Source organism: Nesterenkonia halophila (assembly GCF_009467795.1).
GTDB lineage: Bacteria > Actinomycetota > Actinomycetes > Actinomycetales > Micrococcaceae > Nesterenkonia > Nesterenkonia halobia.
Window position 1 is genome coordinate 54,701 of record NZ_WIAX01000009.1, and the last position, 114,447, is coordinate 169,147.

General features: G+C 70.2%; 105 protein-coding genes (2 of these 105 only partly in view). 78 read left to right on the forward strand and 27 right to left on the reverse strand.

Features of this window, described 5'->3' with window-relative positions:
* From GCL72_RS04720 to GCL72_RS04780, 13 genes are all read left to right on the forward strand, one after another.
* On the forward strand, positions 1–245 hold the 3' portion of the coding sequence (locus GCL72_RS04720; protein WP_153143562.1) for a Gfo/Idh/MocA family protein. It extends 907 nt beyond the left edge of the window; only the last 245 of its 1,152 coding nucleotides appear in the window; the start codon falls outside the window, past its left edge; it ends in the stop codon at positions 243–245.
* A complete protein-coding gene (locus GCL72_RS04725; protein WP_343030141.1) occupies positions 218–1,399 on the forward strand; it encodes a Gfo/Idh/MocA family protein in 1,182 nt (393 codons plus the stop codon). The genes GCL72_RS04720 and GCL72_RS04725 overlap by 28 nt, the downstream gene beginning before the upstream one ends.
* Positions 1,400–1,502: 103 nt before the next feature.
* A complete protein-coding gene (locus GCL72_RS04730) occupies positions 1,503–2,525 on the forward strand; it encodes a sugar phosphate isomerase/epimerase family protein (protein WP_170289559.1) in 1,023 nt (340 codons plus the stop codon).
* Positions 2,526–2,657: 132 nt separating this feature from the next.
* Positions 2,658–3,827, forward strand: a complete 1,170-nt coding sequence (gene ispG / locus GCL72_RS04735; protein WP_153143564.1) for a flavodoxin-dependent (E)-4-hydroxy-3-methylbut-2-enyl-diphosphate synthase — start codon at positions 2,658–2,660, stop codon at positions 3,825–3,827.
* Complete coding sequence (locus GCL72_RS04740) at positions 3,781–4,713, forward strand: GNAT family N-acetyltransferase (RefSeq protein WP_246161014.1); 933 nt, start codon at positions 3,781–3,783, stop codon at positions 4,711–4,713. Before ispG ends, GCL72_RS04740 begins: the two co-directional genes overlap by 47 nt.
* Positions 4,714–4,794: 81 nt before the next feature.
* Entirely contained in the window at positions 4,795–5,850 is a 1,056-nt protein-coding gene (locus tag GCL72_RS04745; RefSeq protein WP_246161015.1) for a LacI family DNA-binding transcriptional regulator, read from the forward strand.
* A 133-nt stretch (positions 5,851–5,983) separates the two neighbouring features.
* On the forward strand, positions 5,984–7,300 hold the full coding sequence (locus GCL72_RS04750) for an extracellular solute-binding protein (protein ID WP_153143566.1): 1,317 nt from the start codon (positions 5,984–5,986) through the stop codon (positions 7,298–7,300).
* On the forward strand, positions 7,297–8,274 hold the full coding sequence (locus GCL72_RS04755) for a carbohydrate ABC transporter permease (RefSeq protein WP_153143567.1): 978 nt from the start codon (positions 7,297–7,299) through the stop codon (positions 8,272–8,274). Before GCL72_RS04750 ends, GCL72_RS04755 begins: the two co-directional genes overlap by 4 nt.
* Positions 8,274–9,164, forward strand: a complete 891-nt coding sequence (locus GCL72_RS04760; RefSeq protein WP_153143568.1) for a carbohydrate ABC transporter permease — start codon at positions 8,274–8,276, stop codon at positions 9,162–9,164. The genes GCL72_RS04755 and GCL72_RS04760 overlap by 1 nt, the downstream gene beginning before the upstream one ends.
* Before the next feature lie 111 nt (positions 9,165–9,275).
* Positions 9,276–10,826 (forward strand): arabinosylfuranosidase ArfA, encoded by a 1,551-nt coding sequence (gene arfA, locus GCL72_RS04765; protein WP_153143569.1) that lies wholly within the window; start codon positions 9,276–9,278, stop codon positions 10,824–10,826.
* A 216-nt stretch (positions 10,827–11,042) separates the two neighbouring features.
* Positions 11,043–12,089 (forward strand): hypothetical protein, encoded by a 1,047-nt coding sequence (locus GCL72_RS04770; RefSeq protein ID WP_153143570.1) that lies wholly within the window; start codon positions 11,043–11,045, stop codon positions 12,087–12,089.
* Positions 12,090–12,183: 94 nt separating this feature from the next.
* A complete protein-coding gene (locus tag GCL72_RS04775) occupies positions 12,184–13,989 on the forward strand; it encodes a proline--tRNA ligase (RefSeq protein WP_153143571.1) in 1,806 nt (601 codons plus the stop codon).
* Positions 13,990–14,005: 16 nt separating this feature from the next.
* Positions 14,006–14,818 carry a TSUP family transporter gene (locus tag GCL72_RS04780; protein WP_153143572.1) on the forward strand — a complete coding sequence of 271 codons (813 nt, stop codon included), beginning with the start codon at positions 14,006–14,008 and terminating at the stop codon, positions 14,816–14,818.
* 27 nt (positions 14,819–14,845) lie between these two features.
* On the opposite strand, the gene GCL72_RS04785 is transcribed toward GCL72_RS04780, so the two are convergent.
* On the reverse strand, positions 14,846–15,976 hold the full coding sequence (locus tag GCL72_RS04785) for a hypothetical protein (protein ID WP_153143573.1): 1,131 nt from the start codon (positions 15,974–15,976) through the stop codon (positions 14,846–14,848).
* 627 nt (positions 15,977–16,603) lie between these two features.
* On the opposite strand from GCL72_RS04785, the gene GCL72_RS04790 reads away from it, so the two are divergent.
* The 10 genes from GCL72_RS04790 (at position 16,604) to GCL72_RS04835 (ending at position 26,334) form a co-directional block, all read left to right on the forward strand.
* Positions 16,604–17,146 (forward strand): ribosome maturation factor RimP, encoded by a 543-nt coding sequence (locus GCL72_RS04790; protein WP_153143574.1) that lies wholly within the window; start codon positions 16,604–16,606, stop codon positions 17,144–17,146.
* A 251-nt stretch (positions 17,147–17,397) separates the two neighbouring features.
* Complete coding sequence (gene nusA, locus GCL72_RS04795; RefSeq protein ID WP_153143575.1) at positions 17,398–18,390, forward strand: transcription termination factor NusA; 993 nt, start codon at positions 17,398–17,400, stop codon at positions 18,388–18,390.
* Positions 18,391–18,464: 74 nt separating this feature from the next.
* Positions 18,465–18,824, forward strand: a complete 360-nt coding sequence (locus GCL72_RS04800) for a YlxR family protein (protein ID WP_153143576.1) — start codon at positions 18,465–18,467, stop codon at positions 18,822–18,824.
* 145 nt (positions 18,825–18,969) lie between these two features.
* Positions 18,970–21,909 (forward strand): translation initiation factor IF-2, encoded by a 2,940-nt coding sequence (gene infB, locus GCL72_RS04805; protein ID WP_153143577.1) that lies wholly within the window; start codon positions 18,970–18,972, stop codon positions 21,907–21,909.
* Between the two features lie 140 nt (positions 21,910–22,049).
* Positions 22,050–22,535: a 30S ribosome-binding factor RbfA gene (gene rbfA, locus GCL72_RS04810; RefSeq protein WP_153143578.1), complete on the forward strand. Its 486-nt coding sequence runs from the start codon at positions 22,050–22,052 to the stop codon at positions 22,533–22,535.
* A 15-nt stretch (positions 22,536–22,550) separates the two neighbouring features.
* The gene (truB, locus tag GCL72_RS04815; RefSeq protein WP_153143579.1) at positions 22,551–23,570 is read left to right on the forward strand and encodes a tRNA pseudouridine(55) synthase TruB; all 1,020 of its coding nucleotides are present in this window, start codon (positions 22,551–22,553) and stop codon (positions 23,568–23,570) included.
* A 5-nt stretch (positions 23,571–23,575) separates the two neighbouring features.
* Positions 23,576–23,935, forward strand: a complete 360-nt coding sequence (locus GCL72_RS04820; protein WP_153143664.1) for a hypothetical protein — start codon at positions 23,576–23,578, stop codon at positions 23,933–23,935.
* The gene (locus tag GCL72_RS04825; protein WP_246161017.1) at positions 23,917–24,429 is read left to right on the forward strand and encodes a hypothetical protein; all 513 of its coding nucleotides are present in this window, start codon (positions 23,917–23,919) and stop codon (positions 24,427–24,429) included. The genes GCL72_RS04820 and GCL72_RS04825 overlap by 19 nt, the downstream gene beginning before the upstream one ends.
* Positions 24,430–24,460: 31 nt before the next feature.
* Entirely contained in the window at positions 24,461–25,498 is a 1,038-nt protein-coding gene (locus GCL72_RS04830) for a bifunctional riboflavin kinase/FAD synthetase (protein WP_153143580.1), read from the forward strand.
* A gap of 41 nt (positions 25,499–25,539) precedes the next feature.
* Positions 25,540–26,334 carry a class I SAM-dependent methyltransferase gene (locus GCL72_RS04835; protein WP_246161018.1) on the forward strand — a complete coding sequence of 265 codons (795 nt, stop codon included), beginning with the start codon at positions 25,540–25,542 and terminating at the stop codon, positions 26,332–26,334.
* Between the two features lie 19 nt (positions 26,335–26,353).
* Here the strand turns inward: GCL72_RS04835 and GCL72_RS04840 are convergent, their stop codons facing one another.
* From GCL72_RS04840 to GCL72_RS04850, 3 genes are read right to left on the reverse strand one after another with little or no spacing between them, the layout of a single operon-like run.
* Positions 26,354–27,658: a TRAP transporter large permease gene (locus GCL72_RS04840; protein WP_153143581.1), complete on the reverse strand. Its 1,305-nt coding sequence runs from the start codon at positions 27,656–27,658 to the stop codon at positions 26,354–26,356.
* Positions 27,658–28,218: a TRAP transporter small permease gene (locus GCL72_RS04845; RefSeq protein WP_170289560.1), complete on the reverse strand. Its 561-nt coding sequence runs from the start codon at positions 28,216–28,218 to the stop codon at positions 27,658–27,660. Before GCL72_RS04845 ends, GCL72_RS04840 begins: the two co-directional genes overlap by 1 nt.
* Complete coding sequence (locus GCL72_RS04850) at positions 28,190–29,209, reverse strand: TRAP transporter substrate-binding protein (RefSeq protein WP_153143583.1); 1,020 nt, start codon at positions 29,207–29,209, stop codon at positions 28,190–28,192. The genes GCL72_RS04845 and GCL72_RS04850 overlap by 29 nt, the downstream gene beginning before the upstream one ends.
* Before the next feature lie 399 nt (positions 29,210–29,608).
* On the opposite strand from GCL72_RS04850, the gene rpsO reads away from it, so the two are divergent.
* Positions 29,609–29,887: a 30S ribosomal protein S15 gene (gene rpsO, locus GCL72_RS04855; protein WP_010524035.1), complete on the forward strand. Its 279-nt coding sequence runs from the start codon at positions 29,609–29,611 to the stop codon at positions 29,885–29,887.
* Positions 29,888–30,249: 362 nt separating this feature from the next.
* Complete coding sequence (locus GCL72_RS04860; RefSeq protein ID WP_153143584.1) at positions 30,250–32,508, forward strand: polyribonucleotide nucleotidyltransferase; 2,259 nt, start codon at positions 30,250–30,252, stop codon at positions 32,506–32,508.
* Between the two features lie 233 nt (positions 32,509–32,741).
* Here GCL72_RS04860 and GCL72_RS04865 read toward each other — a convergent pair whose 3' ends face one another.
* Entirely contained in the window at positions 32,742–33,911 is a 1,170-nt protein-coding gene (locus GCL72_RS04865; RefSeq protein WP_153143585.1) for a hypothetical protein, read from the reverse strand.
* Positions 33,912–34,294: 383 nt separating this feature from the next.
* Here GCL72_RS04865 and GCL72_RS04870 point away from each other — a divergent pair, with 383 nt between their 5' ends.
* From GCL72_RS04870 to GCL72_RS04900, 7 genes are all read left to right on the forward strand, one after another.
* Entirely contained in the window at positions 34,295–34,978 is a 684-nt protein-coding gene (locus tag GCL72_RS04870) for a GntR family transcriptional regulator (protein ID WP_211364972.1), read from the forward strand.
* Positions 34,979–35,005: 27 nt separating this feature from the next.
* On the forward strand, positions 35,006–35,971 hold the full coding sequence (locus GCL72_RS04875) for a tripartite tricarboxylate transporter substrate binding protein (protein ID WP_153143587.1): 966 nt from the start codon (positions 35,006–35,008) through the stop codon (positions 35,969–35,971).
* 25 nt (positions 35,972–35,996) lie between these two features.
* Complete coding sequence (locus GCL72_RS04880; protein ID WP_153143588.1) at positions 35,997–36,506, forward strand: tripartite tricarboxylate transporter TctB family protein; 510 nt, start codon at positions 35,997–35,999, stop codon at positions 36,504–36,506.
* On the forward strand, positions 36,503–37,999 hold the full coding sequence (locus tag GCL72_RS04885) for a tripartite tricarboxylate transporter permease (protein WP_153143589.1): 1,497 nt from the start codon (positions 36,503–36,505) through the stop codon (positions 37,997–37,999). Before GCL72_RS04880 ends, GCL72_RS04885 begins: the two co-directional genes overlap by 4 nt.
* Before the next feature lie 97 nt (positions 38,000–38,096).
* Positions 38,097–38,969: a dihydrodipicolinate synthase family protein gene (locus GCL72_RS04890; protein ID WP_153143590.1), complete on the forward strand. Its 873-nt coding sequence runs from the start codon at positions 38,097–38,099 to the stop codon at positions 38,967–38,969.
* A 64-nt stretch (positions 38,970–39,033) separates the two neighbouring features.
* Positions 39,034–40,707: a dihydroxyacetone kinase family protein gene (locus tag GCL72_RS04895; RefSeq protein ID WP_153143591.1), complete on the forward strand. Its 1,674-nt coding sequence runs from the start codon at positions 39,034–39,036 to the stop codon at positions 40,705–40,707.
* Entirely contained in the window at positions 40,704–41,570 is an 867-nt protein-coding gene (locus GCL72_RS04900) for a ribokinase (RefSeq protein ID WP_153143592.1), read from the forward strand. Before GCL72_RS04895 ends, GCL72_RS04900 begins: the two co-directional genes overlap by 4 nt.
* A gap of 176 nt (positions 41,571–41,746) precedes the next feature.
* Here the strand turns inward: GCL72_RS04900 and GCL72_RS04905 are convergent, their stop codons facing one another.
* The 3 genes from GCL72_RS04905 to GCL72_RS04915 form a co-directional block, all read right to left on the reverse strand.
* Positions 41,747–42,400 carry an NUDIX domain-containing protein gene (locus tag GCL72_RS04905; protein ID WP_153143593.1) on the reverse strand — a complete coding sequence of 218 codons (654 nt, stop codon included), beginning with the start codon at positions 42,398–42,400 and terminating at the stop codon, positions 41,747–41,749.
* Complete coding sequence (locus tag GCL72_RS04910) at positions 42,397–42,810, reverse strand: hypothetical protein (protein WP_153143594.1); 414 nt, start codon at positions 42,808–42,810, stop codon at positions 42,397–42,399. Before GCL72_RS04910 ends, GCL72_RS04905 begins: the two co-directional genes overlap by 4 nt.
* A gap of 287 nt (positions 42,811–43,097) precedes the next feature.
* Positions 43,098–44,447 carry an MFS transporter gene (locus tag GCL72_RS04915; RefSeq protein ID WP_246161019.1) on the reverse strand — a complete coding sequence of 450 codons (1,350 nt, stop codon included), beginning with the start codon at positions 44,445–44,447 and terminating at the stop codon, positions 43,098–43,100.
* A 254-nt stretch (positions 44,448–44,701) separates the two neighbouring features.
* On the opposite strand from GCL72_RS04915, the gene GCL72_RS04920 reads away from it, so the two are divergent.
* Positions 44,702–45,319, forward strand: coding sequence for a PadR family transcriptional regulator (locus tag GCL72_RS04920; RefSeq protein WP_153143595.1), 618 nt, complete (start codon positions 44,702–44,704; stop codon positions 45,317–45,319).
* Entirely contained in the window at positions 45,316–47,169 is a 1,854-nt protein-coding gene (locus tag GCL72_RS04925; protein WP_153143596.1) for a sulfatase, read from the forward strand. The genes GCL72_RS04920 and GCL72_RS04925 overlap by 4 nt, the downstream gene beginning before the upstream one ends.
* A gap of 84 nt (positions 47,170–47,253) precedes the next feature.
* On the opposite strand, the gene GCL72_RS04930 is transcribed toward GCL72_RS04925, so the two are convergent.
* Complete coding sequence (locus GCL72_RS04930) at positions 47,254–48,285, reverse strand: LacI family DNA-binding transcriptional regulator (protein WP_153143597.1); 1,032 nt, start codon at positions 48,283–48,285, stop codon at positions 47,254–47,256.
* Positions 48,286–48,560: 275 nt separating this feature from the next.
* Between GCL72_RS04930 and GCL72_RS04935 the strand changes: the two genes are divergently transcribed.
* The 6 genes from GCL72_RS04935 to GCL72_RS04960 are packed head-to-tail and all read left to right on the forward strand — an operon-like array spanning position 48,561 to position 55,773.
* Positions 48,561–50,468, forward strand: coding sequence for a glycoside hydrolase family 127 protein (locus GCL72_RS04935; protein ID WP_153143598.1), 1,908 nt, complete (start codon positions 48,561–48,563; stop codon positions 50,466–50,468).
* A gap of 30 nt (positions 50,469–50,498) precedes the next feature.
* Positions 50,499–51,806, forward strand: a complete 1,308-nt coding sequence (locus GCL72_RS04940) for an ABC transporter substrate-binding protein (RefSeq protein WP_153143599.1) — start codon at positions 50,499–50,501, stop codon at positions 51,804–51,806.
* Entirely contained in the window at positions 51,803–52,681 is an 879-nt protein-coding gene (locus GCL72_RS04945; protein ID WP_153143600.1) for a carbohydrate ABC transporter permease, read from the forward strand. Before GCL72_RS04940 ends, GCL72_RS04945 begins: the two co-directional genes overlap by 4 nt.
* A gap of 9 nt (positions 52,682–52,690) precedes the next feature.
* A complete protein-coding gene (locus GCL72_RS04950; RefSeq protein ID WP_170289561.1) occupies positions 52,691–53,584 on the forward strand; it encodes a carbohydrate ABC transporter permease in 894 nt (297 codons plus the stop codon).
* A gap of 40 nt (positions 53,585–53,624) precedes the next feature.
* Positions 53,625–53,942, forward strand: a complete 318-nt coding sequence (locus GCL72_RS04955) for a nucleotide pyrophosphohydrolase (RefSeq protein WP_153143601.1) — start codon at positions 53,625–53,627, stop codon at positions 53,940–53,942.
* Positions 53,929–55,773: a DUF2075 domain-containing protein gene (locus tag GCL72_RS04960; protein ID WP_246161020.1), complete on the forward strand. Its 1,845-nt coding sequence runs from the start codon at positions 53,929–53,931 to the stop codon at positions 55,771–55,773. Before GCL72_RS04955 ends, GCL72_RS04960 begins: the two co-directional genes overlap by 14 nt.
* A 613-nt stretch (positions 55,774–56,386) precedes the next feature.
* Here the strand turns inward: GCL72_RS04960 and GCL72_RS04965 are convergent.
* Positions 56,387–57,208, reverse strand: coding sequence for an IclR family transcriptional regulator (locus GCL72_RS04965; RefSeq protein WP_153143602.1), 822 nt, complete (start codon positions 57,206–57,208; stop codon positions 56,387–56,389).
* A gap of 221 nt (positions 57,209–57,429) precedes the next feature.
* On the opposite strand from GCL72_RS04965, the gene GCL72_RS04970 reads away from it, so the two are divergent.
* The 4 genes from GCL72_RS04970 (at position 57,430) to GCL72_RS04985 (ending at position 62,605) form a co-directional block, all read left to right on the forward strand.
* A complete protein-coding gene (locus GCL72_RS04970; protein WP_211364973.1) occupies positions 57,430–59,097 on the forward strand; it encodes an OPT/YSL family transporter in 1,668 nt (555 codons plus the stop codon).
* A gap of 127 nt (positions 59,098–59,224) precedes the next feature.
* The gene (locus GCL72_RS04975; RefSeq protein ID WP_153143603.1) at positions 59,225–60,292 is read left to right on the forward strand and encodes a 2,5-dihydroxypyridine 5,6-dioxygenase NicX family protein; all 1,068 of its coding nucleotides are present in this window, start codon (positions 59,225–59,227) and stop codon (positions 60,290–60,292) included.
* Entirely contained in the window at positions 60,292–61,599 is a 1,308-nt protein-coding gene (locus tag GCL72_RS04980; protein ID WP_211364974.1) for an alpha/beta fold hydrolase, read from the forward strand. Before GCL72_RS04975 ends, GCL72_RS04980 begins: the two co-directional genes overlap by 1 nt.
* 76 nt (positions 61,600–61,675) lie before the next feature.
* Positions 61,676–62,605, forward strand: coding sequence for a DUF1177 domain-containing protein (locus tag GCL72_RS04985; protein WP_153143604.1), 930 nt, complete (start codon positions 61,676–61,678; stop codon positions 62,603–62,605).
* 71 nt (positions 62,606–62,676) lie between these two features.
* Here the strand turns inward: GCL72_RS04985 and GCL72_RS04990 are convergent, their stop codons facing one another.
* On the reverse strand, positions 62,677–63,291 hold the full coding sequence (locus GCL72_RS04990; RefSeq protein WP_153143605.1) for an Rv1352/Rv1906c domain-containing protein: 615 nt from the start codon (positions 63,289–63,291) through the stop codon (positions 62,677–62,679).
* 544 nt (positions 63,292–63,835) lie between these two features.
* On the opposite strand from GCL72_RS04990, the gene GCL72_RS04995 reads away from it, so the two are divergent.
* The 4 genes from GCL72_RS04995 to GCL72_RS05010 all read left to right on the forward strand — a co-directional run bounded on the left by GCL72_RS04995 (position 63,836) and on the right by GCL72_RS05010 (position 67,528).
* Positions 63,836–64,675, forward strand: a complete 840-nt coding sequence (locus tag GCL72_RS04995) for an ABC transporter permease (protein ID WP_153143606.1) — start codon at positions 63,836–63,838, stop codon at positions 64,673–64,675.
* Positions 64,676–64,736: 61 nt separating this feature from the next.
* The gene (locus GCL72_RS05000) at positions 64,737–65,786 is read left to right on the forward strand and encodes an ABC transporter substrate-binding protein (protein WP_246161021.1); all 1,050 of its coding nucleotides are present in this window, start codon (positions 64,737–64,739) and stop codon (positions 65,784–65,786) included.
* A 98-nt stretch (positions 65,787–65,884) separates the two neighbouring features.
* Entirely contained in the window at positions 65,885–66,598 is a 714-nt protein-coding gene (locus tag GCL72_RS05005; RefSeq protein WP_246161022.1) for an ABC transporter ATP-binding protein, read from the forward strand.
* Between the two features lie 186 nt (positions 66,599–66,784).
* A complete protein-coding gene (locus GCL72_RS05010; protein WP_153143608.1) occupies positions 66,785–67,528 on the forward strand; it encodes an SDR family oxidoreductase in 744 nt (247 codons plus the stop codon).
* 17 nt (positions 67,529–67,545) lie between these two features.
* Here the strand turns inward: GCL72_RS05010 and GCL72_RS05015 are convergent, their stop codons facing one another.
* Positions 67,546–68,469: a VOC family protein gene (locus tag GCL72_RS05015; protein ID WP_153143609.1), complete on the reverse strand. Its 924-nt coding sequence runs from the start codon at positions 68,467–68,469 to the stop codon at positions 67,546–67,548.
* Between the two features lie 141 nt (positions 68,470–68,610).
* Between GCL72_RS05015 and GCL72_RS05020 the strand changes: the two genes are divergently transcribed.
* Together GCL72_RS05020 and GCL72_RS05025 are read left to right on the forward strand one after the other, a co-directional pair.
* Positions 68,611–68,994, forward strand: a complete 384-nt coding sequence (locus GCL72_RS05020) for a PadR family transcriptional regulator (protein WP_153143610.1) — start codon at positions 68,611–68,613, stop codon at positions 68,992–68,994.
* Positions 68,991–69,770: a hypothetical protein gene (locus GCL72_RS05025; protein ID WP_153143611.1), complete on the forward strand. Its 780-nt coding sequence runs from the start codon at positions 68,991–68,993 to the stop codon at positions 69,768–69,770. The genes GCL72_RS05020 and GCL72_RS05025 overlap by 4 nt, the downstream gene beginning before the upstream one ends.
* Positions 69,771–69,797: 27 nt before the next feature.
* Here the strand turns inward: GCL72_RS05025 and GCL72_RS05030 are convergent, their stop codons facing one another.
* From GCL72_RS05030 to GCL72_RS05045, 4 genes are all read right to left on the reverse strand, one after another.
* The gene (locus GCL72_RS05030; protein WP_153143612.1) at positions 69,798–70,559 is read right to left on the reverse strand and encodes a flavodoxin family protein; all 762 of its coding nucleotides are present in this window, start codon (positions 70,557–70,559) and stop codon (positions 69,798–69,800) included.
* Between the two features lie 64 nt (positions 70,560–70,623).
* Positions 70,624–71,853, reverse strand: coding sequence for a glutaminase (locus GCL72_RS05035; protein WP_153143613.1), 1,230 nt, complete (start codon positions 71,851–71,853; stop codon positions 70,624–70,626).
* Between the two features lie 85 nt (positions 71,854–71,938).
* A complete protein-coding gene (locus tag GCL72_RS05040; protein WP_153143614.1) occupies positions 71,939–72,307 on the reverse strand; it encodes a GNAT family N-acetyltransferase in 369 nt (122 codons plus the stop codon).
* Between the two features lie 49 nt (positions 72,308–72,356).
* Entirely contained in the window at positions 72,357–73,022 is a 666-nt protein-coding gene (locus GCL72_RS05045; protein ID WP_153143615.1) for a hydrolase, read from the reverse strand.
* A 204-nt stretch (positions 73,023–73,226) separates the two neighbouring features.
* Between GCL72_RS05045 and GCL72_RS05050 the strand changes: the two genes are divergently transcribed.
* Positions 73,227–73,871: a hypothetical protein gene (locus GCL72_RS05050; protein WP_153143616.1), complete on the forward strand. Its 645-nt coding sequence runs from the start codon at positions 73,227–73,229 to the stop codon at positions 73,869–73,871.
* Positions 73,872–73,909: 38 nt separating this feature from the next.
* Here GCL72_RS05050 and GCL72_RS05055 read toward each other — a convergent pair whose 3' ends face one another.
* From GCL72_RS05055 to GCL72_RS05065, 3 genes are all read right to left on the reverse strand, one after another.
* Positions 73,910–74,563: a TetR/AcrR family transcriptional regulator gene (locus GCL72_RS05055; RefSeq protein ID WP_170289562.1), complete on the reverse strand. Its 654-nt coding sequence runs from the start codon at positions 74,561–74,563 to the stop codon at positions 73,910–73,912.
* 76 nt (positions 74,564–74,639) lie between these two features.
* Positions 74,640–76,901, reverse strand: a complete 2,262-nt coding sequence (locus tag GCL72_RS05060) for a YhgE/Pip domain-containing protein (protein WP_153143618.1) — start codon at positions 76,899–76,901, stop codon at positions 74,640–74,642.
* Positions 76,898–77,635 carry a hypothetical protein gene (locus GCL72_RS05065; RefSeq protein WP_153143619.1) on the reverse strand — a complete coding sequence of 246 codons (738 nt, stop codon included), beginning with the start codon at positions 77,633–77,635 and terminating at the stop codon, positions 76,898–76,900. The genes GCL72_RS05060 and GCL72_RS05065 overlap by 4 nt, the downstream gene beginning before the upstream one ends.
* A gap of 128 nt (positions 77,636–77,763) precedes the next feature.
* Between GCL72_RS05065 and GCL72_RS05070 the strand changes: the two genes are divergently transcribed.
* The 4 genes from GCL72_RS05070 to GCL72_RS05085 all read left to right on the forward strand — a co-directional run bounded on the left by GCL72_RS05070 (position 77,764) and on the right by GCL72_RS05085 (position 82,259).
* Complete coding sequence (locus GCL72_RS05070; protein ID WP_211364976.1) at positions 77,764–78,573, forward strand: DUF6318 family protein; 810 nt, start codon at positions 77,764–77,766, stop codon at positions 78,571–78,573.
* A gap of 578 nt (positions 78,574–79,151) precedes the next feature.
* Positions 79,152–79,703: a hypothetical protein gene (locus GCL72_RS05075; protein WP_246161023.1), complete on the forward strand. Its 552-nt coding sequence runs from the start codon at positions 79,152–79,154 to the stop codon at positions 79,701–79,703.
* 167 nt (positions 79,704–79,870) lie between these two features.
* Positions 79,871–81,583 (forward strand): ubiquinone-dependent pyruvate dehydrogenase, encoded by a 1,713-nt coding sequence (gene poxB / locus GCL72_RS05080; protein WP_153143621.1) that lies wholly within the window; start codon positions 79,871–79,873, stop codon positions 81,581–81,583.
* Positions 81,584–81,641: 58 nt separating this feature from the next.
* A complete protein-coding gene (locus GCL72_RS05085; RefSeq protein WP_170289563.1) occupies positions 81,642–82,259 on the forward strand; it encodes a TIGR03085 family metal-binding protein in 618 nt (205 codons plus the stop codon).
* Positions 82,260–82,309: 50 nt separating this feature from the next.
* On the opposite strand, the gene GCL72_RS05090 is transcribed toward GCL72_RS05085, so the two are convergent.
* Entirely contained in the window at positions 82,310–84,529 is a 2,220-nt protein-coding gene (locus tag GCL72_RS05090; protein ID WP_153143623.1) for a RecQ family ATP-dependent DNA helicase, read from the reverse strand.
* Positions 84,530–84,648: 119 nt separating this feature from the next.
* Between GCL72_RS05090 and GCL72_RS05095 the strand changes: the two genes are divergently transcribed.
* The 5 genes from GCL72_RS05095 to GCL72_RS05115 all read left to right on the forward strand — a co-directional run bounded on the left by GCL72_RS05095 (position 84,649) and on the right by GCL72_RS05115 (position 89,267).
* Positions 84,649–85,281, forward strand: a complete 633-nt coding sequence (locus GCL72_RS05095; RefSeq protein ID WP_153143624.1) for an SRPBCC family protein — start codon at positions 84,649–84,651, stop codon at positions 85,279–85,281.
* Positions 85,278–86,192, forward strand: a complete 915-nt coding sequence (locus GCL72_RS05100; protein WP_153143625.1) for a TIGR01777 family oxidoreductase — start codon at positions 85,278–85,280, stop codon at positions 86,190–86,192. The genes GCL72_RS05095 and GCL72_RS05100 overlap by 4 nt, the downstream gene beginning before the upstream one ends.
* Before the next feature lie 54 nt (positions 86,193–86,246).
* A complete protein-coding gene (locus GCL72_RS05105; RefSeq protein WP_153143626.1) occupies positions 86,247–87,020 on the forward strand; it encodes an isocitrate lyase/PEP mutase family protein in 774 nt (257 codons plus the stop codon).
* A 134-nt stretch (positions 87,021–87,154) separates the two neighbouring features.
* Positions 87,155–88,453 carry a M16 family metallopeptidase gene (locus GCL72_RS05110; RefSeq protein WP_153143627.1) on the forward strand — a complete coding sequence of 433 codons (1,299 nt, stop codon included), beginning with the start codon at positions 87,155–87,157 and terminating at the stop codon, positions 88,451–88,453.
* A 148-nt stretch (positions 88,454–88,601) separates the two neighbouring features.
* The gene (locus GCL72_RS05115) at positions 88,602–89,267 is read left to right on the forward strand and encodes a hypothetical protein (RefSeq protein WP_153143628.1); all 666 of its coding nucleotides are present in this window, start codon (positions 88,602–88,604) and stop codon (positions 89,265–89,267) included.
* Positions 89,268–89,337: 70 nt separating this feature from the next.
* Here GCL72_RS05115 and GCL72_RS05120 read toward each other — a convergent pair whose 3' ends face one another.
* Both GCL72_RS05120 and moaA read right to left on the reverse strand, forming a co-directional pair.
* Entirely contained in the window at positions 89,338–89,658 is a 321-nt protein-coding gene (locus GCL72_RS05120) for a ubiquitin family protein (protein ID WP_153143629.1), read from the reverse strand.
* A 42-nt stretch (positions 89,659–89,700) separates the two neighbouring features.
* On the reverse strand, positions 89,701–90,819 hold the full coding sequence (gene moaA / locus GCL72_RS05125) for a GTP 3',8-cyclase MoaA (protein WP_153143630.1): 1,119 nt from the start codon (positions 90,817–90,819) through the stop codon (positions 89,701–89,703).
* Between the two features lie 173 nt (positions 90,820–90,992).
* On the opposite strand from moaA, the gene GCL72_RS05130 reads away from it, so the two are divergent.
* The 5 genes from GCL72_RS05130 (at position 90,993) to GCL72_RS05150 (ending at position 95,830) form a co-directional block, all read left to right on the forward strand.
* The gene (locus GCL72_RS05130; RefSeq protein ID WP_153143631.1) at positions 90,993–92,369 is read left to right on the forward strand and encodes a molybdopterin molybdotransferase MoeA; all 1,377 of its coding nucleotides are present in this window, start codon (positions 90,993–90,995) and stop codon (positions 92,367–92,369) included.
* Positions 92,366–92,908 carry a cyclic pyranopterin monophosphate synthase MoaC gene (gene moaC / locus GCL72_RS05135; protein WP_153143632.1) on the forward strand — a complete coding sequence of 181 codons (543 nt, stop codon included), beginning with the start codon at positions 92,366–92,368 and terminating at the stop codon, positions 92,906–92,908. The genes GCL72_RS05130 and moaC overlap by 4 nt, the downstream gene beginning before the upstream one ends.
* Positions 92,901–93,473, forward strand: a complete 573-nt coding sequence (locus GCL72_RS05140) for a MogA/MoaB family molybdenum cofactor biosynthesis protein (protein WP_153143633.1) — start codon at positions 92,901–92,903, stop codon at positions 93,471–93,473. The genes moaC and GCL72_RS05140 overlap by 8 nt, the downstream gene beginning before the upstream one ends.
* Positions 93,466–93,984 (forward strand): molybdenum cofactor biosynthesis protein MoaE, encoded by a 519-nt coding sequence (locus tag GCL72_RS05145; RefSeq protein ID WP_246161024.1) that lies wholly within the window; start codon positions 93,466–93,468, stop codon positions 93,982–93,984. Before GCL72_RS05140 ends, GCL72_RS05145 begins: the two co-directional genes overlap by 8 nt.
* A 97-nt stretch (positions 93,985–94,081) precedes the next feature.
* Positions 94,082–95,830, forward strand: coding sequence for a gamma-glutamyltransferase family protein (locus GCL72_RS05150; protein ID WP_153143634.1), 1,749 nt, complete (start codon positions 94,082–94,084; stop codon positions 95,828–95,830).
* 39 nt (positions 95,831–95,869) lie between these two features.
* Here the strand turns inward: GCL72_RS05150 and GCL72_RS05155 are convergent, their stop codons facing one another.
* Positions 95,870–96,331, reverse strand: a complete 462-nt coding sequence (locus GCL72_RS05155) for a hypothetical protein (RefSeq protein WP_153143635.1) — start codon at positions 96,329–96,331, stop codon at positions 95,870–95,872.
* 4 nt (positions 96,332–96,335) lie between these two features.
* Positions 96,336–97,097, reverse strand: a complete 762-nt coding sequence (gene dapB / locus GCL72_RS05160) for a 4-hydroxy-tetrahydrodipicolinate reductase (protein ID WP_153143636.1) — start codon at positions 97,095–97,097, stop codon at positions 96,336–96,338.
* Between the two features lie 125 nt (positions 97,098–97,222).
* Between dapB and GCL72_RS05165 the strand changes: the two genes are divergently transcribed.
* The 3 genes from GCL72_RS05165 (at position 97,223) to GCL72_RS05175 (ending at position 99,964) form a co-directional block, all read left to right on the forward strand.
* Positions 97,223–98,605: a hypothetical protein gene (locus GCL72_RS05165; protein WP_153143637.1), complete on the forward strand. Its 1,383-nt coding sequence runs from the start codon at positions 97,223–97,225 to the stop codon at positions 98,603–98,605.
* Between the two features lie 48 nt (positions 98,606–98,653).
* Complete coding sequence (locus GCL72_RS05170; protein ID WP_153143638.1) at positions 98,654–99,097, forward strand: hypothetical protein; 444 nt, start codon at positions 98,654–98,656, stop codon at positions 99,095–99,097.
* A gap of 105 nt (positions 99,098–99,202) precedes the next feature.
* Positions 99,203–99,964: a hypothetical protein gene (locus tag GCL72_RS05175; RefSeq protein WP_153143639.1), complete on the forward strand. Its 762-nt coding sequence runs from the start codon at positions 99,203–99,205 to the stop codon at positions 99,962–99,964.
* Between the two features lie 35 nt (positions 99,965–99,999).
* On the opposite strand, the gene GCL72_RS05180 is transcribed toward GCL72_RS05175, so the two are convergent.
* From GCL72_RS05180 to GCL72_RS05190, 3 genes are all read right to left on the reverse strand, one after another.
* Positions 100,000–100,605: a hypothetical protein gene (locus GCL72_RS05180; protein ID WP_246161025.1), complete on the reverse strand. Its 606-nt coding sequence runs from the start codon at positions 100,603–100,605 to the stop codon at positions 100,000–100,002.
* A gap of 572 nt (positions 100,606–101,177) precedes the next feature.
* On the reverse strand, positions 101,178–101,963 hold the full coding sequence (locus GCL72_RS05185) for a DUF6318 family protein (protein WP_153143641.1): 786 nt from the start codon (positions 101,961–101,963) through the stop codon (positions 101,178–101,180).
* Positions 101,964–102,380: 417 nt separating this feature from the next.
* Entirely contained in the window at positions 102,381–103,622 is a 1,242-nt protein-coding gene (locus GCL72_RS05190) for a heparan-alpha-glucosaminide N-acetyltransferase domain-containing protein (protein WP_170289564.1), read from the reverse strand.
* 19 nt (positions 103,623–103,641) lie between these two features.
* On the opposite strand from GCL72_RS05190, the gene dapA reads away from it, so the two are divergent.
* From dapA to GCL72_RS05240, 10 genes are all read left to right on the forward strand, one after another.
* A complete protein-coding gene (gene dapA / locus GCL72_RS05195) occupies positions 103,642–104,604 on the forward strand; it encodes a 4-hydroxy-tetrahydrodipicolinate synthase (protein WP_153143643.1) in 963 nt (320 codons plus the stop codon).
* 163 nt (positions 104,605–104,767) lie between these two features.
* Positions 104,768–106,432, forward strand: coding sequence for a ribonuclease J (locus GCL72_RS05200; protein ID WP_153143673.1), 1,665 nt, complete (start codon positions 104,768–104,770; stop codon positions 106,430–106,432).
* 159 nt (positions 106,433–106,591) lie between these two features.
* Positions 106,592–109,723 carry an FtsK/SpoIIIE family DNA translocase gene (locus tag GCL72_RS05205; RefSeq protein ID WP_153143644.1) on the forward strand — a complete coding sequence of 1,044 codons (3,132 nt, stop codon included), beginning with the start codon at positions 106,592–106,594 and terminating at the stop codon, positions 109,721–109,723.
* Between the two features lie 54 nt (positions 109,724–109,777).
* Complete coding sequence (gene pgsA / locus GCL72_RS05210; protein WP_153143645.1) at positions 109,778–110,407, forward strand: CDP-diacylglycerol--glycerol-3-phosphate 3-phosphatidyltransferase; 630 nt, start codon at positions 109,778–109,780, stop codon at positions 110,405–110,407.
* Positions 110,404–111,051 (forward strand): CinA family protein, encoded by a 648-nt coding sequence (locus tag GCL72_RS05215; RefSeq protein WP_153143646.1) that lies wholly within the window; start codon positions 110,404–110,406, stop codon positions 111,049–111,051. Before pgsA ends, GCL72_RS05215 begins: the two co-directional genes overlap by 4 nt.
* 104 nt (positions 111,052–111,155) lie before the next feature.
* Entirely contained in the window at positions 111,156–111,602 is a 447-nt protein-coding gene (locus GCL72_RS05220) for a helix-turn-helix domain-containing protein (RefSeq protein WP_153143647.1), read from the forward strand.
* Positions 111,603–111,834: 232 nt separating this feature from the next.
* Complete coding sequence (locus GCL72_RS05225; protein ID WP_153143648.1) at positions 111,835–112,347, forward strand: MarR family winged helix-turn-helix transcriptional regulator; 513 nt, start codon at positions 111,835–111,837, stop codon at positions 112,345–112,347.
* A gap of 7 nt (positions 112,348–112,354) precedes the next feature.
* Positions 112,355–112,573 (forward strand): DUF3046 domain-containing protein, encoded by a 219-nt coding sequence (locus GCL72_RS05230; RefSeq protein ID WP_153143649.1) that lies wholly within the window; start codon positions 112,355–112,357, stop codon positions 112,571–112,573.
* 266 nt (positions 112,574–112,839) lie between these two features.
* Positions 112,840–113,901, forward strand: coding sequence for a recombinase RecA (gene recA / locus GCL72_RS05235; RefSeq protein WP_153143650.1), 1,062 nt, complete (start codon positions 112,840–112,842; stop codon positions 113,899–113,901).
* Positions 113,902–113,921: 20 nt separating this feature from the next.
* Positions 113,922–114,447 carry the 5' portion of a regulatory protein RecX gene (locus tag GCL72_RS05240; RefSeq protein ID WP_343030142.1) on the forward strand. Its footprint extends 194 nt past the window's final position, so 526 of the gene's 720 nt are visible here — the first part of the coding sequence; its start codon is at positions 113,922–113,924; the stop codon falls past the right edge of the window.

Below are 114,447 nucleotides of genomic sequence, written 5' to 3' on the forward strand. Positions count from 1 at the left end.
CCTCGCGGACCGTGGAGCCGACCGGCACCTTCACCACCCGCGGCACCGGAGCGGCCGACTTGGCGCGCTGCCTGCGCTCGGGAGAGGCCGAGCGGGTCCCCGGGGAGCTGGCCTTCCACACCCTGGACGTCATGGTCGCGATCACAGAGGCCGCCGCGTCGGGGCAGTTCGTCGAGGTGAGCTCCACCGTCGAGCCCTCCGCGCTGCTGCCCGACGGGTGGGACCCCACCGAGCGCACGCTCTGACCCGTCCCGACTCCGACGATCTCCCGGGCCGCGGGCCGGCAGGCCGTCCGCGCCGATCCGACGCGCAGAGAAGAGAGGTACTCGATATGCAGAAGCTGACAGTCGGCATCGTCGGCGGCGGGTTCATGGGGCGCGTGCACAGCCATGCCGCCCGCGCGGCCGGCGCCGAGGTGGTGGGGGTGACCTCCTCGAGCCCCGAACGCTCCGCCGCGGCCGCGGCAGAGCTGGGCACCGCCGCCGTCGACGACGTCGCAGCGCTGGTCGAGCAGGTCGACGTCGTCCACGTCTGCTCGCCCAACGCCGCCCACGCCGGGCATGTGCGCACCGCGCTGGAGGCCGGCCGCCACGTGGTCTGCGAGAAGCCGCTGGCCCTCGACGCCGCCGAGGCCGAGGACCTGGCCGCGCGGGCCGTCGACGCCGGCGTCGTCGCCGCCGTGCCCTTCATCTACCGCTTCCACCCGATGGCTAGGCAGGCCGCGGCCCATGTGGCCGCCGGGGAGCTGGGTCGACTGCTCACCGTCCGCGGCTCCTATCTGCAGGACTGGATGCTCGACCCCGAGGCCGGCAACTGGCGGGTGGATCCGCAGGCGGCGGGGCGCTCGCGGGCCTTCGGCGACGTCGGCTCGCATCTGGCCGATCTGCTGGAGTTCCTCTCCGGCGACCGGATCGTCCGGCTGGCCGCGGCGACGACGATCGCCCACCCGCGGCGCGGCGGCGTCGAGGTCACCACCGAGGACGCCGCGGCGCTGACCGTGCAGCTGCGCTCCGGGGCGGTGGGCTCGCTGATGGTCTCGCAGGTCGACGCCGGGCGGAAGAACGCGCTGACTCTGGAACTGGCCGGCACCGAGACCAGCGTGGTCTTCGACCAGGAGCATCCCGACGAGCTGTGGATCGGCGGCGTCGAGGCCTCGCGCACGGTGACGCGCGACGCCGCGGCGCTGGCCGACGATGCCGCGCGGCTGAACCTGGTCCCCGCCGGACATCCGATGGGGTATCTGGACGCCTTCGCCGCCTTCGCCCGGGACGTCTACGCCGCCGTCGGCGGCGAGGCTCCGCACGGGCTGCCGGGCTTCGCCGACGGCGCGCGGGCCAACGCGGTCATCGACGCAGTGGTCTCCTCGGCCGAGCACGGCGGCTGGGTGGACCTGGACTGAGCGGGCCAGCGCCCGCAGGATCGACGACGGGGCTGACGTCAGCACCGACGTCAGCAACGACGACATCATCGAATCAGCACCGACGACAGGACAGGAACGCACGATGAGCGACACGCAGCATGCCTCGCACCCGGTGACGCTGTTCACCGGCCAGTGGGCGGACATGGAGTTCGAGGAGCTGGCCCGCCGGGCGGCGGACTGGGGCTACGACGGGCTGGAGATCGCCGCCTCGGGCGACCATCTGGACCTGAAGCGCGCCGACGAGGACGATGCCTATCTGCAGTCTCGGCTGGACATCCTCGAGGAGCACGGGCTGAAGGTCTGGGCGATCTCCCACCATCTGGGCGGCCAGGCGGTCTGCGACGACCCGATCGACTTCCGGCACCAGGCCATCCTGCGTGACTACGTCTGGGGCGACGGCGACCCGGAGGGAGTCCGCACCCGGGCGGCCGAGGACATGAAGCGCTCGGCGCGCGTGGCGCGCAAGCTCGGCGCCGACGTCGTCGTCGGCTTCACCGGCTCGCAGATCTGGAAGTATGTGGCGATGTTCCCGCCGGTCCCGGCCGATGTCATCGACGCCGGCTACCAGGACTTCGCCGACCGTTGGAACCCGATCATGGACGAGTTCGACGCCCAGGGGGTGAAGTTCGCCCTCGAAGTCCACCCCTCGGAGATCGCCTACGACCACTGGACGACGGTGCGCGCCCTGGAGGCCATCGGCCATCGCGAGGCCTTCGGGCTGAACTGGGACCCCTCGCACATGCTCTGGCAGGGCATCGACACCGTGGGATTCATCACCGACTTCGCCGACCGGATCTACCACGTCGACTGCAAGGACACCCGACTGCGCCCGGCCACCGGTCGGGCGGGGCTGCTCGGCTCGCATCTGCCCTGGGGCGACCCGCGGCGGCGCTGGGACTTCGTCTCCACCGGCCACGGCGACGTGCCCTGGGAGGACGCCTTCCGCGCGCTGAACCACATCGGCTACGACGGGCCGATCTCCATCGAGTGGGAGGACGCCGGCATGGACCGGCTGCACGGCGCCGCCGAGGCGATCGGGCGGATCCGCGAGCTGCTCTGGAAGCAGCCCGAGGCCTCCTTCGACGCCGCCTTCTCCCAGCAGTAGGGGAGTCGGCGCCTTCACCCGGCGGCGCCCGAGACGGGGCGGGAATGGGCCGGACTCGGCGGGGCGGCGTACCATGGGGACAGCCGGGTCCATCCCCGACCAGAGACAGAAGTCCACATCCCAGGAGTGTCTGTGACCGCCATCAACCTCGGCATGCCGGCGTCCCCGCCGCCGGTGCTCGCACCGCGCCGGACGACGCGCAACTTCCAGGTCGGCGACGTCGGCGTCGGCAGCGACCATCCGGTCTCGGTGCAGTCGATGACGACCACCAAGACGCATGACATCAATGCCACGCTGCAGCAGATCGCCGAGCTGACCGCCTCCGGCTGCGACATCGTCCGGGTGGCCTGCCCGACCGACAAGGACGCCGAGGCGCTGCCGATCATCGCGCAGAAGTCGAAGATCCCGGTGATCGCCGACATCCATTTCCAGCCGAAGTACGTCTTCGCCGCGATCGAGGCCGGCTGCGGCGCGGTGCGCGTGAACCCGGGCAACATCATCAAGTTCGACGACAAGGTCGGCGAGATCGCCCAGGCTGCCAAGGACGCCGGCGTCTCATTGCGCATCGGGGTCAACGCCGGCTCGCTGGACAAGCGGCTGATGGAGAAGCACGGCAAGGCCACCCCGGAGGCGCTGGTCGAGTCCGCCGTGCGGGAGGCCGCGCTCTTCGAGGAGCACGACTTCCACGACTTCAAGATCTCGGTGAAGCACCACGACCCGGTGGTCATGGTCCAGGCCTACGAGCAGCTCGCCGAGCGCGGCGACTGGCCGCTCCACCTGGGCGTGACCGAAGCCGGTCCGGCCTTCCAGGGCACGATCAAGTCCTCCACGGCCTTCGGCTCGCTGCTGTCGCAGGGGATCGGCGACACCATCCGTGTCTCGCTCTCGGCCCCGCCCGCCGAGGAGGTCAAGGTCGGGGCGCAGATCCTGGAGTCGCTGAACCTGCGGCCGCGGAAGCTGGAGATCGTCTCCTGCCCGTCCTGCGGGCGCGCGCAGGTCGACGTCTACAAGCTGGCCGACGAGGTCACCGCCGGCCTGGAGGGCATGGAGCATCCGCTGCGCGTGGCCGTGATGGGCTGCGTGGTCAACGGACCGGGTGAAGCGCGCGACGCCGACCTGGGCGTGGCTTCGGGCAACGGCAAGGGCCAGATCTTCGTCAAGGGCGAGGTCGTCCGGACTGTGCCCGAGGACCAGATCGTGGAGACGCTGATCGATGAGGCGAACCGCCTCGCGGAGGAGATGGATCTCGACACCGATGGAGATGCTCCGGCAGCGGGTGCCCCTGTGGTCTCCGTCAGCTGACACGCTCGCCGCGCGGATCCGCGCCGCCGCCGACGGGGCGGTGCGGATCCTCGAGGAGGACGACGCCCCGGCTCTGCGGCGCCTGCTGGACGCAGAGCCGATCTCCTCTGCCTCAGTGGTCACCACGCTCGCCGCCCGGGGAGGGGCCGGCCCCGCGGACGGCCGCGGCGGTCCGCTCTTCCTGGGCATCGACGCCGAGACCCGCGGCGGCGCGGCCGGCGAGCTGGACGCCGCCTGCTGGGTGGGCTCGAACATCAACCCCGTCGGAGCCGACGAGCACGCCGCCGAGCGCTTCGGGCTGGCCATCGGGGCGATGCGCCGGCGCGTCTCGTCCATCTACGGTCCGTCCGCGGCGGTGCTGGAGCTCTTCGACGCCGCCGGCTGGCGCAGTCCGCGCGACATCCGCGGGGTGCAGCCGCTGATGGCCACAGACCGGACCCCCGACGTCGCCCCGCTGGACGGGGTGCGCCCGGCGCTGCCGGAGGATTTCGACGTCGTCGAGCCGGCCTGCGCGGCGATGTTCACCGAAGAGCTGGGCTTCTCGCCCTATCGGCACGGCGCGGCCGGCTACCAGGAGCGGATCCGTCGGCTGATCGCCGACGGGCACGCGATGGTGCTGCTCGATCCCGTCACTCGCGAGGTGGTCTTCAAAGCCGAGTTCGGCGCGGTCACCGATCATGTGGTCCAGGTCCAGGGCGTCTGGGTGCGTCCCGCCGACCGCGGCCGCGGCCTGGCCGCGCCCGGGATGGCCGCCGTCGTCGAGCACGGTCTGCAGCTGGCCCCGACGGTCAGCCTGTATGTGAACAGCTACAACGACGCCGCGCTGCGCACCTATCGGAAGGTGGGCTTCGAACAGGTCGGGACCTTCTCCACGATCCTGTTCTGAATCCTTTGCGGCCCTCGACCGACCCTCGACCGGCCTGGGTGCGAGCCTGCGCCGGCGGTCGTCGGGGATATGCTGGCGAACATGCCGCCTCGCAGTCCCCGCGCCACGATGAAGGACGTCGCCGCGCTGGCCCGCGTCTCGCCGAAGACGGTGTCCAACGTGGTCACCGGTTCGGCCCAGGTCAGCGAGCCCACGCGCCAGCGCGTGGAGGATGCGATGCGGCAGCTGGACTTCGTCCCGAATCTCAGCGCCCGCACGCTGCGCAATGGACGCACCGGCATCATCGGCCTGGCGCTGCCGGATCTGTCCACCGCCTTCTCCGCCGACCTGACCCATGCCGTGGTCCAGGAGGCGCACCGGCGCGGCCAGGCGGTGCAGATCGAGGAGACCGCCGCCGAGCCGGATCGCGAGCATGATCTGGTCTCCCGGGCGCGGGCTCATCTGATCGACGGCCTCATCCTCAACCCGGTGCGGCTGGAGGACAGCGCCGTCGAGCACGAGGAGAGCCTGCCGCCGGTGGTGCTCATCGGCGAGGTCGAGCAGACGCGGACCGACCGGGTGTTCATCGACTCGCGCCGCGCGGCCGAGGAGGTCACCGCCCACATGCTCTCCCGCGGAGCTCGGCGCCTGGTCGCCCTCGGCGGCGCCGAGCACGGGGAACGGGCGACGGCGACCGCGCGACTGCGCCTGCAGGGCTTCCGCGATGCGCACGCCGCGGCGGGGCTGTCCTCCGCCCCGGAGCGCGAGCTGGGGGTCTGGCCCTGGTCGATCGGCGGCGGCGCCGAGGCTGTGGAGCAGCTCGTCTCCGCCGGCGTGGAGTTCGACGGGATCGTGGCCTTCACCGACTCGATCGCCATGGGCGCGCGGCATGCGCTCCACCGGCATGGACTGTCGGTCCCCGACGACGTGCTGCTCTCCGGCTTCGACGACGTCGAGCACGCCGCCTACAGCATCCCGCCGCTGACCACCGTCGGCTTCGACCATCACGACTATGCCGTCGCGGCGCTGGACCTGCTGGCCGCCCGGCTCGACGATCGCAGCCGAGCGACGCGGGCCGAGCCGATCGCGCATCGGCTCATCGTCCGGGGCAGCACCGGGGATCCCGGCGCGGCGCCGCGCGGCCACCGGCCGGCCTGAGAGCCGGCCCCGGCGGGCCGCGTCTCCTCCAATGGTGACGATCTGGAATGCATGTGTCTTGCCTCACCATTTACAACGATGTAAGATCACTGTCAGCCACATCACGGCACGATGAGTGGAGGATGGCAGTTCCATGATCACCAGACGACAGCTGCTCGGCGGAGTCGGGGCCCTCGCGGGCGCCGGGGCTCTGGCCGGCTGCGCACCCACCGGCGGACCGCCGGGCACCGCCACGCTGCAGTTCTGGCATCTGCTCGCCGGCGGCGACGGCATCACCATGCAGCAGATGCTCGACCGCATCAACGGATCCCAGGTCGACTACTACGTCCGGCCGACAGTGCTGCAGTGGGGCACTCCGTACTACACCAAGCTGGCCATGGCCGGTTCGGGCGGTCGCGCGCCGGAGGTGGCCATCATGCACTCCTCACGGGTGCCGGGCTACGTCCCCGGCGGGCTGCTCGATCCCTGGGACACCGGCCGGCTCGCCGAGCTCGGCGTCAGCCAGGACACGTTCACCACGCCGATCTGGAACAACAGCATGGTCGGCGACGAGCTCTACAGCGTCCCGCTCGACGCCCACCCGTTCCTGATGTTCTCCAACCGCGAGGTCCTGCAGAAGGCCGGAATCCTGGAGGACGGGGGCTTCCCGCAGGTGAACTCGCCCGACGCCTTCCTCGAGGCGCTGCGCGAGGTCGCCGCCGCCTCCACGGGACACGCCCTGTCCTACGGCTTCATCTCCGACGGCACGCAGATGTGGCGGCTCTTCTACACCTTCTACGCCCAGCACGGGGCCGAGATGTCCTTCCCGCAGGGCGGGCCGGCGGAGATCGACGACGAAGCCGCCAAGGACTCGCTGGAGATGATGCACCAGCTGGTCGACGGGGAGATCGCCGCACGCCAGGGCACCATCGACTCGGGCATCGCCGAGTTCGCCGGAGGCGACAGCGGACTGCTTTTCTCCGGCGTGTGGGAGCTGCCGACGATGCAGGACGCCGGCATCGACGTGAACATCCAGATGATCCCGCCGGTCTTCGGCGAGCTGACGACCTACGCGGATTCGCACGCCTTCGTGCTGCCGCATCAGCAGGATCCCGACCCGCAGAAGCGCGAGGACACCTACGCCTTCGTCGCCGAGCTGCTGAAGGGCTCCATCGACTGGGCCGAGGCCGGCCACATCCCCGCCTACGTGCCGGTGACCGAGGAGCCCGCCTATGCCGACCTGCGGCCGCAGGCGAACTACGCGAACGCCGCCGAGCACATCGTCTACGACCCCAAGGCCTGGTTCACCGGCTCGGGGGCGAACTTCCAGGCCGACTTCGGCCAGGCGGTCCAGAGCGCCATCCTCAGCGGCTCCGGCTATCAGGAGGCGGTGGACAGCCTGCGCTCGATGGTGGACGAGATCCTCGCCGAGCCGAACCCCGTCGACCCTGAAGGGACGTGGAACGCATGAGCATGGCTCCGCAGACTGCCCAGCCGCCGGTGCCGGCGGGCCGCGTCGGGACGACCGAGCCGGCCGCCCCGATCACTGCCGAGGCCGAGGCCAGCGCCCGGAGGGCGCGGAAGAAGAATCGGCTGGTCGCCCTGGCCTTCCTGGCCCCGTTCCTCGCCGCCTTCCTGCTGTTCGTGGTGTGGCCGATGATCCACGGCTTCTATCTGAGCTTCACCAATCAGTCGCTCACCGGATCCGGAGGCAGCCTGGTCGGCTTCGACAATTACGCCGAGGCCTTCTCCGACCCGAAGATGTGGGGGTCGATCCGCAACACGGTGTGGTTCACCCTCATCTCCACCGTGCCGCTGGTGATCATCGCCATGGCCATGGCGCTGCTGGTGAACACCGGGCTGCCCGGCCAGTGGCTCTGGCGGCTGTCCTTCTTCATGCCGTTCCTGCTGGCATCCACGGTCATCTCGCAGATCTGGAGCTGGATCTTCAACCCGGAGATCGGCCTGGCCAACGAGGTCCTCGGGGCGGTCGGGATCGGCCCGATCGCCTGGCTGCAGACGCCGCATCTGGATCTGATCTCGATCACCATCGCGACGGTCTGGTGGACGGTGGGCTTCAACTTCCTGCTCTACCTGGCCGCGCTGCAGAACATCCCGGAGGTCCAGTACGAGGCCGCCGCCGTCGACGGCGCCAGCCGCTGGCGGCAGATCTGGTCGATCACCATCCCGCAGCTGATGCCGGTGACCGGCGTGGTCTTCGTCCTGCAGATCCTGGCCTCGCTGAAGCTCTTCGACCAGGCCTACCAGATGCTCGGAGGCATCTCCTCGGACACCTCGCGGCCGATCGTGCAGTACATCTTCGAGGCCGGCTTCGTCGGCTATGAGTTCGGCTACGCCGCGGCGATCTCCTACGTGTTCTTCGCGCTGATCCTCGTCGTCGGCATCGTCCAGATGACCATCGTCAACCGCCGGAAGGGGCAGTGATGACGACAGCAACCTCCGTCGCCGACGTCACTGACATCAAGCGCCAGCTCAAACCGGGGGAGCGGCACTTCGGGCCGGCCCGCATCGCCGCCTTCGTCGTGCTGGCCGTCATGGCCCTGACCTGGCTGTTCCCCTTCCTCTGGGCGGTGGTCACCTCATTCAAGACCGAGGGCGACGCCGCCTCGGGCAGCGTCTCGCTGATCGGCGAGAACGGGCTGACCACCCAGGCCTACGAGAAGATCCTGGGCGAGGGCAACGTCTACATCTGGGCGTGGAACAGCCTCTGGACCTCGCTGGTGATCACCGTGATCACCGTGGCGATCTCCGCGCTGGCCGCCTACGCCTTCTCCCGGCTGCACTTCCGCGGACGGACCGCGCTGTTCTTCGCGGTGATCGCCTCGATCATCGTGCCGCCGCAGGTGCTGATCATCCCGCTGTACTACGAGATGCTCGCCTTCAACCTGGTGGACACCCCGTGGGGGCTGATCCTGCCGCAGATCGTCATGGCCCCGATCGTGCTGATCCTGAAGAAGTTCTTCGATGCGGTGCCGATCGAGCTGGAGGACGCCGCCCGCGTCGACGGCGCCGGCCGGCTGAGGGTCTTCCTCTCCGTGGTGCTGCCGCTGTCCCGGCCGATCCTCGGCGCAGTGTCGATCTTCGTGTTCATCCAGGCCTGGAACAACTTCCTGTGGCCGTTCATCGTGCTCAACGACACGATGCTGATGACCCTGCCGGTGGGTCTGCAGACGGTGATCAGCGCCTACGGCGTGCAGTACGCCCAGGTGATGGCCCAGGCGGTGCTCGCCGCGCTGCCGCTGATCGTGGTGTTCCTCTTCTTCCAGCGCCAGATCGTGCAGGGCGTGGCCACCACCGGCTTCGGCGGCCAGTGAGCCGATCTCGGTCCGTCGCCGGGGAGGCTCCGGCGGCGGACCGCCCCGGACCGTCCGATCCCGGCAGCACCGGACACTCTTTCGAATTCATCATGTGAGGATAGGAGACTCATGACCACTGCTCATCTGACCGTCGACCGCGCATTCACCGTCGCGGAGGTCCCCCACCGGCTCTTCGGCTCGTTCGTCGAGCACATGGGGCGCTGTGTCTACACCGGCATCCACGAGCCGGGCCACCCGCAGGCCGACTCCCGCGGATTCCGCCAGGACGTGATGCAGCTGGTCCGCGAGCTGGGGCCGACGGTGGTCCGCTACCCGGGCGGCAACTTCGTCTCCGGCTACCGCTGGGAGGACGGCGTCGGGCCGGTGGAGGACCGCCCGGTGCGCATCGACGGCGCCTGGCACACGGTGGAGACCAACGCCTTCGGCCTCCACGAGTTCGTCGACTGGGCCCGCGAGGCCGACGTCGAGATCATGGAGGCGATCAACCTCGGCACCCGCGGCGTCGAGGAGGCTCGGGCGCTGGTGGAGTATGCCAACCATCCGCAGGGGACCTACTGGTCGGATCTGCGCCGGAAGAACGGCGCGGCCACCGGCACCACCCAGGACCCCTTCGACATCAAGCTGTGGTGCCTGGGCAACGAGCTCGACGGCCCCTGGCAGATCGGCCACAAGACCGCCGACGAGTACGGCCGGCTGGCCCAGGAGTCGGCCAAGGCCATGAAGCTGGTCGACCCGGACATCGAGCTGGTCGCCGTCGGCTCCTCCAACCGCCAGATGCCGACCTTCGGCAGCTGGGAGCACACGGTGCTGTCGCACACCTACGAGGAGGTCGACTACATCTCCATGCACGCCTACTACCAGGAGCACGACGGCGACGCCGCGTCCTTCCTGGCCGAGGCGGTGGACATGGACGCCTTCATCGACGGCGTGGTCGCCACGATCGACGCCGTCAAGGCTGCCGGCAAGCACTCCAAGCAGGTCGACATCTCCTTCGACGAGTGGAACGTCTGGTACCAGACCGGTCTGGACACCGAGGATCAGCCCCATCAGGTGGCCAAGGGCTGGCAAAAGCACCCGCGGCTGATCGAGGACGCCTACAACGTCACCGACGCCGTCGTCGTCGGCACGCTGCTGCATTCGCTGCTGCGCCACGGCGACCGGGTGAAGATCGCCAACCAGGCCCAGCTGGTCAACGTCATCGCCCCGATCCGCTCGGAGGAGGACGGTCCGGCCTGGCGCCAGTCGATCTTCTGGCCCTTCGCGCGCATCGCGGCCAAGGCCCGCGGGCAGATCATGCGGCTGGCCGTGGACTCGGAGCAGGTCCCGACGCAGAAGTTCGGCGACGTCGACGCCGTCGATGCGACGGTGACCTGGGACGAGGACGCCGGCAAGCTGGTGCTCTTCGTGGCCAACCGCGGTCTCGAAGAGGCCGCCGATGTGGACCTGAATCTCAACGGTCTGCAGGCCACGGCGATCAGCAGCGCCGAGGTGCTGGCAGTCCCGGAGGGCGGCGACCGGCTGACGGCCAACCTGGTCGACAGTCAGGACGCCGTCGGGCTGAAGCCGCTGACCGACGTCGGACTGCAGGACGGGCGGCTGCACATGACGCTGCCGGCGATGTCCTGGGGCGTGGTAGAGCTCGACGTGGCCGCCGCCTGAGCGACGGGACGCGAGTCTCCCCGGGGCGGGCCGCAGGTGAGCTGATGCTGACCTGCGGCCCGCCCGCGCGTCTGCAGGGCCGCGGGGGAGGCGGGCGCGCATACTGAACAGTGCTCGTTCGGGCGTCGACGTCGGCGGCCGGCTCTGCGCCGTGCCCGTCGTCTTCCGGCGTCTACGGGCTCTCATCGAACCCCAGCGTCCCGGGAGGCAGTGATCATGGCCCGTGCTGATCGTGGTCCCCGCGGCCGGCGACGGCCCGCGCGCAGTATGCTCGCCCTGGCCGCCGCGGCGAGCCTGGCCCTGGCCGGCTGCGGCCAGGATCCCGCCGCCGTCGAGCAGGACTCGGGCGATGAGGAGGTGCCGGATCCCGGAGGTCCGGAGCAGCTCACCGCCCCCGACCCCTCCGGCGATCAGCAGTCCCACCAGACGATGCGCGAGGCGCTGCGTACGGTCTACGGGTCGGCGACGCTGACCGACACGGACGATGTGCTGCCCGGCGCCCGCGATCTGGAGACCGAGCTGCAGCGTCTGGCGGTGGACCCGCAGGAGTGCAAGCAGTATGTGATGACCTCCGCGATGCCCGTCCCCGCCGACGCGCTGATCGCCGCGGCGCAGGTCTCGGAGGGGGAGTCGGGATCGGACGGGCGCGGCTCCGGGGACTCCGGCGGCTCCGGAGGCTCCGGAGGCTCCGGCGGCTCGGAGGGCTCGGGTCGGTCAGGGGACTCGTCCGGGTCGTCGTCCGGGCCGCTGACCGCCGGCCGCGAGGCGACGGTGATGTCCTTCCTCGACGTCGAGGCCGCCGCGGCACGGATCGACGGTGAGCAGGAGGGCGTGGAGAACTGCCCGGATTACACCACCAGCCGCGGCTCCGAATCGGACTCCGACTCCGACGACGAGGGCGACGATGTCAGCACCGAGACGACGGTGGAGGAGGAGTCGGTGCACACCGCTGCAGAGCAGGGCTTCGCCGTGATCCGCGAGGTCTCCGGCGGCGGCTCGACGAGCCGATCGGTCAACGTGCTGCTGCGCGAGGGTGCCCAACTGGTCACCGTCTCCGCCTCCGTCGACGGTGAGCTCAGCTCCGACAGTACTGAAAAGGCTGTCGAGACGGTGCAGAAGGAGGCCGCCCGCGTGCTCGGCGAGGTCGCCGGCGAGGACCTGAGCCTGGAGGAGGAGTCCGACGACGACTCGGGCGACGGCTCCGACAGCGACGGCGGCTCCGACAGCTCCGACGGCGACGGCGGCTCGAGCGACCAGGGCTGAGCGGGCGCCGGGGAACGTCGTCGGGCCGTGGCCGCCGTCGCCCTTTAGTAGACTTCACCGAGCATCCGTCCCCGCGCCCGGAATCGAGTAGAACGTGCCTCTGAGACTCTCCTCCCTCTTCCTCCGCACTCTGCGTGACAATCCCGCCGACGCCGAGGTCGCCAGCCACCAGCTGATGGTGCGCGCCGGCTGCATCCGCCGTGCGGCGCCGGGGATCTACTCCTGGCTGCCGCTGGGCATGAAGCTGCTGCGGAACCTGGAGGAGATCGTGCGCGAGGAGATGGAGCACATCGGCTCGCAGGAGGTGCACTTCCCCGCGCTGCTGCCGAAGGAGCCCTATGAGGCCACGGGTCGCTGGGCGGACTACGGCGACAACATGTTCCGACTGCAGGACCGCAAGGATGCCGACTATCTGCTGGCCCCCACTCACGAGGAGGTCTTCACCCTGGCGGTGAAGGATCTGTACACCTCGTACAAGGACCTGCCGCTGTCGATCTACCAGATCCAGACCAAGTACCGCGACGAGGCGCGTCCGCGGGCCGGACTGCTGCGCGGCCGCGAGTTCATCATGAAGGACTCCTACTCCTTCGCCCTGGAGCAGCAGGACCAGGACGCCGCCTACGCGGCGCATCGCGCGGCCTATCTGCGGATCTTCGACCGTCTGGGCCTGGAAGTGGTGCCCGTCGACGCCGTCTCCGGAGCCATGGGCGGCTCGGCCAGCGAGGAGTTCCTCTTCCCCTGCGCCATCGGCGAGGACACCTTCGTCGAGTCCGACGGCGGCTACCGCGCCAATGTCGAGGCGGTCACCACGGTGGCGCCGGAGCCGGTGGACGCCTCCGGGCTGCCGCCCGCCGAGGTCCATCACACCCCGGGCACCGACACCATCGAGACGCTGGTCGCCGCCGCGCAGGCCGACCACCCGCGCCTGGACCGCGCCTGGACCGCGGCGGACACGCTGAAGAATGTGGTCATCGGCGTCGACATGCCCGACGGCACCCGGAAGGTCGCGGTCATCGGCCTGCCCGGCGACCGGGCGGCGGACTTCAAGCGCATCGAGGCCGCCGTCGGCGAGCACCTGGGTGCGGCCGGCGAGGTCGCCGTCGAGGCCGGCACCGAGGCCGACCTGCGGGCGAACCCGGGGCTGGTGCGCGGCTACATCGGACCGGGGCTGAGCCGCGAGGAGCCGGTGCTCGGCGTCGAGGGCTCCTCCGGCGTCCCCTATCTGGTCGACCCGCGCGTGGTCGAGGGCACCAGCTGGATCACCGGCGCCAACGCGCCCGACCAGCACGTCTTCGGCCTGGTCGCCGGCCGGGACTTCAGCTGGGACGGCGTCATCGAGGCCGCCGAGGTCCGGGAGGGCGACGAGGCGCCGGACGGCTCCGGCCCGCTGCGCACCCGCCGCGGCATCGAGCTGGGTCACATCTTCCACCTGGGCACCGGCTACGCCGAGGCGCTGGGCCTGAAGGTCCTGGACGTCAACGGCAAGCTGGCCACGGTGACGATGGGCTCCTACGGCTTCGGCGTCACCCGCGTGCTGGCCGCCCTCGCCGAGGCCAACCACGATGAGAAGGGGCTGATCTGGCCGGGCTCGATCGCGCCGGCCGATGTGCACGTGGTCGCCACGGGCAAGGACCAGGCCATCCACGACGCCGCCGAGCAGCTGGTCGCCGATCTGGAGGCCTCCGGAGTCTCCACGCTCTTCGACGACCGGCCGAAGGTCTCGCCGGGGGTGAAGTTCTCCGACGCCGAGCTGCTGGGCATGCCCACCATCGTGGTGGTCGGCCGCGGCCTGGCCGAGGGGAACGTGGAGCTGAAGGATCGCCGCAGCGGCGAGTCCGATCAGGTGCGGCTCGACGGCGCGGTCTCGGTGATCGCCGAGCGCGCCGCCGCGCTGCGCTGAGCCGCGGCACGACGCCGTGGAGCTGATCGCCGATCTGCTGAGCACGTCCTTCGAGGGCGTCTCCTGGGTGACGCTGGTGCTGCTGGTCCTGGTGGGATTCAGCGCCGGCTGGGTCGACGCCGTCGTCGGCGGCGGAGGACTGCTGCAGCTGCCGGTGCTGCTGACCGTGCCGGGGATCAGCCCGGTGCAGGCGCTGGCGACGAACAAGCTGGGCTCGATCTTCGGCACCACCACCTCGGCGCTGACCTATATCCGCCGGGTGCGTCCGAGTCTGCGCACCGCCGCGCCGACGGCGCTGGCCGCCCTGGCGGCGAGCTACCTGGGCGCGAAGGTCGCCGCCTGGCTGCCCGAGGAGGTCATCACTCCGGTCATCATCGCCGCGCTGCTGGGCGTGGGGATCTTCACCGCGGCCAAGCCGCACGTGGGGAAGCTGGAGCGGCTGCGCCACGTCGGGCTGGGGCATCTGGCCCGCGCCGTCGGCGTCGGGGCCGTGGTCGGCTTCTACGACGGCGTGCTGGGCCCGGGCACCGGGACGTTCCTGATCATCGGGCTGGTCATGGTGCTGGGATTCAACTTCCTCAACGCCTCGGCGCACGCGAAGATCGTCAACGTCGCGACGAACGTCGGCGCGCTGCTGTCCTTCGGCCCGGCCGGGCACGTGCTGGTCGGGCTCGGGCTGCTGCTGGGCGCGGCGAATCTGCTCGGCGGCTACACCGGCGCCCGGATGGCCATCGCGAAGGGGTCGCAGTTCGTCCGCGTCATCTTCCTGATCGTGGTCTTCGTCCTGGTCGCCAAGCTCGGCTGGGATCTGCTGGCCGAATGGTTCTGAGGCGGCGTGTCCGACCGGGGCGCCGAGTCAGCCGCGCGGCGCCCCGGCCTGGTGCAGGATGCTCCGGAGGGCTCGCGGCTCCCGCAGCTCCGGCCATCCCCAGCGGGCGACGCCGTGGCCCAGGGCGCGGAGCCCGTCCTCCCGGCGCTTCTCCGCGATCACGACGTCGGCGGGGTCGAGGCCGGCGAGGTCCTGGGCGCGGGAGTACTTCACCTCGCCGTCGAACTCGCCGACGAGGCCGGCCTCGGGCCAGTAGAAGTCGACCCGCGCCAGCCGCCCGTCCGGAAGCTTGAACTCGATCTGCAGCTCGGGCGGGGCGAAGCCGAGCTCGGCGATCAGCACGCGGGAGACCGACTCGCCGACCGACTCGGCGCGCGGATCGGCGAAGGCGCGCAGCTGCTGCCAGCGGCGAGCCCGTCGGCGGGGGAGGAGCTCGACGTCGGCGGCGAGCGTCTCATCGAGGAGCGGCGGCAGGTGCGGGGCCAGGCGCTCGGATCCGAGTGCGTCGAGCACGCCGACGGCTGAGCCGGTGCCGAGCCGGGGGACGGTGTCCAGCAGAACCTGCGGCAGCGGCTCGAGCTGCACGGGGATCGAGGGCGGGCGCCAGAGGTCGCCGTCGGGGAATCGCGACGACACGGGCGCGCCGGTGGTCCCGCCGGTGCGCCGCATCCACTCCGGGGCGAGGGAGCGCTGCAGCGCGAACCCCTGCAGGGCATTCCGCCCTCTGGGGCGCGACCGGGCGCCGTCGTCCGGGACGTCCAGCAGCCGACGGATCGTCGCGGGGCCGGCGGCTCCGGTCAACGCGTCGGGCGGGCGTCGGCCGGATTCCTGAGGACGGGCGGTGCGCCGATGGACGGCGTCGGGGGTGCGCGGCAGCGGCAGGCCGTGGAGCAGCAGGGCCGTCTCTCGGCAGAACACTGCGGCGGGATGATGCAGTGCGGTCGCCGCCGTCGCGACCAGGTGACGATCCCACGGCGGGAGGGTCAGCCAGGCCTCCGCGTCGAAGTAGACGCCGCGGCGGATCCGAAGCAGCTCGCCCCGGGCCACGGTGGCGCTGAGCTCGACGGACTCGTGCGAGCCGTCCGGTCGAGCCTGAGCGCGGACAGGGCGGGCGTCGACGGTGCGGCGCCGTGTCGGGTCGCTGGTCGATGAGGTCATGGCTCGACTGTGCCGCACCCGGCGTCGTCGTCGCCTGTCGCATCGGGGATCTGTGGAGAGGCCCCGTCGACTCCTGCACAGGGTGCCGCCGCGGGCCGGCGGCCCGGTCCCGAGGGCTCCTCCCGCGCCGTCCGGCCTTCGCCCGGCGTTCGCGGGGCCCCGTCCGGCCCTGTCTCACTCGCCGCCAGGCTCCGGGTCGCTCGCGATGGCACCGTCTCTCCCCGTCGAGTTCGGCAGACCTCCTCCAGCTGGACGAGGATTCGGAAACACGACGGGGCCGGCCGGCGCCCCCGCCCAACTGGACGGGGGCAACTGGTCCGCTGGGGCGGGGGAGGGCGACCTCGCCCAGCTGGACGGGGAGAATCGGTCCGCTGCGGCGGAGGGTAGTGGCCCTGCCCAGCTGGACGGGGTCGATCGGTCAGGCGCCCGCCGACGGTGCATCCCCGACGGCGGTGCGTCCCGGTCGGCGGCCCGCCACACCTCCGCCACACCCCACCGCCCCGACCGTGATCAGCGCGACGGAGCCGGGACTCGCCCGGGTGCACCCTGCCGTGCCTACAATCGGGGCGGACCGATGCCCGTGCCGGCCGTCCTGGTCGGCCGGCCCGCCGACCGAGGAGTGCACCTATGGCCGTCCCGCCCCGCGCCCGCGCCGACGAGCAGGCCCGCGACCCGCGGGCCGCCGATCTGGCCCCGCGCCTGGAGCCCACGATCACCGCCCACGGACTGGTCCTCGAGGAGATCGAGCTCACCGCCTCCGGCCCGACGACGATCCTGCGGGTCACCGTCGACTACGCCGAGGGGACCGAGACGGTCGACCTGGACACCGTCGCCGGACTGTCCGAGGCGCTCTCGGCGGTGCTGGACTCCGAGGATCTGATGGCCGAGGCGGAGAACTACGAGCTCGAGGTCACCACGCCGGGCGTCACGCGTCCGCTGGCCGAGCCGCGGCACTACCGGCGCAACATCGGTCGGCTGTTGGAGATCTCGCGCACCGGCGAGGCCGACATCGTCGCCCGACTGGAGGAGGTCACCGAGGACGGCATCCGCGTCGCCGAGCAGAAGCCGGCGCCGAAGAAGGGGATGCCGGTGAAGTACCTCGACCCGGTGGAGATCGCCTTCGAGACGATCACCCGGGCCCGCGTGCAGGTAGAGTTCTCCCAGACGTAGATGCGTCCCGCCGGGGGCGAGGCAGCGGTCGACGACGTCGTCGGCCGCTTCGTCGTCCCTTCCGGCGGGCGCCGCGCCAGCACGAACACCAGCGACCCGCACGAGACAACCCACCACACCACGGACACGACGCCGACCGCTCCGCCGCACCGCCGGCGGCACGCGGCCGACAGCGCGGGAACGACCCGCACTGAGCACCTGAGGACACGATCCGGGCGAAGAACCGGGGCATGAGGACACTGGAGGCACAAGTGGATATCGATATGAGCGCCCTGCGCATGCTCGTCAAAGAGCGTGACATCCCCCTGGAGAGGCTGATCCCCGCCATCGAGCAGGCTCTCGTGCTCGCCTACCACAAGTCTCCCGGGGCGCTGAAGCACGCCCGCGCCGAGATCGACCAGTCGACGGGGCACGTCGCCATCTGGGCCAAGGAGTTCGGCGAGGACGGCGCGGTGCTCGGTGAGTTCGACGACACGCCGAAGGACTTCGGCCGCATCGCGGCCTCCACGGCGCGGCAGGTCATCATGCAGCGCCTGCGCGACGCCGAGGACGACCAGGTGCTCGGCGAGTTCAAGGGGCGCCAGGGCGAGCTCATCTCCGGGCTGGTCCAGCAGGGGCGGAACCCGAACATGGTCCAAGTGGACCTGGGCACTGTCGAGGCGGTGCTCCCGCCGCAGGAGCAGGTCCCCGGCGAGGACTACTCGCACGGTTCGCGGCTGCGCGCCTACGTCGTCGACGTCCACCGCGGCATGAAGGGCCCCTCGATCACCCTCTCGCGCTCTCACCCGGGCCTGGTGGAGAAGCTCTTCGAGCACGAGGTCCCGGAGATCGCCGACGGCACGGTGCGGATCACGTCCATCGCGCGCGAGGCCGGCCACCGCACCAAGATCGCGGTGCGTACCGACGAGCCGGGCATCAACGCCAAGGGCGCCTGCATCGGCGCGATGGGCTCGCGCGTGCGGGCGGTGATGACCGAGCTCAACGACGAGAAGATCGACATCATCGACCACCACGACGACGCGGCCGAGTTCATCGGCAACTCGCTGTCGCCGTCGAAGGTCACCTCGGTGACGATCCTCGACGAGAACGCCCGCTCGGCCCGCGTGGTCGTGCCCGACGACCAACTCTCGCTGGCGATCGGCAAGGAGGGGCAGAACGCCCGGCTGGCGGCGAAGCTCACCGGCTGGCGCATCGACATCATCTCCGAGGCGGGCACCACCCCCGACGAGGTCATCGGCGTCTGAGCACGCCGCCTCCGCCCGGCGACGAGGCGCGCCGGAGCGATTCTGTCCTGACCACCACGAGGGGGTAGACTGTCATGGTCCCTGTCCGCACATGCGTCGGCTGCCGGCGGCGGGTGGATCAGGGAGATGTCGTGAGACTGGTGCTCGCCCCCGAGCAGGTCCGGACCGACGACGGCGAGGCCGTCGCCGGCGGGCCGACCGCCCCGGAGGTGGTCGTCGACGCCGCACGCCGGCTCCCCGGCCGCGGCGCATGGCTGCACCCGGAGCGCGGATGCTTCGAGACGGCGATGCGACGGAAGGCTTTCCATCGGGCCTTCCGCCGGCCGGTCAGCGTCGCACGGCTGGACCTCGAGACGATCGAGGCCGCCGCGCGAGGAACGATGTCCCTGCACACACCGGATGAAAGCGGGTTCAGAGAGATGGATACCCGATGAGCACCGACGGATGAGTACCCAGTGATGACCCACCTGAGTAACTCCGTCACGCACCGCAGAACGTTCGACGGCTCGGTGCGATGATCCGCTGACATCAGCCCCGCTGATCTCAGCGGGGCATCGCGCGGGCCAGACAAGGAGAAATGTGGCCAAGGCCCGCGTACACGAGCTCGCCAAGGAGCTCGGCATCACGTCCAAAGATGCTCTTGCCAAACTGCAGGAGATGGGCGAATTCGTGAAGTCCCCGTCGTCGACGGTGGAGCCCCCGGTGGCGAAGAAGCTTCGCTCCGCGTTCCCGGACGCCCAGAAGAAGCAGGAGTCGGCCTCCTCCGGCTCCGCGAAGAAGAAGACCTCGTCCGACTCGTCGTCCGCCGCGGCGCAGACCGAAGCGGCCGAGACGACCGCGTCGGCCTCCGACTCCTCGGCCGGTGCGCAGCAGGACTCCGCCGCGTCGACGTCGTCGGCGCCGAAGCCTGGTCCCAAGCCGGCGCCGAAGCCCGCCCCGAAGCCGGGCGCGCAGAAGCAGGAGAAGCCCGCGGAGAAGGCCGCCGAGCAGCCCTCCGAGAAGCCTGCCGAGAAGCCCTCGCCGGCGGCCTCCGAGGAGCCCGCCGCCACGACCGAGGAGAAGCCGGAGTCCGGCTCCTCGGCCCCGAAGCCCGGTGCCAAGCCGGCGCCGAAGCCGGGGGCCAAGCCGGCCCCCAAGCCCGGCGCCCCGCGTCCGGGCAACAACCCGTACTCCTCCTCGCAGGGCATGGACTCGTCCGACCATCCGGCTCCGCGGCCGGGCGGATCCGCCGGTCCGCGCCCGCCGAAGCCGGGCCCGCGTCCGGGGAACAACCCGTTCTCCTCGCCGCAGGGCATGCGCGGTGAGCGCTCCGGCGGTCAGCGTTCCGGCGGCGGCGGTCGCGGAGGCGGCCGCGGCGGTCAGGGCGCCCAGGGTGCCCAGGGCGGTCAGGGCGGCGGCAAGCCGGGGCCCAAGCCCGGTGCCGGCGCCGGTGCCGCGCCGAACCCCGCCCAGGGCGGCGGCGCGCGTCCGAAGCCGTCGATGATGCCCGGCCAGTCCCCGGCGCCCAACGGTGCCGGCGGCGGAGGCCCGGCTCGTCCGGGCGGCGGTCCGCCGCGCGGTCGCGGCGGCCGCGGTCGCGGCGGCACGGCCGGCGCCTTCGGCCGCGGCGGTCCGTCGCGCTCGAAGAACCGCAAGTCGAAGCGCGCGAAGCGTCAGGAGATGGAGCAGCGTCGCACCCGCGAGATCGGGGGCGTGCGCGTGCCCAAGGGCGACGGCAGCACCATGCTGCGGCTGCGCCGCGGCTCCTCGCTGGCCGACTTCGCCGAGAAGATCAACGCTGAGCCGGCCGCGCTGGTCACCGTGCTGATGAAGCTCGGCGAGATGGCCACGGCCAACCAGTCCCTGGACGAGGAGACCTTCAAGCTGCTCGGCGAGGAACTGGGCTACGTGGTCGAGATCGTCTCGCCCGAGGACGAGGACCGCGAGCTGCTCGAGTCCTTCGACATCGACCTCTCGGCCGAGGCCGAGGACGAGGACGACGAGGACCTCGAGGCCCGCCCGGCGGTCGTGACCGTCATGGGCCACGTCGACCACGGCAAGACGCGCCTGCTGGACGCGGTGCGCCACGCCAACGTCACCGAGGGCGAGGCCGGCGGCATCACCCAGCACATCGGCGCCTACCAGGTGCAGGTCGACCACGAGGGCGAGCAGCGCGGCCTGACCTTCATCGACACCCCGGGCCACGAGGCGTTCACCGCCATGCGTGCCCGTGGCGCGAAGGTCACCGACATCGCCGTGCTGGTCGTCGCCGCCGACGACGGCGTCATGCCGCAGACGGTCGAGGCGATCAACCACGCCAAGGCCGCCGGGGTGCCGATCGTCGTCGCGGTCAACAAGATGGACAAGGAAGGCGCGTCGCCGGAGAAGGTCCGCGGCCAGCTCACCGAGTACGACATCGTGCCCGAGGCCTACGGCGGCGACACCATGTTCGTCGACATCTCCGCGATCCAGCGGCTGAACATCGACGAGCTGCTCGAAGCCGTGCTGCTCACCGCCGACGCCTCGCTGGAGCTGACCGCCAACCCGGACCACGAGGCCCGCGGCGTGGCCATCGAGGCCAACCTGGACAAGGGTCGCGGCCCGGTCGCCACGGTGCTGGTGCAGACCGGCACGCTGCGCATCGGCGACACCATCGTCGCCGGCAACGCCTACGGCCGCGTGCGGGCGATGTTCGACGAGAACGGCCAGGAGGTCACCGAGGCCGAGCCGTCGCGTCCGGTGCAGGTGCTGGGTCTGTCCGCGGTCCCGCGGGCCGGCGACAGCTTCCTGGTCACCCAGGAGGACCGCACCGCCCGGCAGATCGCTGAGAAGCGCGAGGCGGTCGAGCGCAACGCGATGCTGGCCAAGCGTCGCAAGCGCGTCAGCCTGGAGAACTTCGACCAGGTCGTGGCCGAGGGCAAGATCGACACGCTGAACCTGATCCTCAAGGGCGACGTCTCCGGCGCCGTCGAGGCTCTGGAGGATGCGCTGCTGAAGATCGACGTCGGCGAGGACGTGCAGCTGCGGGTGATCCACCGCGGCGTCGGCGCCATCACGCAGAACGACGTGAACCTGGCGACGGTCGACGACGCGGTCATCATCGGCTTCAACGTCCGGCCGGCCGAGCGGGTCAACGACCTCGCCGAGCGCGAGGGCGTGGACATGCGCTTCTACTCGGTCATCTACGCGGCGATCGACGACATCGAGAACGCGATGAAGGGCATGCTCAAGCCGGAGTACGAGGAGGTCGAGCTCGGCTCGGCGGAGGTCCGCGAGGTCTTCCGCTCCTCGAAGTTCGGCAACATCGCCGGCTCCATCGTCCGTTCGGGCGTCATCCGTCGCAACGCCAAGGCCCGCCTGGTCCGCGACGGCGCCGTGGTGTCCGACAACCTGGCCATCGAGTCGCTCAAGCGGTACAAGGACGACGCCACCGAGGTCCGTCAGGACTTTGAGTGCGGCATCGGCCTCGGCTCGTTCAACGACATCCAGGAGGGCGACCGCATCGAGACCTGGGAGATGCGCGAGATTCCGCGCGTCTGAGGTCTCGACGCCCGACGACAGCCACCGGGGACCGCATCGCAGGTGCGGTCCCCGGTGCTGTCCCCAGACACGACTGCCTCCCGCCGCCGGAGCACCGGCGCTAGGCTGGCGGCAGCGACGACTTTCCCAAGGAGGCCATCATGGCTGATCCAGCCCGCGCGGCGCGGCTCGCCCAGCGCATCAAGGTGATCGTGGCCGAGGCGCTGCGTCGCCGCGTCAAGGACGAGCGCGCCGAGCTGATCACCGTCACCGATGCCCGCGTGACCAACGATCTGCAGCACGCCACCGTCTACTACACCGTCATGGGCAGCGAGGAGGAGCGCACCGCCGCCGAGGAGGTGCTCGACGCCCACCGCGGCGCCCTGCGCCACGAGGTCGGCCGGCAGCTGACCATCCGGCTGACCCCGACGCTGGAGTTCGTCGCCGACGAGATTCCGGAGAACGCCGCCCACCTGGAGGACCTGCTCCGTCAGGCGCGGGAGCAGGATGCCGAGGTCGCCGCGCTGCGCGAGCAGGCGGCGCCGGCCGGCGAGGACGACCCGTACCGTTCGCACGGCGAGCCGGGCGCGAGCGGCGAGGCGTCCGCGGACGAGACCGGGGACGAGACCGATTCCGAGCGGTCCTGAGGGCCCCGGGCAGCTATGGGCAAGAAGCAGCGTGACGAGGAGATCGCCGTCGGCTCCGGCCTGGTGCTGGTGGACAAGCCGGCCGGCTGGACCAGCCACGACGTCGTCGGCCGGATCCGGAAGCTGGCCGGCACCCGCAAAGTCGGCCATGCCGGAACCCTCGATCCGATGGCCACGGGCGTCCTGGTGGTCGGGATCAATCGCGCGACCCGGCTGCTGACCCACATCGTCGGGGTGTCGAAGACTTACACCGCGACCATCCGGCTGGGTCTGTCGACCACGACCGACGACGCCGACGGCGAGCTGGTCGAGACCCGATTCGCCAATGCGGTGACCTCCGCGCGCCTGGAGGAGGAGGTCGCCGCGCTGACCGGCGCGATCGACCAGGTGCCGGCGACCGTCTCGGCGATCAAGGTCGACGGCCGCCGGGCCTATGACCGGGCCCGCTCGGGCGAGGACGTCTCCCTTCAGGCCCGGCCGGTGGTCGTCCATCGCTTCGAGGTCGGCGGGATCCGCCGGATCGACGGCGGCAAGCTGGTCGACGTCGACGTCGAGGTGGAGGTCTCCTCGGGCACCTACGTCCGCGCCCTGGCCCGTGATCTGGGCGAGGCGCTGGACGTCGGCGGGCATCTGACCGCGCTGCGCCGCACGGCGGTGGGCCCGTACCGGATCGAGAATGCGCTGACCCTGGAGCAGCTCGCCGAGGACTTCGGCTATGTCGGGCTGACCGAGGCCGCCGCCGGGATCTTCCGCCGCCGCGATCTCACCGAGGAGGAGGCGCGGAACCTCGGCCACGGCCGGCGGATCACCGCCTCCGGCACCGGTGCCGACGCCGCGCGCGACGGCGGCGAGCAGCCGCTGACGGCGGCCTTCGCCCCCGACGGCGAGCTGGTCGCCCTGCTGCGCGACGTGCCGGCCAGCACCGGGGCCTCGGCCTCGGCCGACGCCGCCGCGGCCGCCGCGGGCGAGCAGGTGGACTTCCAGGCCAAGCCCGAGCTGGTCTTCGCCCCGGCGCCGCAGGGAGGCGGCTCGTGACGGTCATGATGATCGTCGGCACTGTGGTCTGCGCGGCCTCGCTGCTGATCTGCTGGGGGATGACTCCGGTGCGGGATCACCCGGCCGACTCGTCCATCGTCTCGATCGCCGCCGTCGAGCTGTTCCTGGTGGCCTACGGGCTCTACGCCGGCGCCCGCCAGCTCGGCTTCGACGCGCCGATCCTCGGCGAAGTCTGGGAGTTCTGGGGCTATCTGGCCACGGCGCTGCTGCTGCCGATCGGGGTGTTCATCTGGGCGATGGTCGATCGCACCCGCTGGTCCAATCTGGTGATGAGCAGCGTCGGGCTCGTCGTGTTCGTCATGGTCTACCGCATGGAGGAGATCTGGTGGGGAAGCGCTCTGTGAGCACCGAGGACAGCGCGGAGAACAGTCCGGAGCACGCCGGCGGTGCCGCCCCCGCCGTCCCGCGCAACCGCGGGGTGGGGATGCTGATCATCACCGCCTACGGGATCTTCGCCGTCTCCTCGACCGCGAGGGCGCTGTACCAGCTGATCGTCCACGGCGAGGACGCCCCGGTCGCCTATGCGCTCAGCGGCCTGGCCGCGGCGGTCTACATCCTCGCCACGCTGGCGCTGGCGCGGACGTCGGCGGCGGCCTGGCGGACCGCACTGGCGGCGGTGCTGGTGGAGCTGGTCGGCGTCGTCGGCGTCGGCCTCTGGACGGTGCTCGAGCCGCAGCTCTTCGCCGATGCCACCGTCTGGTCGCACTTCGGGCAGGGCTATGGATACGTGCCGCTGGTGCTGCCGCTGATCGGTCTGGCCTGGCTGCTGCGCCATCGGTCCGGCGCGCGCCGGGCGGCGGCCGCCCGCGACGCGGAATCGTCCGAGATTCGGGAATGAGCGCGGCGCCGACCGTGCTCCATAATGGAGGATGGTCACCGCGCACCACCGCGAGATCCCCCACCCGAGGAGCGACGTGCACTACTGGAACGACCTGGACGAGGTCCCGCAGGACCTGGGACCCACGGCGCTGACGATCGGCAACTTCGACGGGGTCCACCGGGGGCATCAGGAGGTGCTGCGCCAGCTGGTCGCGGCCGCCGTCGGGTACCAGTCCTCCGCGGTGGCGATCTCCTTCGATCCGCATCCGCTGCAGGTCCACCGGCCGCAGAGCTGCCCGGTGCTGCTCACCGGGGTGGAGGAGAAGATCAACCGGCTGGCGACCACCGGCATCGACGGGCTGCTCATGCTGAACTACGACGAGCGCCTCGCCTCCCGCACGGCGGAGGAGTTCGTCGCCGAGTATCTGGTCGAGGCGCTGCACGCCAGAGTGGTGGTGGTCGGCCACGATGTGCGCTTCGGCTCCGGAAACTCCGGCTCCTTCGAGACCATGGTCGAACTGGGTCAGAAGCACGGCTTCACAGTGCTGGGCGTCGAGGACTTCGGCGAGGACCGGCGCTGCTCGTCCACCTGGGTGCGCGAGGCGCTGGCCGCCGGCGACGTCGCCGATGCGCGCGAGGTGCTGGGCCGCCCGCATGCCGTGCTCGGCGCGGTCGTCCACGGCGAGGCCCGCGGCCGCGAGCTGGGCTTCCCGACGGCGAACCTCAGCTCCACCAGCGAGGGCATGATCCCGGCCGACGGCGTCTACGCCGGCTGGCTGACCGACGAGCGCGGCCGCCGCTGGCCGGCGGCGATCTCCGTGGGCTCAAATCCGACCTTCGACGGCTACCAGCGGGTGGTCGAGTCGCATGTGATCGATCGGCCGGACGAGCGGATCGAGGACTTCGACCTCTACGGCCAGCACGTGCGCGTGGAATTCCTGCAGCGGCTGCGCGGCATGGTCAACTTCGACGGCATCCCGCTGCTGATCCGCCAGATGGAGGAGGACGTCATCCGCGCTCGGCAGGTGCTGCTCGGCGACGACCCGCAGGAGCACGACACGCCGGTGATCCCGGCGGTGGAGCCCTGAGCGGGCCCCGCAGGCCGCGGGCGCGGCCGGGGCAGGCGGCGGTGATCACCGACGACGCGCGCCGTCGTCGCCTGGCCGAGGCCTTCGCCGCGGACGCCGACGTCGCCCAGGCCGCCGAGTACGACGCGATGCGGCCGGGCTACCCGGCCGAGGCCGTCGAGCGGATCCTGGCCCCGGGGCCTGACCGGCCCGCCGGACGGATCGTCGAGCTGGGCGCGGGCACCGGGATCCTGACCCGGGCGCTGCTCGCCGGCGGGGCCGACGTCGTCGCCGTCGAGCCGAGCCCCAGCATGGCGGAGGTGCTGCGCGCCACGTGCGCGCCCGCAGACGTCGTGAGCGGATCCCTGGAGGTCGTCGAGGCCCGCGCGGAGGACACCGGACTGGGCGCCGGCAGGGCCGACGTCGTCGTCGCCGCCCAGGCTTGGCATTGGTTCGATCCCCGGGCCGCGGCGGCGGAGATCGCCCGGCTGCTGGCCCCCGGCGGCACCGCGGCGGTGGTGTCGAACCATCTGGACGTCTCGCAGCCCTGGGTGCACCGGTTGGCTCGGATCATGCGCGCCGGCGACGTGCACCGGCCCGGCTGGACCCCGCCGCTGGCCCCGGCCGCCTTCGAACCGGTGAGCACCGAGCACACCGACTGGACCCGGTCCCTCACCCCCGACGGCATCCGCCGGCTGGCGACCACGCTGAGCTCCTGGCTCTCTGCCGACGAGGCCGACCGCGCCCGGCGCCGGGCGAACCTGGACTGGTACCTCGACGAGCACCTGGGTCTGGCCGCCGGCGAGGAGGTCGAGCTGCCGTACCTGACCGTGCTGCACACGGCGCGACGGCGGTGAGAGGCGAGGCCGGTTCGCGCTAGCGGAGGTTCAACACGTCGGGCAACCAGAGCGAGAGTTGAGGGACGAAGACCACGAGTAGCAGAGTGACCACCAGGGCCAGGAAGAACGGGAGCAGACGGCGCACGAGTCGTTCGACATCGACGTCGCCGACCCGTGATCCGATGAAGAGCGTCACGCCCACTGGCGGGGTGATGGTGCCCAGCGACAGGTTGAAGGTGACCATGATGCCGAAATGCACCGGGTCTACCCCCAGGGCGGTCGCGATCGGCAGCAAGATCGGCACGAAGATGAGGATCGCTGGAGTGGGGTCCATGAAGGTGCCGATGACGAGCAGAAGGACCATCATGATCGTCAGGATGACCGTCGGACTGTCGGTGAATCCGAGGATGGCCGAGGCCAGGGCGTCGGGGATGCCGGAGATCGCCATCGCCCAACTCAGCACCGCTGAAACTCCCACCAGCAGGACCACGATCACCGTTGTCCGGGTCGCGGTCAGCAGGACCTGTGGGAGGTCCTGCATGCGAAGCGTGCGGTAGATCGCGGCCAGGCCCAGGCAATACAGGACTGCGATGGCGGCGGACTCCGTCGGGGTGAATACGCCGGTGAGGATGCCTCCGATGACGATGACGACCATGAGCACCGCCGGTACGGCGCGGGCCAGGGTGATCGTCGCCGTCTGGAAGCTCGGTCGGGCGCCGGAGCGCATAGAGGTGTCGCGGCGCGAGACCAGCCAGACGACCAGTCCGCAGGCGAGCATCCAGAGCAGGCCGGGGACGTATCCGGCGGTGAACAGCGCGGCGATGGAGGTGCCCGAGACCAGGGAATAGACGATCAGCGTGTTGCTCGGCGGGATCAGCATGCCCGAGGGTGCGGAGGCGACGTTGACTGCCGCCGAGAACCCGGGGTGATAGCCCTGGGCTCGCTGCCGTGGGCTCATCACAGTGCCGACGGCGGCCGCCGAGGCGACTGCCGCCCCGGAGACTGAGCCGAACATCGTGTTGGCCACGACGTTGGTCTGGGCCAGGGAGCCGGGCATCCGTCCGACGATCACGTCGGCGGCCTCGATCAGCCGCAGGGCGATGCCGCCGGTGTTCATGATCGTGCCGGCGAGGATGAAGAGCGGGATAGCCAGCAGCGTCACCGAGCCCATGCCGGTGGTGATGCGCTGGGCGGCGACGAAGGAAGCCTCCTGCAGCCCGACCACGACCGCGATGGCGAAGAAGGCCGAGAGGCCCAGAGCCACGGCGACCGGCACGCGTGCCAGCAGCAGCACGCCGGTGAGCACGATCAGCAGCAGAGCCGATATCAGAGTGATGTCCATCAGGCGACCTCCTGCATGGTGCTGGTGCTGGGGCCGGTGCGTCGGTCGATGACGCCGCCCCCGATGCCGCGTGCTGCGGCGACGGCATGGCGCAGCGAGACGAGGCAGATGAGCGCGCCGCTGACCGGCAGGGCGAGGCTCATCATGCCCATCGAAACGGGAAGCCCCGGGATCTCCTGGGTCCAGGTGATCGTCACGGCGCGGCCGCCGCCCCAGAGGAGCAACAATGCGGCGAAGGCAAAGGTCATCAGGTGGCCGACGACGGCCACGGTGCGGGTGTGGTCGATGCGCAGCAGCTTGGTGCAGAAGTCGATGGCCACATGCTCCCGCTCGGCGAACATCCATGTGGCTCCCGCGAAGATCAGCCAGACGAAGCTGTACTGGGCCGCCGGTCCGGTCCAGGCCGGGGAATCGTGCAGAATCTGGCGGGCGATGACCTGCCAGACGACGATCAGCACCATCACCGCGAAGAGGGCGACGCAGAGTGCGCCCAACGCCCGGCCCAGCAGCCGCTCGACGCGGGTGCGGGGGTCACTGCTGGTGATCGCGGATGCGCTCATACAGCTCCTTAACGTCGGGGTCCTGCAGCTCGCCGTCGAGCACCGTGCGGAGGGCGTCGCGGAAGGCATGCTCGTCGACGTCGGTGAACTCGGTGCCTTCTTCCTCGGCCTGGTCCTGCGCCTCGTCGGTGCGCTGCAGCCAGAGCTCAGTGTGCTTCTCGACGGTGGTCTGCCATTCCCGCTCGAAGGTCCGGCGGTCCTGCTCGGTCATGTCGCCCAGTACGTCGGAGTTGATGACGATGTAGTCGGTGCCGATCTGATGGCCGGTGAGCGCGACATGTTTGGCGACTTCGTTGTGCCCCTCGGTCATGTAGGAGATGAGGTTGTTCTCCGCGCCGTCGAGTACGCCGGACTGGACGGCGGTGTAGACCTCGGCATAGGACAGCGGCGTGGGGGAGGACCCCATGGATCCGAGCATGTTGATCATCAGATCGGACTCCTGGACGCGCACCTTCATGCCCGCGAGGTCTTTGGGGCGCTCGATCGGCCCGCTGCGGGTGTAGAGGTGGCGCTCGCCCTGGGTGAATCCGCCGAGGACCGTCAGGTGGTTGGAACTTTCGAGGCTGCTGAACAGGTCGCCCACCAGGCTGTCGTCGGAGAGCACCTCCATCTGGTCATCGACGCTGTCGAAGATCAGCGGCAGCCCCAGGGTTCGGAAGTCGTCGTTGAGGTTCTCCAGCAGCGTGCCCGACGCGACGGTCATGTCGACTGATCCGTCGCCGACAAGCTGGACGGTCTCCTGCTGATTCCCCAGCGAGGCGTTGGGGTAGACACGGACGTCCCAGCGGCCGTCGGTGGCCTGCTCGAGCCGTTCGGAGAAGTTCTCCAGCGCGATGTACGAGGGGTGGTCCTCGGCTTGATCGAGAGCGAAGATCAGGGTGCGGCCCGAATGGGCACCGGCAGCCTGCAGGCCGTGGGAACAGCTGGTGAGCAGCACTGCGGCCAGGCAGGCGATCAGCGGATACAGCGCTCGTCTCAGACGTGTGGTCATGCGGTCATCTCGATGGTGTGTGGGGGATGGGTCGCACAGCCTGGTTCAGCGCTGTCAGGTGATGTGACCTGCATCAAGCTGTGCGGTGACTCACGTTAGATCCTCGGAGCGATGCTCGTCCAAGCTCAGTGGGGCATGGATTGATGCTTGGCAAGCATGGGGTGGGTGGTAGGCAGCCCTGGCCGTAGGAGGGATGCGAGGCTCTGGGGCGGGAGAGTGGCGTCCCGCGGCCTCGGATGTTGCCGGACAGTCACAGGCTGGTAAGATGAGTCGGTCGTCGTCTGCGTCCCGACGCGGTGGACGATCGCCACGCTGCAGTCCGCGGTGGCTGGCACCGGCGAGTTCGGCTCGCCGGAGTTGTTCGCGGCACATGATCGAAGGAGCATACCCATGGCCACCATGGCACTGGATCCCGCTGTCAAGCAGGAGATCATCACTCAGTACGCCACCCACGAGGGCGACACCGGTTCCCCCGAGGTGCAGTGCGCGGTGCTGTCGCGCCGCATCTCGGACCTGACCGAGCACCTCAAGGTGCACAAGCAGGACCACCACACCCGGCGTGGCCTGATGATCCTGGTGGGTCGTCGCCGTCGTCTGCTGAAGTACCTCCAGCGCAAGGACATCGCGCGCTACCGTTCGCTCATCGAGCGGCTCGGCATCCGCGGTCTGCGCAACTGAGCGACGGCGTCGTCATGACGCCCGCGGCCGTGGCATGCTGTGCCATCGCCGCATGAAACTCCATAGGTGACAGGCGACTCCCGGACTCGGTCGACGAGACCATGGGAGTCGCCTGTCTCATGTGGGAGACTGGTTCCGGCGCCGACGCCGGCCGACGAGAGACGAGCCGCGTGCTCCGGTCCTCGGTAGTGGCCTCCGGGAGCTGACGCCGCCCCTCGACGACCTCCGGCGATGCTGGAGACGTCAGAGCTGGGCGCGTCGTGCCCGTGGGCTTCGATCGAAGACCGTCATGCGGTCCCCGTGCTCTCCTCTCGTCCGGCAGGTGCGCCTGCTATGCACACGACAGAGAGGAGACATCTGCGATGCAGAGTCCCGAGGTTCACTACGCCGAGGCCGTGATCGACAACGGTCGCTTCGGCACCCGCACCATCGAGTTCGAGACCGGACGGCTGGCCAAGCAGGCCGCCGGCTCGGCACTGATCACCCTCGACGAGGAGACCAGCATCCTCTCGGCCACCACGGTCGGGAAGTCTCCGCGCGAGGGCTTCGACTTCTTCCCGCTGACGGTGGACGTCGAGGAGCGCATGTACGCCGCCGGGCGGATCCCCGGCTCGTTCTTCCGGCGTGAGGGCCGGCCGACCCAGGACGCGATCCTGGCCTGCCGCCTGATCGACCGCCCGCTGCGCCCGGCGTTCACCAAGGGCATCCGCAACGAGGTCCAGGTGGTCGAGACCGTGCTCTCGATCAACCCGGACGACATGTACGACGTCGTCGCCATCAACGGCGCCTCGCTGTCCACTCAGCTCTCCGGCCTGCCGTTCTCCGGCCCGATCGGCGGTGTGCGCATGGCGCTCATCGACGACGGCCAGGGCGCGCAGTGGGTGGCCTTCCCGAAGCACTCGGAGCTGGAGAACGCGGTCTTCGACATGGTCGTGGCCGGCCGGCGTTCCGGCGACGACATCGCGGTGATGATGGTCGAGGCCGAAGCCACCGACGAGTCCTGGAAGCTGGTCAAGGAGCAGGGCAAGACCGCTCCGACCGAGGAGATCGTCGCCGAGGGCCTGGAGGCGGCCAAGCCGTTCATCCGCTCCCTCTGCGACGCCCAGGCCGACCTGGTCGAGCGCGCCGGCAAGGAGCCGGTGGAGGTCCCGATCTTCACCGACTACCAGGACGACGTCCACGAGGCCGTGAAGGCCGCCGCCGAGGAGCGCCTGACGTCGATCTACCAGATCGCCGACAAGCAGGAGCGCGACTCCGCCGACGCCGCGCTGAAGGCCGAGCTGCTCGAGCAGCTCGCCGGCGAGGGTCAGCAGTTCGAGGGCCGCGACTCCGAGATCGGCAAGGCTCTGGGCGCGGTGACCAAGCAGGTCATCCGCCAGCGCATCCTGCGCGACCAGGTCCGCATCGACGGCCGCGGGCTGGCCGACATCCGTCAGCTGACCGCCGAGGTCGAGGTGCTGCCGCGGGTGCACGGTTCGGCCATCTTCGAGCGCGGCGAGACCCAGATCATGGGCGTCACCACGCTGAACATGCTGAAGATGGAGCAGACCATCGACAGCCTGTCGCCGGAGACCACCAAGCGGTACATGCACAACTACAACTTCCCGCCGTACTCGACCGGCGAGACCGGTCGCGTGGGCTCGCCGAAGCGCCGCGAGATCGGCCACGGCGCGCTGGCCGAGCGGGCCATCGTGCCGGTGCTGCCCAACCGCGAGGAGTTCCCCTACGCGATCCGCCAGGTCTCCGAGGCGCTGGGCTCCAACGGCTCGACGTCGATGGGCTCGGTCTGCGCGTCGACGCTGTCGCTGCTCAACGCCGGCGTGCCGCTGAAGGCTCCGGTGGCAGGCATCGCCATGGGCCTGGTCTCCGACCAGGTGGAGGGCGAGACCCGCTACGCGGCGCTGACCGACATCCTCGGCGCCGAGGACGCGTTCGGCGACATGGACTTCAAGGTCGCCGGAACCAGCGAGTTCGTCACCGCCATCCAGCTGGACACCAAGCTGGACGGCATCCCGGCGAAGGTGCTCGGTGCCGCGCTGACCCAGGCCCGCGAGGCTCGCCTGCACATCCTGGGCGTCATCAACGCTGCGATCGAGGGCCCGGACGAGATGAGCCAGCACGCTCCGCGGATCGTCTCGGTCAACGTGCCGGTGGACAAGATCGGCGAGGTCATCGGCCCGAAGGGCAAGATGATCAACCAGATCCAGGAGGACACCGGCGCCGACATCTCGGTCGAGGACGACGGCACCGTGCTGATCGGCGCGACCAGCGGCGAGGCCGCCGACGCCGCCCGCAGCGCGATCAACGCGATCGCCAACCCGCAGGTCCCCGAGGTGGGCGAGCGGTACCTGGGCACCGTGGTCAAGCTGACCACCTTCGGCGCGTTCATCTCGCTGACCCCGGGCAAGGACGGCCTGCTGCACATCTCCGAGCTGCGCAAGCTCAATGACGGCAAGCGCGTCGACGACGTCGAGGACGTCGTGGGCGTGGGCCAGAAGGTCCAGGTCGAGATCACCAAGATCGACGACCGCGGCAAGCTCTCGCTGGCCCCGGTGGTCGACGAGGACGGCTCTGGCGAGGAGTCGGAGTCGGTCAATCAGGTGGTCACCGAGGACGCGTGATCAGCTGCTGATCATCGGCTGACTGCCGGCGCCGGGCTCCGGCGTCGCAAGTGAGCTGACAGAAGGGCCGGCGGCCGTTCCCTGCGGGGAGCGGGCCCGGCCCTTCTCGTGTGTTCGGAGCTTTCCGTGGGCCGGCTCCCCGTCGGTCGGCTCCCGGTAGCGGGCCCCGGCGGCCCAGGTGTCACGTCCTCACCGGCTGTCGGGGGCGGCTTGGCCGGCGCCCTCGCCGGGTGTCACGTCCTCACCCTGATGTCACGCCCGGGCTGGCGCATGAGAACAGGGTGAGGACGTGACAACTGGCGGACCCGCGGGATGCCGACGGCCTCCAGCCGGGCGGCCAGTACTCGAGGGCTCCAGGCCTCCGGCCATCCCCACCGGTCGAACCTCCAGCCTTGCCGGCGCAGCGCGTCCTCGCGCTGCTTCTCCGTGTAGACCTGCTGCGCCGGCGTGTTGTCTCCTCGCATCCCGGCGTCGAAGTATTTGATGCGCCCGTCGAACTCGCAGATCACCCCCGCATCCTCCCAGCAGAAGTCGACGCGGAACTCCCCGATGTCGGTGGAGATCGCGCGCTGCAGCGTCGGAGCTTCGAAACCCAGAGCATGGATCTGGGCTCGGGAGACCGACTCGCCGACCGACTCCGAGACCGGGTCGGCGAGCTCCCACGCCCGTTGCCAGATCCGGCGACGGCGAGCCGTCGGCAGGTGCCCCAGCCACGTCTCCACATCGAGGTCGTCGCGCCGCAGCGCCGCATCGAGCAGCGCCACCCCGGAGGGGAGGTCCACCCGGCTCACAGTGTCCACCAGAGCCAGGCCCAACGGCTCCACGAGATAACTCGCGGGCCCGACGACGCTGGCCAGCGCGTCCCCGGGCAGAGCGAGGGACGGCTGGTGATGCTCTCCGCTCGCGATGAGCTCTCGCAGCGTCGCGCGATCGACGCCGGCCGGCTGGGCGGCCTCCAGCTGATGCGTCGGCGTCGGGCGGAGGAGTCGACGCAGGTCGACGGAACCTCCTGCGGGCATCGCCTCCGCGGCGAGCCGGCGCTGGGCGGCGGCTCCCTCCGTCATCTCCGGAGCTCGGCGCGTTCCGGCAGAGCCCCGACCGCCGACGCGGACATGGACTCGGTCCGGATTGGTCGGCAGCGGCAGCCCGTGCAGGAGCAGGGCGCTCTGCCGGCAGAACAGGGGAGAGGGCGTCCGCAGGGCGACGGCGGCGACCACATATTCGTAGCGCGTCCACGGTTCGGCCTCGAGCCAGTCCCGGGTCCGCACGTAGACGCCGCGGCGAAGGCGGAGCACCTCGCCGGCGCGCAGCGCACGGACCAGACGATCACTGGAGGGCGCGCCGTCGTCCCTGTCGTCGGTGGAGCGGATCAGCGGAAGGGGCGGGGAGTCCGTCTCGGCCATGGTGCCGAGCCTGAGCGATGTGTCTGCCGGCCGCCATGAGGGTCGCGCGTCGTGTGGACAGCACGGCGTGTTGTCGGCTCGGGGCTTCCACACCCTCCCGATTGCCTGGACCGGACGAAATGTCACGTCCCTGCCTTGATGTCACGTGCTCATACGGACGTGACAACAGGGTGAGGGCGTGACACGCAGGGGAGTCGAGAGAGCGCGGCTCGCAGGCTCTCCAAGCACATGTGCAACGCCGGATGCACCTGCGGCCCGGCATGGAATCAGCATGCATTCCGAGAGTGCCATTGTGCCCCTGGACACGTGATGTGCAGCACGCTAGTCTTCAGTTAACCGTTTACTGAAAACTGACGGAGGGGACGTTCATGGCTCGTAGTCCAGTGGCACGCGGCGACGCCTTGGGCGATCAGGTCGCCGACGACCTTCGGCGGCGCATCATCGTGCGTGAATTGCCGGCGGACGATGTGCTGGTCGAGGCGAAGCTCGCCGAGGAGTACGAAGTCAGCCGCGGGCCGGTTCGGGACGCGATCCGCACGCTGGCTCAGGAGGGGCTTGTCGAGAACCGCGGCCGAAGCGCCCACGTGATCGGACTGCACGCTCACGACGTGGACGAGCTGTTCTCTCTGCGGTCGGCCCTGGAACACATGGCTCTGGACTCCGGATCCCAGAAGCATCGCAGCCGCCTGGTGGCCGAGCTGAAGGCCGCCGTCGCGGAGATGGACAGTGCCGTCGACAACAGTGACCCTGCGGCATTCACCCGCGCTGACATGCAGTTCCACAGTGCGTTCCTCCGGTCCTCTGAGCTGCGCCGGATCCACGACGTCTGGAGCCAGTACCAGCGCACGATCGAGAACCTGCTGCTCGTGGCGAACCTCGACCACACCGACCTGAAGCCGGCGAAGGCTCGCCATGAGCAGCTGACCACCATGATCGAGGCCGGCAACGATGCCGCCGCCCTCGCCGAACTCGAAGACCACCTCGATGCATCCCGTCGCAGAGTCCGTCGCGACTATGCCGGTGAACCCGATGACGGGAACGCCGACGCGTCGTCGACGAGCTGCTGACGTCGCCATTCCCAGAAAGGACCCACTATGCACCGCATCTCGAATACACCGGTCCGTGCCCTCGCCGTCAGCGCGGCGGGGCTCCTCGCCCTCACCGGGTGCGCGGATCGACAGAACGACGACGAGACGGCCGACTTCCCGTCAGAGGACATCACCGTCGTCGTGCCCTACGACGCCGGCGGGGCCTCCGACCTCGCCGCCCGGACCCTCGTCGGCGAGCTCGAGGACGAGCTCGACGCATCGATCGTCGTGGAGAACCGCAGCGGCGGCGCCGGCTCCGTCGGGCTCGACCATCTCGCCGGGCAGGACGCCGACGGATACACGCTGGGCTACCTGCCCGTGGAGACGGTGATGCTCGGCCACCAGGGCTATGACATCGATCCGTCCGACTACGAGCCGCTCGGCCAGATCGTCTCGGTGCCGGCGACGATCGCCGTCCCCGCCGACAGCGAGTACGAGACCCTGGAGGATCTGCTCGCCGCCGCCGAGGACGAGGAGCTGTCGGTGGCGAACTCCGGCACCGGGTCGATCTGGCACGCCGCGACCAGCGCGCTGAACGAGGAGGCCGGCACCCAGCTGGACCCCGTGCCCTTCGACGGCGGAGCCCCCGCGGTCACCGCGGCGGTCGGCGGTCAGGTCGACGCCGTCGTCGCCGGGGTCTCGGAGACCGCCACCGCGGCCGAGGACGATCAGCTGCGCGTGCTCGCGGTGCTCGACGACGAGCGCGCCGACGCCATGCCGGACGTGCCGACCGCCGAGGAGCAGGGCCACGACGTCAGCATCGGCGGCTGGGGAGCCATCGGGGCGCCCGAGGGGCTGCCCGACGACGTGCGGGAGGCTCTCGTCGACGCGATCAGCTCCGCCGCCGACAGCGAGGAGTTCGTCGAGACCATCGAGAGCTCCGGCAACATCGCGGTGAACGTCGGACCCGAGGAGTTCCAGCCCTTCTACGAGGAGGAGAACGCCCGCTTCGAGTCCCTCTTCTCGGAGTGAGCAGCGATCAGCGATGAGGACTGATATGACAGCGACCCCCGAATCGGCCGACGGGACCGACGACGCCGGCTCCCGACGTGCGGCATCCGCCGGCACTCCCTCGCCGGGACGCGACCTGCTCGCCCCGGCGGCGGGGCTGCTGGCCGGGGCCGGCGTCGTCGCCCTGGCCGGGACCATCGAGATCCCGGACATCGACGGACAGTTCAGTCCTCGATGGTGGCCCCAGGTCTCCGGAGCAGCAGTGATGCTCTTCTCCCTCGCGGCCGGCGCCCGCGCGCTGATCGTCGGCGCCGACGAGGCGCCCGCCGCACCCGAGCGCGGCGGGGTCCGTCGGATCGTGCTGGCGCTCGGTGCGGTGCTGATCTACGGCGCCCTCTGGCAGTTCTTCGACTTCCGCCTGGTCACCGTCCTCCTCGTCGCCGCCCTCGTGGCGATCGGGGGCGGACGGGGCTGGTCCGGACTCGTCGTCTTCCCGGTGATCACCACGACGGTGCTGTGGCTGCTGTTCAGCGTCCTGCTGAGGGTGCCGGTATGAGCGCGGTGGCAGAGGGACTGGGCGCCCTGGCCGACCCCACGGTCCTGCTGTGCATCCTGGTCGGCGCTCTGGCGGGCATGCTGGTGGGCGCGTTCCCCGGGATCACGGCCACGATGTCGGTGGCTCTGGCCAGCGCCTTCACGCTGACCATGGACCCCATCCCGGGACTCGCCGTGCTGCTGACGATCTACGTGGCGGCCAACTTCGGTGATCGCGTGCCCGCCATCCTGGTCAACACCCCGGGCACGCCGGCCTCGATCTCCACGACGTTCGACGGCTATCCGATGGCGAAGCAGGGCAAGGCCGGCATCGCGTTGACGACGTCCGCGTTCAGTGCGGCCTTCGGGACCTTCGGCGGCCTGCTGGTGCTGATCTTCGCCGCGATCCCGCTGTCACGGATGGCGCTGAGCTTCGGTCCGGCCGAGATGTTCGCCCTGGTCGTCTTCGGCCTGACCATGGTCGTGGGCGTCTCGGGCAGCAACCTGCTGAAGGGGCTGGCGGCCGCGGCGTTCGGGCTGGTGCTCTCCACCGTGGGCCGGGATCCCATCACCGGGGCCGAGCGCATGACCTTCGGGGTGCTGGAGCTCTCCGACGGGCTGCCGTTCATCGCGGTGATCATCGGACTCTTCGGCATCGCCGACGTGTTCGACCAGATGCTGACCCATCATGCGGGGACGGCGACGGCGATCAAGAACCTCGGTCGCTGGATGCCGAACCGATCCGAGCGGCGACGGATGCGGAAGCCGGCGCTGATCGGCACCGGCATCGGAGCCGTGGTCGGCGCGCTGCCCGCCGCCGGCGGCGACATCGCCGGGATCACGTCGTGGTCGGCCTCCCGGCGCCTGTCGAAGACTCCCGGGGAGTACGGCCACGGCTCCATGGAGGGACTGACCGCCGGCGACAGCGCCTCCAACGCCACACTGGGCCCGTCGGTGAGCACCACGCTCGCCCTGGGCGTGCCGGGAGATTCGGTGATGGCGGTGGTGATCGGATCGCTGGTCATCTGGGGCTTCGACCCCGGCCCGGGACTCTTCGCCTCCCAGCCGGACCTCGTCTACACCATCGCCGGCATCATGGCGCTCGCGACGGTGCTGACGCTGTTCCTGAGCCTGCTGCGCATGCGAGGCGTCTCCAAGCTCCTCGAGCTGCCGCCGCACTACCTCTGGACCGTGGTCATCGTCTTCTGCCTGGTGGGCACCTTCGCGGTGAACAACAGCGTGGTCGACGTGGCCGTGATGCTCGTCGCCGGCGTCGTCGGGCTCTTCATGCGACGCCTCGGGTTCCCCGCCGCCCCGGTGGTGCTGGGCCTGATCCTCGGCGAGCTCGCCGAGGCCAACCTGCGGCGCGCCCTGGAGATCGGCGGCGTCTCCGAGATCCTGACCAGCCCGATCGCGCTGGCCTTCCTCGTCGTCGCCGTGGCGTCGGTGACCCTTCCGCCGGCGCTGCGTCGCCTGCGGCGGAGCCGACGCCGAGATCGCCGGCCCGTCTCCTGACCGTCGACGCGAGCCGCACCGTCCGCGGGATGCCCCGCACCGACGATGCACTCACCTTCGTACTGCACCTCACCCCTGAGAAAGGACACACCCCCTCATGACTCGTCCGATCGTCATCTCCGCGACGCCGACTCTGTTCTCCGAGGACCTCTCGATCGATCCGGCCGCGATCCGCGACCACCTGAGCTGGCTGCGAGACTCCGGCGTCGACGCCATCTTCTCCGCCGGGACGACGGGCGAGTTCACCACGCTCTCGGACGAGGAGCGGCTCGAGGTGCTCGACGTCTCCCTGGAGGTCTTCGGGCCGTCCCGGACCTATTTCCACGTGGGCGCCCCCTCGGCGCACCAGGCGGCCGCCCTGGCCCGCGCCGCCCGGTCGCGCGGTGCAGAGCTGCTGGCCGCCGTCACTCCCTACTACCACCCGGCGCCGGAGGAGGCGGTCCTGGACTACTACGAGCAGGTGGTCACCGCGGCCGACGGCGCGGACGTCTTCGCCTACCTCTTCGAGGCCCGGACGACGACGCCTTCGGAGCCTGCGGTGCTGGCCGAGCTCGCCGCCCGCGGTGTCGCCGGAGTGAAGATCAGCGGCGAGTCCGACGAGCGTGTCGACGCGTTCCTGCGCGAGCGTCCGGAGGGCTTCACCGTCTACTCCGGCAACGACGTCTCCTTCGAGTGGTTCAGTTCCGCCGGCGGCGACGGGATCGTCTCCGGCGTCTCCTCGGTCTACCCCGAGCCGTTCATCCGTGTGCGGGATGCCCTCCGCGTCGGGGACGCGGAGGCCCTCCGGTCGGCCCAGCGCGACGTCGAGCGGGCCGTGGCCGCGGTCAATGCGGGGAGCCTGACCCACCTGAAGGCGGGCGTCTCCGCCCGCGGCTTCGCCGCAGGCCCGGTGCGTTCGGCGGTCGCGACGGCGCCGGAGGACGACCGCCGACGGATCGCCGACCTCGTCGCCGAGGTCGTGCCCGCCTGACTCTGTCGACGTCCACCGGCGCCGGTCGTCCGACGGCCGTCGCCCCTGAGGGAAGGACCACGCTGTGCGCAAGATCATCAATGACCCCGACGACTTCGTCGACGAGGTGCTCGACGGCATCTACCACGCCCACGCCGAGCGGCTGCGGCCCGCCGACGCCGAGGGGCGGGCCATGGTGCGCGCCGACGCGCCGCAGGAGGGTCGAGTCAGCATCATCACCGGCGGCGGTTCCGGCCATCTGCCGCTGTTCCTCGGCTACGTGGGCCGCGGGCTGTGCTCGGGAGCGGCCATCGGCAACGTCTTCTCCTCGCCCTCGGCGAGCCAGATCCACCGGGCCGCCCGAGAATCGGAGGGCGGAGCCGGCTGCCTCTTCCTCTACGGGAACTACGGCGGCGACGTCTACAACTTCGACCTCGCCGCCGACCTGCTCGCCGCCGAGGGCATCCCCACGCGGACCGTGATCGGCGTCGACGACATCCTGTCGGCGGCGCCCGAGCATCGCGAGACCCGTCGGGGGATCGCCGGACTCGTGCTCGCCTATAAGGTCGCGGGGGCCGCCGCCGAGCAGGGGTGGACGCTGGACGAGGTCGCCCGTGCGGCCCAGAAGGCGGTGGACGGGATGCGCACCCTGGGCGTCGGCCTCGCGCCGACGATCCTGCCGGCCGCCGGCGAGCCCACGTTCGAGCTGGGCGTCGGGGAGATGGAGATCGGCGTGGGCATCCACGGCGAGCAGGGCACCCATCGCGGGCCGCTGGAGTCGGCGGACCGGATCGCCGACCGGTTCCTGGCCGAGCTGGAGGCCGAGGTCGATCTGAGTCGGGGGAATCGGGTGGCGATGCTGGTCAACGGACTCGGCGCCACGCCCGCCGAGGAGCTCTACGTGCTCTATCGCCGGCTCGCCCGCCTCCTGGAGGAGCGCGGCGTGAGCATCGTGCACCGGCATGTGGGCGAATACGTGACGAGCCTGGAGATGGCCGGCGCCTCGGTCACCGTGCTGCCGCTGGACGAGGAGCTGGAGATGCTGATGGCCGCTCCCGCCGACTCTCCGTTCTACCGTGCGGGCTCGACGGGAGAGACGGCCTGGCAGCGCACGCCCGACCGCGGCGAGGGCGTCGGCACCGACGTGATGCGCACCGGGTCTCCGAGCCGGATGCGGCAGCTGCTGGCGGCCGTCATGCCTGCGATGCTCTCCCACGAGGAGGAGCTGCGGGAGCTGGACGCCGCCGTCGGCGACGGCGACCTGGGGCTGACCGTCACCGCCGGAGCTCGGGCGGTGGTCCAGGCGGTGGAGGAGCTGCCCGCCGACGCCCAGGACCGCGACGTCCTGCGCGTCGCCGCCCGAGTCTTCGCCGAGGCCAACCCGTCGACCTTCGCCGCGCTGACCGGCGCCGGGGCGCTCGCCGCGGCCGAGGCCCTGGGCGACCGACGGATCGAGGAGGCCGGACGCGAGGTCCTCGCGGCGTTCGTCGACCGTGTGGCCGCCCGGGGAGGCGCCGTCGTCGGCGACAAGACCGTCCTGGACGTGCTCGCGCCGCTGGTGGACGAACCGCAGGGTGCGTCGACGGCGCGACTGGCCGAGCGGGCGCGGCAGCTGCTTGAGGAGTCCGACGCCTGGGAGAACCGGCGAGGACGGGCCGCCTGGCAGGGTGCCCGGACGCAGGGTCATCGTGATCCGGGCAGCGCGGCCGCCGTGCACTTCCTCGAGGAGCTGGCCGCCGTTCAGGAGGATTCGGCATGACGCTGCTCGTCATGGGATCGGTCAATCAGGATCTGACGATCCGCGTTCCTGAGTTCCCTCGCCCGGGCGAGACGCTCACCGCGTTGACGCTGGAGACTTCAGACGGCGGCAAGAGCGCGAACCAGGCGGTGGCGGCGTCCCTGGTCGGGGCGACCTCCTGCCTGGTGGCCCGGACCGGACCCGACGCCGCCGGTGAGCAGGCGGTCCGCGTGCTGGAGGAGGCCGGAGTGCGCTCCGACGGGGTCTCCTGCGGCACGGAGCCGACGGGGACCGCGTTCATCAGCGTGCGCGACGACGGCGAGAACACCATCGTGGTGCTCGCGGGGGCGAACGCGCAGCTGCGGGCGGAGGACTGCTCCGCGGAGCTGCTGGCCGATGCGAGCTGGTTGCTGCTGAGCATGGAGATCCCGCAGGAGACCGTCCGCGAGGCGGCCGCTAGGGCGCGCGCCGCCGGAGTGCCCGTCGCGCTGAACGCCTCGCCGCTGTCCGGGGAGCCGGTGGACCTGCGCGACGTCGACATGGTGGTGGTCAACGACGGCGAGGCCGCCCGGCTGCTCGGCCGCGACCCGTCCGAGGTCGCCGACGTCGCGGCCGCCCTGGGCGTGGGGACGGCGGTGATCACCCACGGCGGCGACGGAGCCACCGTCCACCGGGCTGACGCGTCTACGATCCGCATCCCCGGAGTGCCGGTCGATGCGGTGGACACGACCGGCTGCGGCGACGCCTTAGCCGGCGCCCTGCTGGGGCGCCTGACGTGCGGGGATGCGCCGGCCGAGGCGGGGAAGATCGCCGCCCGCTTCGCGGCCGAGGCGGCCACCCGCGCCGGTGCCCAGACGTCGTACCCTCGGGACTTCGTCGTCTGATCTCAGGGCGCGTGCTCGTGCCTCGGCGCCCGTCCTTCCCGTCGGGGCGCAGGCACGGGACGCGGGCACGGGACGGTCCGCGCCTCGCCCCATTCGAGGTGTCACGTCCCCATCCGGGTGTCACGTCCCTGCAACCACGTGACATCAGGGGGAGGACGTGACAACTGCTCCTCACCTCACGGCGCGATGCCGCGCGGTTGGTGCTCCCACGGCGCCCGCGCATCGCGCAGCGTGCCCGCACCGGTGCGCACCGCGTGCAGCGCCAGCACGGCCGCGACCGCGCTGGGATTGTGGATCTCGCCGCGCAGCACGGCGGCGACGGCGTCGGCCAGCGGCACCCAGGTCGGCACGATCCCAGCCTCCTCGTCCTCGCGGGTGTGGAGCTCCGCGTCAGGCACCGAGGAGATCCCCTCGGCCAGGTAGATGCGGATGCCCTCGTTCGAGGCGCCCGGGGTGGTGAAGTAGTCGACCAGCGTGTGCCAGGTCGTCGCCTGCAGGTCTGCCTCCTCGGCCAGCTCGCGCCGGGCGCACTCGAGCATCGGCTCGCCGTCGACGTCGAGCAGGCCGGCCGGGATCTCCCAGAGCTGCATGCGCACCGGGTGGCGGTACTGGCCTATCAGCAGCACCCGGTCCTGCTCGTCCACCGGCAGCACGGCGACGGCGCCGGGGTGGGATAGGTAGGAGCGGGTGAGCTGCTGGTCGTCGGCGAAGGTGAACGTCTCCTCGACCAGGTCGAAGATCGGCGCGGCGCGCAGCGTCTCGCGCGCGGTCACCGGCACCTCGACCGGCGCGTCGGCAGGGGCGGGGGAGTGAGCCTCGGAAGTGGTCATGCCTCACTGTAGGCAGGTCGAGGGCGCCGGGCGGAAGTGTCCCAGAGGCGCAGGGCCATGTCGCCGACGACGCCGATGCCCAGGACCAGCAGCAGTGCGGCGATGGAGATCAGCCCGTCGGTCTGGGCGCGGGCGAGGTCGCGGGAGTCCTCGGCCAGCCCGGTGGCCTGGGTGATCTGCAGCTCCAGCAGGTCCGTGGCGTGCCTGCCGTTGACCACCGTCTGCTGCGGGGCTCCGGAGGTGCTCTCCTCGTTGATGTCGTGTCTGCTCTGCGCGGCGTCCACCAACGAGTCCCAGCTGAGGCTGTCGTCGCCGACCTCGCCCAGCGGTGCCGTGCTGAAGAAGACGACGGCGAGCACGACGGCGACCGCGGCCAGCCAGATGGTCCGGACCAGTCGGACCAGCGGCACTGACGGGGAGCGATGCTTCGTCGGAGAGTCCGTCGGTGACGGCGGCTGTCCCGACGGCTCAGGCCCGAGGGGCGGCCCCGGGGCCTGAGTGTCGGGAACGGGAGCGTCCTCAGGATTCGGCGGTGATGTCGTCATGACTGCTCCTCACTGTGCGAATGATGCTCATCGCACAGTACGGACAGCTGCTGACACGGGGACGCCCGCTGTCGTCGGCCACGTCTCGTGCTCTCGGAGCCGAAAGGGGCGACGGCCGTACGGTGTGGACGACAGGTTCTGCGCCGTGCGAATCAGTCGTCGACGCCGGTATTAGCCCGGCGCTGCATGGCCCGGTCACGCTGGGCGTTGAGCAGTCCGACCATCCGGACGCAGTCGCGGGGGTAGGTGCGGTGGAGCAGGCCGAGGACCAGCGCATTGACGATCATCAGCACGCCGAGGACCCAGAAGAAGACGCCCTCGATGCTCAGCACCTCGGCCAGCTGTCCGGCGCCCAGCGAGAAGGCCGCCCAGGCGAGCGTCTCGAAGACGGTGATGAAGATGGCCATCGCCTGGCCGCGCTGGTGCGGCGAGATGACCGAGGAGATGATCGGCCGGTTCACCGGCGGGTTCATGCCCTGGCAGGCGCCCATCAGCGCCCAGAATGTGGCGTAGTACCAGATCGACGTCGCCTCGGACTGCGTGCCGATCAGCGCGGCGACGGCGAAGAGCACCTGGGCGGCCTGGATGTACCAGACCCGGCCGCGGTGGGGGAGGACGTCGTCGAGCCGGGCGAGCAGGGCACCGCCGCCGAAGATGCCGGCCAGGTATCCCAGGCCGAACGGGACCAGCACGAGCGAGGCCGTCGCGTTGTCGAAGCCGCGCTCGTCGACCAGGAAGGTCACGCCGAAGACGGTGATCAGCAGGTGGCCGGAGAGCATCCGCGAGACCATCATGATCGAGAACGTCGGCACCCGGAAGAGGCTCAGGATCGAGGTCAGATCAGCCCGCTCGGCCCCGCGCTTCGTCTGGTCGAGGTCTCCCAGCTCGGGCTCGGACGCACCGATCCCCGGGTCGCGGATCAGGACCCACTGCGCCAGTCCGGCGGTGATGGCGATCACTCCCATCGTGAACAGGCCGATCCGCCAGCCGTCGTCGAGCTGGGTGAACAGTCCGAGCAGAGGTCCGGTGAACGAGCCGATCGCCGCGGCGAAGCCGTACAGGACTGACATGGCCTGACCGCGACGTCGGTCCTCGAAGCAGTCCATGATGAAGGCGTTGGCGACGGGCGACCCTCCGACGAGCGAGGCGGCCATGAGCGTGTTGAGGACGAGCAGCATCCAGAACTCGTGGCTGAAGCCGGCGGCGACGCCGAACGCTCCACCGGCCAGCGACGTCGTCACCAGCACGAACTTCCGCGAGGTGCGGGCGGCCAGCCAGGTCCAGGCCGGGCCGGCGGGGGCCGAGGCGATCTTTCCCGCTGCGGTCATGATGCCCAGGTGGCCGCTGTTCAGCCCCAGCGCAGAGGCGATCGTGGGGAAGATCGTGCTGATCGCGCTCTGCTCAGTGCTGTCGATGGCGGTGGAGCCGGTCAGGGTGAACAGGTTCCGCCATCGGTGGGGCACTGGGGCGCTGCTGGTTCTCGGGGTCGTCTCCACGCTCATGACGGGCGCTCCTCCCTCAGGGATCCTGACTCATCGCGGTGATCCATGACACAAGTTTCATGGCTATGGCACGAGACCATGTCACAAGTCTCATCCTTCGTCAACGCGATTCTGTGAAGAGCATCACGGTGGGGTGTCCTGCCTGAATGGCGTCGGTGACGTGCAGGTCGACTCGCCGACGTTTCGCCAGCGCATGACACTTGTGTCATGCTGTGGTGCGTGACGTGCATCATTCGACGCCGAAGAGGTCTGCGATGAAACTCGAGCATCTGCTCATGGGCGTGCTGGCCACGCGGCCGCGGACGGGCTATGACCTGAAGAAGGCCATCGACACCCAGCTGCGCTTCCTGCGGTCGAACACCCAGATGAGCCAGGTCTACCGGACGCTGGCCACGATGGAGGACCGCGGCTGGGCCGAGCACACCGTCGAGCCGCGGCCGGGCGCCACGGACGCGAAGCGCTACGCCCTCACCGAGGAAGGCGTGACCGTCTTCCTCGACTGGCTGACGGGGCCGTACACTCCGCCGACGCGGTACGAGGACCCGGAGTTCCACGCGCGGCTGGCCTTCGCCGGCTTCATGACCCGCGAGCAGCTGCTGCGTCTGTTCGACACCGAGATCTCGGTGCGCACCGAGGAGATCCGCACCTTCCGGCATCGGGATCGCACCGAGCACCGGGATCCGGCCACGGAGCTCGACGTCGAATTGGCCGACTTCATGAATGACGCGGTGCACTATGCCAATGCCGCGGCCAAGGATGCCTACGTCGCCCGGCTCACCCGGCTGCGCGAGGTTCTGGCCACCGCCGACGATCTGGAGGCCGCGCGGCAGAACCTGACCCCGGAGCACTACACCGTGGAGGTGGATTCGTGAAGGCGATCATCCTGATGTTCGACAGCCTCAACCGGCACGCGCTGCCGGCCTACCGGGGCACCATGGTCGACGCGCCGAACTTCGCGCGGCTGGCGTCCTCGGCGGCGACGTTCGAGAACTTCTATGCCGGCTCGATGCCGTGCATGCCCGCTCGCCGTGAGATGCACACCGGCCGGTACAACTTCCTGCACCGCAGCTGGGGTCCGCTGGAGCCCTTCGACGACTCGATGCCGCAGATGCTGCGCGATGCCGGCATCCACACGCACCTGGTCTCGGACCACCCCCACTACTGGGAGGACGGCGGCGGGACCTTCCACACCCGCTACACCACCTGGGAGTGCTTCCGCGGGCAGGAGGGCGACCCGTGGAAGGGCGTGGTCTCCGCCGGCGTCGCCGGGGCGGACTTCAAGACGGCGATCCGCGGCCAGGATGCCGTCAACCGGACCTATATGCCGACCACCGCCGAGCACACTCAGACGCGCACCGTCGACGCCGGACTGCATTTCCTCGACGTCAACGCCGCCGACGACGACTGGATGTTGCAGATCGAGCTCTTCGACCCGCATGAGCCGTTCTTCACCCATGACGACTATCGCTCCCGCCACCTGGACGCCGAGCAGATGAGTGCCGAGCGCTTCGACTGGCCGGGGTACCAGAAGGTCACCGAGCCCGAAGACCAGGCCGAGCGCGCCCGTCGCGAGTACGCCTCGCTGGTGTCGATGTGCGACGACACTCTGGGCCGCGTGCTCGACGCGATGGACGCCCACGACCTCTGGAAAGACACGCTGCTGATCGTCAACACCGATCACGGCTTCCTGCTCGGCGAGCACGGATGGTGGGCGAAGTCCGTCCAGCCGTGGTTCAACGAGCTGGTGCATCTGCCGATGTTCCTCTGGGATCCGCGCACCGGCGGTGCGGACACCCGCCGCGGGGATCTGGCCCAGACCATCGACATCGCCCCGACGATGCTGCGTCACTTCGGGCTGGAGCCCACTGAGGACATGCAGGGCCGCGACCTCGCCGTCGTCGGCCCGGACGCCGGGGACGGAGCCAGGCAGTCCGACGGCGACGGCGCGGGCGACGACGCCGGCGCAGGTCGGGGTGCCGACGCCGGCCGCGAGGCCGCCCTCTTCGGCGTCCACGGCGGGCACGTGAACATCACCGACGGCCGCTACGTCTACATGCGCTCCAGCGTCTCCGCGGAGAACCAGCCGCTGGAGGAGTTCACGCTGATGCCCACCCATATGCGGTCGCGCTTCGCTCCGGCTGAGCTCACCGACTGGGAGCCGGTCGAGCCGTTCAGCTTCACCAAGCAGGTGCGGACCATGCGGATCCCGACTGCGGCCGGCTGGCTGAACTCCTGGCGGCACGGCACGCTGCTCTACGACCTGGAGGCCGACCCACGACAGGAGCATCCGCTGCAGGACGACGAGCTCGAGCTGCGCATGGCGCGGATGCTGGTCGACACGCTGCGTGCGTCGGAGGCGCCGCGGAGTCAGTTCGAGCGTCTCGGTCTCCCGGCCGACGGGGAGGTGACCGTCGAGCATCTGCTGGTCGCCGAGCATGCCGAGCGCGCGGCGGCGGTGGCTGAACCGCTGCCGCCCGCCGAGGCGCTGCCCGACGTCGTCGCGCGTCGACCGCTGCCGGAGCTGCTGGCGGTTCCGGAGGGTGCACGGGCCGTGGAGGCCTGGGCACCTGATCTGGTCCGTACGGAGACGGTGAACGTCCCCGGCGGGGTCACCCTGCTGGACCTGGCGGCCTTCGGTGCGGTGACGGCCGCCCAGCTGCGCGGGATCGCCGAGGCGCTCGTCGACAGGTCCGTGGGGGAGTCTCTCGGTCAGCTGCAGTGAGGCGTGATGCCTGAACAGCTGGACCGGGAGGCGCGGCACATCGCTGCGCGGCCTCACTCCTCACCGCCTCGGGGAGGCCCAGTTTCATCGTCCCAACGTCGACTCGCGCGGAACGAGCCGCGGGCGCACCTGGTGGACGCCGGGGCTGGATTCACCGTCGACGGCCTGCAGCAGCAGCTCCACTGATCGCCGCCCGATCTCCTCGAGCTCCATGTCGACAGTGGTCAGCGGCGGGCGGGAGGCCAGTGACATCACCTGCCAGTCGTCATAGCCGGTCACGGCCACGTCACCGGGCACCTCCAGGCCGAGTTCGCGGAGCCGGTCGGTGCCGCCGCGGGCCAGCTGGTCGGAGGCGAACACTACGGCGTCGACAGAATCGGGGTCTCCGGCCTGCAGCAGTCCGTCGCCGATGAGCGCGTCGACGGCGTGTCGTCCCCAGCGCTCGCTCCATTCGCCATGCTGTGGGCCGCCGACCATGCTGAGTCCATGGGTCTCGGCGGCGGCCAACGTGGCCTCATGCCGAATCCGCGAGGAGAACTGGTCGCCGCGTCCCCCGACGAAGGTCAGCCGGCGTCGGCCGATGGACCGCAGATGGTCGACGACCTGCGCCATGCCGTTCCAGTCGTCGCCGACCACCGAGGTGTCGCCGTCGACGGCCGATGGGGCGAAGGCGTAGACCACCGGCACCGAGGTGCCGATCGACTCACGCGGCTCCGCAGTGCGGCCGGTGACGATGATGCCGTCGACCCGCCGGCTGATCAGGGAGCGGATGTGGTGCTGTTCGCGGATCGGGTCGTGTCGCGCGGTCGCCAGCAGTGCGGAGATCTGTCCGGCCAGCAGAGCGTTCTCGGCACCGAGGACCACCGGCAGCGAGAAGCGGCCGACCGTGTCGCTGGAGAGCAGACCGACGGTGAAGGTGCGGCCGCCGTGCATCGACTGCGCGCCGGCGTGCGGGACGAAGCCGAGCTTCTCGGCGGCCTCGCGCACACGGTCCCGCGTCTCAGTGGTCAGGCTGCCGGTGTCGTTGAGCGCTTTGGATGCCGTGCTGGGGGATACGCCGGCCAATGCGGCGACGTCGACGAGGCGCGTCGGCCGAGGCGGTGACGTGTCGGTCATGGGCTCTCCTCCAGCGGGCGGTGTTCGGATCAAACGTGCTGGCACGTTTTCCTGTGCGTTTTCCGGAAAGATTCACGGGCGGCGGGCCGGTGGCAGAGAGTCTAGACGATGCGTCGACGCGATCCTCACACATGTCGATGCCCGCAGAGTGATGGAATCCGCTCGAGACCGTTGACACGTCATGTGGACCTCTCTAAGCTCAAGGAAAACGTGTTCCTATGATTTCCGGCACATGCGCAGGATCGGTGCCCGACCTCACCAACTGAAGGAGACCCATGGCCACGACCAGCGCCGCGTCCACGATCGGTCCCGCTGTGCCCACCTCCGCCGCCGCAGTGCGGCTGCGACCGGTCGGACTGGACGACGTCCACGTCACCGCCGGGCTGTGGCACCAGCGGGCGGAGGTCAACCGCACCGCCACTGTCCCGGCCGGGCTGCGGCAGCTGCGCGCGGCCGACAACGTGCAGAACCTGGAGATCGTCGCCGGCCGGGCCGAAGGCGAGGCACGCGGCCCCATCTTCGCCGACTCGGACATCCACAAATGGCTGGAGGCCGCCGCCTGGGAGTATGGGCGCAGCGGCGGGCAGGAGCTGATGGAGGCGATGCTCGACCTCACCGCCTCGCTGGCCGAGGCCCAGGCCGAGGACGGCTATCTGAACTCGGTGGTCCAGCTGCGCGAGGGCGCCCGCTACGCGAATCTCCCCTGGAGTCATGAGCACTACTGCGCCGGCCACCTGATCCAGGCCGCCCTCGCCTTCTCCCGCACCACGGGCCGTACCGAGCTGCTCGACGTCGCCGTGCGCTTCGCCGATCATCTGGTCGCGACCTTCGGCCCCGACGGCATCCGCGACGTCGACGGCCACCCGGTCATCGAGATGGCCCTGGTCGAGCTCTACCGCGAGACCGGCACGCGGGCGTATCTGGACCTGGCGGCCTGGTTCGTCGACGCGCGCGGCCACGGGAACATCGCCGGCCATGGTCATGAACCGACCTACTTCTCCGATCGCGTCCCGGTGCGGGAGGCCAGCACCGTGGAAGGGCACGCCGTCCGGGCGGTGTACCTGGCCGCCGGCGCGGCCGACGTCGCCGTCGAGACCGGCGACGTCGAGCTGCTGGAGACGTTGAAGATCCAGTTCGACGCGATGGTCGGCACCAAGCAGTACGTCACCGGCGGGCTGGGTTCCCGCTGGGAGGGGGAGGCCTTCGGCGATCCCTACGAGCTGCCCAACGACCGCGCCTACGCCGAGACCTGTGCGGCGATCGGCGGAGTGCAGTGGGCCTGGCGCATGCTGCTGGCCACCGGCGAGTCCCGCTACGCCGACCAGATCGAACTGATGCTCTACAACGGCATGCTCGCAGGCGTCTCGCTGACCGGCACCGAGTTCTTCTACGTGAATGCGCTCCACCTTCGCGAGGACGCCCATCCGGATGAGGAGCGCAGTCCGGCCCACGGGCGCCGCGGCTGGTTCGACTGCGCCTGCTGCCCGCCGAACGTGATGCGCACGCTCTCCAGTCTGGAAGGGCTGATCGCCACCACCGGCGACGACGAGAGCGTGCCGAGCCTGCAGATCCACCAGTTCGCACCGGGCCGGATCCAGGCCGCCGACTGCACTGTCGAGGTCGAGACGGACTACCCCTGGAACGGCGAGATCCGCCTGACCATCCAGCAGGCGCCGGTGCACGACGTCGCGGTGATGCTGCGCGTGCCCGCCTGGGCCGAGGGCGCCACCCTCGACGGCGAGCCGGTCGCCGCCGGCGGCTATGCCGCTGCGACCCGGACGTGGTCGCCGGGAGAGACGCTGACGCTGTTGTTGCCGATGACTCCGCGCTTCGTCCGCGCCCATCCCCGCGTCGACGCCGCCCGCGGCAGTGTGGCGCTGCTGCGCGGCCCGCTGGTCCACGCCTTCGAAGCCGGCGACCAGGCCGAGGGCGTGGTCCTGGACGATGTGTCCCTCGACCCGAACGCCGAGGTCACCGCCGAGCCCCGGCCCGAGCTGCTCGACGGAGTCACCCTGCTGCGCACCTCAGGACGCCGGCACCGGGCGAGCGCCGCCGTCGATGCCGCCGGCACCGCCAGGGCCGCCGGCGGTGGGGGAGACCCGGTGTCGCTGACCGCTGTGCCCTACTTCGCCTGGGCGAACCGTGGCCCGCAGGCGATGCGCGTCTGGATCCCGACCAGCTGAGCGACTGCACTGTAGAGAAAGTGAGCAGCGATGCACCTCTCCCGACGCACGTTCTTCGCCCTGGCCGGGCTCGGGGCGGTGGGTCTGGCCGGATGCAGCAACCGACTGCCGGCCGTGGACGTGACCGCCCCGGGCTTCGGCGATGGCGCCAGCGGGACCATCAATGTCTGGTGCCGCTCGGAGACCCAGGACGGCATCCAGACGATGGTCGAGGCCTTCCACCAGGCTCAGGACCGGATCAGGATCCGGCTGACGCCGATTCCGGCGGGGCAGTACGTGACCAAGCTGGCCACCGCCATCCGCGGGTCCCGGCCGCCTGACCTGGTCGACATCGACGACATCAACTCCGCGCTGTTCTTCTACCGGGACGTCTTCAGCGACATCACCCCTCTGGTGGACGAGCTGCCGTACAAGGGTCAGCTCAGTCCCGGTCACCTCGGGCTGGCCACGCGGGAGGACCGCTACTACGGGGTCCCCTTCCTCGGTGACTTCTCCGTGCTGTTCTGCAACTCCGAGCTCTTCGACCGCGCCGGGGTGGACCTGGAGGAGACCACCGGCTCCTTCGACGGCTATCTTGAGGCCTCGCGGGCGATCAGCGCTCTGGGCGAGGACATTTCCGGATGGCTGTATCCGGGCAACGCCACCGGCGCGCTGGGCTTCACCGTCCAGCCGCACGTCTGGGCTGCCGACTCGCAGCTGATGGCCGGCGACGTCGGCGATCAGCAGGGCGACATCCTCGGCAACGAGCCGCTGCGCCGGACCCTGGAGATGATGCGGACTATGTGGACCGAGGGCCTGGTGCCTTCGGGCTCCTACGCCGACGACGCCTCGCGGTGGTACGCCGATTTCGTCGACGGCCGGATCGGGATGCTGCCCTGCTCCTACGGCTCGGTGGTGCCCAACGCGAGCGAGGAGCTGCTGGCCAAGACTGAGGTGCGGCTGCTGGCCGGACCGGACGGCGGGCAGGCCTTCTTCACCGGCGGGGACAACTTCTCGCTGCCCAATGGCAGCTCCAACCCCTCGGCGGCCTGGGAGTTCGTCCGCTTCTGCCTCGAGCTCGAGCAGCAGCAGAATCTGCCCGCCGGCGGCTTCGCCCCGATCCGTGGGGACGCGGCCACTGAGCAGTTCGCCGAGCAGTATCCGCTCATGGTCCCGCCGCTGGAGAGCATCGACGCCGGCTACGCGCCGCGGACGCTCTCCTACAGCCGTCTGTTCAACCAGAGTGACGGCCCGTGGTTGGAGATCTTCCGTCGGGCGGTCTTCGACGGTGAGATCGACGCCGCGCTCGAGGAGGGCCAGGACGGCTTCGACACAGTGCTGGAACAGGGGGATGCATGAGTGCTCAGAGTCTGACCCACCCGCCGCGCACCGGCCTGCTGCTGGTGCTGCCCGCCGTGGTCTTCTGCGTGGTCTTCGTCTTTGCGCCGCTGGCGGTGGCAGTGTTCATCTCGTTGCAGAACTTCCCGCTGATCGGCCCCTATGAGTTCGCCGGCCTGGAGAACTTCCGACTGGCGTTCACCGATCCCGGCTTCGGTCGCTCCATCCTCTACACCCTGCTCTACACCGCCATCGTCACCGGACCCATTCTGGCGGTGGGCTATCTGCTGGCGGTGGTCGTGCGCTCGAACCGCCGCGGCTCGACGTTGCTGCGCACCGTGTTCTTCATGCCTTTCGTGGTCGGGCTGACCACGATCAGCTTCATCACCTTACTGGAGGCTCAGCCGAACAGCGGCGCGATCAACATCCTGCTGAAGGCACTGGGATTCACCGACGGCTCGACCGCCTGGCTGGTCGACGGCGTACTGGCGACCATCCTGATCAGCGTGTTGGTGATCTGGGGCGTCTCAGGGCTGACGATGATCCTGCTGATGTCGGCGATGCAGGGCATTCCGCGGGAGGTCTACGAGTCGGCCGAGATCGACGGCGCCTCCTGGTGGCAGACCGAGCGGATGGTGACCATCCCGATGATCCGCCGGGCGATCGCGATGAGCGTGATCATCTCGGTCATCGGGTCCTTCCTGGGCTTCACCCAGTTCTTCATCCTCACTCAGGGCGGTCCGGGATCGGAGACGACGACGGTGGTGCTCGCGATCTACCGGCGCGCCTTCGTGGATCTGCAGCTGGGGACGGCGACGGCGATGTCGCTGATCCTGGTGGTGCTGACCGCGCTGGTGACCGCCTTCCAATTCTGGCTGCTGAGAGAACGGGACTGAGGTGCCGCGATGTCGACTGTGATCCGTATGCCCCGCCGCAGGACGGCGGCGAGCAGCGAACGCTCCACGCGCGAGACGCGCACCAAGCGCCTCCTCTACGTCGGCGGAGGCACGCTGGCCGCATTGGTCTTCGCGGTGCCGCTGGCCTTCGCCCTGGTGCGCTCGGTGCAGCCCAACGAAGTGGTCGTCCAGGCTCCGGAGTGGGGGACGTTCTTCGACTTCACCTGGCAGAACTTCCAGCTTCTGGCTTCGCAGTCTGAGCTGGGCCGAGCTGTCGTCAACAGCCTGGTCGTCTCGCTCTCGACGGCGGTGCTGACTGCGGTGCTGGCCACTATGGCCGGATACGGCTTCGCGAAGTTCGCCTTCCGGATGCGCCCGTGGCTCTTCGGTGCGGTGCTGCTGACCATGATGATCCCGTTCCAGGCGATCCTGACTCCGCTGTACCTGCAGATGAACGTCATGGGGCTGACGGATTCGCTGATCGGGCTGATCCTCTTCTACTCCACAGTGAACCTGCCGTTCTGCGTGTTCGTCATGAGCAACTCCTTCGCCGCCGTCCCCGATGACCTGGAATCGGCGGCGCACGTCGACGGCGTCGGCACCTTCCGCATGCTGGTCTCAGTGCTGCGGCCCATGATCATCCCTGGAGTGGCCACCGCCGCCCTGTATGCGTTCCTGGCGTCCTGGACGGAGTTCCTGGCCGCGCTGACGTTCCTCACCGACCAGGATCTCTACACCTTGCCGGTGAGCATGGTGAACCTGCAGCAGGGCGCCTACGGCGAGGTGAACTTCGGACTCATCGCCACCGGCGCCGTGGTGTCGATGATCCCGTGTGCGCTGCTCTACATCGCGCTGCAGAGGTTCTACGTGGCCGGGCTGGCGAGCGGGTCGATCAAGGGGTGACGAAGGGGCGTGACCTGGTCTCCCTGGTAGCGTGAATCGAGTGGAAGACGTCACGCAGGAGCTCAGAGACTTCGTCGCCGAGCGCGACTGGAGCCAGTTCCATTCGCCGGAGAACCTGGCGAAGAGTATCTCTATCGAATCTGGGGAGCTTCTCGAGTGTTTCCAATGGTCGGGCACTGACTATGCTTCTGCCGACGTCCGTGACGAGCTCGCTGATGTCTTGACCTATTGCCTGCTGCTGGCCGATCGTCTCGGCCTGGACTCGGAAGAGATCGTGCGGCAGAAGCTTCAGCGGACCAGAGAGAAGTACCCGGCCGACAAGTCACGTGGGCGGAGTACCAAATATGACCGCCTTTGAGATTCGCAAGTTCTCCATGCGGGAACCGCTTCCGGAGAACGACGACGCCCGACTCAAGAACTGGCCGGTCGTCTACGCGCTGAACGGCGGGAAGAAGATCTACGTCGGCGAGACTCTCAGCGCGACCAGCCGGATCCGCCAGCATCAAGCATCTGACAGCAAGCGCGATATGCGGCTCGTACGGCTCCTGCTGCACGAGCACTTTAACAAGTCGGCAGCTCTCGACCTCGAGTCTCATCTGATCAGATGGCTCGCCGGCGACGGCAAGTATGAGGTCATCAACCGGAACCACGGCATCGTCGATGCTGATTACCACGACCGTGAGACGTATCGAGGCGAGTTCCCCGAGATCTTCGAGGCCCTCCGTGAGGCGGAGATCTTCGAACGAAGCATCCCGGGGATCGAGAACTCGGATCTCTTCAAGCTGTCGCCATTCAAGACGCTGACGCCCGAGCAGGCGCTCGCTGTCGAGGACCTGCTGCGGGCCTTGCGCTCGTCTTTGGACTCAGGCGCTGAACCAGGTTCGTTGGTCATCCAGGGAGACCCTGGCACCGGTAAGACGGTGGTCGCTGTCTACCTGATGAAGCTGTTGAGCGATATTGCTACTGTCACCGATGAGGAGATCGCGGAAGACCTCGAAGGGGACAGTCGGTTCTCCGAGTTCTTCACGTCGGAGTTCCGAGAGGCGTTGCAAGACTTCACCATCGGCCTGGTTGTGCCGCAGCAGGCACTCCGGAAGTCCATCCAAGCTGTCTTCAAGAGAACGCCTCAGCTGTCGAAGGACATGGTTATCGATCCCTTCTCGCTGGGCAAGAGCGACCAGCACTATTCGCTCCTCATCGTCGACGAGACTCATCGGCTCAATCAGCGGGCCAATCAGTCGTCAGGCAACCGGAATCGTGATTTCAGGGAGATCAACGAGAAGCTCTTCGGGAACGACTCGCCGCTCTATACTCAGCTCGACTGGGTGCGGCAGAAGAGTGACCATCAGGTCCTTCTCCTGGACGCGGAACAGTCTGTACGCCCCGCTGACCTCTCCCGTACAACGATCGATGTGATCGTGAGCGAAGCGAAGACAGCTGGGAAGCACGTGACGTTGGCATCCCAACTTCGGCTCAACGCCGGCGACGAGTACATGCCGCATATCCGTCGACTGCTCCGAGGAGAAGAACGAGCTCCATCTCCTGTCGGCGACTACGAGTTCTGCATGTATTCGGACGTTTCCCAGATGTACGCCCGGATCCGACAGCTTGATGCTGAACACGGGCTGGCGCGTATGGCTGCCGGCTACGCCTGGAATTGGGTGACGAAGGACGGCGCCGCCTACGACTTCGAACTCGACGGGGTGAAGTTCTGTTGGAACAGCACCGACGTCGACTGGGTCAACTCCCCGAACGCCTTGGAAGAAGCCGGATCGATCCACACGCTCCAGGGGTACGACCTCAACTACGCCGGTGTGATCATCGGGCCAGACCTGCGCTGCGACCCCGCGACGGGGCAGGTCTACTTCGACCGTTCGAACTACTTCGATACCAAAGGAAAAGAAAACAACAAGAAGCTCGGCATCCGGTACAGCGACGAGGACATCCTCGATTACGTGCAGAACATCTACCGTGTCCTGCTGACGCGGGGGATCAAAGGCACACTCATCTATGTGTGCGACCCTCACCTGCGCGAGTACATGGCACGATACGTTCCCGAGGCTCAGGCTGTTCGCCCCATTGGCCCGTCGGACAGGATCCATGACGAGACGACCGAGGCAGGTTTTGATGTGCGGGCCCACGACGTTACCGATGACTCGACGCGGTCTGCGGGAGATGGCCACAGGTAGCCTGACCCCGGGACGCCGCCTTCCGCGCGATTGAACGTCAGCTTGGATGCCCTCGCTGACGGCGTACCCGCCGGCCCTGGGATCGTGGCTCCTCGAAGTTCACCACCTGCATCTGAAGATCAAATCCGTACGTGTCCAGCTTCTCCCTGCGAGCGTCCCGGTCGCCGACGCCATCGGTGATGCCGCAGCACCGTATTCGTAGAGCCTGTCTGCTAGTCAATCCGTCCGTCCACGAAGCGGCTTTCGACCTAGCCCCCGTTATCCGGCCCGACGCGCCCACGGGCCGGATATCGAGGCCACACGTTCCCTGCTACGAACATCGTCATTCCGAAGCGGCAAGGATCGCCACGAGCCGCGCTTTCTGCGCGATCGCAGTCCGAGAAGTCCCCGCTGGCAATGGCCGATCCCGCGGTACGCAGATGGGCTGGTTCTCAGGCCCCTGCAGGACCAGACTGATGGTCTCCCGCGGCATCATCCGCTGGCTGAACCGGCGAAGCGACCGGACGGGCGCACCGCATGCAGCGGGCGAGTAGGTCCTTCACCGAAGCGCTGTGCGTGGCGCCCAGATCTGGGCGCTCACATGTATGACGTGTGATCACGTGGCCTCGCCTCCTCACCCCTGCGCCCGCCGCCTGCGCGCCGCGAAGACCTTGTTCGACAGCACCCGGGACAGCATCTCGCTGGTCTCGCGCAGCTGCGGGAGCAGGTCCTGCAGCGGCTTGGCAGTGTCGGCCTCTGAATCCTCTATGAGGCACAGCGAGGCGACGGGCCGCTCGCCGACGTGCACCGGCACGGCCATCGCGCGCGTCATCATGTCGAACTCTCCCTCGGAGAAGGCGTAGCCGGCCTCGGAAGTCCGGCGGAACATGGCCTCGATCTCATCGCGATCGACCATAGTCGCCGTCGAATAGCGGCCGACCGGTCGATCCGAGAGAAGCGCACGGCGTTCGTCGGGATCGAGGAAGGCGAAATAGGCCCGCCCCGCTGCGCCGGCGTGGGCGGGATAGACCTCGTTCTTCACCGAATGGTGCCAGCGCGGGCCGGTCTCCCCGTCCTGCACGGCGACGACACGGATGTGCGTGCCGTCGGGGATCGCGAAGAGAGCCGTTCGGGCGGTCTGCTCGCTCAGCAGGGAGAGCGGCTCGTCGGCGAGGGCGGCGAGACCTCCGGTGCGTTCCCACAGCGCTGCCATCCGCCAGAGGGCCGGGCCCAGGCGGTACCGGCGGCTATACGGCGTCACGCGCAGGAAGCCCCGGTCCGCAAGTGACGCGAGGAGCCGTTGCGCCGTCGACTGGCTCAGGTCGAAATCCTCAGCCAGCTCGGCGACGCCCCATTCGGCGCGCTCCTCATGGAAGGACAGCAGGATCTCCAGCGCGCGATCCACCGTCTGCAGGGCGGGCCGCTGCGGGGGCGAATCGGAGGTCGAGGGCGTCACGCGTCAAGTCTAGCCAGTGGACCTCCGGCTGGCCCGGCTGGTGAACACAGAACCCACTATGTGGGTTTTGCTTCCATCAGGCCCGGGCGTCCGCGAATAATCGACATCGTCGTGACCGGGATCACTCCGTCCCGCAGCGGCACGATCGCCCGTTCCTCGCAGTCGCCGAGCCGCCGGAGCACCGTCCGGCGCGGCTCGACCCCAGACCAGGTGGTGGACCCATGACGCACAGCCCCGCAGAACCAGACGCCGCCCCTCCGGACGAGGTACGGCACCACCCGCGGACTTTCGAACCCCTGACGGTCATCCTGCTCATCGTCCTCAGCGCCGGCGGCGCCATCATCGGCCTGCGGCTGGTCACGACCATCGGGATCTCGGCCAACACCTCGGTGATCGGCGCCCTGGTGGCGATGGTGATCGGCCGCCTGTCGATCCTCGGATTCCACAAGATGCGCAGCGTGCACCGGCAGAACATCACTCAGAGCGCGATCTCGGCCTCGACCTTCGCCGCGGCGAACTCGCTGCTCGCCCCGATCGCCATCCCCTTCGTGATGGGGCGTTCGGACCTGGTCTGGCCGATGTTCCTCGGCGCCTCGTTCGCCCTGCTCGTCGACGGGTTCATCCTCTACCGCGCCTTCGGCTCCGAGTTCCTGCCCTCGACGGCGGCCTGGCCCCCGGGCGTCGCCGCGGCCGAGACCATCAAGGCCGGCGACGAAGGCGGCAAGCGTGCCTGGGTGCTCGCCGGCGGAGGCGCCGTCGGGTTCGTCGGCTCCTTCTTCGGACTGCCGATGTCGGCGATGGGCGTCGCGTTCCTCGGCAACATCTGGGCCCTGTCGATGTTCGGCCTCGGTCTGCTCGTCAACCAGCACGTTCCGCAGCTGTGGAATTTCGACCTGGCCGGCGCCTACATCCCGCACGGAGTGATGATCGGCGCCGGTCTGGTCGCCCTGGGCCAGGCGGTCCGCATCCTCGCGCGCAGCGGAGAGAAGGCGGCCAGCCTCGCATCCGTCGCGGACCAGCCCACGGCACGGCTCGAGGCGGCGACCGACGACGGCACCGATCCCGCGCTGCGCCCTACGGTCACACCGGACCGGCTGCGGGCGGCGCTGCTCAACGGCTACGTCCTCTACATCGCCGGTGCGATCATCCTCGCGATCGCCGCCGGGCTCTGGGAGGAGATGCCGCTGGTCGCACTGATCGGTTGGGTCCTCTTCGCCGCCGTCGCCGCCATCGTCCACGAGATCATCGTCGGCCTCGCGGCCATGCATTCCGGCTGGTTCCCGGCCTTCGCCGTCACACTGATCTTCCTGATCATCGGCATGCTCATCGGGATTCCGATGGTGCCGCTGGCGCTGTTCGTCGGCTACTGCTCGGCGACCGGCCCGGCCTTCGCCGACATGGGCTATGACCTCAAGGCCGGGTGGATCCTGCGTCGCGGGGAGCGACCCTATACCGCCTACGAGCTCGAAGGACGCAAGCAGCAGTTCTACGCCTCGATCGTCGGATTCTTCGTAGCCATCGCGATGGTGGCCCTGCTCTGGGAGTCCTTCCTGGAGACCGGGCAGATCCCGCCGGTCTCGCAGGTGTTCGCCGACACGATCATGGCCGGCCTGGATGACACCTCGGTCTGGATCAGCCTGGGCATCTGGGCGGTGCCCGGTGCCCTGATCCAGCTGCTCGGAGGATCCCGGCGGCAGACGGGCGTGCTGCTGGCCACCGGCCTGCTCATCTCCACCCCCTGGGCGGGGTGGCTGGTGTTCATCGCGATCATCGCGCGCCTGCTCTGGACGCGGTGGCGCGGAGCGCAGGGCGAGAACGAGATCGTCCTGTTCGGCGCCGGCATCATCGCCGGAGACGCGATCTGGGGCACCGCACAGGTCGTCAAATGACGGCCGGCTCGACGGCGCCCCGCAGTCGAGCGCGACGCCGTCGAGCACCGCGGAAGCCCCGCCTCTACAGACTCAAACACAGACCCGCGCAGTCCCGCTCCGGGGCTGCCCGTACGAAGGAGAAGACATGGAAGTCGTCAGTCGGATCGAGAGCAACACGAGCTACCTGGACTATGAGGCCACCCTCGGCGCCCGCAAGCTGATCGAGGAGATCATGCTGGTGTCGAAGGGCGAGAACGTCGTCATCACCGCGGACACCGCCAGCGACATGCGCGTCGTCGACGTCACCGCCGCGGCCGCCTACGCCGTGGGTGCGAACCCCGTGGTGATCCGCTATCCGACCAGCTGGACCAGCGCCGTCGAGCCCTCGGCCCCGATCGCCGCGGCCATCGCCGAGGCGGACGTGTGGATCGAGTACCAGCTCGGCTATCTCATGCACTCCGAGGCCTTCCGCGTCGCGCTGGGCAACGGATGCCGCTACATCAACCTCACCGGCATGGACGTGCAGATGCTCGTCGATACTGTCGGTCGCGTGGACTATGCCGAGGTCACCGAGCTCGGCCGGGCGCTGGTGCGGCTGCTCGAGGAGGCCTCGGAGATCCGCATCACCAGCCCGGCCGGCACCGACATCACCGCGACCATCGGGGACCGTCCCATCAACCTCCGCGGCCTCCCGGCCACCGAGCCCGGCCAGTCGGTCATGCTCTCCGGGCAGATCTCATTCAACCCCTACGAGGACACGCAGAACGGCGTCGTCGTCTTCGACGGCGGCGCCTGGCCGCCCAACGAGCTCGGCCTGCTCAGCTCGCAGATCCGCTGCGAGGTCTCGAACGGCGTGATCACTGAGATCACCGGTCCGGGCACGGAGGCCGCCACCTACGCGAACTGGCTGTCCTCCTTCGATGACCCGAACATGCACCGCATCGCTCACTGGAGCCTCGGCTTCAACCCCGGCGTGCCCCAGCTGACCGGCCGCATCGTCGAGGACGAGCGGGTCTTCGGCACCGTCGAGTTCGGCATGGGCACCAAGGGCAGCTGGATCGGCGGCGACCACTGGGCCGCCGCCGCCCATACCGACGCAAGTATGAATCTGCCTTCCATCCACCTGGACGGCACACCGATCGAGGTCGACGGTCGCTACGTGCACCCGGAGATCGTCGAGATCTGCCGCCGCATGGGCATCGAGGGGTACTGATGATGAACTCGACCGCCCGTTCCCTGCCGCCCCGGCGGCTCGACGGCCTCGAGATCACCGAACACTTCCTCGAGGTCCCGCTCGACCATGCGCATCCGGCGGAGACGATCACTATCTTTGCCCGCGAGCTGGTGACCGCGGAACACGCCCACGATGAACTGCCGTACCTGCTCTGGTTCCAGGGCGGACCGGGGAACCGGGCGGATCGGCCGACGGGCGTCTCCGGCTGGCTCGAACGGGCCCTGGAGGACTACCGGGTCATCCTGCTGGACCAGCGGGGGACAGGCTTGTCCACGCCGCTGAGCCGCGAGTCGATCCCGCCGGGACTCTCCGCCGAGGAGCTCGCCGACCACGCCGCGCAGTTCCGGGCCGATGAGATCATCGCCGACGCCGAGGCGCTGCGGCGCCATCTCCGAATCGACTCCTGGTCGTTGCTGGGACAGAGCTACGGCGGGTTCCTCGCGGTCAGCTACCTCTCCCGCCACCCGGAGTCGCTGCAGGGGGTGATGATCACCGCCGGACTGCCGACGCTGAGCGGGGATCCCGACGAGGTGTATCGGCGCACCTTCCCGGCGGCCGCCGCGCGCAGCGACGAGTTCTTCGCGACCTTCCCCGGCACCGCCGAACGCATCTGGGAGATCGTCGAGCACCTGGACGCCGTCGACGAGTTTCTCCCCGACGGCGAGCTGCTGACCGTCGAGCGCCTCCAGACGCTGGGGATCCAATTGGGCACCGACACGGGCTTCCGCACGCTGAACTACCAGCTCGAGACGGCGTTCATCGACACCCCTGATGGGCGGCGCCTCAGGGACGTCTTCCTCCGGGAGGTCCAGGACGCGGTGTCCTTCGCCAAACGGCCGCTCTACGCCCTGCTGCACGAGTCGATCTACTCGCGGGGGAGGCCCACGCGATTCTCCGCCGAGCGGGTGCGGGCCGAGTTCCCCGAGTTCGATCCTCACCGTCGTCGGGCCGACGGGCCGTTTCGCTTCACCGGCGAGATGATCTTCCCCTGGCAGTTCGACCAGGATCCGGCGCTGGTGCCCTTCGCCGGCGCGGCCGCGGCGCTGGCCGAGCGCGAGGGGCTGGCCGATCCGTTCGACGACCAGGCGTTGCGGGAGAACGCGGTGCCGGTGGCGGCGGCGGTCTTCGCCGACGACATGTTCGTCCCGCAGGAGACCTCGCTCGCCACGGCCGAGATGATCGGCGGTCTCGACGTCCAGCTCAGCGACGAATACCACCACGATGGGATCCGCCGGGACGGCTACGCGATCGTCTCGCGGCTGCTCGCCTCAGTCCGCGACCGGTGAGGTCCCGCCGCGGCCCGCTGGGGCGGGTACATCGCGGCCCATCGGGTCGCGGCACGATCTGCGAAGGAGAGAACCCATGCTCAGAGAGGTCATGGACAGTCTGGACCTGCTCGATGCGCCGACGGCGGACGGGGAACGCGTGGCTGCTGCGCTGCGCGCAGCCGGCGCAGAGGATGTCGAGGTCACCCCGGTCGCCACGGAGCGCGGATCCACCGACTTCCTCCGGCTCCTGATCCCCGGGACCGACGGCGCCGACGGGGGAGGGGAGGCGCCGACGCTGGGCATCATCGGCCGGCTGGGCGGCATCGGCGCCCGGCCGAGCCGCGTCGGCTTCGTCTCCGACGGCGACGGAGCCGCCGCCGCAGTGGCTTGCGCGCTCAAGCTTTCCCGAATGCGGGCCCGCGGGGACCGGCTCGCCGGCGACGTCGTCCTCGCCACGCATATCTGCCCGGACGCCCCGACGCTGCCCCACCGCCCCGTGGAGTTCATGGACTCCCCGGTGGACATCAGCACGATGAACAGGCACGAAGTGTGTGAGGAGATGGACGCGATCCTCTCGATCGACACGACCAAGGGGAACCGTCTGGTGAACTCCTCCGGGGTCTCCCTCACTCCGGCGGTGTTGGACGGGTATGTTCTCAAGGTGCCGGAGGACCTCCTCGACGTCCTGGAGAGCACGACCGGACGTCCGGCGGTGACCTTGCCCATCACCACACAGGACATCACGCCCTACGGCAACGGGCTGTCCCACATCAACAGCATCATGCAGCCGGCCACCGAGGCCCGGGTCCCGGTGGTGGGCGTCGCGATCACGGCGGAGACGACGGTACCTGGGAGCGCGACCGGTGCCAGCCACGAGGGCGATATCGCGTCAGCTGCTCGATTCTGTCTCGAAGCCGCTCAGAGGTTCGGCCGAGGGACGGCGGACTTCGTCGATCCGGAGGAGGTCGCCACGCTGCATCGTCTGTACGGGTCGCTCCGGCACCTCTCCCAGCAGGGCGCCTGAGCAGACGCAGGGAGGTGGAGGCCCGGTGCTCGCCGCCGACCTCCGCCTCACCACGTGGCCGCCTCACTACCTCACCGTTTCGTCCACTCACCGCATCCGTTCGTCTCGAACGCCACGTCAGTCTCGGCGATCGTCACCAGAGCCTGGCCCTCGGAGACGTTGTTGTTCGTGATGATGTCGTCGAGGTCTCCGCCCGTGCCGGAGAGCCGCGCCCAGTAGCAGTTGATGCCGGTGACCTCGGTGCTGTACGTGCCAGCATCGATGTCCTCGCCGACGATGTACACGCCCGTCCCCGGGATCGTGTTCTCCTCGACCTCGGTCTCCTGCGTCGAGATCTCCTCCTCGCGGGTGTCCAGGTCCTCCTCCCGGGTATCGAGGTCGGAGCTGCGGGAGTCGAGGTCAGAGGTACGGGTGCCGAGCTCCTCTTCGCGAGTGTCCAGCTCCGAGTCACGCTCGTCGGCAGCCTGCCGCTGCTCTTCGAGATCAGCCGGCGGGACCTCGACCTCTTCAGTCTCGGTCTCGGTGATCGTCTCGGTCTCGGTGACGATCTCAGGCTCGGGATCCGCGGAGGCCGCGCCGCCCAGCGTCGTGCCCACGATGAAGGCCACGACCACGCCGACGACCCACGGCCATCGACGGCGCTTCTTCGGCTCCGGCGCCGCGCCGGGCGGCGGCTGCGGCGGCATGGGCGGCGGCGGTCCCATCGGAGCGGGCGGGCCGGGAGGCCCGGGAGGCGGTCCGGCGGGTCCGCCCGGCCCAGGAGGCGGAGGCATCTGCGCGGGCGGGCCGGGCGGCTGTCCAGGGGCTGGCGGTCCGTCGGCCGGTGGAGGCCCGGAAGGCTGCCCAGGTCCCGCGCCGTCGTCAGGCGGGGGAGACTGCGGCGGGATCGGGCGGGTCGGCTCGTCGTCGTGGGACATCTGAGGCTCCTCATCCAGGTGCGCGTGGTGATCTGCGGCGACTCATCGGCACTTTCGACCGGCGGGTGCGAAGCGCCGGTCGGTGGCCGATGAGTCGTGTACGTCACACTACGGGCAGGTTCTGACATCGACGCCTGCAGCATGCGCCCCGCGCATGCAGTGAGTGATCCGGCGGGCGTCGGAGGTGCCGCACGCCCGTCACAGGTTCGCCTTGACGCGGCACTCATGGACGGTCTAGCGTGATGTGAATCACGATGGAAAGCGCATTCTGAACGGTGCGGGGTTACGCACTGATGGCGAGGAGAGGCAAGGCATGACGACAGAGGCTCCTGAACGACGAGGGGCGCGCACTGAATCGCCTGCCAAGTTCCGGGGAAATCCCTGGTCAGGACGGGTGTCAGCAATCGCTTACCCGGCTGTGTTCCTGCTTTTGGTCGTGCTGCTCTGGTGGGGTGCCACCTCGACGGGGATGGCGCCTCCGTATATCCTTCCGTCCCCCGAGGACACTTGGGCAGCGCTATCCGAGAATGGTGCGTACCTGGCGCTCCACACCTGGGTGACGGCAGTCGAGACCATCATCGGCTTCCTCATCGCCGCCGTCGTGGGCGTCGGCATGGCGGTGATCATGGTCTACTCGCGGACGCTCGAGCGGACGTTCTATCCGATCATCCTCTTCGCCCAGGTCATCCCCAAGATCGCCATCGCCCCGCTGTTCATCGTCTGGCTGGGCTTCGGGCCCGAGCCGAAGGTCCTCGTCGCCGTGCTGATGGCGTTCTTCCCGATCGTCATCGCCGGCATCAGCGGGCTCCGGTCCGTGGACCCGGAGGCTCTCGAGCTTGCCTCCATCATGGGCGGCTCGCGGTGGAAGACCTTCATCAAGATCCGCTTCCCCGCGGCGCTGCCGGAGCTGCTCTCCGGTCTGAAGGTCGCTGCGACGTTGGCGGTGACCGGCGCCGTCGTCGGCGAATTCGTCGGTGCGAACGAGGGCCTCGGCTACGTGATCCTCCAAGCCAACGGCAATCTCGACACCGCGATGCTCTTCGCCGCGCTCATCATCATGTCCGCCTTGGGTGTACTGCTGTTCCTCATCCTCGAGGTTATCGAGCGGATATCCATCCCGTGGCACGCCTCCCACCGCAACAAGGACGCCTGAGCAGAGACGCTCCGCGACGTCCCGCCGGGCACCGCCGGCGAACGATCAGAAAGGGATCTCCATGACCCGCATGACCCGCGAGAACTCGACGACGAATCAGTCGCGCATCTTGTCGCTGACGGCGATGCTGGGTGCCGGAGCGCTGGCCCTGACCGCCTGCGGCGGCGACGGCGGCTCCAGCGGCGACGGCGATCTGGACGAAGTCAGCCTCATGCTGAACTGGTATCCCTATGGGGAGCACGCGCCGTTCTACTACGGCGTCGAAGAGGGCATCTTCGAGGACCACGGGATCGATCTCGAAATCCAGTCCGGACAGGGGTCGACCCGGACGGTGCAGGCGATCGGCTCCGGAGAGGCCGACTTCGGCTGGGCGGATACGGCGCCGCTGATGTCCAACATCGACCAGGGTGTCTCCGTGAAGAGCGTCGGAGTGTTCCTGCAGACGACGCCGTCGGCCGTCCAGTTCTTCTCCGACTCCGGCATCGAGGAGCCTGCCGACCTCGAGGGCAAGACCATCGCCGTCTCGGCCGGCGACGCGCCGACGTCGACCTTCCCACAGTTCCTGGAAGAGGCCGGCGTCGACGCCGACGCAGTGGACCAGCAGAACCTCGACCCGGCCGGCAAGGTCTCCTCGGTGATCTCCGGTCAGGTCGACGGACTCATCGGCTTCGCCCACGATCAGGGGCCGCAGATCGAGGACGAGAGCGGCGACGAGGTCTCTTACATCCGTTACAGCGACGTGGGACTGAACTTCTATTCGAACGGTCTGGTCGCCAGCCAGGGCACCATCGACGACGATTCCGACCTCGTCGAGCGTATGGTCGCCGCGACGTCCGAGGCTTTCGACGCCGCCGTCGAAGAACCCGACGCCGCCGCCGGGGCTATGGAAGGTAAGGACCCGCAGCTGCCCGCCCAGAGTGTCGTCGTCGATCAGTGGAAGCAGACCAGCGAGATCCTGACCACGGAGAACTCTGAGGGCGAAGCTCCCGGGTGGAACGCCGCGGAGGACTGGGAGAACACCATCTCGGTGATGTCTGAGGCCGAGCTGATCGACGAAGAGAATCCGGTCGAGACCTACTACGACGACTCCTTCGCGCCGGAGGGAGAATGATGACCGTGGAGACGCCGAGCCCGTCGACCGCCGTCGAGACGGACACCCTGGTCGACGTCGACGACATCACGATCCGATTCGACTCCAAGAAGAGCTCCGTGGTCGCTCTGCGGGGCGTCTCGCTGCAGATCCAGCAAGGCGAGTTCATCGCGATCGTCGGACCCTCTGGGTGCGGCAAGTCCACGTTGTTGCGGGCGATCTCCGGCATCACCTCCACGACGGAGGGCAGCGTCTCGCTGCGTGGGGACCAGGTGGTCGGCCCTCGGCAGGATGTCGGATTCGTCTTCCAGCGGCCGGCACTGATGCCGTGGCGCGACGTGCGTCGCAACATCCTGCTGCAGGCCGAGATGCGGGGCATGGACCGGGTAGAAGCGCGTGAACGCTGCGAAGACCTGATTCAGTTCACCGGACTCACCGGATTCGAGAAATCGCTGCCGCACCAACTCTCCGGCGGCATGCAGCAGCGGGCGGCGCTGTGCCGTTCTCTGCTTCATCAGCCGGATGTGCTGCTCATGGACGAGCCTTTCGGCGCCCTCGACGCTCTGACCCGCGAGAAGATGAACGTGGAGATGCAGCGGATGTGGCGCGAACGGGACATGACCGCGGCCCTCGTTACGCACTCAGTGGCAGAGGCGGTGTACCTGGCGACCCGCGTCGTGGTGATGGGCGCTCGTCCCGGGCATGTCGTGGAGGAGTTCACAGTGAACCTTCCCCGCGAGCGTGACTATGAGGAGACGATGGAGGACCCGGAGTTCCATCGCGTCGCTGGGCGGGTGCGCGAACTGCTCGGGAGCGCGTCCTCGCACGAGTGACATCAGGGTGCCCGGCGTGGTCGGGCGGCTCATCGCGACGTGCCGGTGGTCGGCCGATGTCGTGTGGTGCCGGCTCCGACCCGAACCCTGGCCGCTCGGTGCTCGCGAGCATTAGCGTGGCGGCAGGAGGCGCTGAGCGGATCGGCTGGTGCTGACCAGCTGCATCATCGGGGAGGGGAGACTAATATGCAGATCGCCGTCGCCGGAGCCACCGGCACTGCCGGAGCGTCCACCGTCGCGCTGGCACGGGAGCGCGGCCACCACGTCGTCGAGATCTCCCGATCCGCAGGCGTCGACCTGCTCGCCGGCGAGGGGCTGACCGCGGCACTGGCCGGCGTCGACGTCGTCATCGATGCCTCGAACCCGCGTCTTCAGGATCCCGAAGCCGACCTCGTCGAGGCCTATGCTCAGGCGACGACGCGGCTGATCGCGGCCTGTCGCAGAGCCGGCGTCGAGCATCTGGTATACCTGTCGATCAGCACTATCCACGACCCGGCCTTCGACGAGTTCCCCTATTACCTGGCGAAGCGCGCCCAGGAGCAGGTCATCGCCGACAGCGGCTTCCCGGCGACGATCATCGTCACCACCCAGTGGCATGAGTTCGCCGTGGACCCCGCCGCGGTGACGACCGGCGACTACGAGGTCACCGTCCAGGACTGGCTGATCCAGCCGGTCGCCGTCGCCGTCGTCGCCGAGGTCCTGCACGACGCCGCACACTCGCGCCTGCCGCGCCGCTCGCTGGCCGGACCGGAGACCCTCCGGCTGTCCGAACTCACCGAGCGCTACCTCGCCGCCCGCGGCGACGATCGGCCGGTGCGCACTGTCGAGGCTGCGATGCCCGCGCTGGCCGATGGAGCGCTGCTCGCGCCCGAGGGCGCCGAGCTGGTCGGCCCGTCAGTCGAGGAGTGGCTGGCCGGCCAGGCGCAGTAGGCGAACCGGGCGCGGCCTCACCGCTCGAGCAGCTCCTCGGTCTCGGTGCCGGGCACCGCCACCGAGACCTGGGTGCCCCAGGGGTCGCAGGTGACCACACGGCGGCCGTCGTCGTCGAAGTCCAGCCCGGCCGCGCGGTAGCGGGCGACCAGCGCATCCAGGTCCTCACGCTGCGGCACGGTGATCGCCAGGTCGCCCAGCCCCAGCCGCGAGGCGCGCGGACCGGCCCCGCGGCTGTTCCAGGTGTTCATCGCCACGTGGTGGTGATACCCGCCGGCTGAGGCGAAGAGCGCCCCGGGCAGCGAGGCGGTCGGGTCGAAGCCCAGCGCGCCGACGTAGAACTCCCGTGCCCGCTCCACGTCGCCGACCTGCAGGTGCACGTGCCCGACCACTCCGGCCCGCTCGGCGCCGGCGTCGAGGACGCCCTGGTCCAGGTGCTCGCGCAGGTACTGCTGCGGATCCAGCCGCAGCGAATCCATGGTGACCCGCCCGTCGTGGACCTCCCACATCGTCCGCGGCCGGTCCCGGTAGATCTCGATCCCATTGCCCTCCGGGTCGGTGAAGTAGAAGGCTTCGCTGACCAGGTGATCGGCCGAGCCGACGAACCGCGAGAGCGGGTGCTGCGCGGCCCGGTAGAGGGTCGCGGCCAGGCTGGCCTCGTCCTCGACGAGGAACGCGGTGTGGAACAGCCCGGCCGCGCGCGGATCCACTGCGTTCATGCCCGGAGCATGGACCAGCCGGACCATCGGAGTGGTGCCACGCCCCAGCACCCGGTGGACCTCGCGGCCGCGGGTGCGCTCCTGCAACGGCTCCATCGCCAGGGCAGTGGCGTAGTACTCGGACATCATCTCCAGGTCACCGACGTGCAGGGTGACCGCGTCCATCGACGTCTCCGGGTGGATGACGCGCTCGACGTCGGCGGCGGGGGAGGCAGGGAGCATGGCGGACCTCGCAGGAGTCGGGCGGGAATCTCCCGCCGGGTTGTTGTTGCAACAACTATCAACGCAGTGGGCGCCGCGGATGTTCCCCCGGGTCGGTACGACTATATTGTCATCCTGACTAGTCAGTCGTACGATCTAGTCATGACCTCGATGCACCACGAGCCGGAGGAGCGGCCCGCCGACTGGCCGTCGGAATGGCCTTCCGAGTGGCTCCGTGCCGTCCTCGAGCTCTGCGTGCTGCGCATCCTCGCCGACGGCCCGACCTACGGCTACGAGATCGCGACCCGCCTGGCCGACGAAGGACTGGGCACCGTCAAGGGCGGCACGCTCTACCCGCTGCTGCAGCGCTTCGAGCAGTCCGGCCGGGTCGAGGTCGACTGGCGCCCCGGCGACGGCGGCCCGGGGCGGAAGTACTACCTGCTCACCGACGCCGGCCGCGCTGACCTCGCCGCACGTCGCGCGCACTGGCACCAGTTCGTCGCCACCACCGCTGACATCCTCACTCCGCAGGAGGAGACGCCATGACCCGCTCCCGCTCCACCGACGCACGTTCCGTCGAGGAGACGCTGGCTCCGCACGTCGACCGCGAGTGGGCCGGCGACTTCATCGTCGAGCTGCGGCTGCACGGCGTCGCCGGCGACGACATCGGCGCCGCGCTCGCCGAAGTCGACTCCCACTGCGCCGAGAGCGGCGAACCGGCGGGCGAGGCCTTCGGGGATGCCGGCGAGTACGCCCGCAGCCTGGGACTGCCGGAGACCGAGGAGCAGGCGACGGCGGCCGTGCTGCGGCGGACGCTGCCGACCCTGGTGCAGCTGGCCGGCATGCTCGCCGTGATCACCGCCGCACCTGAGATCGCCGCCGGGCAGGCGATGAGCGTCACCGCCGGAGCGCTGGTCAGCGCTCTGGTGCTGGTGGCGGTGGTCCTCGCGCTGGGACTCTGGCCGGAGAAGACTCTGGGCGCGCTGGCCGGCCCGCGGTGGAAGGCTGCCGTCGCCGCCCCACTGTCCCTGGCGCTGATCGTCGCGCCGACGATCCTGCTGCGTCAGGAGCTGCTCGCCGCCCCGGCCGGACCGAGCCTGGCCGCCGGCGCCGTCGTGGTGCTCGCCGGCGTGCTCTGGGATCTGGTCCTGGTCCGCCGCGAAGCCCGCGACCCGGAGCAGGACATGCTCCTCACCCCCTGGGACGGCGCGGTGGAGCGCGATCGCCGACGGCGCAGCATCGCCTGGGCCGAGCGGTTCCGGCTGCTGATGATTCCAGCGGGCACCGCGGTCATGGCCGCGGTGTTGCTGCTGTTCGGCTGACACCGGCCGCGCTCCGAGCAGCCCGGCTCACCGGTATTCGGGGTTCACATGCTCCGCCCCGGTGCCGGCGTCCCAGGCGCGGCGATCGTTGCCGTAGGAGGGGATCCCGCCGGCGGCGCGGAGCATCGCCGCCAGATGCATCAGGTTGTAGGTCATGAACGTGGCGTTGCGGTTGGTGAAGTCGTTCTCCGGGCCGCCGGAGCCCGGGTCCAGATAGGACGGGCCGGGGCCGGCCTCGCCGACCCAGCCGGCGTCGGCCTGCGGCGGGATGGTGCAGCCGAGGTGCTGCAGGCTGTAGAGCACGTTCATCGCGCAGTGCTTGATCCCGTCCTCGTTGCCGGTGAACAGCGCCCCGCCGACCCGGCCGTAGTAGGAGGACTGGCCGGCGTCGTTGAGGTCGCCGGAGTTCGAGTAGAGCCGCTCGATGACCCGTCGCATCACCGAGCTGTTGTCGCCCAGCCAGATCGGGCCGGCCAGCACCAGGATGTCGGAGGCCATGACCGTCCGGTGCAGCTGCGGCCACTCGTCGGTCTCCCAGCCGTGCTGGGTCATATCCGGCTGCACGCCGGGGGCGATGTCATGGTCCACCGGGCGGATGACCTCCACGCTCACCCCGTGGTGGCGCATCAGCCGGGCGCTGGCCTCCACCAGCGCTCCGGTGTGGCTGACCTCCGGGGACGGCTTGAGCGTGCAGTTGAAGAAGGTCGCGCGCAGATGGCTGAAGTCCGAGGCGGTCGCCGCAGTGGAGCGCCGCCCGGCTGCCTGGGTGTCGTGATCAGTCGATGTCATGGGGCACCTCGCTGTCCGATTGCCGATGAACGATGGGGGAGGGCGGCGCCTCACCGGGCAGGCGTCACCGCATCTCGGGGCGGCCGCCGTCGCCGAGGTCCGGGTCGGGCAGCACCTCGCCCGGATCATGCAGCTGGACGCGGACGCCGTCGAGCCGCAGCCGCCGCAGCCCCTCCAGCGTCATCCGGCGGCCGACGTCGCTGACAGCGTGCACCCGCGAGACGTCCAGCAGCACGGTGTCCCGGCGCAGGGTGGCCATCAGATCCAGCAGCTGGGCGGCGGCGGTGAACTCCACAGTCCCGCGCAGCACCAGGGTGGCGGTGGTTCCGTCGTCGTCCAGCTCCACCCGGTCCGGCAGGCCGCGGTCCGCGGCGAACAGGTGCATCCCCATGTCCGCGGAGAGCCGCTCGAAGGCCATGCGCCCGCGGACGCTGTTCCCGCGCGCGTCCAGACGCGGGGAGAAGGCACTGATGCCGGCCCGGTCGGGCAGCACTCCGACCATCCCTCCGGCGACCCCGCTCTTGGCGGGGATGCCCACCCGGGTCAGCCAGTCGCCGGCCGCGTCGTACATGCCGGCGGCGGCCATCACGGCCATGACCTGCCGGGCCACCTCCGGCGGCATCAGCTGCTCGCCGGTGCGCGGCTGGACTCCGCCCGCGGCGAGCGTCGCCGCCATCATCGACAGGTCCTCGACCGTCACCAGCAGCGCACACTGGCGGACATAGCCCTCCACGAGCTCATGGGCCGGATCGTCGACGATGCCGTAGGTACGGAGCATATGGGCGATGGCCAGATTGCGGTCCGCCGTCTCGAGCTCCGAGGCGGCGACACGTTCGTCGACCGCCAGCTCCCGGTCGGCCAGCCGCGAGCACAGCACCCGGATCCGCTCGACGCGGTCGGCCGCCGTCGTCGTCGGGCCGACCAGCAGCGCATGGGCGGTGATCGCGCCGGCGTTGATCATCGGATTCCTGGGACGATGCGTCTCGCCCTCCAGGGAGAGCTCGTTGAACGCCTCGCCGGAGGGTTCGACGCCCACGGCCTCCAGCACTCGGTCCAGGCCGCGGTCCATGATGGCCGCCGCATAGGCGAACGGCTTGGAGATGGACTGGATAGTGAAGGCGACCTCCGCATCGCCGGCGGAATAGGTGCTGCCGTCGGCGGAGGTGATGGCCAGGGCGCTGCGTTCGGGATAGGCCGAGGCCAGCTCCGGGATGTAGTCGGCCGTCGCGCCGTCGTCGACGTCGCGCAGCTCGGCGAGGACTTCCTCGAGGTAATCGGGGATCGGGGTCTTCATGCCGCCGTGGTCCTTTCAGCATCGGAGCCGGGAGTCTGAGGCAGGTCCGGGCGACCCGGCTTCCCCGAGTGCGCGCGGCTCAGGGTCAGCGCAGCGCCTCCAGATGCGCCGGGCGCACCGCGTCCACGGCGTCGTCTACCTCGTGGTGGGACTCGAGCCACTTCTTCACGTACGGGCAGACGGGCACGATCCGCCATCCCTCGACCGCGCTGGTCTCCAGCGCCGAGCGGGTCAGCGTGCTGGCCAGCCCGAGCCCGCCGAAGGCGTCGAAGATCTCGGTGTGGTAGAAGATCCGCTGGCCGTCGTCGGGCAGGTCCTTGTACATCGAGAAGCCGGCGAGCTCGTCGCCGACGTGCACCTCGAAGCGGGACTCCTCGCCGTTGCGGCGGACGGTCTCCTGCTGATCGGAGGTGCTGGGGGAGCCGGAAGTCCCGGTGGTGTGGTCGTCGGACATGAGTGTTCCTCCTGAGAGTCGGGCGGGCGGCGTCGGCAGGGTCGGCGGCTCAGCCGCGGCCGTCGACGCCCTCGGCTTCGTCCAGCTGCTGCTTGCGGGGGAAGTACCACTGCATCACGCCCCGCAGGTTGTCGGCGTCCGGTCGGGCCCAGTTGCGCATCAGCTCGCCGCCGAAGGAGATCGTGGTCACCGGGCTGGCGCCGGCGGCGATCATCCGGTCGAAGGCGCGGTCGTGCGCGACGGGGCTGATGCCGCCGACGGCGTCGGCGACCGGGTAGACCTCGTAGCCGGCGGCGAGCATATCCAGCGTCGGGAACGTCAGGCAGACCTCGGTCCAGAGCCCGGCGATGACGACCTTCGTCCGGCCGGTGGCCTCGACGGCGGCGCGGAACTCGGCGTCCTCCCAAGCATTGACCCCGGTCCGGTCGATCTCGCCGACGCCGGGCAGCTCGTCGCGGATGGCCTGCGCGGTCCCGGAGTTCACGCCCATGTCGACGCCGACGGTGGAGAGCACCACCGGGATGTCATAGGCATGGGCGATCTTGGCCAGACCGATGACGTTGAGATCGATGCGCTCCCGCGAGGCCGAGGTCACCGTGCTGTACTGCTCCGGCTGGTAATCGATCAGCGCGAGCACGCAGTTCCCCGGGGAGAGCAGGTGATCCTGCTGCGGGTCCCGGGCCGGCTCCTGCTGCGTCTTGGGGTGCTGAGTCATGATCATCATCCTCCCGGAATCGTGGCAGAGCTCACAGGGCTCCGCTTCCTGAGGCAGAGTAGCACCGGCACCCTGGGCCTGTCCGGACGCGATCCGGTGCGACGACGGCCTCCCGCCTGTCGTTCTGCGCCGGCGTTCAGCCGAACGTCCTATCCTCCCGACGCGTCAGACACATCACCCCACAGCAGGCGAGGAGGAGCGGCCATGCTCGACACTGACCGGACGGACCAGACACGCACCCCCGTGCCGGAGGAGACGTCCGACGGCGACGACGGCGCGGCCGCCGCCGCGACCCCCGCCGCGGCACCTGAGCCGATGCCCGGGGCACGCCGGACCGCCGCCGTCGTCGTGGTGGAAGTGCTCGGGACGCTGGCACTGGCCTGGAGCACCGCCGCGCTGCTCTCCGACCACGGCGCGCGCATCACCCTCGGCGGAGTCATCACCGCAGCGCTGCTCGCCGCCGCCGGGGCCGGCGTCGTCGGGCTCGGCCAGCAGACCCTGCGCGGACTGGCCGAGCGGCCCGCCCCGCTGATCGTGGCGATCCTGCTGGCCGGCGCGATCATCGCGCTGCCGGTGGTCGTGCTGCCGCCGGTGCTGGCCACGCTGGCGCCCGGCGCGCCGATGCTGGTCTCGATCCTGGTGGTGCTCGCCGCCTGGGGCGTCGGCTATGCGGTGTTGACCACCGGTGCGGCCGACCCGCTGCTCGACGAACAGGCGCTGCGGGAACGCCGTCGTGCGCTGCGTCGGCGGACGCTGGCGATCGCGGTGGTGCCGATGCTGATCATCCTCGCCGGCGGCGCCTGGTGGGTGCAGAACTGGCTCGCCGAGCAGAACCCCTTCGGCAGCTGAGGCCCGGCGGCTCGGCGGCGACACGTCCCGACGGCGCCTCAGGCGCCCGACACCATCGCCACCAGCGCCTCGACACAGTCGTCCACGCCCCACTCCGGATGCGTGGTGTGCCGGTCGATGGCCAGCGTCACCGCCGCCGAGAGCAGCCCGGTGGCGGTGATCTCCAGCCGCGTCCGGCTCGCCGGCGCGCGCCCGGCGACGGCGGCGACGGCGGCGTCGAGGGAAGCCAGCTGGTCGGCCAGCAGCGCGACGATCGACTCCTTCTCCGCCCGCAGCTGCTGGGCCTCGTCGTCCCGCCGGCGGGCCAGCGCGAAGGCGACCAGTCCGGTGAAGGAGGGGTGGGCGTCGAGGAACTCCACCGCGGCCCGCAGCCGGGCGGCGAAGCCGGCGCGCTCGCCGTCGTCATCGGCGTCGACGTCGTCACCCTCGCCGCGGGGCTCGGTGCGCTCGGCGGCGGCGTCCATCATCACGCGCAGCTCCTCGCCGCCGTGGACGAGCATCTCGCGCACCAGCCGGTCCTTGGAGCCGAACTGGTAGTAGACCGAGCCCTTGGCCACTCCGGCGATCGCGGCGAGCTCGTCGACCGTGTGCTCGTGGACGCTGCGATGGTCGTCCAGGGTCATCATCGCCTCCAGGATTCGCACCCGGGCGGGGCGCTTCGGGCCCGGTGCGGCGTCGGCGTCGTCACTCATGCTGCTCCTTCTGGTGCGGGTCCTGCTGGCTCCTGCGCGGCGGGTGCTGGTCTCCATCCTCCCGTGCTCCGGCGCCTCACGCCGCCTCGGCGAAGGGCGGCTGCAGCCGCTTCAGCGACCACGTCTTCTTCCGCCGCACCGCGAAGGTCATGATGCTCAGCCCCACGGCGGCGGTGAGCACCAGCGCCGCCGCGGCCGTCGTCGCCGAGGACAGCTGCCCGCCGTAGATGGCGTGCCGCAGCCCGTCCACCACATAGCTCATCGGCAGCCACTGATGCAGCGCGGACAGCCCGTCCGGCAGCGTCTCGGCCGGATAGGTCCCGCCCGAGGCGACCAGCTGCAGCACCAGCAGCACGATCATCAGCATCTTCCCCGGATTGCCCAGCAATGTGACCACCCCCTGGATCAGTGCGGTGAACGCCACCGAGGTTGCGGTCAACAGGCCGAAGGACATCCACGGATGCACCGGCTCCAGCCCGAGCCCGAAGACCACTGCGGTGTAGACCAGCCCGGCCTGGACCAGCGAGAGCAGCAGGAACGGCAGCCAGGAGCCGATCACGATCGCCGCCGACGGCGCGTTGGAGGCCAGCGCCCGCGGCGAGACCGGCCGCAGCACCTGGATCATCACCAGCGCGCCGATCCACAGCGACAACCCGAGGAAGTAGGGCGCCATGCCGGCTCCGTAGCTGCCGGCCTCGGTCTGGGCGGTCTCGGCGACGCGCAGCGGATCGCCCATCACCGAGGAGAGCTCGTCGCGCTCCTCGGCGTCGGGATCGGGCACATCCTCCGCGCCGGAGGAGAGCCTGTCGGTGAGCTCTCCGGCGCCGTCGACCAGCTGGGCGGAGCCGTCCTGGGCGCCGGACAGTCCGTCGCGCAGCGAGACCGCGCCCTCGGAGAGGTCGGTGGCGCCGGTGTCGAGCTGGGCGGCGCCGGTGATCAGCTCGTCGACGCCGGAGTCGACGGCGGTCGCGCCCTCGGAGAGGTCGCTCGCGCCGGCGGAGAGATCGTCGGCGCCGGAGGACAGGCTGTCCGCGCCGTCCTTCGCCGACTGGGCGCCGGCGGTGAGGTCCGGCAGCCGCGTCGCCAGCGAGCCGGCGCCGTCGGCGAGCTCCGAGCTGCCCGACTCCAGCTCGGCGGCGCCGTCGGCGACGTCGCGGGAACCGGCGGCCAGCTGGTCGATCTGCTCCTGGGCTTCGGTCAGCTCGGTGCGGGTCTGCTGCGCCCGGTCCAGCAGCTGCGAGTCCGCGGCGGTGGAGGCCAGTGCCTCGCGGGCGGAGGCGACGTCGTCCTCGGCGATCACCCCGGCCTCGACCAGCTGCTCGACGGTCTCGTCCACCCGGCCCTCGGCGTCGGACTCGAACTGCTGGATCACCTCAGTAGCCTCGTGGGAGGCGGCCGAGAGCTGCTCGTTGCCGTCGGCGACCTGCTCTGCGCCCTCGGTCAGCGAGCCCAGCCCGGTGTGCAGATCCTCGGCGCCGGCGGAGAGATCGTCGGCGCCGGACTCGGCGGCCGCGGCGCCGTCGACGAGGTCGCCCAGCCCGGAGGAGAGGTCGCTCGCCCCGGTGGAGAGATCGTCGGCGCCGGAGGAGAGCGTCGAGGCGCCGTCGTCGAGCTGGCCGGTGCCCTCCTTGAGCTCGCCCAGCCCGGTGGAGAGGTCGTCGACGCCGTCGTCCAGATCTGACGCGCCGCCGGCGAGGTCGGAGGCGCCGGAATGGAGGGTGACCAGGCCGTCGTCCAGATCGGAGGCGCCGTCGGTGAGCTCGTCGGCGCCGTCGGCGGCCTGCAACATCTGCTGGTGGATCCGCCCGAAACCGGTCAGCAGCTGGTCGGCGGACTCCTCGCCGACCTGCGCGGCCACTGAGGCGTGGACCTCGGAGGCCAGCGAGTCGACGATGCTGGACAGCAGGTAGTTGTTGGCGTCATTGGTGACCACCTGCAGCTGGGCCTGCTCGGCGGACTCGAAGTCGCCGGGGGAGGCCAAGGCCGCCGAGAAGTCCTGCGGGATCACCAGGGCGAACTGTTGGTCACCGGAGGCGACGTTCTCCTCGGCGTCCTCGACCGAGTCGACGTCGACCCAGTGGAACGAGGCATCGTCGGCGAGCTCCTCGGCGACGTCGTCGCCGATGGTCTGCGCCTCGCCGTCGAAGTCCGCGCCGTCGTCGAGGTTCACCAGCGCGGCGTCGACGTCCTCCAGGTTCCCGGTGGGGTCCCAGTTCGCGTAGAGGTAGATGCCGCCGTAGATCACCGGGACCACCGCCAGGGCGAGGACGGTGAGGATCGGCAGGATGCTGTCGGTCAGCCGCGACAGTTCGGAGCGGATCAGGCGCAGGAAGGTCATCGGTTCTCCGCGGGGGAGTCGTGGGGGATGTCGTCGTCGGCGCTGCCGGGTGCGGCCTCCGGGGCGGGGGCCTCGTCGTCGGGCTCCTCGTCCGCCGGCGGCTCGTCAGCGGTGACGACGCGGTGGTCCGTGCCGGCCGGGGCACGATCGACGACGGCGATCACGCTGGTGTCCGACTCCTCGTCGACCAGGGCGGCGAGGGTGTCCTCGAGCGTCTCGCCGGTGAGGTCATGACGATCGGGAGAGTCGAGGACCGCGAGACGGACCTGGGGATCGGCGAAGGCCAGGAGCGTGAGCAGCTCGATCCGCTCGGGGGCCGGCAGCGCGTCGACATGGTCGCCGGCGACCCCGCTCCAGTCGTGGGCCTGCATCCAGGCCCGCGGCGACGACGGGATCCTGTCGCGACGGTGCGGCAGCCGCGCCCGCAGTGGGCGCAGGCCGAGCGACTCGGCCACGACGCGGCGGACGCTCATGAAGTGTTCCGGGGAGGTGATCCCCTCGGCGTCGACGACGGCGGCGGCGCGACGGCGAGCACGCAGACCCGGCTCGTCGTCGAGGAGGAGCTCGCCGCCCTCGGGCGCCATGCGGCCGGAGAGGATCAACGACGCGGCGGTGCGGCCCGCCGGGGTGGGGATCTCGAGGAAGACCAGCTCCCCGGCGGCGATCCGGAATCTGGTGGGCGGCACGATGAGGGCGTGCCGGTCATGGAAGCTCATCGAGCGCACATCGAGCATGTGTCGATCGTAATGAACTGACTGGTCAGTCTAAAAGTTTCGTGAGCGACGGAACATCGGGGTGGTGGGGTGGGTCCGCGAGGCGGTGGGGCCGGTGGTCCGTGTGGGCGCCGCTTGTCCCCGTCCAGTTGGGCGGGGGCACCGTCCCGCCTCGTCCAGTTCTCAATTCCCAGCCCAACTGGACGGGGAGTTCTGAACATGACGGGGCGGAGCGGACCGTCTCCGCGTGTCTTGCCGGCGCGCTGCTGCTCAGCGCCTGCGGCGGGTCTCCTGAGGAGGAAGGTCAGGCCGGTTCCGAGGAGCCGAGCGCAAGCGCCTCGGCGAGCGAGAGCGCCGACGGCGGCTCTGATGAGGAGGCCTCGTCGAGCGACGGGCCGTCGGGCGGCTCTTCGAGCGAGTCGAGCGGTGGCAGCGCCGGCGAGGGCGTCTCCGACGGCTCGGGTGAGCCGATTCCGGCGTCGTCGGACGGACCCGCCCAGAACTGGCCCGAGCCCGAGGCTCCGGAGGAGATCACTGAGAAAAGTAACGAGGGAGCCGAGGCGGCGCTGGAGTACTGGTGGGAGCTGTATGCCTACGCACGGAACACCGGCGACACGTCGTCACTGGTCAAGATGTCGATGTCGACATGCGACTACTGCAAGGCGCGAGTCGAGCACACCATAGGCGTCTATGACCAAGGCGGCTGGTGGCATCAGGATGAGTACGAGATCAAGGACATGGCTCTCGTCGAGCAGGATGATGGTTCGTACAAGGGCTACTTCATCTTGGGCGGTGGGACGTTCATCAGTTACTCGGAAGACTCTCCCACGCAGGCCGAAGACGATTCCAGTGTCCAAAGATGGGGTGCGAAGTTCGCGTATGCAGATGGCCGGTGGGTCGGGGAGGATCTGAGCCACCTTTGTACAGAGGGTGAGGACGAAGGGTGCGATCTCTCCTGATTCGGCCAGCTCCTGGTTTTCTCGGCACCGCCCTGGCGATTCTTCTATGCTTCGTGGCACCTATCGCCCTGCAGGGGGTGTTGGCCTCTGACGCCGCAGACAAATGTGAGTACAAGCAGACCGCCGGCAAGGACGACTCTGCTGGCTCCCTCACCGGGGGCGCGCAAGAGTGTGAAGCACCGACGACTGACGGTTTCGTGGATTCGGACGAGAAAGAATCGGAAGGTGGGGGCGGCTCCGATAATCAGGGCCGTGGACAGCCCGAGGGGGCCGATGACGTTCGCGGACCTGCTAATCAGCCAGGTGCCGGGGGTCCAGAGAACGAGGGGGATCCGGGCGAGGAAGTCACCTATGAAAAAAGCAATACGTGTTTAGCAGGTGCGGTCCCCGACTCCGCGTGCATCGACTTGAATGGCGGGCCGGGGTGCACAGCGCCGAACGAGCCGCTGGATGTCCCGAGGCGTATCTGTGAGACGGGCCCTGAACCGGAACCTGAGCAAGACGAACAGTCAGCTGATCCTGAGCCTGTCACTGTTGCTCGGGAGGAATTCGTGGAGATGTCCCTCGAGCCTGCATCTGTGCAGTTCGAGCCTGATCTGCTGGGCTTCGGCTATAAGGGGCGGCACACGAACATCTACGCCGACGTGGGCACCCAGACGACCTCTGGTGAGGTCCTCGACGCCACCATGGAGCTGCGCGCCATTCCGGCCTCCTATTACTGGACATACGGCGACGGCACATCGCGGATGACGTATGAGCCGGGTGGCCCATTGTCGGACTACGACGGCACCGGCGAGAAGATCAACACAATGGACTTCAAGACCCCTACCTCGCATGTCTATGAGGAGACCGGGCTCTTCGAGGTCACGGTGACCACCGAGTTCATCGGCCAGTACCGCTTCGACGGCAGTGAATGGGCGGGCATTCCGGGCAGTATCAGCGTGGAATCGTCACCCGGCGAGGCCGACATCTGGACCCAGAACTCCCGCTGGGTCTCCGGCGCCTGCGAGTCGCAGGACCAGTGGGGCTGCAACGGGCCGGTGCAGTTCGATCCGTCCACAGACCGTCCGCCGAAGATCTATCAGGATCAGTACGACGAGAACGGCAACTGGATCGGCTCGGCGAACTGAGGCTCGAGAGCCGGTTCGCGCGACGACAACCGCGTGCCAGACCTCTCCCTCCCCGGTGAGGCACTTCATGGCCAACTCACCGGCCCCGGCATAGACTCGCCAGCAGGCGACCGTCGCGTCGCATCAGGGGCGCGGCGGCCGGGAGTCTTTCCAGAACAGGAGATGTCATGCCCACAGTCGCGCGGAACATCGTCGACACCCTGCACGCCTCCGGAGTCCAGCGGGTCTACGGGATCCCCGGCGACTCGCTCAACGGCTTCACCGATGCGCTGCGCGTCGCCGGCACCCTCGACTGGGTCCAGACCCGCCACGAGGAGGCCGCCGCCTTCGCCGCCAGCGCCGAGGCGCAGACCACCGGCGAGCTCGCCGTCTGCGCGGGCAGCTGCGGGCCGGGCAACCTGCATCTGATCAACGGCCTCTACGACGCCCAGCGCTCGCGGACCCCGGTGCTGGCCATCGCCGCCCACATCCCCAGCGAGGAGATCGGCTCGGGCTACTTCCAGGAGACCCACCCGCAGGAGGTCTTCCGCGAGTGCAGCGTCTACGTCGAGCAGGTCTCCACCGCCGAGCAGATGCCCCGGCTGCTGCGCGTGGCCATGCGCGAAGCCATCCAGAAGCGCGGGGTGGCCGTGCTGGTCATCCCCGGCGACGTCGCCCTGCAGGAGATCGAGGCCGAACCGGAGGCCATCCGCCCGGCGCTCTCCACCACGGTCCCTGCCGAGACCGAGCTGGAATCCGCCGCCGAGATCCTCAACGAGCGCAGCAAGGTCACCATCCTCGCCGGGGCGGGTGCGGCCGACGCCCACGACCAGCTGCTGGCGACCGCCGAGCGGCTGCAGGCGCCGATCGTCCACGCCATGCGCGGCAAGGAGCACATCGAGTACGACAACCCCTACGACGTCGGCATGACCGGCCTGCTGGGCTTCTCCTCCGGCTATCACGCCATGGAGGATGCCGAGACGCTGCTGGTGCTCGGCTCGGACCTGCCGTACCAGCAGTTCTATCCGGACGCGAAGGTCGTCCAGGTCGACATCCGCGGCGAGCAGATCGGCCGCCGTGCTCGCGTCGACGTCGGCCTGGTCGGGGGAGTGGCCGAGACCCTCGACGCGCTGCTGCCGCGGCTGAGCGAACACCGCAGCTCCAAGCACCTGGACGCGATGACCAAGCACTACCGTCGCGCCCGCAAGGACCTGGACTCGCTGGCCAGCCCGTCGAAGCGCACCATCCACCCGCAGTACCTCGCGCGGCTGATCGACGAACAGGCCGCCGACGACGCCGTCTTCCTGCCCGACGTCGGCTCGCCGGTGGTCTGGGCCTCGCGCTACCTGACCATGAACGGCCGCCGTCGGCTCATCGGCTCCTTCGCCCACGGTTCCATGGCCAATGCGGTCTCGCAGGCGATTGGCGTGCAGTCGGTGGACAGGAACCGCCAGGTCATCGCCATGGCCGGCGACGGCGGGCTGGCGATGCTCATGGGCGAGCTGATGAGCCTGACCCAACATGACTTGCCGGTGAAGACAGTGGTGTTCAACAACTCCTCGCTGAACTTCGTCGAGGTGGAGATGAAGGCCGCCGGCTTCGTCAACTACGGCACCGAGCTGGCGAACCCGAACTTCGCCGACGTCGCCGAGGCCACCGGCATCCGCGGCATCCGGGTGGAGAGCTCGGCAGAGCTGCCGGGTGCGGTCGAGGAGTTCCTCGCCCACGACGGCTCGGCGCTGCTGGACGTGACCACCGAGCGGCAGGAGCTGTCCATGCCGCCGACGATCACCGCCGAGCAGGCCAAGGGCTTCACGCTCTACGCCATCCGCACCGTGATGTCCGGCCGCGGCGACGAGCTGATCGACCTGGCCCGGAACAACGCCCGGCAGCTGTTCTGATCCCGCCCCTGGCCGGCACCGAGAGCAGCCCGACCAGACCCCACAGATGAGGAGCCCCATGACGTCCGCCGCCCGCACGACCACCGCCGCCGTCGAACGTGCGGTCCTGGCCCGGGCGTTGGAGGAGGCCGGCCCTGAGGCGCCCACGCTCTGCGCCGGCTGGGACGCTCAGGACCTCGCCGCGCATCTGGTCATGCGCGACGGCCACCTGGATCTGCTGGCTCGACGCCGCATCCCGACGCCCGGCGCGCACTTCCGCGGCGAGCCGCCGGCGGAGGGTGTGTTGGACTTCAGCGACCTGCTCGAGCGCTTCGCCGCCGGGGCGCCGCGCTGGTCGCCGGCCCGGATCGGCTCCCTCGACGAGGCGATGAACACGCTGGAGTTCTTCGTCCATGCCGAGGACGTGCTCCGCGCCGGGGCCGAGACGCCCTCGTGCCGGCGCGATCTCGACCCGGCGGTGGAGGCCCGGCTCTGGTCGTTCGCGGCGAAGACGCTGTTCCTGGCCGCCGCGCGCTCGCAGCATCTACGGGTGGCGTGGGTCAGCCCCGGCTTCGGCGCGGTGACCCACGGCCGACGGCGCGATCCGCTGCAGATCGTCGAGGGCGCGCCCGGCGAGCTGGTGCTCCGGGCCTTCGGTCGCGGACAGGTCGCCGATGTGACCGTGCGCGAGGTGTGACCGCCGCGTCGGGTACGGCTCCAGTCATTCCGTCGTCCGGTCGGCCTCGCTCAGCCCCGCAGTCCCAGCGCGAAGGGCAGCACCGACTCCGCCCCGGCGCGACGCAGCTCGCGGGCGGCGAGTGTCTGCGTCCAGCGCGAGACGATCTCGTCGTCGACCAGCAGCACCGAGTGGCCGGGGAGCCTCTCGGCGAGGTGGTCGGGCACGGCGAAGCTGCCCAGCAGTCCGGAGACACGGAAGGCGCTGTTGGACTCCGGCGTCGACGTCGGCCCGGAACCGACCAGCTCCAGGGTGCCGGCATACGGCAGTCGTCCGATCTCGGCCAGACCCGAGGCCAGCGACTCCACCAGCTGCGGCCTGCTGCGCGAGGGCACGGCGACGACGGCCTCCGGACGCTTCGGCCAGTCCCAGTCGGCGAGCACGCGCACCGCCGCCTGGACGAGCTCGCGGCTGATCGGGCCGTCGTCGCCGGAGAGCGCCTGACGCACGGCAGTGCCCCATCCCAGGTCGCTGAGCCGGGCGAGCACCCGCCCGTCCTCGGCCGTCTGGTCGGGGCTCAACTTGCCCTTCAGGTCCACGCCCAGGGCATCGAGTCCGGTGGGCCACTGCTTGCGGGCCGGGACCTCCACGCCGACGGCGTCCAGGCTGGCCTTCGCCTGGCCGACCGAGCCCTGGTCCACAGTCGTCGGGTACCACGGTCCTGCGCAGGCGTCGCAGCGGCCGCAGGGCTCGGCGTCGACGTCGTCCAGCGCCTTCGCCAGAGCCATCATCCGGCAGGAGTCCTGACGACCCGGCCCGGCGGGCAAGGCCTCATAGTCGAGCATGGCCTGCTGCTCGGCCCGCCGCAGCGCCAGGATGCGGTCATACCTCTCGGCGTCGTAGGTCCATCCCTGACCCGTGGACAGCCACCCGCCGCGCACCCGGGCGGCCGCGCCGTCGACCTCGAGGACCTTCAGCAGCAGTTCCAGCGGCGAGCGGCGGATCTCGACCATCGCCTCGAGCCGCGCCACAGACATCGTCTCCTCAGTGGACAGGGCTGACAGCACGGCGTCGGCGCGGTCCTGCGTCGGCATCGAGGCCTGGGCGAAGTGCTCCCAGATCCGCACGTCCTCCGCGCCGGGGAGCAGCAGCACGTCGGCGGTGTCCACGGCACGCCCGGCACGGCCGATCTGCTGGTAGTAGGAGACCGGCGACGACGGCGCCCCCAAGTGGATGACGAAGCCCAGGTCCGGCTTGTCGAAGCCCATGCCCAGCGCCGAGGTCGCGATCAGCGCCGTGACCTCGTTGTCCTTGAGCTTCCGCTCCAGCTCGGCGCGCTCGTCGGCGTCGGTGCGTCCGGTGTAGGCCAGCACCTGGTGGCCCTGCTCGCGCAGATGGGCGGCGAGGTCCTCGGCCTGCGAGACGGTCAGCGTATAGACGATCCCGCTGCCGGTCATCGCGCCGAGATGCTGGGACAGCCAGGCGATGCGGGCGGCGGCGTCGGGCAGCGTCAGCACGCCCAGTCGCAGCGAGGCGCGGCTGAGCTGCCCGCGCAGGATCATCACGTCGGCGTCGTCGGAGGACTCGCCCGACCCGCCGGCACCCGAGGAGCCGCCTGAGGCGCCGCCCGGGGCCAACTGCGCGGCGACGTCCTCGACCACCCGGCCGTTCGCCGTCGCCGTGGTGGCCAGCACCGGCACCTCGTCGGGCAGCGCGTGCACGATCTCACCGATGCGCCGGTAGTCGGGCCGGAAGTCATGGCCCCAGTCGGAGATGCAGTGCGCCTCGTCGACCACCAGCATCCCCAGCCGGGAGAGCAGTCCGGGCAGCACCTCGTCGCGGAACCGGGGATTGGCCAGCCGCTCCGGCGAGATCAGCAGCACGTCCAGCTCGTCGGCGGCCAGTTCGGCCAGCACTTCGTCCCAGGCGTGGGCATTGGCCGAGTTCACCGCCCGCGCGCGGACTCCGGCGCGCTCGGCGGCGGCGATCTGGTCGCGCATCAGCGCGATCAGCGGCGAGACGATCAGGCTGACCCCGCGCCCGCGGGCGCGCAGCAGATGGGCGGCGAGGAAGTAGACCGCCGACTTGCCCCAGCCGGTGCGCTGGACCACCAACACCCGACGGCGCTGCTCGACGAGCGCGGAGATCGCCTCCAGCTGTCCGTCGCGGAAGGTCGTCACCCCGCCGGTCAGCGCGGCGAGCCGCTCCTGCGCCTCGGCGCGGAAGCTCGCGGACACGGCAGGGGCGGGGGAGGTCGTGCCGGCGGCGCCGGCGGTCTCGGCAGAGGTCATCCCGGACACTCTGCCACAGCTGGCGGCCGCTCGGCCCCGCCCTCTGGCCGCACGCGGCGCCGGACCCTACTGTGGACGCCACACCCGCGCATCGACCCGGCGCCCGCGAAGGAGACCCCATGCCCGTCGTCGAGATCACCAGCCGCCTGCCGTTCCGGTGCGAGGACGTCGCCGCCTGGCTCGCCCGCCCAGGGACGACCACCCGCCTGATGCCGCCGTTCGCCGGCGCCGTGCTGCAGGAGCCGGAGGGTGCCGACGGCGACGCCGGCGAGGGGGCCGAGCTGGTCCTCGCCGCCGACGTCCCCGGACTGCTGGGCACCTCGGCGACGGCGGCGGCCGGGCTGCTGCGCCTGGCCACAGGCTCCGCTCCGCCCACGCGCACGCCGTGGCGGCTGCGACGGCACCGGGGATCCGACGGCGGATTCGTCGACGTCATGAGCGAAGGACCGATGCGCTCCTGGCGTCGGGACGTGCGGATCGGCGACGACGGCGCCGGCACCAGGATCGAGGAGACGATCGCCTACCAGCTGCCGGCCGCCGAACGGATTCCGCGCGCCCTCCGGGTCCGGCTGCACCGGATCATCGAGGGCGAGCTGCGCCGGCAGGCGGCCTTCCGCGACCACCAGGCCGCCGCGGATCTGGCCTTCCACACCCAGCACAGCCGCCTTCCCACTCAGCAGGACGCCGGCCCGGGGGGGGCGACCGTCCGACGAGCCCGCGCGTCGTCGCCGTCTCCGGAGCCTCAGGGATGATCGGCACCCAGGTCTGCGCGCTGCTCTCCGGCGCCGGCCTCGAGGTCCGGCGGCTGGTCCGGCGGTCGAGCCCCGACGACCGCGGCGACGAGATCCCCTGGGATCCGACGGCCGGCGAGCTGGCCGCCGACGCCTTCGACGACGTCGACGCGGTCGTCCACCTGGCTGGCCACCCGCTGGCCGGTCGCTTCACCGACGAGCACAAGCGCCGGGTCGAGCAGTCCCGCGTCGAGGGCACGCGACTGGTCGCGCGGCGGATCGCCGAGGCCGAGCGGCGAGCCCCGCGCCCGGACGGGCCGCGGACGCTGATCAGCGGCTCGGCCATCGGCTGGTACGGCGCGACCGCCGCCGACCGGCCGCATGGGCACGACCTGCTCACCGAGGACCTGCCGGCCGGCGCCGACTTCCTCGCCGGCGTCTGCCGCCGGTGGGAGCAGGAGGCCGAGCAGGCCGCCGCGGCCGGCGTCCGCGTGGCCACGGTCCGCACCGGGATCGTGCAGTCGCCGACTGGGGGAGCGCTGGCCCAGCTGCTGCCGCTGGTGGCCGCCGGCGTCGGCGGTCGGCTCGGCGACCAGCAGGTGCAGAGCTGGATCAGCCTCGACGACGTCGCCGCGCTGATCGTGCACCTGGTGCTCACCCCGCAGGCCGCCGGCCCGGTCAACGCCGTCGCCCCCGCACCGGTCACGGCCCGGCGCTATGCGCGCATCCTCGCCGACGTGCTGCACCGCCCGGCGGCCGTCCCGGTGCCGTCCTTCGGGCCGCGGCTGCTGCTCGGCTCCGAGGGGGCGCGGGAGATGGCGCTGGCCGACCAGCGCGTCAGCGCCGCACGCGCCGAGGAGCTCGGCCACGCCTTCCGGCACCGGGCTCTGGACGAGGCGCTGCATCACGTGCTCGGCCGGCGGACGGCGTGAACCGCCCGTCCCGCCGGTCTTCCCCCGACGCGAGATCCTCGACATCATGGATCCATGAGCCATCCGACCCACGCCCCCGCCGCCGCCCGCCGCCTGCAGGAGATGCACCACCGTGATCGTCCGATCGTGCTGCCCACCGTCTGGGACGCCTGGTCGGCCCGGACAGTGGCCTCCGCCGGCTTCGAGGCGCTGACCGTCGGCAGCCATCCCGTGGCCGACTCCCGCGGCAGCGCCGACGGGGAGACGATGACGCTCGACGAGGCGCTCGACGGAGTCGCCCGCGTGGTCGGCGCCGTCGACGTGCCGGTCTCGGCGGATCTCGAATCCGGCTACGACACCTCGCCGGAGGAGCTCGTCGACCGGCTCCTGGCGACCGGCGCCGTCGGGCTGAACCTCGAGGACACCGTGCATGCGCGCGGAACGATGCGCAGCCCGGAGGAGCACGCCGCTTACATCCGGCGGATGCGCGTCCGCGCCGACGCGGCCGGCGTGCCGCTGGTGATCAATGCCCGGACCGACGCCTTCAAGCACGCCGGATCCCTGGAGGACCCGACTGCCGAGGCGCTGCACCGGCTGCGGCTGATGGAGGAGGCCGGCGCCGACTGCCTCTACCCGGTGGCCGTGCCGAGCACCGCAGTGCTCGAGCAGCTGCTCGCCGCCGTCTCCACGCCGCTCAACGTCACCGCCCATCCTGAGCGCGGGGCCGTGCCGGACCAGCTGGATCTGGACCGGCTGGCCGCTCTCGGCGTCCGGCGGGTCAGCTTCGGTCCGCTGCTGCAGCAGGCGGCGGGCGAGCACATCGCCCAGCTGCTCGACGGCTGGCGCTGAGCAGGACGCCGGGCGTCGCGCCGCGGTCGGCGGGGAGCAGCGCGGGCGGGGCGCGTCGCGTGCGGAGGCGATAGGCTGGCGGGCCGAGGCCCGCGTGGCCCGGCCCCGCCCGCGACCCAGGAGTGCCGCCAACTATGCGCGTGACCATCGATCCCCGGACCCAGGGCGTGCTGAACGCCGACGAGGGCACCACAGTGCGCCGCAGCGTGCTGCCCTCCGGTGTGCGCGTCATCACCGAGTCCATGCCCGCCCAGCGCTCGGCGACCCTCGGATTCTGGATCGCGGTCGGCTCCCGCGACGAGGCCGCCCACCAGCACGGCTCCACCCACTTCCTCGAGCACCTGCTGTTCAAGGGCACCGCGAAGCGCTCGCCGCTGGACATCGCCGCGGCCTTCGACGCCGTCGGCGGCGAGTCCAACGCGCTGACCGGCAAGGAGCACACCTGCTACTACGCCCGCGTGCTGGACAGCGACCTGCCGATGGCCGTCGACGTGCTCACCGACATGGTCACCTCCGCGACGCTGGATCCCGAGGAGATGGAGACCGAGCGCGGAGTCATCCTCGAGGAGCTGGCCATGGCCGAGGACGACCCGATGGACGTCGCCCTCGAGCGCTTCCATGAGCAGGTCATGGACGACCACCCGCTCGGCCGGCCCATCGGCGGCACCGCCGACGACATCCGGGCGGCGAGCCGCGACGACGTCGCCGACCACTTCCGCCTCTGGTACCGGCCGGAGGAGCTGGTCATCACCGCCGCCGGCGGCCTCGACCACGACGAGCTCTGCCGGCTGATCTCCGCGGCGCTGGCCGAGTCCTCCTGGGACGTGACCTCCCGCCGCGACCCGGCTTCGCTGCGCGTCGGCGGCCACGAGCAGATCCCGGTGCGCACCGGCGTCGAGCACCACCGCAAGTCCGTGGAGCAGACGCAGGTCATCCTCGGCGGCCGCGGGATGTCGGCCTCCGACGAGGACCGCTTCGCGCTGTCGGTGATGCATGCCGCCCTCGGCGGCGGGATGTCCTCGCGGCTGTTCCAGGAGATCCGCGAGCGGCGCGGGCTGGCCTACTCCACCTACTCCTTCTCCGCGGCCTACACCGACGCCGGCGCCTACGGCCTCTACGCCGGCTGCCTGCCGGACAAGGTCGACACCGTCGTCGAGGTGATGAACGGCGAGCTGGAGCGCATCGCCTCCGAGCCGCTCGACGCCGAGGAGCTCGACCGCGCCAAGGGCCAGCTGCGCGGGGCGACAGTGCTGGGGATGGAGGAGACCTCCTCGCGGATGTCCCGGCTGGGCCGCGCGGAGCTCGTCCGCGGCGAGTTCGTCGACATCTCCGACACGCTCGCCGAGATCGAGGCCGTCACCGCCGAGGACGTCGCCCGCGTGGCGCGTCGGCTCGCCGACTCGCCGCGGGCGACGACCGTCGTCGGACCGTGAGCGAGGCCACGGCCGACCGCGGCGTCGTCGGCCGGTGTGGCAGGCTGAGGTGGGCGCGGCGACTGGACGCCCGGTCGGCGCGACACCAGGATGGAGAGAGCCCCGGCGGAGTCTGCTCCGCCGCGGCTGAGCAGACCAGGAGGACACGATGAGACCGGAACGACCGAACGGCGACGTCGCCCGGCGGAGTCGGCCCCAGCGTCGGCACCGGCTCGGGGCCCTGACTGTGGCGCTGCTGACGGCCGCGACGCTCGGAGCCGGATGCACCTACCCGCCCGAGGACGCCGATCCCACCGGCTCGGCCTCCGGATCGCCCGAGGCGACCGCCGACGCCTCGCCCGACGCCTCGCCCGACGGTTCGGCCGAGGGCTCGACCAGCGCCTCGGCCGACGCGGCGGATGACGTCGACCAGTCCTCCGGCGCCCCCGCTCAGCCGGTCCTCCCCTCGGAGATGCCGCAGGACCCCTGGGAGCGCACCCACATCGTCGAGCCCAGCACCGGGATGAACTCCGAGCGGCTGATCGCCTGGCAGGACTATCGTGCCGTCACCGCGGAGGGCGAGCGGCCCCGGCAGGCTACGGAGCTGGAGTTCCTGCTGGTCAGCGGCAATGAGAACTGCTTCGGCGTCCGGGCCGAAGTGGAGGAGGACGCTCAGACCGTCCGCGTGGCCACGATCCGCGGCGTCCTGCAGGACACGCTGGACGCCTGCACGGCCGAAGGCCGGATGGTCTCGCTCGTGGTCGAACTGGAGCAGCCTCTCGGCGACCGCGAGGTCGTGCCGATGGAGGAGGAGAACGTCGGCCTCGCCGACTGAGCCGCCGAGGCTCAGGACCAGGCGAGGTCAGCACGGACCGCCCGGACCGCCGCAGGCGGGGCGGGCCCGCTCAGCCGCCGGCGAAGGGCGGCAGCACGTCCACCGTCTCGCCGCCGCGCAGCACGGCGGCCGGCGTCGTCGCCGACCCCTCGGCCCGAGCCCGGACGCCGTCGACCAGGAACGAGCACCGCGGCAGGACCGTCTCCAGCGACGGTGCGTCCGAGGGCGGCGCCTCTGACGACGGCGCCGCGGCGCGGGCGGCCAGCAGCCGCGGCAGCTCCGCGCGCAGCGTCGGCAGGCTCGTCTCGTCCTCCAGCGGCAGGCGCAGCGACTCGGCGCCGGCCGCCTCGGCCGCGGCGGCGAAGAACCGCAGCGTGATCTCGGTGCTCATCGGAGCCGTCCTCCTGTCGTCGCAGCCATGGCCCGGGCGACCTCAGCCGCCGATGGCCGACATCGACCGGCCGGGTCGGTGGAAGCTGTCGAGCTCGAAGCCCGGCCGGTCGGTGCCGTGGGCGGCCGGCTTGGCCCACATCGCCTCCGCCCAGCGCTGGGCGACGTCGTCGTCGCCGGCCTCCGGATCGCGGAGCAGATCGACCAGATCCACCTCTTCGGCGGAGAACAGGCAGCTCATCACCCGCCCCTCGGCGGTGATCCGCGTGCGCCGGCAGTCGGCGCAGAACGGCTCGGTGACCGAGGCGATGACCCCGACCCGGCCGCGGAGGTTCCCCTCGGCGTCGAGGACGTCGAAGCGTTCGGCCGGGGCACCGTCGCGGTCCTCGTCGGAGGCCCGGAGGGTGACGTGCTGGGAGAGCAGCTCGCGGGTCTCGGCGGCGGAGACGGTGCCGTCGCGCCGCCAGTTCTGGTCGCCGTCCAGCGGCATCTGCTCGATGAAGCGCAGCTCGAAGCCCTGCCGCAGCGCCCAGTCGAGCAGATGCGGAGCCTCCTGATCGTTGATACCGCGCATCAGCACCGCGTTGATCTTCAGCGGCATCAGTCCGGCCTCCGCGGCGGCGGAGACGCCGGCGAGCACCTTGTCCAGCGAGTCCCGGCGGGTCAGCTGCGCGAAGGTCTCGTGATGCAGCGAGTCCAGCGAGACGTTGATCCGATCCAGCCCGGCCTCGGCCAGCGCTGCGGCCTTCTTCTCCAGACCGATCGCGTTGGTCGTCATCGAGATCGGCAGCTGCGGGTGGTCGGCGCGGATGCCGGCGATGATGTCGACCAGGTCGACCCGGACCAACGGTTCGCCGCCGGTCAGCCGCAGCTCGCGGATGCCCAGGGTCTCCACTCCGATGCGCACCAGCCGACGGATCTCCTCGACGCTGAGCAGCTGCTCCTTCCTCAGCCACGGCAGCCCTTCGGCGGGCATGCAGTAGGTGCAGCGCAGATTGCACTTGTCGATCAGCGAGATGCGCAGATCGGTCGCCTGGCGACCGAAGGTGTCCATCAGTCCCGCCGAGGCGTCGGGTCGGGAGAGGCTCGGCATGCCCAGCGACACCGGGGCCGAGCCTCCGCGCGGCGCCGATGTGCTCGGCGCGGGGTCGGCTTCCTGCATGTCTCCAGGCTAGTCCTCCTGAGCGTAGTCAGCATCACACGGGCGGCCGGTCTCGGCCTGCGGACATCTCCCGCGGCCGTCGAGGCCCCACGGGCCCTCCACGGCTGCGCCGTCTCGGACGCATCGAGGGTTCGGCATGCGGCCGCGATCCCGCCGTCAGTAGACTGGCGGGCATGACCCAGACCACCGGCCGACGCTCCGTCGAGGAGCATCAGGCCCTCATCGGCGAGGCGCTGCAGGCGGCGACGGCGACGCGGGCGGTGGAGTGCGTCGCCGTCGGCGAGGCCGAGGCGGTCGGCCGGGTGGTCGCCGCCGAGGTCACGGCCCCGGGGCCGCTGCCCCGCCACGACGATTCCCAGATGGACGGCTATGCCGTGCGCGCCGCGGATGTGGCCGCCGCCCGGGCCGAGGACGACGGCGACGGCGACGGCCTCGTCCGGCTGCCCTGCGACGGCGTGGTCCCGGCCGGCTCCTCTCCGGCGCCGCTGCCGCCGGGCACCTGCCGGGCGATCATGACCGGCGCCGTCGTCCCTGACGGCGCCGACCTCGTCCTGCCGGTGGAGAAGACCGTGGCCGGAGGCTTCGTCGGCGCCGCGCAGCTGCACGCCGCCGTGGGGCAGGACGTCATCTTCACCGGGCTGACGCCGCAGGACGTCGCCGTCGGCCGTTTCATCCGGCGGGCCGGCGACGACGTCGCCGCCGGAGAGACGGTGCTGGCCGTCGGGCAGGTGCTCACTCCGGCGCGGCTGGGACTGGCCGCCGCCTGCGGCGCGCCGCAGGTGCAGGTCTTCGCCCGGCTGCGCGCGCTGGTGCTCACCGCCGGCGACGAGCTGCGCGCCCCCGGCGAGGAGCTCGCCCCCGGGCAGATCCACGACGCCAACGCTCCGCTGGCCGCGGCCTGGCTGCGCGAGGCCGGCTGCGCGGTGACGATCGCGGCGGCCTCGACCGACGACGTCGCGCGCTTCGCCGCGGCCCTGGACGCGAAGCTGGCCGCGACGGCCCCGCAGCTGGTGGTCACCTCCGGCGGGATCAGTGCCGGCGCCTTCGAAGTCGTCCGCGAGGTGCTCTCCGGTCGCGGCGTGCGCTTCGCTCCGGTGGCCCAGCAGCCCGGCGGCCCGCAGGGCGTGGGCATGCTCTCCGGCGGGCCCGGCCGGTCGGGCGTCGCCGTCGTCTGTCTGCCGGGCAACCCGGTGAGCACCGCAGTGAGCCTGGAGACCCTCCTCCGCGAGCCGCTGACCGCCGTCGACCCGGCCTGCCCGGCCCCGCGCCGGATCCGCGCCCGCCTGCGTCAGAGCTGCAGCTCGCCGTCGGGACTGCGTCAGCACCGTCGCGTGCGCCTGGCCGCGGCACCGGACGAGACCGGCGTCGTCGACGTCGAGCTGGTCGGCGGGCCGGGGTCGCATCTGCTCGGGCATCTGGCCCGCGCCGAGGCGCTGCTGCAGCTGACCGAGGACGACGTCGACGTCCCCGCCGGCGCCGTTCGCGAGGCGCTGCTGCTGCCCGGGACCGCCGCCCCTGATCCCCCTGCTGGAAGGACCGCCCCGCGATGACCACGCCGAATCACGACCCGGAGCCCGAGGCCGGCGCCGCGCCGGCCCCCTCCGGCGACGCCGGGCTGACCCATGTCCGCGCCGACGGCAGCGCGCACATGGTCGACGTCTCGCAGAAAGATGTCACCTCGCGGCTCGCCGAGGCCGAGGCGGTGCTGCGCACCACTGCCGAGGTCACCGCGATGCTGACCGACGATGCGCTGCCCAAGGGCGATGCGCTGGCCACCGCGCGGATCGCCGGGATCATGGGGGCCAAGCGCACCTCCGAGCTCGTGCCGCTGTGCCACCCGCTGGACATCAGCTCGGTGACCGTCGACCTCGCCGTCGACGATCCGCAGCCCGGCACGGTGCGGCTGACCGCCCGAGTGAAGACGACTTCGCGCACCGGCGTGGAGATGGAGGCGCTCACGGCGGTCTCCGTGGCCGCACTGACCCTCTACGACATGATCAAGGGCGTCGACCGGACCGCCGAGATCACCGACCAGCGGGTCGTTCACAAGAGCGGCGGCCGGAGCGGAGAATGGAGCAGACATGCCTGAGACCCATGACCATGCCGAGCACGACCACGCCGAGCACGACGCCGACCACCCCTGGCGCGACCGGGTGATCGCTCCGGTGATCGTCTCCACGCGCGCGGCCCACGGCCAGCGCGCCGACCAGTCCGCGCCGGTGATCGCCGATGCGGCCGAGCGCATCGGCTTCGCCTGCCGCCCGCCGGTGATCATCCCCGACGGCGAAGGCGTGCTGGCCGCGCTCTCCGAACTGGTCGTCCAGATATCGCCGCATGTGATCATCACCTCCGGCGGGACGGGGATGACGCCCGACGATCTCACGCCGGAGTACACGCTGCCGCTGCTGGACAAGGAGATCCCCGGCGTCATGGAGGCGCTGCGCGCCCACGGGCGTCAGCGCAGCCCGCTGGCGGTGCTGTCCCGCGGTGTGGCCGGCGTCGCCGAGGGCGGCACGGTGATCATCAACCTGCCCGGCTCGCCGAAGGCCGTCAGCGAGGGCTTGGAGGTGCTCGAGGAGATCCTGCCGCATCTCTGCGACCAGGTCGCCGATCTGCGGCCCTCGCACGAGTGGGGGAGCGTCGACGATGCCTGAGACGCACGTCCACGATGCTCGCCGGACCGAGGAGCCGGCGCCGCTGACCCGCGACGGCCGGCCGCAGCACGCCGCCGACGCGCCCGCCGCCGCACGCGTCGTCCGGGCCCGGCTCTCCGCCGAGCCGCTGGATCCCGCCGCCGCCCACGCCGAGGTCTGGGCGAGCACCGCCGGGGCGGTGGTCGACTTCGCCGGGATCGTCCGCGACCACGACGGCGGCACCGCGGTGGAGCGACTGAGCTACACCGCCCACCCCGAGGCCGAGCGGATGCTGGCCGAGACGGCCCGCGCCGTGGCCGAGGAGCATCCGGGAGTGCGACTCTGGGCCGCCCACCGGACCGGGCCGCTGGTCATCGGCGACCACGCGCTGATCGCCGCCGCCGCGGCGGCACACCGGCAGGAGGCCTTCGCCGCCTGCGCCGCGCTCGTCGAACGCATCAAGGTCGAGGTGCCGATCTGGAAGGAGCAGTTCTTCGCCGACGGCACCCGCGAATGGGTCGGCATCGGCTGACTGCCGGCGGCCCCGAGGAGAGGAGCACCTGCTGAGCCCCGCGTTCACCCACTCCGAGGACGTCACCACCCGGCCGACGCTCACCGGCGACGTCGGCATGAGCGCCTCGACCCACTGGCTGGCCACCGGCGCCGCCCAATCGGTGCTCGAGCGCGGCGGCAACGCCGTCGACGCCGCCGTCGCCGGGGCCTTCGTGCTGCACGTGGCCGAGCCGCACCTCAACGGCCCCGGCGGCGACATGACCGCGGTCTTCGTCACCGCGGACGCTCCAGGGGATCCGCAGGTGCTCATGGGGCAGGGGGCGGCGCCGCAGGGCGCCTCAGTCGAGGCTTATCGTCGGAGAGGGCTGAGGCGCGTCCCCGGAGCCGGCGGACTCGCCGCCGCCGTGCCGACCGCCGTCGACGCCTGGTTGCTGCTGCTGGCCGAGCACGGCACCTGGCCGCTGGCCGACGTGCTGGACCCCGCGATCCACCACGCCGAGTCCGGGGTGCCGGTGCTGCCGTCGATCGAGGCGACCATCCGCGGCGTGGCTGAGCTCTTTAGCGAGCACTGGCCGAGCTCAGCGGCGAAGTGGATGCCCGACGGTCAGGTCCCGGAGGTCGGCTCGCTGATCACCAATCCGGACTACGCCGAGGTGCTGCGCTCGCTGATCGCCGCCGGCGAGGGGAGCGCGAACCGCGAGGACGCCCTCGCCGCCGCCCGGCGCGAATGGCGCACCGGCGACGTCGCGCGGCTGGCCTCTGCGTTCCTGGCCGAGCCGCACCGGCACTCCGACGGCGGCGACCATGCCGGAGTGATCACGACGGAGGATTTCGCCGCGTCCGCAGCCCGTCTCGAGGACCCGGTGACCATCACCTTCCGCGGGCACACCATCGCGAAGATCGGCCCCTGGGGGCAGGGGCCGGTGCTGCTGCAGGCCTTGATGATCCTCTCCGGCTTCGACGACGCCGAGCTGGATCCCGGCACCGAGCGCGGCGCGCATCTGATCCTGGAGGCGCTGAAGCTGGCGTTGGCCGACCGCGACGCCTACTACGGCGATCTGGAGCCGGCCGAAGCCGCCCGCCGGATGGAGGTGCTGCTCTCGGAGGAGTACGCCGCAGCCCGCCGCGCGCAGATCGCCGAGACCGCCTCGCACGCCTTCCGCCCCGGCGTCGTCGACGGCGTCGAGCCGGCGACGCCGCCGCTGGACGAGCCCGGTTCCGCCGGCGACGAGGCCGCGGGGACCGGCGAGCCGACGGTGCGCCGCGACGGCGAGAGCCGCGGGGACACCTGTCACCTCGACGTCGTCGACCGCTGGGGCACCATGATCTCCGCGACGCCCTCGGGCGGCTGGCTGCAGTCCTCGCCGACGATCCCGGGGCTGGGTTTCTGCCTGGGCACCCGGCTGCAGATGACCTGGCTGGACAAGGCCTCGCCGTCGGCGCTGCGCCCGGGGCGTCGGCCGCGGACCACGCTGACGCCGACGCTGGTGCTGCGCGACGGCGATCCGGTCATGGCCCTGGGCACTCCCGGAGGTGATCAGCAGGACCAGTGGCAGCTGCCGATGCTGCTGCGCGTGCTGATCGGCGGCCATACTCCGCAGCAGGCGATCGATGCGCCGACGCTGCACACCACCTCGATGCCCGGTTCGTTCTACCCGCGCACCTGGGAGCCCGGCGGGGCCGTGGTTGAGGACCGGCTCGGCGAGGAGGTCATCGCTTCGCTGACCGCTCGCGGGCACCGGATCACCCGGGCCGGTGACTGGGCGCTGGGCCGGCTGTCCTGCGTGACACGCGACCCGGCGACCGGGCGGCTCGGCGCGGCGGCGAACCCGCGCGGCGCGCAGGGCTACGCCGCCGGACGCTGAGCCGGTTGCCCGGCGGGGCGCCTCGGGAGTCGCCGTCTCTCAGCCGCGTCGCGCGGCGCGGCGCTGGGCGCTGTGCATCCGGATCGCCCGGTGCATCGTCTTCCGCGCCCGGCTGCGGTCGGAGGCGACGTCGTAGCCGATGGACAGCCGGAACCAGCTGCGCCAGTCGTCGGGGTTCTCCTCGGTCTCGGAGGCCAGCCGGGCGAACTGCGCATCGGCCTGCTCGCGGTCGGGCCGTCCCCCGGGGGAGCGGTCGACGGTGTCCTCGGGCAGTCCGCCCTCGGCGTCGAGCTCGCGGCCCAGCCGCTCCGAGCGGTACCCGAACCACAGCTCACGGGCCAGCACCCAGGCGCCGACGGCGACCAGCAGCAGCGTGCCGACGCCGATCAGCTGGGCGACGAGGTCGTCGACGGTGAGGAAGCGGATCCCGCTGACCGCCGCACCGGAGAGGAAGATCAGCAGCAGCGCGATGACGGCGCCGGCGAAGAGCTTGCCGCGCACCGGCTCAGAGCCCCAGGTCCAGGTAGCCGTCCAGCCCGTGGGTCAGTCCCGGCCGGGAAGCGGCGGTGCGCAGGCCCAGCAGCACGCCGGGCATGAAGGAGGAGCGGTCGAAGGAGTCGTGGCGGATGGTCAGCTGCTCGCCGGGCGAGCCCAGCAGCACCTCCTGGTGGGCGACGAGACCGCGCAGCCGGACCGCGTGGACGTGGATGTCCTCGACCACTGCGCCGCGGGCGCCGTCGGGGTCCTTCTGGGTGGCGTCGGGGCTGGGGGCGACGCCGGCGTCGCGCCGGGCGCGGCCCATCAGCTGGGCGGTGCGCGCGGCGGTTCCGGAGGGGGCGTCGACCTTGTTCGGGTGGTGCAGCTCGACGACTTCGGCGGACTCGAAGTACTGGGCGGCCTTGGCGGCGAAGGCGGTGGCCAGCACCGAGCCCAGGGCGAAGTTCGGGGCGATGAGCACCCCGACGTCGGGGTGCTCGGACAGCAGGTCCTGCAGACGGCTCAGCTTCTCGTCGTCCCAGCCGGTGGCGCCGACGACGGCGTGGATCCCGTGCTCGACGGCGAAGCGGACGTTGTCCTCGGTGGCGTCGGGGACGCTGAGGTCGACGATGTGGGTCGCGCCGGCCTCGACGATGGTCTCCCGCGCATCGCCGCGGCCGAGCTCGGCCACCAGCTGAATGTCTTCGGCGTCGGTCACGGCCTGCACGGCCTCGGATCCCATGCGCCCGCGGGCGCCCAGCACGGCCACTCGAATCTCGGCATCACTCATGAATCCAGAGTATCGGTCTCGGCGCCGGACGCGGTGCTTGTGGAGAACGCCTGCAGAGACCGGGCGGATCTGCGTAAGCTCCTGGCAGGAGATGCGGCGAGCGACGGTCGAGGAGGGCGGCGACCATGCACCAGGCGAAGACCGGTGAGCTGTTCACCGTGGTGGACCTGGACGATCCCGACAACGTCGAGTCATCGGCGTCGGCGTTGAAGACTGCGACCGCCGACGTCGCGCGGACAGTGGGGGAGGCGGCCAGGACCTGGGGCGGGCTGGAGAGCTCGTACCGGGCGCCGGAGACCGGGGAGCTGCTGACAGCGCTGGATCCGGCCGCCGAGCAGGCGGGCGAGCTGGCCCGAGCCGGGAATGAGGCGGACTCCGCCATTGGGGTCTATGCCGCCCAGCTGCGCGACCTGCACACGCGGCGGCGTGCACTGCTGGCCGACATCGAGGACTTCCGGACGATGGGTGCTGACGCCGCGGCCGTGGACGATGGGGAAGCTCACGACCTGCGGGTCACTGGACTGCAGCAGCGGTGCCGGGATCTGGCGGAGGAGAAGGACGCCGCGCAGAACCGATGCGCCGCGGCGCTGGGCGCGATCACGACCTCGGTCTCGACGGTTCGGGGGAGTCGGCACCAGGTGCCGCAGGCTGCCGAGGCCGACGACGTCGCGACGTCGAAGTCGGCTCTGCAGGACCGGGTGGGCAATGTCGGGCAGACAGCGGCGACGACGACGGGGAGCGTCTTCGGCGCATCGGCGGCTGATGCGGTGTCGTTCGGCCTGCAGAAGGGTGTCTCCGCCGTCGGGACGACGGCTGATGCGGTCGCGAAGAGCACTTCGACCATGAACCCGCGGCAGGCCTGGGCTCCCGCGAAGCTGCGTGACATGGCGGCGATGGGGGAGCGGAGCCGTCGGGCGGTGGCGGCGGTGACCGGGTGGGACGCCTCCTCGGTGACCGCTCCTGATCGGCGTCTGGCCGCTGACGATGCTCGAAATCCGTTCCGAAGGCCTCATGGAGTCAAGGACGCGGCCTCGGCTCTGCGGGGGCGGTTCTTCGCGTCCCTGTCGGAGCAGAACCGTGTGGCGAAGCCGGGCATGTCCGGTCGATTCGACGTGGCGAGCAAGATGGCGAAGGGGGCCGCCGGTGCCGGCGGTGTGCTGACCTTCGCCACTGGGGCTGTGGGACAGTGGAATGAAGATTCCGCGGCGCATCCGGAGATGGAGTGGGAAGAGCAGAGTGCGCGGGCTGGGACTGTGGGGTTCTCCGCGATGGCCGGTGGTTGGGCCGGAGCGAAGGCCGGCGCCGCCGCAGGCGCGGCCATCGGGTCGTTCTTCCCTGGGCCTGGAACGGCGATCGGGGCCGTCGCCGGCGGCGTCATCGGAGGTATCGCGGGGAGCGCCGTCGGCAAGGAGCTCGGCGAGGGATTCAAAGACCTCGCCGGCGACACGGTGGATGCGGTGTCCGATGGAGTGGAGAAGGCCTGGGACAGTGTCACGTCGCTGTTCTGAGGGTCACAGGAACCCCGGCAGGGGGGACGAGCTGATGCAGGAGAAGGTGTGCTGGAGATAATCCTCAAGCTGATCGGCATGGTCGTGTTCTTCCCGTTGTCCGCATGGTTCGTGATCTATCCACGGATCATCGACGATGCGCGGTGGTACGGGTCGTTCAGCGAGTACTTGTACCTGTACAGCTTCCCGACGTTCTTCTTCTTCGCCGGAGTCTCCTGCGGCGTCACCTCCTTCGAAGCGATGGGTATGCCCTGGCCGGACTGGCTCGCATATGGATTGGCCGTGCCTGCGACGCTGCTGCTGTTCGTCGGAGGTGTCGCGACTCTGGGCGTTCCGATGCCGCCGTTTATGACGCCGAAGTGGGTGCGGGAACGGCGTAAGGCGGATCGTAACTACAAGCGGCAGGTGAAGGCGGAACGGCAAGCAGAGCGGCGTCGTCGACGGGCGGCGAAGCGCGCCGGTCGGCAAGTTGAGTCCGTCGAGAGCCCGTGACGCAAAGCCTCACGGCTCGAGCTGGGGAGCACCTCGGGTACAGGGTGCCCCGCAACGTGCGCTCCGTCCAGGTTTCTTTGAGCTCGTGAGACGAGACTGCCGGGGATGAATGAGGACCCGCAGATGGTCTCCGTGCTCGGAGACTCGCACTCCACACTGTTCTTCCCGACCCATTTCTACGCGGGACGACTGGGTTATCGTGACTCGTTGCCGGTGCGGGTGACGGGACGTTCGATTCGCGCCGCGTCGCTGGCTGGATTCCGCCCCGGGAGCTCGAAGCTGAACGTCAAGGAAGAGATCTCCGCGGCGCTGGCTGAAGCGCAGAAGTTGGTTCTGGCCTTCGGGCAGGTCGACCTGGAGCTCGGCTACTACTACCGCCTCGCGATCAAACAGGAGGAGATCGAGCCGACGCGCTATGTCGAGTGGCTCCTCGCGATCTACCGAGATTTCCTGAACGGTCTGGAGCTTGCGCCGTGCGACGTGGCGCTGAAAGGAGTGAACCTCACTGCCCTGTCGCCTCGCGGCTTCGCCACCCGGTACGTGTCGCGGATCGTGACTGAAGGCAAGGACATGACATGGAAGGAAGCCGTCCCCGTGGTGCGACCCCACGTGCTGTCCGAGGGTGAGCAGAATGCGATGCATCTGGCATTCAACGCAGGACTCGCGCAGCTGACCGAGGAGCTCGGCCTACGATACTTCGATCTCAACGAGGAGCTGGCGACGTCGCCCCATCCCGCGCTTGCTGCAGGGCCGATCACGTTGGCTGATCAGTTCAAGACTGGTGCCTTCGACCACCATGTGGCGGACACCGTCGTCGCCCGTCGCGTCCACTACGAGGGGCTGCTCAAGGCATTCGACCTGCTCTGAGGGCAACCAGCACAGAGCACACGTGCGGTTCCTGGTCAGCCGACCGGGCCGATCCAGTTGCCGTTCTCGTCGTACTGGTCCTGGTAGATCTTCGGCGGGCGGTCTGTGGCGGGGTCGAATTGCACCGGCCCGTTGCAGCCCCATTGGTCCTGCGACTCGCAGGCCCCGGAGACCCAGCGAGAGTTCTGGGTCCAGATGTCGGCTTCACCGGGTGAGGATTCCACCGAGACCGTGCCGGGGATGTCGCGCCAGTCGCCGTCGCCGACGCGGAACTGGCCGGTGTAGACGGTCTCGACGGTGACCGGGTAGATCCCGGTCTCCTCGTAGACGTGCGAGGTCACCGTCTCGAAGTCTGTCTTGACGATCTCCTGACCGGTTCCGTCGTAGTCGGCGAGCGGCCGGCCAGGTTCGTACGTGGTGCGTGAGGTGCCGTCGCCGTAGTCCCAATGGAACTCCTGCGGGGTGGCGCGCAGTTCGACAGTCTCGCCGAGCAGCTCTTCGGTGACCGTCTGGGTCTCGACGTCGGCGTAGATGTTCGTGTGCCGGCCCTTGTAGCCGAAGCCGAGCAGGTCGGGCTCGAACTTCACCACGGCGGGCTCGAGAGTGAGGTCTGTGAAGGCTGTATATGCGGCAGCGGGCAACGACTCTTCTTCCTGGCCTTGCAGATCCTTGATGGCCTGTTCGATTTCACCCTCGCTCACGCAGCGGGCCGTGCTTGTCCCATTTCCAAGTTCGTAGGAGAACACTGTGGCGCTTGTGCCGCATGTCGTGCGCATAATTCGCGCGCATCCCGGATCCGTTTGCTCGCTATTTGGAGAAACCCGACAGAGGTTCTCAGGGGCTTGTCCATTTTCGGCTAGTGTCGGATCTCCGATATATATCTTCAGAGGATCAGATTGTGTTTTCTGAGAATCGTCTCCTTCTGAATCCCCTCTGCCAGTTCGATTCTGGTCGTCGTTCGAGCTTGAAGGGTTTGTTTTTCCAGGGTCACTCGATCCTTCTGAACGACCGGGGCGGTGCCCATTCACGACATATCCACGTTGGTTGTTGTCGCCTCTGAACCCTGTCCGTGATTCGGGCTTATCACTCTGAGAAGCCACGGTGATTCGGGTAGGATCTGAATGGGTGGAAGCAGGGGTTCCCGTGATGGACACGACGATCATTGGCAAGATGAAGCCGAGAGCGTGAGCGGCAAAGTTGTGTCTACTTCTATTCATCCGCTTGCTCCGCCCTCGGAACGAGCGCCGGAGCCGCCGATAATTGTGGCTTCTGCGACGACCCAGTGACCGTCAGCGAACTTCAGCTGGATCTCCCATCCCGCGCCGTTGGTCCCGGAGGAAGAGCCAGCTTTCGACCCATCAGAGTAGTACATAGTTGTTGCAGGAGCATCCAGCGATACCCAAGCATTTGCCGAAAAAGAACCATTGAGGGATGCCGAACTATCTGTGACGGTGCTGGGAGTGGTGACGTACCAAGACCCCTCGCGGTAGATGGTCGTGAAGTAGTTGACCTCTTCTTGGCAATATGCGCAGGAGTCCGTGACAACCTTATTGAGGTTTGAGGGGTCACCGGTAACGCTGAGGTACCAAATAGCTTGCCAGAAGTAGTCGACCGCTGCTTTGACTCCCTCCTCTGTCTGATTTGTCATCCCTTCAGGCACTTCAGGCTTAGGCGCGTTCTTCGCCGGACCGTCGGCGGACGCGGGAACGTACTCGCCGTCGTTGCTCTCCGAGGTCTCGGCTGTCTCTTTCGAGGCTTCGCTCGTCGAGGGGCGATCTGACGGCGAACCCTCTCCGGGTGTATCGGTCGACTTGTCAACGGATGCCACATCGGTGGCCGTAGGATCACCGCCGGCCGGCTCCTCGGCGTCCCCGCCACATGCCGTCAAGACGAGTGACGCCGCGAGGGTGAGGCCGGCCAGCGGCAGCCCCCGGGAGCGACTTGTCCTGCTTGTTGTAGGCACGACAGGGGTGGCAGATGTGGGGTGGTCGGTGAGCACAGGGGTCCATCCGGTTGGCGGCTGATCGTCGTCGCCGACGGGCACGGCTGTGCAGATCGTCGGCCTGGATCAGCAGTGTAGATGGCCTGAATCACGCTGCAACCTGCCATCACCGGAGCTGTGGAAACGGCTGGTCAGCGCGGAGCAATGGTGCGTCACGCCGATCAGCCTCGTGGTGTTTCGCAGGCCTCATCCAACTGGACGGGGAATCGGAAACAAGACGGGGCCGGCCGGTGACCCCGCCCAACTGGACGGGGACGGGCGGGCGGCGCCCGCGATTCTGCCGGCGTCTGGGACGGCCCTGTCCAGCTGGACGGGGAATTCCGGGGAGGGGAGGGAGAAGGACGGCACCGCGGGGCAGACCGGTCCACCGGCCCGGGAGCATCCTCACCCACAACCCAGGAGGACCCTCGGCCTTCACTCCACCGGCCGCTTGCCGGCCGCCGCGATGCCGGCCGCGCGGATCGCCGCCTCGAGCGGCCCGCGCCGGCGGAGCAGCTCTTTGACCAGTCCGGCGGCCAGGACTGCGACCACCAGCCAGAGATACATCGCCTCGGGAGAGGCCTCCGTGAGCAGACCATCCTCTGCACGCCAATCCTGCAGCACCACCAGATGCCCGACATAGAGCGTCAGCGGCATCGCCCCGGCCCCGATCAGCGGTGCCAGCGGCCACCGCAGCGCCGAGGCGGCCAGCAGACACAGCCCCAGGACCAGCAGCGCGCAGCCGATGGTGTGCAGCAGATCAACGGTCGACCCGGAATGTGGAGTCGGCAGCAGGAACCAGCGCGGGTCCTCGAGGATCGGCAGCAGCGTGCCGGTCAGCAGTTCCGCCCGGGCGGCATCGGGGCCGGACGGGCCGGCGACGTCGGCGGCAATCGACGTCGTCGCCACTGTCAGGCGACCGATCAGATAAGTCGCCGCCGCGAGGATCGCGCCGACGCCGGCCAGCGCGGCGGCCACGGAGCGTCGCGAGAGGTCCAGCCGGGCGATCGCCATGCCGGTGAAGAAGTAGGCCGGCCAGATCAGCAGCGGGTAGTAGCCGGTCACCGCCAGATCCATCGCCAGCAGTTCCGGCCGCGCGAGATCCGCCAGGCCGGGGGAGTGCCACAGCCGCCAGGAGGTCGCGAACTCGGCCAGCTCCCCGGAGAGCCCCAGATAGACCGCGCGATAGACCACCGGCCCGAGCACCACCCAGCCGATCGCGATCGCGCCCAGCGCCTTCGCACCCATCCGCACGAAGGGAAGCGCCAGCAGGAACAGCACGCCATAGTGCACCAGGATCACGGCCACTCCGGCGTCCAGCGACCCGCAGGCCAGCCCGATGAGCAGGATCAGCCCGGCGCGCACCGCCACTACCGAGCGCACCCAGCCCGCAGCCGTCGTCGTCGGCCGCCGCGGCCCGCCGGCGAGCAGCACCAGCCCGACTCCGGCCAGCAGCGCGAAGAGCGCCGAGGGCCGTCCGGTGAACAGCCAGCCGGCCCAGGTGGGGGTCTGCCCGGCGGGATCCACCGTGTCGATGATGTGCACGGACATCATGCCCACCAGGGCCAGGCCGCGGGCGGCGTCGACGCCGCGCAGCCGGGGGCGCCCCGAACCGGCCGGCCTCCTGCGTCCGGATCCGCGACGCGAGGCGGATGCGGCGGTGCTCTCGGGGTTCATGGGCGGTAGGCTACTGCCCATGGCGAGCGACACCGAGCTGACACACGAGTTCGACCTGCACCTCACCGAGGGCGAGGTCCAGCACCCCGACCAGACCGACCCGTATTTCGGGCATCTGATCACGGCGATGGTGACCCCGTTCACCGAGGACGACCGGGTCGACTACGAGGCTTTCGAGGCGCTCGCCGAGAAGCTGGTCGACGAGGGCAACGATGCGCTGGTCGTCTCCGGCACCACCGGCGAGACCTCCACGCTGGAGGACCACGAGAAGGAGGGACTGGTCCGCGCGGCCAAGTCCGCCGTCGGCGACCGCGCCAAGATCATCGCCGGCACCTCGACCAACCACACCTCCCACGACCTGGAGATGGCCCGCCGCGCCGAGCGCGCCGGCGCCGACGGCCAGCTGGTGGTCACCCCGTACTACAACAAGCCCAGCCAGGACGGCGTGCTGGCCCACTACACCGCCGTCGCGGACGCGGTCGACCTGCCGCTGATGATCTACGACATCCCGGGACGCACCGGCATCCCGATCGCCACCGACACGCTGCTCCAGCTGGCCGAGCATCCGAAGATCATGGCGCTGAAGGACGCCAAGAACGACATCACCGCCACCACCGAGGTGCTGACGAAGACCGAGCTGGAGGTCTACTCCGGCGACGACCAGAACGTGCTGGCCTGGATGGCCATGGGCGCGGCCGGCGTCGTCTCGGTGACTTCCCACGTCGCGGCTCCGCACTTCCGCCGGATGATCGACGCTGTGCTGGACTACGACCTCAAGGAAGCCCGCATCGTCCACGGCGAGCTCGGCCCGGTGATCCGCGCGCTGATGACCCGCGTGCAGGGGGCCGTCTCCTCGAAGCTGGTCCTGGACTGGCTGGGCTTCCCCATCCGCACCGATGTGCGGCTGCCGCTGGTGCAGGCCAACGCCGCCGAGCAGGAGCTCATCCTCGCCGACCTCCGCGAGGCCGGCTGGGACCTCTGAGCGCGCGCGGAGGCGAGGCCGGCGACGACGCCGCCCGCCCGCCCCGCACCGCCCCGATCGTCTAGGTGATCGCCCGACGCACCGAGTACGGTTGGGACAAGCACGTTCCGCATCGCATGACACCCCCACACAGGAGGACTATCCCTTGGCTGCACAGCGCCTGATGACCCCGCCGAAGCTGAAGAACGGCACGATGCGCATCGTGGCGCTCGGCGGTCTGGGAGAGGTCGGGCGCAACATGGCGGTGTTCGAGCTCGACGGCAAGATCCTCATCGTCGACTGCGGCGTGCTCTTCCCGGAGGAGGAGCAGCCCGGCGTCGACCTGATCCTTCCGGACTTCAGCTACATCGAGGACCGGCTCGACGACGTCGTCGGCCTGGTGCTCACCCACGGGCACGAGGACCACATCGGTGCGGTGCCGTACCTGCTGCGCCGCCAGCCCGACATCCCGCTGATCGGCTCGACGCTGACGCTGGCGCTGGTCGAGGCCAAGCTCGCCGAGCACAAGATCAAGCCCTACACCCTGGCGGTCAAGGAGGGCGACATCGAGGAGCTCGCGCCCTTCGAGTGCGAGTTCGTCGCGGTCAACCACTCCATCCCGGACGCGCTGGCGGTGCACATCCGCACCGAGGCCGGCAGCGTGCTGCACACCGGCGACTTCAAGATGGACCAGCTGCCGCTCGACGGCCGGATCACGGACCTGCGCCACTTCGCCAAGCTCGGCGAGGAGGGCGTGGACCTGTTCATGACCGACTCCACCAACGCCGACGTGCCCGGCTTCACCACGCCGGAGAAGGAGATCGGCCCGACGATCGACCAGTACTTCGCGAACTCCACGCGACGGATCATCGTGGCCTCCTTCTCCTCGCACATCCACCGCGTCCAGCAGGTGCTCGACGCCGCTGAGAAGCACGGCCGCCGGGTCGCGTTCGTGGGCCGGTCGATGGTGCGCAACATGTCCATCGCGGCGAAGCTGGGCTACCTGAGCGTGCCGGAGGGCATCCTGGTCGACATCAAGAAGGTCGACGACTACCCCGACAACGAAGTGGTGCTGATGTCCACCGGCTCGCAGGGCGAGCCGATGGCCGCGCTGTCCCGGATGGCCAACGGCGACCACCAGATCCAGGTCGGCGACGGCGACACCGTCATCCTCGCCTCTTCGATGATCCCCGGCAACGAGAACGCCGTCTTCCGGGTCATCAACGGTCTGCTGAAGCTCGGCGCCGACGTCGTGCACAAGGGCACCGCCAAGGTCCACGTCTCCGGCCACGCCTCCGCCGGCGAGCTGCTGTACTGCTACAACATCATCAAGCCGAACAACGTGATGCCGGTCCACGGCGAGACCCGGCACCTGATCGCCAACGGCAAGCTGGCCGAGGAGACCGGCGTCGACCCGGAGCGCGTGCTGCTCTGCGAGGACGGCTCCGTGGTCGACCTGCGCGACGGCGTCGCCCGGGTGACCGGCCAGATCGAGTGCGGCTACGTCTACGTCGACGGCTCCTCGGTCGGCGAGATCTCCGAGACGGACCTGAAGAACCGCCGCGTGCTCGGCGAGGAGGGCTTCATCTCGGTGGTCACGGTGGTCAACCGCCAGACCGGCCAGATCGTCTCCGGACCGGACATCCACGCCCGCGGCGTGGCCGAGGAGGACCAGGTCTTCAAGGACATCAAGCCGAAGATCTCGAAGGCCCTCACCGAGGCCATCCAGGACACCCAGGAGCACACCACCCACCAGCTGCAGCAGATCGTGCGGCGGACCATCGGCTCCTGGGTCAGCCGGAAGCTGCGCCGCAAGCCGATGATCGTGCCGGTGGTCGTCGAGACCTGATCCGCAGGTCGGCGCCTCGCCGGTCGGGCGCCGCGGGCCCCCGGCCGGCGCTGGTCCGCGACCGGCGGCCCGCGGCGTCGGCCGTCCGGGACCCGTCGATTCGCCCCGATGGTGTGGCCCTGCGCGCGTTCTTCCGCGTGTGGAGGTAGGTTGGCTGGTATGGCGACACGTACTTCCCCCGCGCGCGCCGCCAGCACCTCGGGAAAGAAGAAGTCCACCAAGGGTGCGGGAAGCCGCGCGACGTCGACGAAGAAGAACACCACGGCCCAGCAGGAGCCGCCGCGCGGCAACCTGCTGGCCTCGGCGCTGCGCGGGCTCTGGATGGCCTTCGCGACGCCGACGGCCTCTGCGATCCGAGGCCTGGGGCGCCAGGTGCGCATCGAGCCCGAGGACCGGCGCGACGGCGCGGCCCTGGTCTTCCTCCTCATGGCCGCGGTCATCGCCCTCGTCGAATGGTGGGGAGCCCGCGAACTGGACCACTGGTCGGTGGAGATCGTCCATCGGGGTGTGGCCGGCACCTTCGGCTGGTCGGCCGCCGTGCTGCCGGTCATCCTGTTCATCACCGCCGTGCGCTACATCCGCCACCCGCAGGAGCATGAGGACAACGGCCGCGTCGCCATCGGCCTGTGCCTGATCCTGTGCTCGACCGCCGGACTGGCGCATATGGGACACGGCATGCCGCCGCTCAACGCCGCCTTCTCCGACATGCTCGCCTCCGGCGGCATCGTCGGCTACCTGGTCACCGTCCCGCTGGCCAGCCTGGTCACCGTCTACCCTGTCTGGGCGGGGCTCGGCGCAGTGCTGCTGGCCGGGCTGCTGGTGCTCACCGACACCCCGGTGCGCCGGATCCCGGAGCGGGCCTCGGTGGCCAAGGACTACGTGGTCGGTGAACGCCGCGAGCCGCGCGCCCCGCGCCAGCCTGCGCGCTCCGAGGACGCCGCGGCCCGACCGGCGCGCAGCCGCCGGGCATCCCGCGCCGCCCAGCCCGCCGAGGAACCGCGCGACGACGTCTTCGACGAGGGCGAGCCCGCGCCGAAGATGGCCGGTTTCCTCTCCAAGATCCTCCGGGGACGCGAGGCCGCCCCGGAGCCCGAGGAGGAGCCCGAGACCGGAGCCGCCCCCGGGGCCGCGTCCGGGACCACGTCCGGCGCGGCGTCCGAGGCCGAAGCATCCCGGGCGTCCGCCGGCGCCTTCGACGCCTCCGCCGTGGAGAGCGACGCCGGGCGGGACGCCGAACAGGACACCGAGCCGGCCGTGCCTCCCGGAGTCAAGCGTCCCACCGCTCAGGAGCTGGCCATCCAGCGCGCGCGTGAGAAGGCCCAGTCCTCGGCCTCGTCGGCCGCCAGCGCCGACGAGGCCGCACCAGCCGCGGCCGGGGCGACCACTGCTCCGACTGCGGCGGTGGGCGGCGCCGCCGCGCCGTCGTCAGCCTCCGCGCGGACGCCCGCGCCGGCCGCCGCCGAGGCTCCCGCCCCGGCCGCCGACATGCCGGTGCGCTCCGAGCAGCTCGAACTGGCCGGCGACGTCACCTACACGCTGCCGGACCAGTCGCTGCTGCCCTCCGGCCCGCCGGCGAAGGAGCACACTGAGGCCAACGACGAAGTCGTTGACGCGCTGAACCGCACCTTCGAGCAGTTCAAGGTCGACGCCCAGGTCACCGGCTTCTCCCGCGGTCCGACGGTCACCCGCTACGAGGTCGAGCTGACCCCCGGCACCAAGGTGGAGAAGGTCACCGGCCTGGACAAGAACATCTCGCTGGCCGTCGCCTCCAACGAGGTCCGCATCCTCAGCCCGATCCCGGGCAAGTCGGCCATCGGCATCGAGATCCCGAACAAGGACAAGGAAGTCGTCGCCCTCGGCGACGTGATGCGGTCCAACGCCGCGCGCAAGACCGAGCACTCGATGGTCATGGGCGTCGGCAAGGACGTCGAGGGCGGCTACGTGGTCGCCAACCTCGCGAAGATGCCGCACCTGCTGGTCGCCGGCGCGACCGGAGCCGGCAAGTCGGCCTTCGTGAACTCGATGATCACCTCGATCCTGATGCGCGCCACCCCCGACGAGGTGCGCATGGTCATGGTCGATCCCAAGCGGGTGGAGCTGACCGCCTACGAGGGCGTGCCGCATCTGGTCACCCCGATCATCACCGATCCGAAGAAGGCCGCCGAGGCGCTGCAGTGGGTCGTGAAGGAGATGGACAACCGCTACGACGATCTGGCGCACTTCGGCTACAAGCACATCGACGACTTCAACAAGGCCGTCCGCAACGGCAAGATCACTCTGCCGCCGGACTCGAAGCGCGAGCTGCGGCCGTACCCGTACCTGCTGGTGATCGTCGACGAGCTGGCCGACCTGATGATGGTCGCCCCGCGCGACGTCGAGGACTCGATCGTGCGGATCACCCAGCTGGCCCGTGCCGCCGGCATCCACCTGGTGCTGGCCACCCAGCGGCCCTCGGTCAACGTCGTCACCGGTCTGATCAAGGCCAACGTGCCCTCACGGATGGCCTTCTCGACCTCCTCGGTCACGGACTCGCGCGTGGTGCTGGACTCGGCCGGCGCGGAGAAGCTGCTCGGGCAGGGCGATGCGCTCTTCCTGCCGATGGGCAACGCCAAGCCGATGCGTGTCCAGGGCGCCTGGGTCAGCGAGACCGAGATCCACTCGGTCGTCGAGCATGTGAAGTCCCAGCTCTCGGCGCAGTACCGCGAGGACGTCGTCCCGGAGAAGCCGCAGAAGCAGATCGACGAGGACATCGGCGACGATCTGGACCTGCTGCTGCAGGCCACCGAGCTGGTGGTCACCACCCAGTTCGGCTCCACCTCGATGCTGCAGCGCAAGCTGCGCGTCGGATTCGCCAAGGCCGGCCGACTGATGGACCTGATGGAGTCTCGCGGGGTGGTCGCCGCCTCCGAAGGGTCGAAGGCCCGCGACGTGCTGGTCAGCCCCGAGGAGCTGCCCGGAGTGCTGGCCACCATCCGCGGCGAGGAGCCGCCGGCGGCCGCGCCCTCGGAAGATGCCCCGGAGGCCTATGAGCAGGAGGTGGTCGCCTATGAGCCCGCCTCGGGCCAGCCCGCCCCGCAGTCGCCTCAGCCGCAGCCGCCGCAGGAGTCGTCGGCGCAGTCGGCCGCCGGGACGCCGCCGCAGGGCGGGTCGACCGTCTCCGGGATGTCCAGCGCCGACCTGATCGCCCGGGACCTGGCCGAGCGGACTGCGGCGCTGCCGGAGGCCACCGAGTATCATGACGGTCACGACACGGACGCCGGGGAGGACGCCTGGCAGCTGACCGGGCGCTGATCCGGCCCCGTCGTCGAGACCCCCCTCCGCCGTCGATGACAAGGAACCCCGCCCGTGAGCCGTCACGCCTCCGAGCCCGACGACGTCGGCCCCGCCGAGTCCGCCGAGCCGCCGCTGCTGAACATCGCCAATGTGCTCACGATGCTGCGCATCGTGCTGGTGCCGGTGTTCGTCTGGTTCCTGCTGCTCGACGCCGACGGGCTCGAGGCGCAGAACGGCGGATGGCGCTGGGCGGCGGCCGGCCTCTTCGCCGCGGCGATGATCACCGACAAGATCGACGGAGACCTCGCCCGGTCGCGCGGGCTGGTGTCGAACTTCGGCAAGATCGCCGATCCCATCGCCGACAAGGCGCTCATCGGCGCCGGGCTCATCATGCTCTCGCTGCTCGGCGAGCTGCCCTGGTGGGTGACGGTGCTCATCCTGGTGCGCGAGCTGGGCATCACCGTGCTGCGCATGGTCGTCATCCGCTACGGCGTCATGCCCGCCTCGCGCGGCGGCAAGCTGAAGACGGTGCTGCAGACTGCGGGCCTGCAGCTGATGCTGCTGCCGCTGGTGGTCATCGCCTCCTGGCTCGGCGACGTCGCCTTCTGGATCATGATGGTCGCGCTGGTGGTCACCGTGGTCACCGGTCTGGACTACGTCGTCTCGGCGATCCGCATGCGCCGCGACGCCCGTGCAGCATGAGCTCCGGCCGCATCCCCGCCGACGTCCACCCGGCCGAGGAGGTCTCGGCCGCGCACGTGATCGCCCGTCTCGACAGCCTCGGGCTGACCGTCGCCGCCGGCGAGTCGCTGACCGCCGGGGCCGTGGCCGCGCGGCTGGCCGATCCTCCCGGCGCCTCGGCGGTGCTGCGCGGGGGAGTGGTCGCCTACTGCAATCCGGTGAAGCGTGATCTGCTCGACGTCGACTCCGCGCTGCTCGAGGAGCGCGGCGCGGTGGATCCCGACGTCGCCGCGGCGATGGCGCTGGGGGCGGCCCGGCGCACCGGCGCGGTGCTGGGGGTGGCGACCACCGGCGTCGCCGGTCCCGAGCCCCATCAGGGTCAGCCGGTGGGCACGGCCTACATCGGGCTGGCCTGGCACGATGTCTCGGTGCCCCCGTGGGGCGATCCGCCGCCGGGCGCCTGGAGGCCGGCGGCGACCGGCCGCGCGGGCGACGGCGACGCGGAGACCGCACAGCCGGGAGGTGAGCCGGCGGGCTGGTCGTCGGGCGCGGTGCTGCGTCGGCTCGACGGCGACCGCGACGGCATCCGTGCAGCGACTGTGGAGGAGGCGCTCAGACTTCTGATGCATCGTGTGGGACGCAGGCCCTCGATCATGCGACGATGAACGGGGAGCCCGAGGGCGCGGCGGGGAATGAATACCCCGCGCATTCGGTTGACCCGGATGACACAGGGCAGGACCGGCAGGTTCTACCACGAAGGAGAGGGTCCATGGTGCGACAGCCAGTCACCGTCAACGGCGTCACCCGGTGGAGGGACGCGGAGCCCGACGGCGTCGCCGTCGCCGAGACCGGCGAGGCGAAGGCCGTCGTGATGCGTCAGGAGATCGGAGACGTGCTGCGCAGCATCCGTCAGGCCGAAGGCCGTACGTTGCGCGACGTCTCCCACGGCGCGCGCGTCTCGCTGGGGTATCTGTCCGAGGTCGAGCGCGGCCAGAAGGAGGCCTCCTCCGAGCTGCTCGCCTCGATCTGCGATGCCCTGGACGTGCCGCTGTCGGCCATGCTGGGCCAGGTCGCCGAGCGAGTGGCCGTGGCCGAGGGGCTGCGCGTCCCGGACACGGTGCCCACCGAGTTCCAGCGGGAGTTCGCCCCCGGCGTCGTCCCCGACGGCGTCCCGGACGACCTCGCGCGCGAGGAGTTCGCCCGCAGCTGCGGCTGACCCTCCGCCGGCGGGATCACCCGCCGGCTCCGCCGATCGTCCCGCGGCGTCGTCGTCGCGGGCCCGCAGGCCGCCTCCTGTCAGGAGGCGGCCTGCGGCGCGTCCGGGGTCGTCATCGACGCGAGGCCGACATGCCCGACGACGCGGGCGTCCTGACGGACGAGCCGCAGGCCAGCGGGCTGCTCCTGGTGCAGGGGCGTCCGTCGGCCGGCTGTGCGCATAGGATGGGACCATGGAGAACGCCGACCGAGCAGCCCTCGTCCACGACCTGGAGCGCGAGTTCAATCGCCTGTTCGTCCGCCGGCGGTTCAACGCGCTGCAGATGACGCGGAGGATCGATCCGGAGATCGAGCCGGCCTCCTACTCGGTGCTGGCGACCCTGCAGCAGCAGGGACCGGTGCGGATGACCGCGATCGCACGCCACCTGGGCATCGGCAAGCCCACCCTCTCCCGGCAGCTGGCCACGCTGACCGCCCGCGGCTGGGTGCTGAAGACCACCGACCCCGACGACGGCCGGGCGCAGTCGCTGAGCCTCTCCGACGAGGGGCGGGCGCGCCTGGAGGCCGCGCAGGACGAGCGCGTCGAGCGCTACATGGCGATGCTCGAACCCTGGTCCGAAGAGGAGATCTCTACGCTGTCCGGCCTGCTGGCCAAGCTCAACCGCACCTACGCCGAGTCCGCCGACGAGAACCCCGGCCCGCAGGACGCGGCGGGGCAGTCCGCGGCCGACCGGACCTCCGCCTGAGGCCGCCGTGCGACTGAGCAGATTCTGGGCCCTGATGGAGGACGAGTTCGGAGCGACCTATGCGCACGTGCTCTCCGGCACGCTCGTGCTGTCGGCGTATCAGCTGACCGTCGACCAGGCGCTGGCCGCCGGCGTCGGCCCCCGCGAAGTGTGGGACGCCGTCTGCGATCAGCAGGACGTGCCCGCCGCGCGCCGACTGGGGCGCGACACTCCGGCCGCGCGGTGAGTCCGCCGCAGCCCGCGCCATGACCTGAGCCCGACGCCGGCCGTCCGGAACACGCCGGCCGGGCGTCGAAGATATGTTCGAGACGATCGGGTAGAGTCCTGCACAGCAGGCACGACAGCTCCGGCGACACGCCGCTTCCTCCACAGTGCGAGGGGTGGGGCCTGCTGCGTGTCGGGGGTCGCGCGTAGTCTCGATCCTGCACGCACCACCGGCGCTCCCGGCACAGGAGGGCGCCGCACATCCGCACGACGTCACAGAGGTGAATCATGGCAGTCAGCGAAGACCGGCAGAAGGCGCTCGACGCCGCGCTGGCCCAGATCGACAAGCAGTTCGGCAAGGGCTCGGTGATGCGCCTCGGCGACGAGACCCGCGCGCCGATGGAGACGATCTCGACCTCGTCCATCGCCATGGACGCCGCGCTGGGCATCGGCGGCTTCCCGCGCGGCCGCGTCGTCGAGATCTACGGCCCGGAGTCCTCCGGCAAGACGACAGTGGCCCTGCACGCCGTGGCCAATGCCCAGAAGGACGGCGGCATCGCCGCGTTCATCGACGCCGAGCACGCGCTGGACCCTGTCTACGCGGAGAAGCTCGGCGTGGACACCGATTCGCTGCTGGTCTCCCAGCCCGACACCGGTGAGCAGGCCCTGGAGATCATGGACATGCTGCTCTCCTCCGGCTCGCTGGATGTCGTCGTCGTCGACTCGGTGGCCGCGCTGGTGCCGCGGGCCGAGATCGAGGGCGAGATGGGCGACAGCCACGTCGGGCTGCAGGCTCGGCTGATGTCCCAGGCGCTGCGCAAGATCGCCGGCCGGCTGTCGCAGTCGAAGACCACCGCGATCTTCATCAACCAGCTGCGCGAGAAGGTCGGGGTCTTCTTCGGGTCCCCGGAGACCACCTCCGGCGGCAAGGCGCTGAAGTTCTATGCCTCGGTGCGCGTCGACGTCCGGCGCATCGAGACCCTCAAGGACGGCACCAACGCCGTCGGCAACCGCACCCGCGCGAAGATCGTGAAGAACAAGGTGGCCCCGCCCTTCAAACAGGCCGAGTTCGACATCGTCTACGGCGAGGGCATCTCCCGGGAGGGCGATCTCATCGACACCGGCGTGGAGCACGGTCTGGTGAAGAAGTCCGGCGCCTGGTATACCTACGACGGCGATCAGCTCGGCCAGGGCAAGGAGAAGTCCCGCCAGTTCCTGAAGGACAACCCGGACCTCGCCGACGAGATCGAGCGTCGCATCAAGGAGAAGCTGGGCATCCTCGCCCCCGAGGGCGGCGACCAGGACGGCACTGACGGCCCGTCGCTTCACGCGGTCGACGGCCCCGCCTGAGCCGAGACGGGAGCTGACGCATGACGGCAGATGCTGAGGAGCCCGTCGGACAGGCCTCGACGCTCGCCCAGCTGCGGGAGGCGATGACACGCATCGAGTCCGGCGAGGCCGGCCCCAGCTCGCTCTGGGATCCCGAGCCTTCGTCGTCGTCCGCCGCGCCCGCGCCGGCCGCGCCAGAGCAGACCGCGGCGGCGTCGGCAGAGGACTCGGATCCGGCGCCGGCGAGCTCCGGGGCCGAGGACGACTCTCCCTACGCCCGGGCGCGCGCCGTGGTGCTGCGGAAGCTGACCGGTTCGGCGAAGAGCCGGCATCAGCTCGCCGAGGCGCTGCGGGAGAAGGAGACCGAGGAGCCGGTCATCGAGCAGGTCCTGAACCGGCTCACCGAGGTCGGACTGATCGACGACGCGGCGTTCGCCCGGACCTGGGTGCGCACCCGGCACGAGCTCAAGGGGCTGGGTCGGGCGGCGCTGCGCCACGAGCTGCGCGACCGCGGAGTGGACGAGGCCCACATCGTCGAGGCGCTGGAGCAGATCGAACCCGAGGACG

Coding starts and splice junctions, on each gene's coding strand:
- GCL72_RS04770 (WP_153143570.1), top strand. CDS start 11,043: ATGGCCCGTGCTGATCGTGGTCCCCGCGGCCGGCGACGGCCCGCGCGC.
- recA (WP_153143650.1), top strand. CDS start 112,840: ATGGCAGTCAGCGAAGACCGGCAGAAGGCGCTCGACGCCGCGCTGGCC.
- GCL72_RS04865 (WP_153143585.1), bottom strand. CDS start 33,911: ATGGCCGAGACGGACTCCCCGCCCCTTCCGCTGATCCGCTCCACCGAC.
- GCL72_RS05085 (WP_170289563.1), top strand. CDS start 81,642: ATGACGTCCGCCGCCCGCACGACCACCGCCGCCGTCGAACGTGCGGTC.
- GCL72_RS04750 (WP_153143566.1), top strand. CDS start 5,984: ATGATCACCAGACGACAGCTGCTCGGCGGAGTCGGGGCCCTCGCGGGC.
- GCL72_RS04875 (WP_153143587.1), top strand. CDS start 35,006: ATGCACCGCATCTCGAATACACCGGTCCGTGCCCTCGCCGTCAGCGCG.
- GCL72_RS04845 (WP_170289560.1), bottom strand. CDS start 28,218: ATGAGCGCATCCGCGATCACCAGCAGTGACCCCCGCACCCGCGTCGAG.
- GCL72_RS05100 (WP_153143625.1), top strand. CDS start 85,278: ATGATCGGCACCCAGGTCTGCGCGCTGCTCTCCGGCGCCGGCCTCGAG.
- GCL72_RS04905 (WP_153143593.1), bottom strand. CDS start 42,400: ATGACCACTTCCGAGGCTCACTCCCCCGCCCCTGCCGACGCGCCGGTC.
- GCL72_RS04900 (WP_153143592.1), top strand. CDS start 40,704: ATGACGCTGCTCGTCATGGGATCGGTCAATCAGGATCTGACGATCCGC.
- GCL72_RS05060 (WP_153143618.1), bottom strand. CDS start 76,901: ATGACCTTCCTGCGCCTGATCCGCTCCGAACTGTCGCGGCTGACCGAC.
- GCL72_RS05020 (WP_153143610.1), top strand. CDS start 68,611: ATGACCTCGATGCACCACGAGCCGGAGGAGCGGCCCGCCGACTGGCCG.
- GCL72_RS04995 (WP_153143606.1), top strand. CDS start 63,836: ATGACGACAGAGGCTCCTGAACGACGAGGGGCGCGCACTGAATCGCCT.
- GCL72_RS04950 (WP_170289561.1), top strand. CDS start 52,691: ATGTCGACTGTGATCCGTATGCCCCGCCGCAGGACGGCGGCGAGCAGC.
- GCL72_RS04840 (WP_153143581.1), bottom strand. CDS start 27,658: ATGGACATCACTCTGATATCGGCTCTGCTGCTGATCGTGCTCACCGGC.
- GCL72_RS05130 (WP_153143631.1), top strand. CDS start 90,993: ATGACCCAGACCACCGGCCGACGCTCCGTCGAGGAGCATCAGGCCCTC.
- GCL72_RS05040 (WP_153143614.1), bottom strand. CDS start 72,307: ATGTCCGACGACCACACCACCGGGACTTCCGGCTCCCCCAGCACCTCC.
- GCL72_RS05090 (WP_153143623.1), bottom strand. CDS start 84,529: ATGACCTCTGCCGAGACCGCCGGCGCCGCCGGCACGACCTCCCCCGCC.
- GCL72_RS05215 (WP_153143646.1), top strand. CDS start 110,404: ATGAGCTCCGGCCGCATCCCCGCCGACGTCCACCCGGCCGAGGAGGTC.
- GCL72_RS05010 (WP_153143608.1), top strand. CDS start 66,785: ATGCAGATCGCCGTCGCCGGAGCCACCGGCACTGCCGGAGCGTCCACC.
- GCL72_RS05150 (WP_153143634.1), top strand. CDS start 94,082: ATGAGCGCCTCGACCCACTGGCTGGCCACCGGCGCCGCCCAATCGGTG.
- GCL72_RS04930 (WP_153143597.1), bottom strand. CDS start 48,285: ATGACCGACACGTCACCGCCTCGGCCGACGCGCCTCGTCGACGTCGCC.
- GCL72_RS04880 (WP_153143588.1), top strand. CDS start 35,997: ATGACAGCGACCCCCGAATCGGCCGACGGGACCGACGACGCCGGCTCC.
- GCL72_RS04975 (WP_153143603.1), top strand. CDS start 59,225: ATGGAAGTCGTCAGTCGGATCGAGAGCAACACGAGCTACCTGGACTAT.
- GCL72_RS04945 (WP_153143600.1), top strand. CDS start 51,803: ATGAGTGCTCAGAGTCTGACCCACCCGCCGCGCACCGGCCTGCTGCTG.
- moaA (WP_153143630.1), bottom strand. CDS start 90,819: ATGCAGGAAGCCGACCCCGCGCCGAGCACATCGGCGCCGCGCGGAGGC.
- GCL72_RS05095 (WP_153143624.1), top strand. CDS start 84,649: ATGCCCGTCGTCGAGATCACCAGCCGCCTGCCGTTCCGGTGCGAGGAC.
- dapB (WP_153143636.1), bottom strand. CDS start 97,097: ATGAGTGATGCCGAGATTCGAGTGGCCGTGCTGGGCGCCCGCGGGCGC.
- rbfA (WP_153143578.1), top strand. CDS start 22,050: ATGGCTGATCCAGCCCGCGCGGCGCGGCTCGCCCAGCGCATCAAGGTG.
- GCL72_RS04755 (WP_153143567.1), top strand. CDS start 7,297: ATGAGCATGGCTCCGCAGACTGCCCAGCCGCCGGTGCCGGCGGGCCGC.
- GCL72_RS04820 (WP_153143664.1), top strand. CDS start 23,576: ATGATGATCGTCGGCACTGTGGTCTGCGCGGCCTCGCTGCTGATCTGC.
- GCL72_RS05025 (WP_153143611.1), top strand. CDS start 68,991: ATGACCCGCTCCCGCTCCACCGACGCACGTTCCGTCGAGGAGACGCTG.
- GCL72_RS04745 (WP_246161015.1), top strand. CDS start 4,795: ATGCCGCCTCGCAGTCCCCGCGCCACGATGAAGGACGTCGCCGCGCTG.
- GCL72_RS05035 (WP_153143613.1), bottom strand. CDS start 71,853: ATGAAGACCCCGATCCCCGATTACCTCGAGGAAGTCCTCGCCGAGCTG.
- rpsO (WP_010524035.1), top strand. CDS start 29,609: ATGGCACTGGATCCCGCTGTCAAGCAGGAGATCATCACTCAGTACGCC.
- GCL72_RS05065 (WP_153143619.1), bottom strand. CDS start 77,635: ATGCTCGATGTGCGCTCGATGAGCTTCCATGACCGGCACGCCCTCATC.
- GCL72_RS05205 (WP_153143644.1), top strand. CDS start 106,592: ATGGCGACACGTACTTCCCCCGCGCGCGCCGCCAGCACCTCGGGAAAG.
- GCL72_RS05145 (WP_246161024.1), top strand. CDS start 93,466: ATGCCTGAGACGCACGTCCACGATGCTCGCCGGACCGAGGAGCCGGCG.
- GCL72_RS05225 (WP_153143648.1), top strand. CDS start 111,835: ATGGAGAACGCCGACCGAGCAGCCCTCGTCCACGACCTGGAGCGCGAG.
- GCL72_RS04940 (WP_153143599.1), top strand. CDS start 50,499: ATGCACCTCTCCCGACGCACGTTCTTCGCCCTGGCCGGGCTCGGGGCG.
- GCL72_RS04915 (WP_246161019.1), bottom strand. CDS start 44,447: ATGAGCGTGGAGACGACCCCGAGAACCAGCAGCGCCCCAGTGCCCCAC.
- GCL72_RS04980 (WP_211364974.1), top strand. CDS start 60,292: ATGATGAACTCGACCGCCCGTTCCCTGCCGCCCCGGCGGCTCGACGGC.
- GCL72_RS05055 (WP_170289562.1), bottom strand. CDS start 74,563: ATGAGTGACGACGCCGACGCCGCACCGGGCCCGAAGCGCCCCGCCCGG.
- GCL72_RS04990 (WP_153143605.1), bottom strand. CDS start 63,291: ATGCCGCCGCAGCCGCCGCCCGGCGCGGCGCCGGAGCCGAAGAAGCGC.
- GCL72_RS04740 (WP_246161014.1), top strand. CDS start 3,781: ATGGAGATGCTCCGGCAGCGGGTGCCCCTGTGGTCTCCGTCAGCTGAC.
- GCL72_RS04850 (WP_153143583.1), bottom strand. CDS start 29,209: ATGACCACACGTCTGAGACGAGCGCTGTATCCGCTGATCGCCTGCCTG.
- GCL72_RS05110 (WP_153143627.1), top strand. CDS start 87,155: ATGCGCGTGACCATCGATCCCCGGACCCAGGGCGTGCTGAACGCCGAC.
- GCL72_RS05105 (WP_153143626.1), top strand. CDS start 86,247: ATGAGCCATCCGACCCACGCCCCCGCCGCCGCCCGCCGCCTGCAGGAG.
- poxB (WP_153143621.1), top strand. CDS start 79,871: ATGCCCACAGTCGCGCGGAACATCGTCGACACCCTGCACGCCTCCGGA.
- GCL72_RS05030 (WP_153143612.1), bottom strand. CDS start 70,559: ATGACATCGACTGATCACGACACCCAGGCAGCCGGGCGGCGCTCCACT.
- GCL72_RS04885 (WP_153143589.1), top strand. CDS start 36,503: ATGAGCGCGGTGGCAGAGGGACTGGGCGCCCTGGCCGACCCCACGGTC.
- GCL72_RS05050 (WP_153143616.1), top strand. CDS start 73,227: ATGCTCGACACTGACCGGACGGACCAGACACGCACCCCCGTGCCGGAG.
- GCL72_RS05015 (WP_153143609.1), bottom strand. CDS start 68,469: ATGCTCCCTGCCTCCCCCGCCGCCGACGTCGAGCGCGTCATCCACCCG.
- GCL72_RS04800 (WP_153143576.1), top strand. CDS start 18,465: ATGGTCCCTGTCCGCACATGCGTCGGCTGCCGGCGGCGGGTGGATCAG.
- GCL72_RS05140 (WP_153143633.1), top strand. CDS start 92,901: ATGCCTGAGACCCATGACCATGCCGAGCACGACCACGCCGAGCACGAC.
- moaC (WP_153143632.1), top strand. CDS start 92,366: ATGACCACGCCGAATCACGACCCGGAGCCCGAGGCCGGCGCCGCGCCG.
- GCL72_RS04785 (WP_153143573.1), bottom strand. CDS start 15,976: ATGACCTCATCGACCAGCGACCCGACACGGCGCCGCACCGTCGACGCC.
- GCL72_RS04960 (WP_246161020.1), top strand. CDS start 53,929: ATGACCGCCTTTGAGATTCGCAAGTTCTCCATGCGGGAACCGCTTCCG.
- arfA (WP_153143569.1), top strand. CDS start 9,276: ATGACCACTGCTCATCTGACCGTCGACCGCGCATTCACCGTCGCGGAG.
- GCL72_RS05175 (WP_153143639.1), top strand. CDS start 99,203: ATGAATGAGGACCCGCAGATGGTCTCCGTGCTCGGAGACTCGCACTCC.
- GCL72_RS05220 (WP_153143647.1), top strand. CDS start 111,156: ATGGTGCGACAGCCAGTCACCGTCAACGGCGTCACCCGGTGGAGGGAC.
- GCL72_RS04920 (WP_153143595.1), top strand. CDS start 44,702: ATGAAACTCGAGCATCTGCTCATGGGCGTGCTGGCCACGCGGCCGCGG.
- dapA (WP_153143643.1), top strand. CDS start 103,642: ATGGCGAGCGACACCGAGCTGACACACGAGTTCGACCTGCACCTCACC.
- GCL72_RS04935 (WP_153143598.1), top strand. CDS start 48,561: ATGGCCACGACCAGCGCCGCGTCCACGATCGGTCCCGCTGTGCCCACC.
- GCL72_RS04830 (WP_153143580.1), top strand. CDS start 24,461: ATGGTCACCGCGCACCACCGCGAGATCCCCCACCCGAGGAGCGACGTG.
- GCL72_RS05045 (WP_153143615.1), bottom strand. CDS start 73,022: ATGACTCAGCACCCCAAGACGCAGCAGGAGCCGGCCCGGGACCCGCAG.
- GCL72_RS05120 (WP_153143629.1), bottom strand. CDS start 89,658: ATGAGCACCGAGATCACGCTGCGGTTCTTCGCCGCCGCGGCCGAGGCG.
- GCL72_RS04790 (WP_153143574.1), top strand. CDS start 16,604: ATGGCCGTCCCGCCCCGCGCCCGCGCCGACGAGCAGGCCCGCGACCCG.
- GCL72_RS05115 (WP_153143628.1), top strand. CDS start 88,602: ATGAGACCGGAACGACCGAACGGCGACGTCGCCCGGCGGAGTCGGCCC.
- truB (WP_153143579.1), top strand. CDS start 22,551: ATGGGCAAGAAGCAGCGTGACGAGGAGATCGCCGTCGGCTCCGGCCTG.
- GCL72_RS04985 (WP_153143604.1), top strand. CDS start 61,676: ATGCTCAGAGAGGTCATGGACAGTCTGGACCTGCTCGATGCGCCGACG.
- GCL72_RS04970 (WP_211364973.1), top strand. CDS start 57,430: ATGACGCACAGCCCCGCAGAACCAGACGCCGCCCCTCCGGACGAGGTA.
- GCL72_RS05000 (WP_246161021.1), top strand. CDS start 64,737: ATGACCCGCATGACCCGCGAGAACTCGACGACGAATCAGTCGCGCATC.
- GCL72_RS05190 (WP_170289564.1), bottom strand. CDS start 103,622: ATGAACCCCGAGAGCACCGCCGCATCCGCCTCGCGTCGCGGATCCGGA.
- GCL72_RS04760 (WP_153143568.1), top strand. CDS start 8,274: ATGACGACAGCAACCTCCGTCGCCGACGTCACTGACATCAAGCGCCAG.
- GCL72_RS04860 (WP_153143584.1), top strand. CDS start 30,250: ATGCAGAGTCCCGAGGTTCACTACGCCGAGGCCGTGATCGACAACGGT.
- GCL72_RS05165 (WP_153143637.1), top strand. CDS start 97,223: ATGCACCAGGCGAAGACCGGTGAGCTGTTCACCGTGGTGGACCTGGAC.
- GCL72_RS05200 (WP_153143673.1), top strand. CDS start 104,768: ATGACCCCGCCGAAGCTGAAGAACGGCACGATGCGCATCGTGGCGCTC.
- GCL72_RS04890 (WP_153143590.1), top strand. CDS start 38,097: ATGACTCGTCCGATCGTCATCTCCGCGACGCCGACTCTGTTCTCCGAG.
- GCL72_RS04730 (WP_170289559.1), top strand. CDS start 1,503: ATGAGCGACACGCAGCATGCCTCGCACCCGGTGACGCTGTTCACCGGC.